Genomic DNA, 111,803 nt, shown 5'->3' with positions numbered 1-111,803 from the left:
ATCACGGCGACCTGGCCGTCCATCATCCCGCTCGGACCCACGACGTGGGCCCCAGCCTCTGCCTGCGCCACGGCCATGTCGGCATAGCGCAGCAGGGTGGCGTCGTTGTCGACCCGGCCCTGGTCGTCCAGGACTCCGCAGTGACCGTGGGAGGTGAACTCATCGAGGCAGAGGTCAGCCATCAACACGGTGCCGTCACCGAATTCGTCTCGCAGCCGCCGCAACGCGACGTTGAGAATGCCGCCCGGGTCGGTCGCGCCGGTTCCGATCTCGTCCCGCGTTTCGGGAACGCCGAAGATCATCAGCCCGCCGACACCGGCTTCGACCGCCTCGCGGGCGGCATCGACCAGGCTGTCCAGCGTGTGTTGGACGACGCCCGGCATGGATTCGATCGGCGCCGGAGACGCCAAGCCCTCCTTGACGAACATCGGCAATACCAGCTCCGCCGGATGCAGGCGCGTCTGCGCGACCATCCGGCGTACGGCTGGGGTTTGGCGCAACCGGCGGGGCCGGATTACCAGACCGGTCACGCCTTCGCCTTCCGGCGCGAGGTGGTGCGCCGTTCGCTCGGGCGACGCACTGCTTCACCGGTCTCTGCGGCCGACAGCGCGAGGCTGCGGCCGTAGTCGGCAAGCGCCTCGACCAGCGACTCGGCGGACGGCTCAGCAGCCATCACGTCGACGCGCAGGCCGTGTTCCTCGGCGGTCTTGGCCGTGGCCGGGCCGATGCAGGCCACCACGGTCGTGGCGTGCGGCTTGCCCGCAATGCCGACCAGGTTTCGTACGGTCGAGGACGAGGTGAAACAGACGGCGTCGAACTTGCCCGTCTTGATCGCTTCGCGAACTTCCGGCGCCGGCGGGGCGGCGCGAACGGTGCGGTAAGCGGTGACGTCGTCGACCTCCCAGCCCATCTCCTGCAGGCCGGCGACGAGGGTGTCGGTGGCGATGTCGGCGCGCGGCAGGAACACCCGGTTGATCGGGTCGAGCAGCTCGTCGTAGTCGGGCCACTCCTCCAGCAGACCCTGCGCCGACTGCTCACCCGAAGGCAGCAGGTCGGGAACCAGGCCCCAGTCGCGCAGCGCTTCGGCGGTGACGCCACCGACCGCGGCGATCTTCAGACCGGAGAACGCGCGAGCGTCGAGGCCGAACTCTTCGAACTTCTCGCGGACGGCCTTGACCGCGTTCTGCGAGGTGAACCCGACCCACTCGTAGCGGCCGGTGACCAGGCCTTTGATCGCCCGCTCCATCTGCTGCGGGGTGCGCGGCGGCTCGACGCTGATCGTCGGAACGACGTCGCTGGCGGCGCCGAAGTCGCCCAGACGCGCGGTCATCGACCCGGCCTGGTCCTTCGTACGCGGGACCAACACGTTCCAGCCGAACAGCGGCTTGGTCTCCCACCAGGACAGCGTCTCGCGGTGCTGCACAGGCGCGCCGACCACAGCAACGACCTGGTCGGTCGCGGCCACGCCGCGCAGACCTGCGTCGACCGTGGCGAGGGTGAACTCGTAGGTGCGCTGGTGGATCGTGGTTCCGTCGACGGTGACCGCGACCGGGGTGGTTTCGGCGCGACCGGCAGCGGCCAACCGGCCCAGCGCCGCTTTGGCGGACTCCACCACACCGAGCAGCACCACGGTGGTGTCGTCGGAGATCGAGCGGGAGTAGTCAACCTTGGTGTCGGCGGCGAGAACCACGTGGACGCCGCGAGAGGAGTTCTGCGTCAACGGGATTCCGGCGTAGGCCGGAACCGCGGCCACGGCGCTGACGCCGGGGACGAACTCGAAAGCGATGCCGGCCTTGTGGCAGGCAACGGCCTCTTCGGCCAGTCCGTTGAAGGTCCCCGGGTCGCCGTCCATCAGCCGTACGACCAGCGCGCGGTCGGTCGTACGGCCGACGGCCTTCGCGGTGCGAACGACCAGCTTCGCGCGCGAGGCAGTGGTCAAGGTCTGACCGGCCTCACCGTGGCTGGCGTCGACGATCTCGGTGTCCGGACCGGCGAACGCGGCGACGAAGTCCTCGCGGGCAACCTGGTCGAGAATGATCGCGTCGGCGCGACGCAGCAGATCGGCTGCTCGGACGGTCAGCAGGCCGGGGTCTCCCGGACCGGATCCGACGAAGGCGACGCGGGCCGGCGTCTTGATGCTGTTGCTCACTGCTCTCGCTCCATGGCGTTGATGACGGGTTCGGGCTGTGCATGGGGGCCGCCGGGACTTCCGGCTCCGGATGGTCGCTCGCTGCCGGGATGGGTGGCAGACATGATGTCGGCGGCGCCGTCCTCTCGAAGGATCTGCGCGAGCCGTCGGCCGAGGTCTTCGGCGTCGTCAAGGGGGCCGGTGATCGACCGGCGAATGTCGTGGCTTCCGTCGGTCATCCCGATGAAGGCGCGCAGCGAGATCTCCAGCGATCCGTCGACGTCTTCGACCACTTCGGCCAATGCACCGATCGGTGCAGAGCAACCCGCCTGCAGGCCGGCCAGGACGGCCCGCTCGGCGGTGACCGCGGCGCGGGTATCGGCGTGGTCGAGAGGCGCGACGGCAGCGAGCGTGAGCTCGTCGCTGGTGCGAATCTCGACCGCCAACGCACCCTGACCGGGCGCGGGCAGCATCTGCAGCGGGTCCAGCGCTTCGGTGATGTGGTCGTGGCGATTAACCCGGCGCAGGCCGGCGCAAGCCAGGATCACGGCGTCGAGTTCGCCACTGGAGACCTTCGCCAGCCGGGTGTCGACGTTGCCGCGGATCGCGCGCATTTCCAGGCCGAGCCCTAGCGCGTTCAAGGCAGCGACCCGACGCGGGGAGCCTGTTCCGACGATCGAACCGACCGGCAACTCCCCCAGGGTGAGGCCATCGCGAGCCACGAGAGCGTCGCGCGGGTCCTCCCGAAGCGGGATCGCGGCCACGGTGAGACCGGGGTAGGGCGCGACCGGGAGGTCCTTGAGCGAGTGGACGGCCAGGTCGACCTTCTCCTGGAGCAGCGCCTGCCGGATGGCCGCGGCGAACACGCCCGTTCCACCGAGCTGGGTCAGCGGGGCGCTGTTGACGTCACCTTCAGTGACGATCTCGACGATCTCGACCGTGTGGCCGAGCTTGCGCAGCGCGTCGGCCACGTGGCCGGATTGAGTGCGGGCCAACTCGGAGCGGCGGGTGCCCAGGCGGAGTGCAGTCATCGCACACCTCCGATATCCCGCGGGATGCTGGCGACCATCGAGCTGTGCGGGTCGATGTCGAACAGTTCGCGAACTAGACGGGTGAAGTCGATGTCGGCGTCAGCGCCGGCGAGTTCCTTCATTCGTACGGTCGGGGTGTGCAGGAGCTTTTCCACGACGCGGTGCACGGTCAGCTGCACCTGAGCGCGGTCGCGTTCGTCCAGACTCACCCGCGAATCCAGTCGGTCGAGTTCGGCGCTCACGACATCGGCGGCATAGCGGCGGATCGCTGCCACGGTGGGTCCGACGGCGTCGGACCGGCGACGGCTGACGAACTCGGCGACCTCCGCGGTGACCAGATCCTCGACCGCCTGAACTTGCGAGAGGGTTCCGGCATCTTGACGGACTTGGTGGAGGTCCTCGAGATCGAGCACCTTCACGCCGGGGACGTCGTCTGCTGCCGGGTCAATGTCGCGGGGCAGGGCGAGGTCGAGGTAGACCTGCGGCTCCCCGTTGTGAGCGGCGACAACATCGGCTCGATCAACGACGTGGCCGACGGCGCCGGTGCAGGACACGACGAAGCGGGCTTGCGCGAGGGCAGCGGCGCGCTCCTCCCAGGGGCGGGCCACGGCACCGACACCCTCGGCGAGGCGCTCGGCATTCGCCCGCGTACGACTGACGACGGTCAGGTCGGTGACACCCATCCGGCGCAGCGTGTGGCTGGCCAGGGCACTCATCGCTCCGGAGCCGATGACCAAGGCTGGAACGTGCGAGATCGGCCCGACGGTCTCCTGGGCGATCGCGACTCCGCGCTCGATCAGCGAGCGCGAGACGGTGTCGATATCGGTCTCGGCGTGGGCGCGCTTGCCCACCCGCAGAGCCTGCTGAGCGACACCCTCCAGGTGTGAGCGCAGGTGACCGTGGTCGCGTCCATCATGCAAAGCACGCCGCAACTGACCAAGGATCTGGCTCTCGCCGACCGCGATCGAGTCGAGCCCTGCCGCGACCGAGAAGAGGTGAGCGATGGCTCGGTCCTCGAAGTGGGCGTACATCACCTTGCTCAACTCATCGAGGTCGAGACCAGTTGCCGCACAAAGAGATTCCGAGATCTGATTTACGGCTCCGTGGAACGTTGCGACGTCGGCGTAGATCTCGACTCGGTTGCAGGTGGAGACGGTCATCCACTCGTTCACATGGTCACCGGCGCGTAGCGCATCGTCGAGGCGCAGCGGCCGCTCACCCGACAACGCGGCGCGTTCGAGCACCTCAACCGGCGCTGATCGGTGGGAAAGACCGACGACCAACAAACTCATGACGACACCGCCTCGGAGTTGCCCTGACCAGCCCGCTGTTCGTGGAAGGCCAGGATCTGCAGCTCGGTGGCCAGGTCGACCTTGCGAACCGCAACACCCGCGGGCAGATCGAGACTCTCGGGCGCGAAGTTCAGGATGGACCGCACGCCACGAGCCACCACTTCGTCGGCCGCCGACTGGGCGGCATGAGGCGGCGTTGCGAGCACCGCGATGACCGCTTCATCGGGAGCGGGTCGGAAGTCCTCGAAGCCGACGATGGCGCGGCCGGAAACTGCGCTGCCGGCGACCTGCGGGTCGTTATCGATGAGCCACTTGACGGTGAATCCACGGGTGGCGAAGCCTCGGTAGTCGGCCAGGGCTCGCCCCAGGTTGCCCATCCCGACGATCGCCACCGACCACTCGCGCTGCAGCCCGAGCTCACGGGCGATCTCCTCGGAGAGCCGCTCGACGTCATAGCCGACGCCGCGCACGCCGTAGGAACCGAGCAAGGAGAGGTCTTTGCGAAGCTTGGCCGAACCGACGTCGGCCGCTTCGGCGAGTTCGTCAGAGGAGACGAGATCGACGCCGCGAGAACTCAGCGAGCGAAGGACCCGGAGATACACCGGGAGCCGGGCAACTGTCGCTTCGGGGATACCCCGACGCGAGGCGGGCGCGCTGCTCACGGGCTTTCGGTCTCCTCCCAGGGAGATGAGGCCGTATATCAAACGACCGTCACCTCGGGTTCATGACCCCCCGAGAATAAGTCTTTGTGAACGCGGGCACAAAGTCGCACGAACTCGGCAAACGTGCTACACCACGCCGCGGGCGGTCCGGCAGTCGGGGTCGGGCGTGCCGTCGGGCTCAGAACCAGCGTCGACGAGCTCCGCCCGCCAGTGCCTTGCGCAGGCGCGCGGGGTCAACGCGGAAGTAGTCGTGACGGGCACCGTCGACCAGGGTCACCGGAATCATCTCCGCGTAGTCGGCCGCCAGTTGCGGGTCGTCCAGGATCGAGCGCTCCTGCCACTGCACCCCAGTCTCGGCGCAGACCTGCGCCACGACAGCGCGGGCGTCGTCGCAGAGGTGACAACCGGGCTTGCCGATCAGCGTCACGCGGGGCTCTGCCATCAGAAGAAGACCGACCGGCGCTGCAGCAGCAGGGAGTAGAGCGTCTGCTGGATGGTCTCGCGCACCTCGTCGGTGACGTCGAAGAGCACCATCGGGTCTTCCGCGGCGGCAGCGCCGAAATGAGCGGTCTCGATCGGTGCGCCGAACTCGATAATCCACTTGCTGGGCAGCGGGATCGCGCCGAAGAGGCCGAGCAGTGGGAACGTCGGGGTGACCGGGAAATACGGGAAGCCGAGCAATCTGGCCAGCCCCTTGGCGTTGCCGATCATCGGGAAGATCTCCTCCGCGCCGACGATCGAGCAGGGAATGATCGGCGCCCCGGAGCGTACGGCGGCTGAGACGAAGCCACCACGGCCGAACCGCTGCAGCCGGTAGCGGTCGGTGAAAGGCTTGCCGACACCCTTGAAGCCCTCGGGGAAGACGGCGACCAGTTCGTCGCCCTCCAACAGTCGTTCGGCGTCAGCATTCGCGGCGAGGGTGGTTCCGGACTTGCGCGACAGCTCACCGATGAAGGGCGACTGGAAGACCAAGTCGGCGCCGAGCATTCGTACGAAGCGGTGGTTGGGGTGTTCGTCGTAGATCCCCACCTGTGTCATCAGGCCGTCGATCGGCAGAGTGCCGGAGTGGTTGGCCACGACGAGCGCGCGGCCGGTGTCCGGAATGTTCTCGATGCCACGGACCTCGACCCGGAACCAGTAGCGGAACAGTGGCCGCAGCAGCGGCAACCAGATCTCGCGGGTGAACTCTTCGTCGAACCCGAAGTCGTCGATGTCGTAGTCGCCGGTCACCCGGGTCCGCAGGAATGCCAGGGTTCGGGCGATCCGACGCTCAAGATCTTCCCCACCAAGCCCGGCCGCAGCGCCGAGCGAGCGCAAAACACCGATGATCGTCGACACCAGGCGCTCGGGGTCAACTCCGCTCAACATCGAACTGCCTTGCCGCGAGCTGGCCTGCGCAGGCTGCTCCGTGGGCTCAACCGGAGTCTCGTCGGGCACGACTCGCAACGGGCGCTCAGCAGCCGCCTTGCGGCGCACGCCTTCCCGGCTCGGCAGCGCCTCGCTCTTCGCCGCGCCGCGAGCGGCCGGCTTGTCGATGCGCGCGGTGTTCCGACCGGTGGGTCGCTTCGGATCAGCCACGTCGGTCTCCTGTTGCAGCGGTGGCCCGGCGCACGGCCGAGGCGAACACATCGGTGAACGCCTCTCGCGTGGTGAAGCGAGGCTCGAAGCCCAACTGCTCCCGCATCCGGGTGGTGTCCATGCCCCTGCCGTAGCAGAGGAAATCCATCTGGCTCGCGTCAAAACCACCTAAACCGATGGTGCGCGCGACTTGTTCAACGACGCCACCGGCCTGCGGCGGAACCATGATGATGGGCCGGCCAGCGACCCGCGCCGCCTGTCGCACCGTCACCAGCCCGTCGGCCGCGACGTTAATGGTGCCGTCGACGTCGGACAACGCCGCGACACGCAGGCATTCCAGCGCGTCGTCGAGGTGCAGCAGCTGCATCCGGCCGTCGAATCCGAGCGGCACCGGGATGACCGGCATCGTGAAGTAGTCGGACAGTTGGGTGCGTAGACCGCGGCCGATCACGTTCGCCATCCGCAGGGTGCAGACCTTGACGTCGGGGCGTCGACGGGAGAATCCGCGTACGTAGTTCTCCACCTCCGCGGTGTCCTTGCCGTGGCCACCGGTGGGGTTGCGGCGAGCCAGGATCTCCTCGGTGAACATCGCCGGGTCGCGCGGCGAGGAGCCGTAGACCGCCGAACTGGACTTCACGACCAGCCGTTGCACCGACTCGGCGCGCTGGCAGGCGGCCAGCAGCTGCATCGACCCGATGACGTTGATCTCTTTCTGGGCGGTGCGTCCGCCGGCCTGCCGCGGGGTCAGGATCACACCGAGGTGAAGGACCGTGTCGACGTTCTCGTGAGCGATGACCTTCCCGATCATCGGGTTGCGGATGTCAGCTCGGACGAATTGCGCCGAACCGAGACTGTGGCTGGGCGGCACGGCGTCGACCGCGATCACCCGGTCAACACCAGGGTCGCGAGCCAACAGTTCAGCGACGCGCCCCCCGATCATTCGGGAAACGCCCGTCACCAACACAATCCGTCCCACCGGCCACGCCCTTTCGGTCCAGCTCACGATCCTACGGAAGGCCACGTGCATGCGAGAGGCTCCGTCCGAAAAACTCGGAACGGAGCCTGCGCAGGTAAAGAAAGTGAATTACTTCTTGTTGCGGCGCTGGTGGCGCGTCTTACGCAACAACTTGCGGTGCTTCTTCTTGGCCATGCGCTTGCGGCGCTTCTTAATGACGGAACCCATGCTTCGACGGTGTCCTTACTGCTGTCGCGGATACTTGATGGCTAGTGGGCGCGAAGTGCCCTTCGGGTCACCTTACGGCATGCGGCGCGGCGCGCCGAATCAGCCGAATTTCAGGCGGTGCCCATGTACGACTGGTTCAGGTAAGCGTGGACCGCGTCCTCGGGGACCCGGAACGACCGACCAACCCGTACGGCTGGCAGCTCGCCGGAGTGAACGAGCCGATAGACCGTCATCTTCGAAACACGCATGATGGCGGCGACCTCAGCGACGGTCATAAATGTGACGTCACCGAGCTGGCGCTCCTGCTCCATGTGGGGCCCTTCCGCTTGCACGCGAAACTTCTGTGATGGGTGTTACCTGGGAGAACACTAGGGCCACCTGAGGCGTTCTGGAAAGTTGCGAGACGAAAAGTCCAGCGCGACACGCCGTACGGGCCGAATTTTCTGACAGATTTGGCCGCCCTCACCGATGCCTGCACTTGGTTGAACCGAACGAGGCGTCAGCCGCGGCCGCGTCGAAACCGGTTGCGGCTCAGTCGAACCACACGTCCAAGCCATGGGCCGGAAACACTGCCTCACGCGTTGCTTGTACGGCCTGGTCGACTGGGTCGGCCGGGTCACTGCCGGTCGCCCAGGAGCGATACCAAACATGGTCGCCGTCGGCGACGCCGTCGCCCATCCGGGGCGGGCCGGGGCGACCGACGAGCCGAGTCACATGGTCGCGCCACTCCTGCGGCACCAACGTGGCGAGCGGGATCGGCGCGTGGGCGGCGATCGCGGTGAGGTGGGTCCAGGCCCGCGGAACGACGTCGACCAGTTCGTATCCCCCACCACCAAGCGCGACCCATTTGCCGTCGGCGACCTCGTGGGCCAAGTCATGCAGGGTGCGGAACGCGGTGTATTGGGCGTCAATACTGATCGCGAGGTGAGCCAGCGGGTCGGAGTAGTGGGAGTCGCAGCCCTGCTGGGTGACCAACACCTGTGGTCGGAACTGGCGCACCAACGGCGGCACGACGGCGTGGATCGCGCGCAACCATGCGGCGTCACCGGTGCCGGGCGGCAGGGCCACGTTCACCGCCGATGCCTGCGCATCCGGACCGCCGATGTCGCCCGGGAAGCCGGTGCCCGGGAAAAGCACCCGCCCCGACTCGTGCACCGAGATGGTCAGGACGCGCGGGTCGTTCCAGAAGATCCGCTCGACGCCGTCACCGTGGTGGACGTCGACATCGACATAAGCGACCCGCTCGACCCCATGGTCGAGCAGCCATTGAATGCCGATCGCCGCATCGTTGTAGACGCAGAAACCGGAGGCCCTGTCGGCCATCGCGTGGTGAAGACCGCCGCAGTAGTTCACCGCGTGTTCGACCTCGCCCGTCCACACCGCGCGGCAAGCGTCGCGAGTCGCGAGGGCGATTTTTGCGGACGCTTCGTGCATCCCGACGAACGCCGGGTCGTCCTCGGTGCCCAGGCCGTACGCGGGATCGGCGTCGGCGGGATTCGAGGACGCCGCTTTGACCGCGGCGATGAAGTCAGCGGTGTGGACCGTCTGCAGGATCGCGTCCACGTTACCCTCCACCGGCGCCGGAACGACGGTCACTCCGGGAAGGTCGAGGACGCCCAGCGAGCGGGCCAGACGGGTGGTGAGATCGAGCCGCAACGGGTTCATCGGGTGGGTTTCGCCGAAGTCGTAGCGCAGCAGCGAGTCGTCCCAATAGACCCTGGTGGACGGTGTGGCCGTCATGACGACCGAGCTCGGATCAGCTGACGACCGAGCTCGGGACGGCGGCGGGGTCATCGGAAAGTGCATAGACCATCGCCATCTCCTCGTCGTCCTCGGTCTCGGGCGTGGCGCCCTTCATCGGGCGGCGGCTGTCGGTGGGCCGGAAGCCGAAGCTGCTGGCGAAGGCGACCGCACGACCGTTGTCTGTTCCGACCCAATAGAGCAGGAAGGCGTAGTTTTCCGAGGTTGCCTGCTCGACGCCGGCCTGAACCAGCTTCCAGGCAACTCCCTGGCCGCGCAGATCGGGGGTGACCCAGAGGCCGAAGAGTTCGCCGATGCGGTCATCCTCGGTGGAGCGGTCGCCGACCGACACCACACCAACAACCTTGGACTCTTCATCCTGAGCGACCAGCCGGCGGGACCGGTCGACGCGGGCGCGCCAGAAGTCCTCGTCGTATTGCTTTTCCTGCGAAACCGATGCCGCGAAGGCGTCAGGCGATTCCTCCAAGGCGGACAACCGGACATCCCGGTAGGTCTGCCACTCGTCGGCCTCCAACGTGCGGATCGTGAGCTCGCTCATGCGTTCCACCTTTCCATGTCCTCGCTGACCCCGAGACTGCGGGGACCGGTTTCGGGGTGGCATCAGCCTAACCAGCCGGTTTGGCATCGCACAGCCCCAGGGGCGAACTCTCAGCCCTGTGACAGCTCCCCTGAGCGCCGCGCGGCCGCTTCGATCGCCGTCAGGAAGGCCGCCCGGACCTTGTGATCGTCCAGTTGCCGCACCGCGGCCATGGTGGTTCCGCCGGGCGAACTGACCTGCTCCCGCAGCACGGTCGGGTGGGTGCCCGTCTCCTGCAGCATCGTCGCGGCGCCCACGACGGTCTGCACCACCAGTTCAGTGGACGTCGAGCGCGGCAGACCGAGCAACACCCCGGCCTCGATCATCGCCTCGACGACATAGAACACGTAGGCCGGACCGCTGCCGCTGATCGCGGTCACCGCATCCAGGTGCTTCTCGGCGACAGTGACGACCTTGCCGCACCCCTCGAGCAGTCGGGTGGCCTCGATCAGGTGGTCGTCGGTGCAGTGGCTGCCCGGGCTGACCGCGGCCATCCCCTGGTCGACCAACGCCGGCGTGTTCGGCATGGCGCGCGCGACCGGGGTGCCTTCGGGCAGCCGGGCTTCGAGGTAGGCGGTGGTGATGCCGGCCGCGATCGACACGACTAGCGCGCCGGGGCGCAGCCGCGGGCCCACCTCGTCCAGCAGGGCCGACATGTCCTGAGGCTTGACCGCCAGAACCACGGTGTCGGCTTGAGCGGCAGCATCGCCGACCGAGGCCGTGCGCACGCCGTACTTCTCCTGGATCTGCGCGGCCCTGGGCGCATGCCGGTCGTTGACGACGATGTCGGCGGCCGAGTGGCCAGACCGAACCAGGCCCGACAACAAGGCCTCGCCCATCACGCCGACGCCCAACAGGGCCAGAGTCTTGCTCATCGGGCTTCTCCCTCAGCGCCGCGAACCGAGGGCGCGGACGAAGAACATGGTGTTGGCGGGGCGCTCAGCCATCCGGCGAACCAGATAGCCGTACCACTCGTCGCCGTAGGGAACGTAGACCCGCATCCGGTGGCCGGCGTCAGCCAATCGCTGCTGCTCGTTCGGCCGGATGCCGAGCAGCATCTGATATTCGAAGGAGTCCGGAGCGCGCAGCGCCTTGGTGGCCAGCGACCCGGCGATCTCGATGATCCGCGGGTCATGACTGGCGACCATCGGATAGCCGTCGCCCTCCATCAGGATGCGCAGGCACTTCACGTAGTTCATGTCGACCTCGCCGCGGTCCTGAAACGCGACCGAGGAGGGCTCCGCATAGGCACCCTTGCACAACCGGATGCGGCTGCCGGCGACGGCGAGGTCGCGGCAGTCACCCTCGGTGCGCTTGAGGTAGGCCTGAAGCACCCCGCCAGTGGAGGGGAAGTCCTTGCGCAGCGCGACCAGTGCTTCGAGCGTGGTGTCGGTGGTGGTGTGGTCCTCCATATCGAGGGTGACCGTGGTGCCGGCGATCGCGGCGGCCTCGCAGATCGATCGGGCGTGGTCGAGCGAAATCTTCGCGCCGTCCTGTGGGAGCCCCTGGCCGAGCGCGCTCAGCTTGACGCTGACCTCGACCCGACCGTTCTCGGACAGATCGGCATCGGCAAGGTCTGCCAGCACCTCGAGGTAGGCGTCGCGAGTCGCGGCGGCCTGGGCGCGGTCGAGGGTGTCCTCGCCGAGGAAGTCGAGACTGACGAGCCGGCCCTTGCCCTCAAGCTCGCGCGCCACTCGTACGGCGTCGGCTGGGCCCTCGCCCGCGACAAATCGGCGTACGACGTCGCGGCTGACGGGTGCCTTCTGCACCAGATCGCGGACCCTGTCGTTGCGGCTGACGCCTAGTAGTCCCTGACGGAGTGCTGCACTCGGGTCGAACATCGAAGGCTCCTCTCGGGTGAGCGGGGATCAGGCGAGTCGACTGATCTCCACGGTCACCGACATCTTGCTGCCAGGCGTCCCGGTGTAGATGCCCCGCAGTGGCACGACATCTGTGTGGTCGCGCGCATGTGCAACCTCAATGTAGAAGTCGTCCGGGACAGTCTGTTCAGCCGGGTCGACCGCAACCCAATCGCCGTCCCACCATTCGATCCAGGCGTGGCCGTGGCCGCTACGAACATCCCCGATCGGTGCGTCGCGGTCGTTCAGGACGTAGCCGGCGACATAGCGCGCCGGGATGCCGACCTCGCGCAGCGCGGACAGGACCAGGTGGGCGTAGTCGATGACGCCGGCGCGACCAGACTCCCAGACCGCGCGCGCCGAGATGTGGTGGGCGCTGCGCCGTGGGTCGTACGAGATTCGTTGGTGCAGCAGCTGCTGCACAGCGGCGACGAAGTCGGCAGGGGTGTCGCAGTTCGCGCGCAGCCTGGCTACCTCGACACACAGTTCCGGACCGGGTTCACAACTGCCGTCGACCTCCAGGAACTCCGACAGATCATCGATCGTGTCGCGGCTGGTGAGGTCGGTCCAGGACAGGCCCTTTCCGAGCGACTCGGGACGGTGGACGGTGACGGTGCTGATCGCCACCACCTTCAGCTCGTCGTGGGGTTCGTGCAGTTCGAAGGTCGTGACCTTCGAGCCCCAATAATCAGTCCAGGAATGCTGCCACGGCGCCGGCGTGATTTCCATTCTGGTGTGGGAAACCGTTTGTGCCACAGTGGATCTGGGAACCATTCGGGCTTCGTTGTACGACGCCACGGCCGGTCCCTGATAGGTATAGCCGGCGCGATGCACCAACCGCAGGGTCACGCTCACGATCCACCTCGCTGCCACTCGGGCGCGATCGCGCCCTCGAAGTATCGACGCGTCACGGCCTCGGTGGCCGCGCCGCACACCTGCTGCAGGGCCTGCATTTCACCCTCGACATCGCCCAGCAGTTCACTGACCGAGCGGTATTCGAGGCGGGCACGGGCTGCCCCGACGATCCGGCGGGCGTCGCCGCTGAAGCCGACCCGACGGTTAGGCCTCGATTCGAGACGCTCCAGGCTCTGCTCGGCCTCGCCCAGGGCGTAGGTGATCGACCGCGGGAAGAGCCGGTCCTGCACCAGGAATTCGATCGCCGATCGGGGCGACTCGGAGGCGTTGTAGATGCGGGTGAACGCGTGGGCGCCACCGCAGACCCGCAGCGCGACCGGCCAGGAAGCCGCGGAACCGGTGGCGTAGGTCGTCATCAGGATCGGCCGGGCGGTCATGTCGACCCGCTCGATCATCTGCCCGAGCCTGATGAACTCCCAGCCGTCGTCGTGGCTCAGGGTGTGATCGGCGAGCGCCGCGATCATGCTGGTGCGTTCACGCACCAACCGGAAGGCGTCGGCCGGTCGCATCCGCCCCAGAGCGCCCCGGTGGACTTGGTGGTAGGTCGTGTTGAGGCCCTCCCACAACTCGGTCGAGACGATCTCGCGCGAACGGCGAGCGTTCTCGCGCGCCCAGACCAGCGAGGTGGTGATCGCCGACGGACTGGTGGAGTCGGTCAACAGACGGTCCAGCACCGTACGTTCGTCGGCCGGTCCTTCGTGTTCGATGCCCATCGCCAACAGGATCGAGCGCGATACGACTTCCCGGTCCAACACCGGGTCCTCGATGAGCAGCTGCAGGTGCACATCGAGCAGCCGGGCCATCGCCTCGGCCCGCTCGACATAGCGCCCGATCCAGAACAGCGACTCGGCGATGCGACTGAGCATCAGCGGACACCCCCGCCCTGGCCGTGAGATTGTGACTGAGATTGTGACTGAGATTGTGACTGGGATTGCGATTGCGACTGCGATTGCGACTTGGACTGAGACTGCGACTGGGTTTGCGTTTGCGTCTGTTCGCGCTGCTCGGCGGCCCGCGCGGTGCGGTGGGCGGGGTGCAGCGTGGAGCCCTCGCGGGCGTAGTCGGGCTGCCAGACCTGGTCGCCGGGTTCGGGCGCGAGAACCCACGTGTCCTTGGACCCACCGCCCTGGGAGGAGTTCACGATCAACTCACCCTCGGGCAGGGCGACACGGGTGAGGCCGCCGGGGAGCACCCACACCTTCTCGCCGTCGTTGACCGCGAACGGGCGCAGGTCGACGTGGCGGGCGGCGAGGTGGTCGCCGATGAGGGTCGGGACGGTCGACAGTTGCACAACCGGCTGGGCGATCCAGCCCCGCGGGTCGGCGATCAACCGCTCGCGCAGCGCGTCGAGCTCCGCCCTGGTGGCGCGCGGACCGATCACGATTCCCTTGCCGCCAGCGCCGTCAACGGGTTTCACGACGAGCTCGTCGAGCCGGTCGAGCACCTCCGCGCGGTGGTCGGGTTCTTCGCAGCGCCAGGTGTCGACGTTGGGCAGGATCGGCTCCTGCCCGAGGTAATAGCGGATGAGGTCGGGAACGTAGGTGTAGACGAGTTTGTCGTCGGCGACACCGTTGCCGACGGCGTTCGCGATCGTCACGTTTCCGCTGCGCGCGGCGTTCAGCAGGCCTGGGACCCCGAGCACCGAATCACGTTTGAAATGCACCGGATCGAGGTATTCGTCGTCGACCCGGCGATAGATCACGTGAACCGGCAGCGGACCGTTGGTGGTTCGCACGCTCACCCGGCCGGCCTGCGCCACGAGGTCGCGGCCCTCGACCAACCGGATGCCCATCTGGCGGGCCAACAGCGCGTGCTCGAAGTACGCCGCGTTGTAGGACCCGGGCGACAACACCACGACGGTCGGGTCGGCGATGCCGCTGGGAGCGCAGGCGCGCAGCGCCGCGAGCAACCGCATCGGGTATTGGGTCACCGGCCGGATCCGGTGGTGGGCGAATGCCTCGGGCAGCGCCGCCGACATCGCCCGACGGTTCGTCATGACGTAGGAGACCCCGGACGGGATGCGGACGTTGTCTTCCAATACCCGGAAGTCGCCGTTGCCGTCGCGGATGAGATCGATGCCGGCGATGTGAACGCGCACACCGGCGGCCGGCTCAATGCCCCGGACCTCCCGCAGGAAGTGTGGGCTGGATGCGACGACCCGGCGCGGGATGACCCCGTCGTTGAAGGCCTGACCCTCGCCGTAAATATCCGACAGGAACGCCTCGAGGGCTCGAACCCGTTGCGCCACACCGGCTTCCACCCGCGTCCACGCCCGGTTGTCGATCAACCGCGGGATGATGTCGAGCGGGAACGGCCGCTCCTCACCACCGATGTCGAAGGTGACGCCTTGGTCGAGATAGGTGTGGGAGAGGTAGTCGGCGCGCACTCGCAACTCCTGCGCGCTGAGCAACTCGACCTGACGGTGGATCCCGCTGTAGGCGTCGCGGGTCGCGCCCTGGGCGGTGTACATCTCGTCGTAGGTGTCTGGGCGCGTGGAGTATCTGCCGGGGGTGCCACTCACGAGTGTGAACCTAGCGGAAACCGGGCCGGTCCCAACAGTTTTCTGCTCACCAAGCAGCTGGCCACACGACCTAGGAATCAGCAGCCGCGAAGTGCAGCCGCGCAAACGCCAGCGACTCGGCTAGGTCGACCTCACGTTGCTCCTCGGACAACCGGCGGGTGCCGACTTCGACCACGATGTCGCCGGAAAAGCTTTGTGCGGCAAGGGTTTCCAGCACCTCGGCGCAGGGCTGGCCACCGCGACCCGGAACGAGGTGTTCGTCCTTGAAGGAGCCCAGTCCGTCGGCAAGGTGCAGGTGACGCAACCGATCGCCAAGGTCGGCGACCATCGCCAGCGCATCCGACCCCGCGGTCGCGGTGTGGGACAGATCGAGGGTCACGTTGGCATAGGACTCCCCCACCGGGTCCCAATGCGGCAAGTAGGCGAGCATCTCGCGGGTTCGGGCCCGCCAGGGGAACATGTTCTCGACCGCGATCGCCACCCCGGAGTCGGCCTCTCGCTGCGCGACGCCCGCCACGAACTCAGCGGCGTAGTCCTTCTGCCAACGGAACGGCGGGTGAACCACCACGGTCGAGGCCCCGACGTCCTGCGCCAGCCGGATCGAGTTGTCGATCTTGCCCCAGGGTTCGACACCCCAGACACGTTGGGTGAGCAGCAGCGTCGGCGCGTGGATCGATACAACCGGTAGGCCGTAATGGTCCATCAGCCGCTGCAACGCTCCGGCTTCCTGGCTGACCGGATCGGTCCAGACCATGATCTCGATGCCGTCATAGCCCAGTCGTTCGGCAAGGTCGAAGGCGCCCACCACCCCTTTCGGGTAGACCGACGACGTCGACAACGCCACCCGTGAGTCCGGCACCTTGACCACTCCCACTATGCGTCCAACCAGTCCAGCCGCCGCAGAATCACACCTTCACGCAGCGCCCACGGGCAGACCTGCAGGGAGTCGATTCCGAGCAGATCCATTGCCGACTCCACCACCACCGCGCCAGCCAACAACTGCGGCGCCCGAGAGGCAGAGACTCCCGGCAGCTCGCTGCGTTCGCCGGCCGTCATTTCGGACAACCGCGGCACCAGCTGCGCCAGATCGGCGCGGGCGAGCGTACGAGGAACGTAGGGGCCGTCGCCGGAGGGTGCCGCCCCACAAATGCGGGCCAGGGAGCGGATCGTCTTGCTGGTGCCGACGACCCGATCGGGCGCACCAGCCTTGGTCAGTGGCCGCAGTTCCCGCGCGATGTCGGAGCGCACCCGTCGACGCAGCGCCCTCAGGTCGGCCGAGGCGGGCGGATCGCCGCCCAGTTCCCGGTGCAACCGGCCCGCGCCGAGCGGCAGGCTGAAGGCCACATCAGGTTCCTCGTCGATGCCGGAGGCGATCTCCAGGGAGCCGCCACCGATGTCGATCATCAACAGGCGCCCGGCAGACCAACCGAACCAGCGGCGTACGGCCAGGAAGGTCAAGCGCGCCTCGTCGGCGCCGGGCAGCACCTGCAGTTCGACGCCGGTACGTTCGCGTACGACGTTCAACACATCGTCGCCGTTGGTCGCCTCACGCACCGCGCTGGTGACGAACGGCAGCAGGTCCTCGATGCCGTGGTCCTCGGCAACCTGTTGGCATTCCGCCACGAACTCGCTCAGCAGGTCGACCCCGCTGGGAACAATCGCACCGTCGTCGTCGGTGAGTTGAGCCAGCCGCAGTTCGCGCTTATGGGAGAAAGCCGGCAACGGCCGGGCGCCGCGGTGCGCGTCGACGACCAGGAGATGGACGGTGTTCGAACCGACGTCGATCACACCAAGGCGCATGGGAGCGAGTCTAGGGGCGCAGGTTCGTAGGCAAGAATGCGCGGGTGACCGAGACACCCCTGCGCACTCCCCGGATCTGGGCCGAGTTCGACAACCCCGGCGACGCGACCGAACGGTTCCGCGTCGACCTGACCTGGCTGACCTCGTCGTACACCTGCATCTTCGGCAGCGGCTGCGAAGGCATCTACGCCGACCGGCCGGACGACGGTTGCTGCACGCTCGGCGCCCACTTCAGCGACAAGAACGACCTGCGCAACGTCAAGAAGGCGGCCAAGAACCTCGGCCCCGACGAGTGGCAGTTCTACGACGAAGGTCGTTCCAAGCGCGGCTGGACCGAGCAGGAGGACGACGCCACCAAGACCCGCGTGGTCGAGGGCGCGTGCATCTTCCTGAACCGCCCGGGCTTCCCGGCGGGCGCCGGCTGCGCACTGCACCAGCACGCGCTGGCTGAGGGCATCGAGCCGCACACCATCAAGCCCGACGTCTGCTGGCAGCTGCCGATCCGCCGCGAGTTCCGCGAGGTGGCGTTGACCGACGACTCGACCTACACGGAGGTCTCGATCGGCGAATACGACCGCCGCGGCTGGGGTCCAGGCGGACACGAACTCGACTGGTATTGCTCGGGAAACCCGCAGGCCCACGTCGGGGCGCAGCCGCTCTATCTCTCCAGCGCCGGCGAGTTGCAACACCTGATGGGAGCCGCCGGATACGCCCAGTTGGTCGAACGCTGTGAGGCACACCTCGCCGCCGTCACCGCGGCACGCGCCTCCGGGAACCGGAAGATGTTGCCGTTGCTGGTGCACCCCGCAACGCTTGCCGCGCAGGAACGGAAACAGCCATGACCGACTTCACCGCGATCCCCTCGCCGAACATCTGGAACAACCCCGACATCTACGAGATCGAGAACCGCGGCGTCGACCCCGACGGCGCGATCTGGGCCGCGATGCGGTCGGTGCGCGACTGGTCCGGAGCGCAGGTACTCGACATCGGTTGCGGCACTGGGTTCCACCTGCCCTACCTCGCCCAGACCGCCGCCTCGGTGATCGGCGTCGAACCGCATGAACCCCTCGTACGCCGGGCGCAGGACCGCACCCGCGCGCTGCACCCCATCGTCGACGTACGCCCCGGCGGCGCCGAAATGTTGCCGGTCGAGAACTCCTCGATCGAGGTCATGCACAACCGATGGGCCTACTTCTTCGGTGGCGGTTGTGAGCCTGGCCTCGCCGAACTCGACCGGGTCATGGCCCCCGGAGGCGTCGCGTACGTCGTGGACAACGATGCATCGCGATCCACCTTCGGCGAGTGGTTCCGACAGGCGTGGCCGTCGTACGACCCGGTGTCGGTCGAACGGTTCTGGGACCGGCAGGGCTGGTCGAAGATCCCGGTGCAGATGCGCTGGGCGTTCGATTCGCGGGCCGACTTCGAGGCGGTCGTCGGGATCGAATTCGATGCCCAGCAGACCGAGCGGATCCTCGCCTCCCATGCGGGCAATGAGGTCGACTACGCCGTGTGGGTGCGTTACCGGCGCTTCTGAGCCGGGCTTGGCCGATTGTCGGCGCGACGCTTCTGCAGCGCCCGCCAGACCCAGGTCGTCGGGGTGTTCTGGCCGGTGACCAGATAGCCCAGCGTCGCGGTGTAGAAGAGCGCGTCGGTGACATCCGACAGCCCGCGCTCAGAGCCAGCCACCAGCAACTGGTCGTCGGCCCGCATCAGGGTGTCGTCGCTGGGGTTGAGGATCGAGCTTCCGTCGCGGATCAGCATCAGGGGCACCAACTCGAGCCGGGTCTCGCGATCGTCCGGGTGGCGCATCAGGTCACCGAGTCGCAAGGTCTCGGGATTGGCCTGCAACCAGGCCACCGCGGCCGGCGCGGACGTCGTGTCGAGGGTGATGAGTTCGCGTTCGGGGGCCTGCTTGCCGACCCGTTCGATCAGCCGGTCGCGTACGCCGATCGCGAACTGTTCGTCCTGCTGTAGGACCTGCTCGAGGTATTGCCAGAACACGGGGGTGAGCACCCTCGCCAGCACTTCGCGAGCGACCAGCTCGGTGGAGATGTAGACCGAGTCGATCTCCATCGCCGCCAGCAACGCGGCGTAGGTGTTTGTGCGCTGCCGGACACACAAGAAGGTGTCGTCGGCGGCCAACCGGACCCGCTCGGCGACCGCAATGTTGGTCAGGTCGTCGGTGCTGGCCGCCACGAAACCGGCGATGTCGCCGAAGTGATCGGGCACCTGATCGGTCGGCACCTGATCGACCGTCAAACCAGCGCCCCGCAAATCGGCGGCGACGTGTTCACCGAACTCACAGTCCCCCGCCACGAGCCACCGGCCGTCGGCGAGTCCTTCGCGCAACCGCGGGAGTTCATGCTCGTCGTTGTCCATCAGCCATTCGACCAACTGGTGGGTGACCGGCTGGTGCAGCGACAGCGCGAGATAGCCGCCGTAACGGTCGTCGGGGTTGATGACCGCGGTCGGGGCGAAGTCCTCGATCCGGTTCTGCAGGGTGCTGTCGACACAGCGAGCAATCACCGGCAAGTCAGGGCGCAACAGGGAGGTGCTCATCACCACCGCGAGATTTGCCCGGTCGTTGTCCGTCAGCGCCAGCACTGCCTCGCAGTGCGGGCTGCCCAGCCCGGCCAACCCGAGCGCGGCGGGAACGGTGCCGTCGGCTTCCAGGGCGGGAACATCGGCGGTCAGTTCATCGGTCCACGCCATCTCGACCCGCTGCGAGGACGACTCGACCACCACGAACCGCCTTCTGCGGCGGTCGAGTTCGCTGCCGACCGCCTGCCCGGCAGCGCCATAGCCGACCACCAGCATGAACGGCTCGTGCAGAGCCGCGACCCGACGCCGGAAGCGTTGCGTGGCCAACGCCTCCTGGAACGCGGAGTCCTGCATCATCGAGAACAGGACACCGATCGCGTACGCCCAACTGATGACCAGCATCAGGATCGCCAGCGTCATCCAGATCCGCTGCGGATAGCTGAAGGTGTAGGGCGTCTCGCTGAATCCGACGGTCGTGACCGTCATCATCATTTGGTAGAACGCGTCGAACGGGGTCATGTAGTACGTGTGACCCGCGTCGTCCTTGCCCGGCATCAGCGTCATGCCGAGGGTCGCGAAGTTGAACGTCGCCACCAGCACGATGAACGGCATCCGCATTCGGCGCAACAGCAGGAACACCGCGTCCGTCGTCGGCAGACCGGTGGGGATCGGCACCGGAGCCCGGCGCGCCCGCCGAACATTCCGGGTGCGCAGATTGAGCAGGTGCAGGAGATTGACCATTGAGTGGTTGAGCCGGCCTCAGCGTCGGCGGAACGACACCGTCTCGGCGACGAGCAGCACCACCGACACGATGTTCGCCAGCAACGCACCACCCGACAGCGAGACGACGCTGGAGATCGCCTCGGCATTGAGGCCGTGTTCGGAAACCTCCTTGGCGTAGACCCACACCGCCGCGGCGCCGACCAGCTGCAGCAGCGCGACCAGACTGGTCGCCAAGTGGACCGCGCCAACCTGAGTGCGGTCGCCGAACTTCAGGATCGTGGCGATGCAGTTCACCACGATCGCAGCGAACAGCTCGTTGACGTTGTGGACGTGCGGGTTGTCGATGCCGCCCAGAAAGAAGCCGAAGTTCAGGGTCGCGGACAACAGCACGAAGAAGCCGAAGACAACTTTTTCGAGGTTCACCCCTGGGAGCCTAGTTCCCTGAGAGGTCGCTGGGGATGACCAAGGCGGGGTGGTTGTGGCCGCCGGCCGCGGCTCCGGCCGGTCGCTGCCCGCGGTTGTCGGTGGTTGTCGGTGTCTGTCGGTGGTGTCTGTCGGTGGTGTCGCATACCGTTCCGCGCATGGCGACGAAGAAGGCACCGGCCTACAAATGCACCGAGTGTGGCTGGACCGCGATCAAGTGGGTCGGCCGCTGCGGCGAGTGTCAAGCGTGGGGCAGCGTCGTCGAGGCCGGCGCGGTCAAGCCCCGCACCCAGCCGGCCCGCACCATCGAACGACCCGCCCAGCCGATCGCCCAGGTCGATGCCACCCTCGCGGCGGCCTCCCCGACCGGCGTCGGTGAGTTCGACCGGGTTCTCGGTGGGGGGCTCGTCCCCGGCGCGGTGATCCTGGTCGCTGGCGAACCCGGCATCGGCAAGTCGACCCTGCTGCTCGACGTGGCGGCCCGGGCCGCCCGCGGTGGCCGACCAGTGCTCTATGTCAGCGGTGAGGAGTCCGCCGCCCAAGTGCGCCTGCGCGGCGAGCGGATCGACGCCCTGGCCGACAACCTGTTCCTCGCCGCCGAGACCGACCTGGCTACCGTGCTCGCCCAGATCGAGAAGGTCGACCCGGCGCTGGTCGTCATCGACTCGGTGCAAACGCTGGCGAGCGCCGACATCGAGGGATCGCCGGGCAATGTGAGCCAGGTCCGCGAGGTCGCGGCGAGCATCATCGCGGTAGCAAAGGAGCGCAACATCGCCACCATGCTGGTCGGCCACGTCACCAAGGACGGCTCGATCGCCGGCCCGCGGCTGCTGGAACACCTGGTCGATGTCGTCGTTCAGTTCGAGGGTGAACGCCACTCGCGACTGCGGATGGTCCGCGCGATCAAAAACCGCTACGGCCCCACCGACGAGGTCGGCTGTTTCGATCTGTCCGACGTCGGCATCGTCGGACTGCCAGACCCGAGCGGGCTCTTCCTGACGCGGGCCGCCGAACCGACCCCGGGCACCTGCGTCACCGTCACCCTCGAAGGGCGGCGCCCACTGGTCACCGAGGTGCAAGCGTTGCTTGCCCCGGCCGGTCAGGGTGGGTCACCCCGACGCACCACCAGCGGCGTCGACAACTCGCGCACCGCGATGATCCTGGCCGTGCTTGACCGGCACTGCGGGATCTCCACTCGCCAACTCGACTGCTACGTCTCCACCGTCGGGGGCGTGCGCCTGGCCGAACCGGCCGCCGACCTTGCGGTCGCATTGTCCATGGCCAGTTCCGCGGCCGACAAACCGTGGCGCGCCGGCACCCTTGCGATCGGCGAGGTGGGCCTGGCTGGCGACGTACGCATCGTGGCCGGGGTGCCGCGCCGCCTGGCCGAGGCCGCGCGCATCGGATTCACCCGAGCCGTGGTGCCCAAGGGATCGCTCGGGCAGGAGTCCGCGCCGGAGGGAATGGACGTGCGGGAGGTCGCCGACGTGGCCTCCGCCGTACGCCTCCTGACACTTCACTCGGTGACCTCGCCCGACAGATCCGAGGCAGCGGCATCGACCGGATGAGGTAGTTGGCCGGTCTGCTGGCCTAGCTGCGCTGCTCGGGGGGGGCCGAGGCGGTGGCAATCGCGTTGCGCGATGGCCCCGTCTGAGCTCGGATGTGACGCGGTCGATGACCGGCACCCCGGAACGACAACCACTTTCCCGTACGCTGGCCGGGTGGAGCGCTCCCCCGAAGAAATCCTGCAGAACACCCTCGCCCACGTCGCTCCCGGGACGATGCTGCGTGAGGCGCTCGAACGGATCCTGCGCGGCCGCACGGGCGCGCTGATCGTGCTGGGCAACAACCCGCTGGTCGAGTCGATCAGCACAGGCGGCTTTCCGCTGGACATCGAGGTGACCTCGACCCGGCTGCGCGAGCTGGCCAAAATGGACGGCGCGATCGTTGTCGACGCCGATGCCAACCGAATCGTTCGCGCAGCAACGCAATTGGTGCCCGATGCCTCGATTGAGACCCAGGAGTCCGGCACCCGCCACCGCACCGCCGAGCGGGTCGCCAAGCAGACCGGTTTCCCGGTGTTGTCGGTCAGCCAGTCGATGCACATCATCGCCCTTTACGTCGGCCACCTGCGCCACGTCATCGAGGACTCCACCGCGATCTTGTCGCGCGCCAACCAGGCCCTGCAGACGCTCGAGCGCTACAAGGTTCGGCTCGACGAGGTCGCTGGAACCCTCAGCGCGCTGGAGATCGAAGACCTCGTCACGGTGCGCGATGTGGCCAGCGTGGTCCAGCGGACCGAGATGGTGCGCCGAATCTCTGACGAGATTTCCGCGTACGTCGTCGAACTCGGCATCGACGGCCGACTGATGGCGCTGCAGCTTGACGAACTGGTCACCGGTCTCGACGAGGATCGGGAGTTGGTCGTTCGCGACTACGTCGACGCCGCGCGCGAGCCGATCACCGTCGCGCAGGCGATGGCCAATCTGGCCGCTCTCAGCGCCGCCGAACTGCTCGACCTTGGCGTCGGCGGACGCGCGATGGGCTTCACCGGCGCCGGCGACCTGCTGGACAGCGCGATCAGCCCGCGCGGATACCGCCTGCTCAGTCGGATACCGCGACTGCCCGGAGCGATCGTCGAGCGGTTGATCGACCACTTCGGCACCCTGCAGAACCTGCTCGCCGCCGATTTCGATGACCTACAGGCCGTCGACGGTGTCGGAGAACTGCGCGCGCGAGCGATCCGCGAAGGTCTCTCGCGCCTGGCCGAGAGCAGTATCCTCGAGCGCTACGTGTGACCTTGCGCGACGAGGTCCACGCCGAACTCCTCGACTGGTACGCCCGCACCAACCGCGATCTGCCGTGGCGCCGCGCGGACCGCACCCCTTGGGGAGTGCTGGTTTCGGAGATCATGCTTCAGCAGACCCCGGTCGTGCGGGTCGAGCCGGTGTGGCAGGACTGGATGGCTCGCTGGCCGACCCCCGCAGCCCTCGCGGCAGCGGCGCCGGGCGAGGCCGTACGACACTGGGGCCGGCTCGGCTATCCGCGCCGGGCGATACGACTACACGCCGCCGCCACCGCGATCACCGCTGACCACGATGGTGCGGTTCCGTCGGATCCAGTTGTCCTGCAATCGCTTCCAGGCATCGGCTCCTACACCGCTGCGGCTGTCGCGGCGTTCGCCTACGGGGTCCGCGCGACCGTGGTCGACACCAACATCCGACGGGTCGAGGCCCGGCTGTTCTCCGGCGAACCGCTGCCCGCAGTCGCCCTGACCGCCGCCGAGACACGATTGGCGACCTCGGTGTTGCCGGCCGACGACGCCGACTGCGCGCTCTGGAATGTCGCGGTGATGGAGTTGGGCGCGCTGATCTGCACCGCCGCGAACCCGCGCTGCGCAGACTGCCCCTTGCGCGCCGACTGCGCGTGGGTGGCTGCCGGCTCCCCGCCGTACGACGGACCGCCGCGGCCCGGCCAGAAGTGGGCGGGCACCGACCGGCAGGTGCGCGGGAAGATCCTCGCCGTGTTGCGGGATGCCCACCACCCGGTCGATCGGGCGGTGATCGACGCGGTCTGGTCGGACGACACCCAACGCGATCGCTGCCTGGTCGGGTTGATCGCCGACGGGCTGGTGGAGCCGGTCGGTGACGACGTGTTCGCGCTACCGGGCTGACTTCGCGCTACCGGCCCCGCCCACTTGTCCGCCAACTCGCCGGCGACACACCGCCGATGTGGCGGACAAGTGAGTCAGAGGTAACCCCGGATCTCGTCGGCGACCGGAACCAGCGGGACCATCGAGGCCCAGGGCGCGTACGGCGTCGACGTCCCAGAGTTGATAGGCGCTATTGCCCCCACCGGCTCGCCGACGTAGGCTCTTGCGTTTGTGTCTTCCACCGCCCTGACCCCCAGCGTGCGGCCCTACTGGAAGCTCTTCCGCGCCGGCATCCGACAGCAGGCCACTTATCGCCTCGCCATGTTCGGCGGGCTGCTCGCCAACGCCACCTTCGGCCTGCTGAAGACCGTCATCCTCGGCGCCACCGTGACCGCCGGCGGCGGAATGGTCGGCGGCTACAACGCGGCCGCGATGGCGACCTACGTCTGGGTCGGGCAGGGGCTGCTCGGATCGCTGAACCTGAACGGCCGCCTCGACCTGGCGGACCGAATCAAGAAAGGCGACATCACCACCGACTTCCTGCGGCCGTTGGACGTGCAATCGGCGACGATCGCCACCGAGGTCGGCAAGGCGGCGTACGCCCTGCTCCCGCGGGGTCTGCCCTCGCTGGCGATCGGCGCATTGGCGGTCGGTCTCGCGACCCCGGAACACTGGACCACCTGGCCGCTGGCGGTGCTCAGCTTGGTGCTCGGGATGGTCATCTCGCAGTCGACCGTTTATCTGCTGACGACGGCCGGGTTCTGGTTGGTGGAACTGCGCGGGCTGCAGACGATGTACATGATGCTGTCGGGCTTCCTGGCCGGTCTCTTCGTTCCGATCTCGCTGTTTCCGGACTGGCTGCGGGTGGTCGCCGAGTGCACCCCATTCCCATCGATGATGATGTATCCGATCGACCTCTACGTCGGCCGCACCGGCCCGGGAATCCTTCTCGTGCAACTGTTTTGGCTGGTAGTGACCTGGCTCGCCGGCTGGTGGCTCACCCGCCTGGGCCGGGCCCGACTGGAGGTGCAAGGTGGCTGAAACTGCCTTCACGCCCTACCGCGCCATCCTCGCCTCTCGCGTTCGCAGCCAACGCAGCTACCGTCTCAACTTCGGCCTCGACGTCGCCTCCTCGGCGCTGATCGGAGTCATCGAACTGGCCGAGGTGTGGGTGCTCTTTCACGCCGTGGGGGTCCTCGGCGGTTTCGACTTCAAGCAGATCCTGCTGGTCTACGGCCTGGCCGACTTCTGCTTCAGCGTCGCCGACATGCTCGTCGGCCACTGTGACAACCTGCCGACCTACATCCGCGCAGGGACGCTCGACGTGTTCTACCTGCGCCCGCAACCGGTCCTGCTGCAACTTGTCACTAGCGACCTCGCGCTCAAGCGCATCTCGCGTGGCGCCGTCGCGCTCATTTGCATCGTGAGTGCGTTGTGGCTCAACGACATTCACTGGACCTTCGGCCACGTCGCGATGCTCGCGTTGGCGCTCGTCTGCGGCACGGCGATCTTCATGGCGCAATTCATCATCGCGGCCGGTCTGCAGTTCTTCCTGGTCAATGGCGCCGAGGCGACGAACTCGTTCGTCTACGGCGGCCGCTACGCCTCGACCCAGGTCGCCTCGGTCTGGAACACGCCGTTGAAGGCCCTGTTCGGCTTCTTCTTCCCGATGGCGTTCACCGCTTTCATCCCGGCCCTGTGGATCCTGGGCAAGCAGGGTCCGCAGTGGCTGCCGGCCTGGCTCGCCTGGTGCCTGCCGCTGGCCGTCGCCTGGAGCGCCGGCCTCGCCGCGCTGAGCTGGCGCACCGGACTACGGCACTACCAAGGAGGCGGCGGATGACCATCATCGAGACCCAGGGGCTGACCCGTGTCTTCACCCGGCGGGAGAAGCTGCGCAAAGTCGAATTGACCGCGGTCGATCACCTCGACCTGCGGATCGAGGCTGGTGAGTCGGTGGGCTACATCGGCGCGAACGGCGCCGGGAAGTCAACGACGATCAAAATGCTGGTCGGCATCTTGGTGCCGACCGCCGGGACCGTACGGACCTGCGGCCTCGACCCGTTGGCGCAACGTCGCGACCTGGCCCGCCGGGTCGGAGTCGTGTTCGGCCAGCGGTCACAGCTGTGGTGGGACCTGCCCGTACGCGAGTCGTTCGACATCCTCGCCGCGATCCACCGGCTGCCCGCCGACGCTGCTCGCCGGCGCCGAGACGACCTGATCGAGCACCTCGACATGGGTGACTTTCTCAGCACCCCGGTGCGCCAACTCTCGCTCGGTCAGCGGATGCGCGGGGAGGTCGCCGCGGCTCTGCTGCACTCCCCCGAACTGGTCATCCTCGACGAGCCGACCATCGGTCTGGACGTGTTGTCCAAGCAGCGGCTACGCGACTTCCTGATCGCCGAGCGCGCCGCCCACGGCACCACACTGCTGCTGACCACTCACGACATGGGCGATATCGAGCGCCTCTGCGAGCGGGTCCTTGTGGTCGACCACGGAAAGCTCGCCTACGACGGAACCGTCGACGGGCTCTCCGATCAGGTGGGCGCGCAGCGCGTTCTGGTCGTCGACTTGGCCGACGCGGGACCCGCGCTGACCGACCTTCCCCACGCCACCCACGTACGCAGCGAGGCTGATGGCATGCGCCAGCACTTCACCTTCGACCCCGACCACACCTCGGTGGCCACGTTGCTCGGCCAGATCGGCGAGCGCGCCGAGGTCCGCGACATCACCATCGAGGAGCCGGACGTCGAAGACGTCGTACGCCGGATCTACCTCTCCCGCTGATGGATCTCGCGCAGCAGGTCTACACCGTCGTACGGCTCGTGCCGCCCGGCCGGATCGTCGCGTACGGCGACATCGCCGGGATGTTCGGTATCAATCCGCGCCAGGTCGGCCGACTGCTGGCCACGCACTCCGAACACGACGAACTGGACCTGCCGTGGTGGCGGATCACCAACGCGGCCGGGGACCTGCCGGTGCATCTGCTCGACGAGGCGAGGGCGCGCTGGGCGATCGAGGGCCTGCTGCCAAAGCCGAATGGGAAGGGTTTGTCGATCCGGCGGCACCGGGCCGACCTGGCCGCTCTGGCTAACGCCGCCGAGGCAGCACTCGGCCCGCTGACCGGAGTCAGCGGGCCGATGTAGCAGGCGGTTTCGGCGCGGTCAGAGGACCAGGCTGAGCAGCATCACCACGATGATGCCGGTCACCGAGATGACCGTTTCCATGACCGACCACGACAAGATCGTCTCCTTGACGGTCAGGCCGAAGTACTCCTTGACCAGCCAGAATCCGGCGTCGTTGACGTGGCTGAAGAAGACCGACCCCGCGCCGATCGCGAGCACCAGCAAGGCGAGGTGGGTCTGGCTGAGGTCAGCCGCCAGCGGCGAGACGATACCGGCCGCGGTGATGGTCGCGACGGTCGCCGAGCCGGTGGCCAGGCGGATACCGACTGCCACCAGCCAGCCGAGCAGCAACGGCGACAGGCCCGAGCCCTTGGCCATGTCGCCGATGACGTTCCCGACGCCCGCGTCGACCAGGGTCTGCTTGAAACCGCCACCGGCGGCAACAATCAGCAGGATTCCGGCGATCGCCGGGAGCGCGCTGCCGACGGTCTTCTCGACGCGTCGGCGGTCCATGCCGGTGCCATAGCCGAGCAGCACCATCGCCACGATCGTGGCGATCAGCAGGGCGACGACCGGGGTGCCGAGCAGGTCGGTGACCTTCTGCAACCCGTTTTTCTTGTCATCGACGATGATCTCGACGATCGCGCGAATCAGCATCAGCAGCACCGGAAGGGTGATCGACAACAGCGCGATACCAAAGGCCGGCCGACGCTTTTTCGTGTCCGGAGTGGTTTCGACGGCTTCATCGACGGGCGCGCCGTCGGCTCCCTCGAGCGCCGGAGCGTACTTCGGTACCCACCGGTCAATCAGCTTCGACAGCAGCGGACCGCTGATCACCAAGGTCGGGACCGCGACGAGCAGACCCAGCAGCAGGGTGTCACCGGTGTCGGCCTTGAGCGCGTCGATCGCGGCCAACGGGCCCGGGTGGGGCGGAACGAAACCGTGCAGGATCGACAGGCCGGCGAGCGCCGGGATGCCGACCTTCATCAGCGAAGTGCCGGTCTTGCGGGCCACCAGGACCACGACGGGCACCAGCAGCACAACCCCGACCTCGAAGAACAGTGGGATGCCGAGGATGAAGGCGATCAGCGCCATCATCCAGGGAAGCTTGTGGTCGCTGACTCCACCGATCAGGCGTTGCACGATGCTTTCCGAGCCGCCCGACTCCTGCAGCAGATTGCCGATCATCGCCCCGAGGGCGACCAACAAGCCGACCGATCCGGTGGTGTTGCCGAACCCGGTCGTGAAACTGGCAACGATGTCAGCCGGCGCCACCGACGCGGCCGCACCCATGACCGCGGCTCCGAGGATCAGGGCGAGGAACGGATGGAAATGAGCCCAGGTGATCAGCAGGACCACGGTTCCGATGCCCAGGAGCGCAGCGATCAGCAGTTGGGTGTCACCGGCATCGGTGATTTTCGGCGCTGGGTCTGCGCTCAGCAGCGGACCCATCGCAGCGGCGAGTGTCATCAGTTGCCTCCGTGTTCAAGCGGCTGGATAGCGAGTGCGGTGAGGCTGTTGGCCAGCACCTCCGGCGCCGGTCCGTCGACCGGCACCACGACGCTGCCGGCCGCGATCTCGGCGGCGGTCAGCGGTTCGAGCGTTTCGTACTGGCTGTGCAACAGCGACTCCGGCATGAAGTGACCCTTACGGGAATCGAGCCGGTCGTGGATCAATGACTCCTCGGCGTCAAGGTGCAGGAAGCGTACGGTGTCGCCCGCCTCCCGCAGCACGTCGCGATAGGCCACCTTCAAAGCGGAACAGGTCACCACGGCGTCCTCGCCGGCCTCGATCTTGCCGGTCATCCAGTCCCGCAACAGCCGTAACCAGGGCCATCGGTCTGCGTCGGTCAGCGGAATGCCGGCATGCATCTTGTCGATGTTGGCCTGCGGATGGAAGGCGTCGCCCTCGGCGAATTCACGCCCGGTCAGAGTCGAGATGCCCTTGGCAACGGTCGACTTTCCCGAACCGGACACACCCATGACGACCACGATGTCAGCGCTCACCCGGACAGCCTAGGAGTGCACGGCTCTCCTGGGGGGGACGCCCCGGCCGCAAACACTCGCAGCTCAGAAGGTCAGCAGCATCCGAGTGTTGCCAAGCGTGTTCGGCTTCACCCGATCCAGGTCGAGGAACTCGGCGACGCCCTCGTCATAGGACTGGAGCAGTTCGGCGTAGACGGCCGGGTCGACCGGGGCACCTTCGATCACCTCGAATCCGTGGCGCGCGAAGAACTCGGTCTCGAAGGTGAGGCAGAAAACCCGCTCGACGCCAAGGTCCCGAGCCCGATCCAGCAGCGCCCTGACCAGCGACGACCCGACGCCATGTCCCTTCGCCTCCGGGTCCACCGCGAGCGTACGGATCTCGGCCACGTCGTCCCACATCACGTGCAACGCGCCGCAGCCGACCACCTGATCGTCGACCTGTGCCACCACAAACTCCTGCAGCGATTCATAATACGACACCGCGGGTTTGGGCACGATCGCGCGCGAATCCACGTACGGCGCCGTGACCTGGCGAATGCGGCGTACGTCCGCGGCGCGCGCGGACCGAATGCGTACGGACGAAATGCTCACCGGGACACGCTAATGGACCGGCCCCTCGGCGCACACAGACCCTGCAGGTACGCGCAAACCCTGCAGGTGAACCTGCAGGGTTTGCCTAGATGCAGCGTTTGGAACCGGTCGGCTCAGCTGTCCTTGCCGAGCTCGACGCCACCGATTGCTGCGGTCTCCGCCTCGAGGGTGTCGGGGGCCTTGGCCCGCGGCGATCCCTTGAAGGTGAAGGTATCGGTCTTGCCATCACCGGTCGCATCGACCAGCACGATCTCGCCGGCTCCGAGTTCGCCGTAGAGCAGCTTCTCGGACAGCTGGTCCTCGATCTCGCGCTGGATGGCGCGGCGCAGCGGCCGAGCACCGAGCGCGGGGTCGTAGCCACGCTTGGCCAACAACTGCTTGGCCGCGGGCGTCAACTCGATCGCCATGTCCTTGTCCTTCAGGCGCTCGTCGAGGTTGGCGATCATCAGATCGACGATCTCGACGATCTCGTCCTGGCTGAGCTGCGGGAACACGATCGTGTCATCGACACGGTTCAAGAACTCGGGGCGGAAGTGCTGCTTCAGCTCCTCGTTGACCTTCGAGCGCATCTTGTCGTAGCCGGTCGCAGCGTCGTTGCCGGACGCGAAGCCCAGCGAGACGCCCTTGGCGATATCGCGCGTTCCCAGGTTCGTCGTCATGATGATGATCGTGTTCTTGAAGTCCACGACCCGGCCCTGAGAGTCGGTCAAACGGCCGTCTTCCAGGATCTGCAACAGGCTGTTGAAGATGTCCGGGTGGGCCTTCTCGACCTCGTCGAACAGCACCACCGAGAACGGCTTGCGGCGCACCTTTTCGGTGAGCTGACCGCCCTCTTCGTAGCCGACGTAGCCCGGAGGGGAACCGAACAGCCGCGACACGGTGTGCTTCTCACCGAACTCGGACATGTCGAGGGTGATCAGCGCGTCGTCGTCGCCGAAGAGGAACTCCGCCAAGGCGCGGGCGAGCTCGGTCTTACCGACACCGGTCGGACCGGCGAAGATAAACGAACCACCGGGGCGACGCGGGTCCTTCAGACCAGCGCGGGTGCGGCGAATCGCCTGCGAAAGGGCCTTGATCGCCTCGTCGTTGCCGACGATCCGCTTGTGCAGTTCGTCTTCCATACGCAGCAGGCGAGCGGACTCTTCCTCGGTCAGCTGGAACACCGGGATACCGGTGGACGCAGCAAGCACTTCGGCGATCAGTTCCTCGTCGACCTCGGCCACGATGTCCTGGTCACCCGACTTCCACGCCTTCTCGCGGGCAGCCTTGGCGTCGATCAGCTTCTTCTCGTCGTCGCGCAGCGAGGCTGCCTTCTCGAAGTCCTGACCATCGATCGCCGATTCCTTCTCCCGACGAACATGAGCGATCTTCTCGTCGAACTCGCGCAGGTCGGCGGGGGCCGTCATCCGGCGGATGCGCAGGCGAGCGCCAGCCTCATCGATGAGGTCGATCGCCTTGTCCGGCAGATGGCGGTCGTTCACATAGCGATCTGCGAGATTGACCGCGGACACCAGGGCACCGTCGGTGATCGTGACGCGGTGGTGGGCCTCGTAACGGTCACGCAGACCCTTCAGGATCTCGATCGCGTGCGGGATCGAGGGCTCCATCACCTGGATGGGCTGGAAACGACGCTCAAGCGCCGCATCCTTCTCGATGTGCTTGCGGTATTCATCCAGAGTCGTCGCACCGATCGTCTGCAGTTCCCCGCGGGCGAGCATCGGCTTCAGGATCGACGCAGCGTCGATCGCACCTTCGGCGGCTCCAGCACCCACCAGGGTGTGGATCTCGTCGATGAACAGGATGATGTCGCCACGGGTGCGGATCTCCTTGAGCACCTTCTTCAGGCGCTCCTCGAAGTCACCGCGGTAGCGCGAACCAGCAACCAACGACCCCAGGTCGAGGGTGTAGAGCTGCTTGTCCTTCAACGTCTCCGGAACATCGCCACGAACGATGTCGGCAGCAAGGCCCTCGACGACGGCGGTCTTGCCGACGCCGGGCTCCCCGATCAGCACCGGGTTGTTCTTGGTGCGTCGAGACAGCACCTGCATGACCCGCTCGATTTCCTTCTCGCGCCCGATCACCGGGTCGAGCTTGCCCTCGTGAGCGGCCTGCGTCAGGTTGCGGCCGAACTGGTCAAGGACGAGCGAGCCAGCCGGCTGGCCGGCCTCCGGGCCGCCCTGGCCAACGCCAGCGCCGGCCTTCTCGGCACCCTTCTCGCCCGATTGGAAGCCGGAGACGAGCTGGATGACCTGCTGGCGCACGCGCGGCAGGTCGGCACCCATCTTCACCAGCACCTGGGCCGCGACTCCCTCGCCCTCGCGGATGAGGCCGAGCAGGATGTGCTCGGTGCCGATGTAGGAGTGGTTGAGCTGCAGACCTTCGCGCAGCGACAACTCCAGCACCTTCTTGGCCCGCGGCGTGAAGGGAATGTGGCCGGACTGCGGCTGATTGGAGGGGCCGATGATTTCCTGCACCTGCTCGCGGACGGCCTCCAGCGAGATCCCGAGCTGCTCCAGGGCCTTGGCGGCCACACCTTCGCCCTCGTGGATCAGTCCGAGCAGGATGTGCTCGGTGCCGATGTAGTTGTGATTGAGCAGGCGGGCTTCCTCCTGCGCGAGCACCACCACACGGCGAGCACGGTCGGTGAACCGTTCAAACATTGTTGTCTCCCTCGGCTGACTACTCGTCGATGCTAGTCGCAGCGCCTGGCCCCGGGACGGTGTTGCCACCGCGACCGTTTCCTGGCTCCACTGCTGGCTCCACGATCTCTGCCGGGGACAACGCCAGGTGTGCGCCACATGTTCCATTTCGCGATTACGCGCAGAGCGGAATCTGTCCGTACCTAGGATGCGGCCATGGGGTGGATGGTCGTCGACGCCTTCGGATCAACGATTCGGGTAGACGTCGCGCAGGGGGCGAGTGAGCGGCTGCGCGAGCAGTGGTCACGCTGCTTGGTCGACGACACACGCCTGCACGACGCGACCGTACGACATGAGCCGGGATCGGCTCTCGAGCGCGACTACCCGCTCTCGACGGCGGTCACACTGGCTGCGATCACCGCGCAAGCTGGCCGCACCCTGATGGTCCACGCCTGCGGCGTCGCCGATCCCACCAGTGGCCGCGTGGCAACCCTGGTGGCAGCCTCCGGCACCGGGAAGACCACCGCGGCGCGAACCTTGGCCACTGCCGGCCTCGGCTACGTCAGCGATGAGACCGTGGCGATCGACGCGGAGGGAACGGTTCGGCCCTACCCGAAGCCGCTGTCACGCGTAGTGGATCCGCAGCAGCCTTATCGCAAGGAGCAACTTTCCCCCGACGAGCTCGGCCTCGCAGCCCCGCCATCCGGCCGCCTGGTTCCCGGGCCGTTCGTGCTCTTGCGCCGCGACCCGCTGCGCACCGCCGGGCCCACGCTGGCGCCGATCGACTTGATCGACGGAATGCTCGACATCATTCCGCAAACCTCGGCGTTGCCCTCGATGGCAACCCCGCTCGCCACGCTGGCGGGGGTGCTTGCCGCCGGCGGCGGAGCCTTCGCGCTGGATTATGCGGAGTTCAGCCAGTGCACCGAACTGATCCGCGATCTGCTCGCCCAGAGCAGCGAAATCGCCTCGGACGTCGAACACTTGCCGCCATCGCCGAAGCTGCGACTGAGTGGCGAGCCCGCACCGCTGCCCGGCGAGGACGCCCTGTTGCCCGGGGTGGAGCTGCGCCGCGCGGTTTATACCGACGCGGTCATGCGGGACGGCCGAGTGCTCACCCTGCACGGTCCGCGAGTGTCGCTGCTGGGCGGCATCGGCACCATCCTCTGGCTCGCCAGCGAGCGGTTCACCTCGCTGTCCCACCTGCGCGATTTGTGTGTCGCCGAGGCTGGCGACCACCCCGACGCGGATCGTCTTGTCGGCGCAGCTGCGCTGGAGCTCTTCCGAAACGGAACCCTGATCGCTCGCTGATCAGACCGCTTCGCCGCGGGCCTTCTTCGCCCGGTCGACGCTCTGTTGCAGCGCCGCGAGCAGGTCAACGACCTCACCCTCGGTCTCAGCAGGCTGCTCCGGGGTCTTGACCTCGCCGCCTTCGAGTTTCGCCTTCACCACCGACTTGACCGCTTCCTCGTAGTCGTCGGTGTAGGCCTCGGGTTCGTAATCGCCGGCGAGCGATTCAACCAGCATGTGAGCCATCTCCGACTCGGCCTTCTTGATCGGCTGCTCTTCCTCCAGCACTCCGAACTCGGCAGCGCGCACCTCGTCGGGCCACAGCAGCGTCTGCAACACGATGACATCGCCGCGCACTCGCAAGCAGGCCACCGTCATCCGGGTGCGCAGCGACACGGTCACCAACGCCATCCGGTCGGTCTGTTGCAGAGCCTCGCGCAACAGCGTGTAGGGCTTCACCGCGGATTTGTCTGGTTCGAGGTAGTAGGACTTGTCGAGATAGAGCGGGTCGATCTGTTCGGCCGGCACGAACCGGTCGACCGCGATCTCTTTGGTGGTGCTGATCGGCAGTTCGGCGAGATCCTCATCGGTGAGGACGACCATCTCACCTCCCTCGGTCTCGTAGCCCTTGGCGATGTCGTCATAGGAGACCTTCGCGCCATCAATCGCGCACACCCGCTGGTATTTGATGCGGCCGCCATCCTCGCGGTGCACCTGACGGAACTGCACGTCGTGGTTCTCGGTGGCGGAGTAGAGCCGCACCGGCACGTTGACCAGTCCAAAGGAGACTGCGCCCTTCCAAATCGCTCGCATTGTGCAAGATTGCCTCATGCGCCCGATGCTCGCCACCACCGCCGAGTCGCTACCGACCGGAGCGCAGTGGTGCCACGAGGTGAAATGGGACGGCATGCGCGCCCTGCTCGACGTCCGCGACCACCACGTACGGGTGTCGACCCGCACCGAACGCGACGTCAGCGTTGCCTTTCCCGAACTGGTGGCGCCGGGCGGCGGACTGACCGATTTCGAGGACGTCCTGCTCGATGCAGAGATCGTCGTGATGCGTGACGGAGTGCCCTCGTTCGCCGCGTTGGCCGAACGTTTCAACGTCGTCGACGCCGCGACTGCAGCGAACCTGGCCGCGACCGCACCCGTCACCGCGATGGTCTTCGACGTGCTGCGGGTGATGGGCAGCCCGGTGACCTCCCGCAGCTGGCGCGCCCGCCGCGACCTGCTCGACGGCATCGGGCTCGGTTCGAAGTGGCTGTCTGTTCCGCCGTTCTTCCACGATGGTTCGGCGCTACTGGATGCGACGGCTGATCACGGCATGGAGGGCATCGTCTCCAAACGCGTCGACTCGCCTTATCGCCCGGGCGTGCGCAGCGCCGACTGGCTGAAGACGGTCCACCGCCGAACCGCGTCGTACGTCGTGGTGGGCTGGCGACGCGAGCGCGGCGGATCCGCGCTGGGCGCGGTGCTGCTCGCCGAACCGACCGCCGGCGGTCTGGTCTATCGCGGACGGGTCGGCTCGGGTCTGGGTGGGCGCCGTGGCGTCCTGCTGATGCAGCAGCTCCTCCCGTTGCGCCGGGAGGATCCACCGTTGGTTGACGCGGTGCCGGCCGAGGACGCTCAGGGGTGCATCTGGGTCGAGCCCGTCGTGATCGCCGACGTCGACTTTCACGGGATCTCCGAGGCCGGTCGATTGCGGCAACCAGCCTGGCGAGGGGTGCGGGCCGATCTCGATGTCGATGCGTTGCAGGAGCATGGCAATGGCTGAAGAAGCGCTCACCGTTGAGGTCGAGGGCCGGCGACTGGCCGTCTCGAATCTCGACAAGATCCTTTACCCCGCGACCGAGACCACCAAGGGTGAGGTGTTGCACTATTACGCCACCGTGGCGCCGGCGCTTCTGCCACAACTGGCCGACCGACCGGCCACCCGGATCCGTTATCCACACGGCGTCGACGGAAACAACTTCTTTGAGAAAAACCTCCCACCGGGCGCACCAACCTGGCTGCGTTCGGTGACGATCGGATCGCATTCGGCGCGCGGATCACGAACGGGCGCCGATTCGGTGACCTATCCGATCATCGATTCATTGGCGGCGCTCACTTACATCGTGAACCTCGCCTCATTGGAACTACACGTTCCGCAATGGCGAGTTCAAGACGACGAACCACAACCCCCCGACCGCCTCGTCATCGACCTTGACCCGGGGGCACCGGCTGGTTTGTCGGAGTGCGCGACCCTCGCGCTCGCTTGCCGAGAGCGCCTCGCGGCGCTCGGCCACCCGCGTACGGTCCCGGTCACCTCGGGCAGCAAAGGCCTTCAGCTCTACGCCCCGTTGGACGGATCGCGCAGCAGCGAGCAGGTGCGCGACGAGATGCGCGAGTTGGCTCAAGCCCTCACTCGCGACCTGCCTGATCTGGTCGTCTGGAAGATGACCACCAGCCTGCGCAAGGGGAAGATCCTGCTCGACTGGTCGCAGAACACGGCGGCAAAGACCACCATCTGTCCCTACTCCCTGCGCGGAAAGACGCGACCTACCGTGGCGGCGCCGCGGCATTGGGAGGAGCTGGAACGCGAATCGGCGCAGCCCGGGAGGCTGCGCCAACTCGATGCCGAAGACGTTCTCGATCGGCTGGAGTCCGACGGCGACCTGATGGCTGACTTGCTGAAGGCTTAACCAGGCTGCCGTCGGACTGAAGCGTCAGTGTGCGGCGGCGTAGGCCTCTTGCACCTCGCGCGAAACGCGGCCACGGTCGCTGACCTTGTAGCCGTTGTCGCGACCCCAGACACGCATCCGGTTCAGTTCGTCCTTGTCGCCGCCGGTCGGACGCGACGCGGCGCGAACGCCACTGCGGCCGCCCTTGACCTTGCGGCCCGCGCCGACCCATTGCGCCAAGTCTTCACGCAACCGAGCGGCGTGAGCTGCGGAAAGGTCGATCTCGTAAAAAACACCGTCGAGACCGAATCCCACGGTCTCTACGGCGTCGCTGCCATCGATGTCGTCGATGAGCTTGATCTGCACTCGCTGGGCCATGAATTCTCCTGATCACCACGTATGCGAATGAGAATTGCGGCGCAATCCTCGATAACTGGGAGCAAATCTAGCATTGCGCGTTGGCTAATTCATGCGCGCCGGCTCAACTCACTGCGGATCAGCAGGAGATTCCGCGGACGTCTTTTCGCTGAGGTCATGCGCGTTCTCCCATTGCGCCTGCGCAATGCGTTCGCGCCGGTCACCCTCGAGAATGTGCTTCATGATCACGTAGAAGAGATAGAGCACCCCGATCGAGGGGAGCAGGGTTGCGATGTAGGGCCACACGAGAACCAGAGTAAGCCGCGAGCCCGAGAACTACCTCAACGGCCGGTCTGCGGAACCACCGGCAGCGCTCCCCCGCCGGGGCCCACCTGCATCGGCATGTTGTCGATCAATCGGGTGGTGCCGACGCGCGCGGCAACCGCCAGAAGGGCCGGGCCGTTGTACCACTCGGGCACCTCCTCCAGCGTGGTCGGATGCACCAGCACCAGGTAGTCAACGGCCGCGAGCGGTTCGCGAACGAGCACGTCTCGGGAAGCCCGGCGTACGGCGGCCGGACCCGCGGGTGCCATCCCGGCGCCGGCCCGCAGGGCCGCCGACAGGCTCAGCGCGACCTCGCGGTCAGAGGCGGACAAGTAGGTGTTGCGGCTACTGAGCGCCAGGCCGTCGTCCTCACGCACGGTGGGGACAGCGACGATGTCGATCCCGAAGTCCAGGTCGCGCACCATCCGCCGGATGAGCAGCAGTTGCTGTGCGTCTTTCTGCCCGAAGAACGCCTTGTCGGCCCGGGTCAGGTGAAGCAGCTTGGCAACGACGGTGAGCACCCCGTCGAAGTGGCCGGGGCGCGACGCACCCTCCAGCACGTTCCCCAGCGGCCCGGCGGACACCCGCACTCCGGGCTCACCGTCGGGATAGACCACATCCGGAGTCGGCGCGAAGACCAGCGACGCACCCTCGCGCTCGCAGATCTCGACATCGGAGTCGAAGGTGCGCGGATAGCGCGAAAGATCCTCGCCCTGAGCAAACTGCAACGGGTTCAGGAAGACCGTCACGATCACATGGTCGACCTGCTGCTTCGCCTGCTCGATGAGCTGGGCGTGGCCGCTGTGCAGGGCGCCCATGGTCATCACTGCGCCGACGGTGCCACTCAGGCCCGCTCGAGCCTCCCTGAGCGCGTCGCGGGTCTGGGCGACCGTAATCTTCGGCTGCGTCATCGGTTCTCCTCATCGAGCAACTCGCGCATCGGGCCGACGCTCTCTGCCGGTATCGCACGGCGCCGGGCTGCCCGCTCCACAGTGGCGCGAGCCATCGCACGATAGGCCATCGCGACGTCGTCGCTTCCCTCCAGCACCCGCAGGTGCGCGCGTACGGTGCCGACGTCTCCGCGCGAGACCGGGCCGGTCAGCGCTTTGTCGCCACGCTCCAGCGCGTTGTTCAGGGTCGCTTCGAGCAAGGGGCGCAGCAGCCGGGAAGGCTCCTCAACGCCAACATCGCGCAACAACTGCTGGGACTGCGCGACCAGGGTCACCAAATGGTTCGAGGCATGGGCCAGAGCGGCATGGTAGAGCGGTCGCTCGTGTTCGGTGAGCGGAAACGGGTCCCCGCCGATGTCGAGCACCATCGCTTCACCGACCAGTTGCAGACCGGACGAGCCGGTGACGGCGAACGGGGTGCCCTGCAACCGCTCTAGGTCCTTCGGGCCGCCGGTGAAGGTCATCGCCGGATGCATCGCGATCACGTCGCCCCCAACATCGAGCACGCTGTGCAGCGCCTCGACACCGTGGAAGCCGCTGGTGTGGACAACGAGTTTGCCTGGCCCCCAGGCTTTTTCGGACGCCAGTCCGTCGACCAGTGGCACCAACGTGTCGTCGGGAACGGTCATCAACACCACCTCGGCCGCAGCAACGACTTCGGGGACGCTGCGTACGGGCGTCTGCGGCAGTAGCAGGGCCGCCCGTTCGAGGGAGGCATCACTGACTGCGCTGCAGGCGACGACCGAGTGGCCGGCCGCGGCGAAGGCCGCGCCGAGAACGGCGCCGACTCTGCCGACACCGACAACACCGATTCGTAGCTTCGGGGGTCCGTCCATCACGAACGACGACGTTAGTCGCAGGGCCGTCTACGGTGGCGCCGTGGTGCACTCCGAGACAGCGGGACGAACCGTGGCTGCGGCCTGGCAGGACGCGTTGTACGGCCCCGACGGCTTCTATCAGAACGCGCAGGGGCCGGCCGCTCACTTCGCCACGTCGACCCAGGGGATCCCCGGCGTCGTCGAGCTCCTGGCTGAGTTGGTCATCGCCCTCGCGCGCCGCGAAAACATCGGACGAATTGTCGACTTTGCCTGTGGCAGAGGAGAACTCCTACACCAATTGCGTCTGGTCGATCCCACTCTTGACCTCACCGGCGTCGATATCGTCGAACGCCCGACGGGCCTGGTGGAGTCGATCGGTTGGGTTCGGTCGCCCGGCGGCGGGCAGTTGCCGACTGAGCTCGACAACCTGACGGACACCCTGCTGCTCGCCCACGAATGGCTTGACGTGGTGCCGTGCGACCTCTTGGTCGACGATCACCTGATGACGGCCGACGGGTCCCTGGGGACGAAACCGTCATCCACACAACGAAATTGGGCGACAGAACACTGGCCCACGGCCGACCCGGCTGAGGTGGTCGAGCTCGGCGACACCCGCGACGCTGCGTACGCCGCCCTACGCGGACGGTTGTCGTCGGGGCTGTTCGTCTGCGTGGACTATGGCCACCTTGCCGGCGAGCGCCCACCGGTTTCGACCCTGACCGGGTTCCGGGACGGGCGTGAATGCGAGCCGCGGTTCGACGGAAGCACCGACATCACCGCTCATGTGGCCATGGACTCCCTCGGGGCGGACGAGCTGATCCGTCAGGCAGACCTGGCCAATACGTTGATCCTCCGACCCGAACGACCCGATCACTCTCTGGCACAACGAGATCCGCTGGCGTATATCGCCTCGCTCCGCCGCCGTGGGGCCTGGTCAGCGTTCACCGATCCGGCCGGCCTCGGCGGGTTCTGGTGGTCGCTGGAGCGCGTCAGCTCGCGATCTTCGGGCGCAGCGAAGCGATGATCTTATTGACGTCGTCGTCGGGCATCTGACCGGCGACGACGTCACGCTCGATCAGCAACAGGGTGGACACGCCGTTCGCCCCATTGCTGAAGGCGATCGTTCGAATCTCCGACTTCGGCGGGTCGCATTGCTTCGGGTCACCGTTGCCGGTGTCGACGGTCAAAACGGACTGCACCGCGGTGATCTTCCCGCCACCCACCTTCACGGTGGTGGTCTTCGTCGGCGTACGCGAGGCCATCGTCTTCTTGTCCTTCTTCAGCGCCAGCAAATCAGCCGTGTCGCTCGCCACCGACGGGGCGGCTTCGGCCGGTTCCCGGGTTCCGATGTTGACGAAGCCGAGAAACGCCTTCTGGGCGAACTTGTAGGTCGAGCAGAACCCCTTGTCGAAAGTGCTGGGAGAGCTCGCCACGACGGTGGGTCGGTCCACTCCCGCGGGTGCTTCATAGCCGATCAGCGTGTCGACGCTCGCGGTCTTGTATTTCGCGGACTTGGGAACGTCGTAGGCGGCCCGCGCCTTCGTCGAACCGACAACGGTGACCCACCCGGGCTGGGTGACCGCGCCGTAGCGCTGGGCGTTGACCACACTGCTCGGTGTTGTCGTCGGGCTGGACGTCGTCGACTCGGACGAACCGGACGAACCGGAGGTCGTACTCGAGGTGCTCGAGGTGCTGGAGGCGGGCGTCGAGGAAGATGAGCCGACAACCTCTTGGCTGTTGTGGGTCACGGCGTATGCGGCAACCGCAGTTGCAGCAACCACGACGGCCGCGATGCCAGCCCCGATGGCCCACCGCTTGTTACCGCCACCCCCGCCGTCGCCAGACCCATTCGGCCCGGTATCGGCAAGATAGCGCTCGTAATAACGGTCTTGCGGCGAACCGCTCCCCTGCTGCTCAGTCACCTCTCCACGTTACCCAGACTCTGCTGATCAGCTCACCTTCGGCCGCAACGAGGCAATGATCTTCGTCGTGTCGGCTTCCGGCATCGGGCCGCCGGGGACGCCCAGTGCGCGGACGATCCAGAGCATCGGCCACCGAGGGCGCTGCCTCGGCCGGCTCGCGGGTGCCGATGTTGACGAACCCGAAGAACGCCTTATCCGCGGCCTTCTCGGTCGCGCAGAATCGGGCGCCGTACGTGCTCGGGGCTGTTGCGATGATGCTCGGGCGGTCGACTCCCTCGGGCGAGTCGTAGCCGACGTCCGTGTTCACCCCCAGGAATTTGTACGGCGTTGTTGGCGGCAGATCGTAGGCCGCCATCGCCGTAGTCTTGCCGGCGACGGTGCGCCACCCCGGCTGGGTGGGCGCGCCGTAGTCGCGGGCCATCGTCACGCTGGGCCAGCCTGCAGTTCCGGCCAGCGGGTGGTTCAGGGGTCGGCGCAGGGAGATAGCGGTCGTAATACTTGTCCTACGGCGACCGCGACCTGTCCCCTTGCTGCTCGCTCACCCCTGCACGCTACCGATCGCGTCGCCCCCGGTGATGACTACGGACGACTGGCAGACTGGCCCCATGGCGTACACCCGGACCACCGCGACCGTCGGAGCCAGCGGCTTCACCAGCACCGACATGGTGCTCAACGTCGGCCCGCAACACCCGGCGACCCATGGTGTCCTGCGGCTGCGACTGACCCTCGACAACGAGTTGATCAAGTCGGCGGAACCGATCATCGGCTATATGCACCGCGGCGCCGAGAAGCTGTTCGAGGTTCGCGACTACCGCCAGATCATGGTGTTGGCCAACCGCCACGACTGGCTCTCGGCGTTCAGCAACGAGATCGGCGTGGCCCTGACCGTCGAGCGGATGCTCGGCATGGACGTTCCGGTGCGCGCCACCTGGACCCGCACCCTGTTGGCCGAACTGAATCGCGCGCTCAATCACCTGATGTTCCTGGGCTCCTACCCCCTGGAGCTGGGCGCCATCACCCCCATCTTCTACAGCTTCCGCGAGCGCGAAGAGCTGCAGGCCGTCATGGAGGAGATCTCCGGCGGGCGGATGCACTACATGTTCAACCGGGTCGGCGGCCTGCGCGACGACATCCCGGCCGGTTGGCTCGGCCGCGTCACCGAGGCGGTTGCGGGCGTACGCCGCCGGTTGCCGGACCTGGAGGCGCTGCTGGTGGGCAACGAGATTTTGGCCGCCCGCACCCGCGGGGTCGGAACCCTCGATATCCCGACAATCAAGGACTACGGCGTCAGTGGGCCGATCGCCCGCGCCAGCGGGCTCGACATCGACCTGCGACGCGACCAGCCCTACCTCGCGTACGAGGAGTTGTTCGCTCCCGGCGGCCCTGGACGGGTAGTGACCCGCAGCGCCGGCGACTGTGAAGCCCGACTGCAGGTCTTGCTCGAACAGCTCCACGTCAGCCTCGACCTCGCCGATGCCTGCGTCGATCGGTTGCGGTCGCTGCCTGCCGGACCGGTGAACGTGAAGCTGCCGAAGGTGCTCAAAGTGCCCGAAGGCAGCGACTATGTGGCGACCGAGAATCCATTGGGGTTCAACGGCTATTACCTCGTATCCCGCGGTGACAAGACGCCGTGGCGATTGAAGTTGCGCTCGGCATCGTTCAACAACGTCGCGGTGCTCGGCTCGGTCCTGGAAGGCACCTTGGTCGCCGACATGGTCGCGATTCTGGGATCAATGTTCTTCGTCGTGGGTGACATCGACAAATAGATTCCCTCTGTTCGCGGGTGCAAACGAGAACACTCCGGTTAGTGTGGCCACACCCAAATTACTGTTCAGTTGGCCCCTTTGCGGCCAGAGGAGATTCCATGAGCACCTCCAGCAACCCCCGTCACTCTGCCCGCACCGCCGGCCGTCGAACCCTCGCCGGAGTCGGCGCACTCGGCCTCCTGGGTGGCTCCGTCATGGTCGGCCTCGGCGCGCTGACCAGCTCGGCCAAGGCTGACACTGAGCTCGTCTACACCTGCCAGACCGCGGTCGGTCCGCAGGACATCACCGTCAACATCGGCACCGATGCCCCGGCGACTGCGACCGTGGGCGACTCGGTCACCATCAGCAAGATTTCCGGCAAGATCACGATGGGATCGGGCCTTGCCAACGCGATGGCTGGATTCCTCGGCTGGGTCGCAGTGTCCGGGTCGACCCCGAATGACACCGTCCTTGCCGGCCCCGGCGGCACCACCGTCTACCCGGTGAACCTCATCACCGCCAAGACCACGATCTACGGTCCGGGCGGATGGACGAACGACGGAACGTACGGTGGCTTCAGCACCAACGGTGGAACTCTCGTCCTGCCGCTGACAGCCTCGATCGACCAGACGGTCACCGCTAGCGCTGCTGGCACCTACACCGTTTCGGCGCCGGACACCTTCACCTCCGCCATCACCGGCTACAAGGCTGACGGCACTCCGACCGAGCTGCCCACCCCGTGCACCTACAAGAGCGGCAACAAGGTCGTCGACACGATCATCGTTTCGGACGCTGCTCCGACCACCACGGCGCCCACCACGACGGAGCCCACCACCACCGCCCCGTCCACCACGACGGAGCCCACCACCACCGCCCCGTCCACCACAACGGAGCCCACCACCACCGCCCCGTCCACCACGACGGAGCCCACCACCACCGCCCCGACCACCACCGGCGGCCCGACCACCGGTCCGTCGACGCCGAGCACGGTCCAGACCGATGGCGGCACCTCCGGTGACGGCATCAACCTGTGGACCGTCGGTGGCGTCGGCGCTGCTGCTGCAGGTCTGGTTGCGCTCGCCGGAGCGGCCGTGTCGAACCGCCGCGAGGACTGATCCACGCCGTGCGAACCGGTCGTCGAGCTTCATTCCTGGTTGCCGCCCTGGCGTCCGCGGGCTTTGTGTCCGTGGCCGCCGGGTGCGGTGACGGGTTTGCTGGCTCGGCGACCGGTTCGTCGTCCTCCAGCTACGCCGTCGCGCCCTACCCGGGGTCGCTGCCGACCACGTCCACGGGCAGCGCGACATCGCCCGCAAGCGCCGGCTCCGCCAGCGGTTCGTCCGGTGGAGCGACCAACGGGATCTCATCCGCAGCCACCGGCCCCTCGGGTAGTTCCTCGGCTGGGTCGAGCAGCAGTTCGTCCAGCTCCACCAGGTCTGGCGGCAAGAGCGTCGTCAACCCGCAAGGCTCCCCGACCCGGGTCTACGTCTTCAACAGCGCGGGCAAGACGATTGTCAACGCCTCGTTGCAACCGACCTATCTCGACTCCAAGGGCGTTCTGGCACCGCCGAGCGGAACCGCCGGCTGGTACGCCGAACAGGGCTGGGCGCTGCCCGGCAAGACGGGTGCGGCGATCCTGGTCGGCCACGTCACGTACAACAACCGGCCTGACACGTTCTACAACCTGCTCCAGGTCACGTCAGGCAACAAGATCATCGTCGCGTACAACTCAGGCCAGCAGGTTGAGTTCACCGCCACCGCCTCGCGCGCCGTATCGAAGGCGCAGGTTCCCAAGGACGGCACGATCTGGGCCGCCTCGTCGAAGACCCCGGTCCTACGCCTGATCACCTGCGACCCGAATACCCCCATCAAGGGTGGCCACTTCGAAGGCAACTGGGTCGTCTGGGCCAACCCGGCCTGAACTCCTCGAGGCGTTCGTCCAAGAGTTGGCTTCGGCCATCCCACTGACCTTCCCTCGAGGTCGGCGACGGCTAGAGCGCGCTCGCTCCGCCGCGCCGGTCGTCGTCGTTATCGTCGTCGGGGTCGATCCGGCACCACCCCTGGACCACCAAACCAACCGCGGTCATCGCTGCGGAGGCCACCACTGCGGCGGTGGCCGCAACCGCGATTGCGCGCAGACGGTCCGAGTCCAGGTTGCCCAGCGCGATCAGGACGTGGGCCGCGTAGAAGCCGCCCAAGGCCGCGCCGACGAGGGCGCTGGCTTGGGCCGAGATAACGATCCGCCGGGCCTGCTGTGGCTGCGGCATCCGGTTGCTTTCGTGACGGCGGTATTGCCGGATTTGCCAGCCCCCGACCAGCACCAGCGCGCCGATCAACACCTCGACCGCCACGGTGAACCAGTTGACGGTCGGCAGGATGTTGCCCTGGCCGGTCCACCACCGCAGCAGCCCATAGGCAAGAACGAACGCCACGCCCGCCGTCGGCAGCACGTGTTTGAGCGCAATCCCCTTGCTGGGCATCACGATCCGACCGGGCGTACGCCGTCAGTGTCGACCCGGTCAAGCAGGTCAACGATCGCGGTAATCCCGGAGGGCGTGCGGACCTGCGCGCCGGGGTCGACACTCGACCACGGCACCAGCACGAACCCTCGTTCGTGAGCGCGCGGGTGGGGCAGGGTGAGTTCGGCGGTATCGCTGCGCAGGTCGCTGTCGTCGGCCGGCTCGCCGACCTGAATCAGATCGAGGTCGAGAGTGCGGGCGCCCCAACGGATTTCGCGTGTCCGGCGATGCCACGACTCGATCCGGTGCAGGTGATCCAGCAGGTGCAGCGGGGCGAGCCGTGAACGGGCGATGACGACGGTATTGAGGTAGTCCGGTTGCTCCGGGCCACCGACCGGATCGGTCTCGACCCGGGGCGCGACGGCGATGACCTCGATGCCGTCGGTGCGGTCCAAGGAGGCGATCGCGGAGCTGATCGTGGCTTCTCGGTCGCCGAGGTTCGCGCCGATCGCGATGACGACCTGGCGATCCTGCTCGCGGCGTACGGTCACCGCCGGACCGCCGAGGGCGGCGTCGTGGAACGGCACCCCGGCCGGCGCCTGCGGCTTGTGGATGGTGACGGTGACGCGCTCGGCCTCCGGCCGACGCAACACCTCCGCAGCGATCCGCTCGGCGAGTGTTTCGATCAGGTTGACCGGCCCGTCGAGGAGGATGCGATGAGCCGCCTGGGCGATGTCGGCGTAGCTGATCGAGGCGGTCAGATCGTCGGTCTCCCCCGCTCGGCGCAGATCGATGTCGAAACCGATGTCGGCGATGAACCGCTGCGGTTGGACTTTCTCGGCGGCGAGCACACCGTGGCAGGTGGTCACTTCGAGCCCGGTGATCGCGATGTAGTCGCTCATCCCGGCGATCCCGCCCGCGCCAACGCACTGACGACGTCACAAGCCGCCAACGTTGACCTTGGTTCGTGGACCCGGATCGCCCACACTCCGGCCTGCGCAAGGATCACGCTGACGGCCGCGGTGGCCGCGTCGCGATCGCCGGCCGGGATCGGCTTGTTGTCCAACGACCCGGGGGTGGCCAGGAATGACTTGCGCGAGGCACCCACCAGTAGCGGATGACCCAGGGTCTTGAACTGCGCTACCTCGCTCAGCACAGTCCAGTTCTGCGCGGCCGTCTTGGCGAATCCGAGCCCCGGGTCGAGCGCCAGCAGTTCGGGTCGAAGGCCAGCCTCCAGCAGCGCGTCACGACGCGCGGCGAGCTCATTGCGTACGTCCTGCACGACGTCGTCGTAGCGGGTTCGGCTCTGCATGTCGTGGCTGTGGCCGCGCCAGTGCATGGCGACGTAGGGCACCTGCGCCTGGGCAACGGTGACGACCATTGCGGGGTCGGCCAGGCCGCCCGAGACGTCATTGACGATCGTGGCGCCGGCTTCCACGCACGCGGCCGCGACTGATGCGCGCATCGTGTCGACCGAGATCGGCGCAACGTCGACCAAACCGCGGACTACCGGCAGCACTCGATCGAGTTCTTCCTGCGCGGAGGGGCGCACGGCTCCAGGACGGGTCGACTCGCCACCGATGTCGAGCAGATCGGCACCCTGCGCGATCAACTCGCGACCGTGGGCGATCGCCTGTTCGGCGTCGGACCAGCGTCCGCCGTCGGAGAACGAATCGGGCGTCACGTTCACCACGCCCATGATCAGCGGGCGATCAGCGGGACGCGCCGGCAGGCGCACCGGCACAGTGGTCATCGCCGGCGTTCGACCGTCATCAGGCTCATGGCCTCGGCGCGGGTCGCGGGATCGCGCAACTGCCCTCGTACGGCGGAAGTCACGGTGGAGGCGCCCGGCTTGCGGACTCCGCGCATCGACATGCAGAGGTGTTCGCACTCAACGACCACCAGCACGCCCTGCGCGTCGAGGTGGGTCACCAGGGCGTCGGCGATCTGGGTGGTCAACCGCTCCTGCACCTGCGGGCGACGGGAGTAGAGGTCCACCAGCCGGGCGATCTTCGACAGGCCAGTGACCTTGCCGTCCTTGGCGGGGATGTAGCCGACATGGGCGACACCGTGGAACGGGACGAGGTGGTGTTCGCAGGTGCTGTAGATCTCGATGTCCCGCACGATGATCAGCTCGTCGTGGTCAATCGAGAACGTCTTCGAGAGAACTTCCGCAGGATCCTGAAACAGACCGGCGAAGGTCTCCGCGTAGGCGCGGGCGACCCGTTCGGGAGTCTCACGCAGCCCCTCGCGGTCAGGATCTTCTCCGACCGCGATCAGCAACTCACGGACGGCCGCGGCCGCCCGCTCTTGGTCAACTCCCCTGGGGGTCGACATAGCCACCGTCGGGGATTTCCACGATCGCCTGCGGCGGGTGGACGTTGGCGAACTCCTCCTGCTTCTCCAGGTCGACGCCCTGGGCGAGAGCGCGCTTCTCGGCGTCGGTCAACACCGGGCCGCGATCGCTGACCCCGCGGTGTTGGCCGGACAGCCAGACCTCGCGGCGCGGGCGACGACGGATGTCCTGGAAGAGCACGGCGAGCTCGTCGGCGTTCAGGGTCTCCTTCTCCAGGAGCTGCAACACCAACTTGTCGAGCAGGTCGCGGTTCTCGTTCAGCGCCAACCAGGCCTCGTCGTGGGCGGCCTCGATCAGCTTGCGCACCTCTTCGTCGACAATGCCGGCGAGCTGTTCGGAGTAGTCACGCTCGTGGCCCATGTCGCGCCCGAGGAAGACCTCGGAGTTGCCCGATCCGAGCTTTACGGCGCCGATGCGCTCGCTCATCCCGAACTGGGTCACCATCTGACGGGCCATCCCGGTGGCCTTCTCGATGTCGTTCGACGCGCCGGTGCTGGGGTCGTGGAAGATGATCTCTTCCGCCACGCGGCCACCGAGGGCGTAGGACAACTGGTCGAGCAGCTCGTTACGGGTGGTCGAGTACTTGTCGTCGATCGGCAACACCATCGTGTAGCCCAGCGCGCGACCGCGCGGCAGGATCGTGATCTTGCTGACCGGCGCCGTGTGGTTCATCGCCGCGGCCACCAGGGCGTGACCACCCTCGTGATAGGCGGTGATCTTGCGTTCCTTGGCGCTCATCGCCCGCGTCTTCTTCTGCGGACCCGCAATCACGCGGTCGATCGCTTCATCGAGCGCGCGGTTGTCGATGATCTGTGCGTTGCTGCGCGCGGTGAGCAGCGCAGCCTCGTTGAGCACGTTAGCCAAGTCGGCACCAGAGAATCCGGGGGTGCGACGGGCGACCGTCAACAGGTCGACGTCCGTCGCCATCGGCTTGCCCTTGGCGTGGACCTGCAGGATGTGGTGGCGACCGGCCATGTCGGGGGCTTCGACCGAGATCTGACGGTCGAACCGGCCCGGGCGCAGCAGCGCCGGGTCAAGGATGTCGGGGCGGTTGGTGGCCGCGATCAGGATGACGTTGGTCTTGACGTCGAACCCGTCCATCTCGACCAGCAACTGGTTCAGGGTCTGTTCGCGTTCGTCGTGACCGCCGCCCAGACCGGCGCCGCGGTGGCGGCCGACGGCGTCGATCTCGTCGACGAAAATGATCGCCGGTGCGTTGGTCTTGGCCTGCTCAAACAGGTCGCGCACTCGGGAGGCGCCCACGCCGACGAACATTTCGACGAAGTCCGAACCCGAGATCGAGTAGAACGGCACTCCGGCCTCACCGGCAACCGCGCGGGCCAGCAGCGTCTTTCCGGTTCCGGGCGGGCCATAGAGCAGAACGCCCTTGGGGATCTTGGCGCCGACGTCGAGGAACTTCTTCGGCGCCTGCAGGAAGTCCTTGATTTCTTCGAGTTCTTCGACCGCTTCGTCGGCTCCAGCGACATCGGCGAAGGTGACCTTCGGCATGTCCTTGGTGGCCAGCTTGGCGCGGGACTTGCCGAACTGCATCACTCGCGAGCCGCCACCCTGACTCTGGCTGAGGATGAACCAGAAGACACCGAGAACCAGCAGCAGCGGCAGGAGGGTGAACAGCAACGACACCAGGACGTTCTGCTTGGCCGGGTCGTCGGTGTAGCCCTTGCTCGGCGGGTTCGCCTGGAGCGACTGCACGATCTGACTGCCACGCGCGTCGACGTAGTTCGCCTGAATCTTGGTGGCGTCCTTGACGCCTTCACCCGTGTAGGCCTTCTTCAGCGTCAGGTTGATCGTGTCGGGGGTGAGCTTCACCGACTCGACATTGTTCTGGCTGATCTGGGTCTGGGCAACGGAGGTGTCGACCTTTTGATACCCACCGACATTGCCAAGGGTGAACCAGAGGAAACCGATGGCAACAACGATGAGGATCCACAGGCCGGGGCTGCGGACGAGACGCTTGGCTTTCATGTACGTGCGGGGCGAGCCCCGTTCCTCCTGCTCGGGTGGGCGTTCGACGCGTTCGACGCCAGAAACACACAGACGCTACAACGGCCGCAACGGGTGCGGCACGTGCGGTCCATCATCGCAGGCATAACGCACGCGCCCGCTGTTGTGTTCCGCTGGCTACTGCTCAGGAGTACATATGGGGAGCGAGCACCCCGATGTCGCGAAGATTGCGGTACTTCTCATCGAAGTCCAGGCCATAGCCCACAACGAACTCGTTCGGGATCTCGAAGCCGACATATTTGCAGTCGATCTCGACCTTCGCGGCGTCCGGCTTGCGCAGCAAGGTGCAGATCTCCAGCGAGGCCGGGTTGCGCGACAGCAGGTTGCTGCGGATCCAGTTGAGGGTCAGGCCGGAGTCGATGATGTCCTCCACGATCAAGACGTGGCGGTCGGTGATGTCGGTGTCGAGGTCCTTGAGGATCCGCACCACTCCGGAACTCTTGGTGCCCGAGCCATAGGACGACACCGCCATCCAGTCCATCGGCGCGCTGCCGGGCAGTGCGCGCATCAGGTCGGCCATGACCAAGATTGCGCCCTTCAGGACACCAACGAGCAGGACGTCCTTGTCGTGGTAGTCAGCCCAGACCTGCTGCGCGAGTTCCTCGAGGCGCTGGTGGATCTGCGCCTCGGTGTAGAGGACATGGTCGAGGTCGTCACCGAGGTGGGAGGAGTCCATGCACCTATTGAACCTGACCGCGCTCAGCGCCGCTCGATCAGGATGCGTCCGTCTGTCCGGCGGGCGAGCATCCCGCCCGGCAGGTCGACCGGCCCCTGCCCCCGCCACGCGACCGCCAAGGCTTCCAGCCATCCGACGTGGGTGGAGGAGAGATCCGCGACGACCACGCCTTCGGCGGCAAGGGCCAGGCGCCACCACCGGGTGCGTACGGCGACCGGGACCGCCGCGAGGGCGGCGACCTCCCACGGTGGGTCACCGAGGTCCGAAACTGCTTGTGCAGCAAGAAGATCAAGGTAGTCGGCATCCTGCCGGGCGAGGTTTGCCGAACGCGCGAGCCCGGACTTCAGGCCCGGCCCGAGATCGGCTTCCAGAGCAACGAGTGCGCGGCGGGCGCGGACCCGCAGGTAGCGCGGATCGTCGTTGTGCGGGTCATCCCAGAAGGCAAGGTTCTCGGCTACGCAGGCCGCGCGGGTCTGCTCGCGGGTGACGTCCAACAAGGGTCGGATCAGGTCGCCCGACTGCGCGGCCATGCCGGACAGCGATCGGATCCCGGACCCGCGTACGAGCCCGAGCAACACCGACTCGGCCTGATCGTCGTGGGTGTGGCCGAGCAGGATCCCTTCCGCGCCGTGGACCGCAGCCGCCTCGCGAAGCACCGCATAACGAGCCACGCGGGCGGCGGCCTCCGGTCCGCCGGTCGTCGGGACCACCGCGACACGGTGCACGATCGCCGGGAGTCCGATTCGGCGTACGCGGGCGGCCGCCTGGTTGGCGATCTCGGCCGAGCCGTCCTGCAAGCCGTGGTCGACGATGACCGCGGCGGCATCAATGCCGAGCGCGCTCGCCTCGAACGCAGTGGCAGCGGCGAGCGCCGTGGAGTCCGCTCCCCCGGAACACGCCACGATCACCCGGCGCGCGCCGGCCGCGCGCAGCGCCCGCCGCACCCCGAGCCGGCAGGCGGCGACGGCGGGGTCGGGTCCGGGCACTAGCCGTGAACCCGCTCGACCCAGCGCCGCGGCTCGGTGATCTCCAGTGCCGTCGGCAAAGTTTCGGGCGAGGTCCACACGGCGTTGAACCCGTCGACCCCGACCTGATCGGTGACCGCCCGACAAAAGAGCGCACCGTCGCGGTATTGCCGCATCTTCGCTTCTAGGCCGAGCAATCGGCGCAACAGCCGGTCGACGCCACCGGCTCCCTTGCGCCGCTCGGTGAACTTGGAACGGATCTGGTCGACGCTCGGCACGACTTGCGGGCCAACGTCGTCCATCACCACGTCAGCGTGGCCCTCCAACAGCGACATGACGGCGGTCATTGCGGCCATCTGCTCGCGTTGGGCGGGGGTCGTGATCAGGTCGGCGAGGCCATTGCCCCCGCCGCGCAACACCTCAGGCAGCCGGGAGGCGATTTCCTGCAGCTTCTGCGGCATCTGCTCCGGGTCGGGGACCAGGTCGGTCATCAACGCACGGGCCTGGTCGATCACGTGATCGCGTAGCCAGGGAACGGCGGTGAACTGCACCCGGTGGGTTTCCTCGTGCAGGCAGACCCAGAGCCGGAAGTCGTGGGGATTGACCCCCAGCTCTCGTTCTGCCGCAACAATGTTCGGCGCGACCAGCAGCAGGCTCGGGTTGCCGCCGGGGGCGATGTCGTATTGACCGAGCACCTTGCTGGAGACGAAGCCGAGCATCGCTCCGGCCTCGGCGGCGCTGATCTTTGCGGTGATCGCGCGCGCCGCGGCCCCGGACTTTCGTTTGCCGAGCAGCTGACCCAGCACCGGATCGGTGAGCGCCTCGAACGAGTCGATATTCACCTCGATCCACGTCTTGCGGTCGACGACGACCACCGGCGCTTCCGAGCGACCCGTGGTGTCGAGTCGGGCGGTCGCAGCGACTGGTTCGTGGGCGCGCGCCGCGGCATCGCGCAGCTGGCTGACCACATCGGCGGCTTCGGTGATCGACACCGTGGGGCCGTCACCGCTCAACCTTTTGCCGAGGCTCTTTGCGGTGGACCAGTCGACGTAGGACATGCCCAGAACGGTAACCCGCTCAGAGCTTGGTCAGCGCGGCCACGGCGTTGTCGATGGCATTGCGGGTTCCCCAGACGCCGCCGGGGAAGGTGCCGTTGGTGATGATCGCGAAGCTGAGCAGCCGGCCACTGCGGGTGGTGACCGTTCCGGCCAGCGAGCTCACACCGGGCAGCGAACCGGTCTTGGCCCGCACCTCGCCCGCGGCGATGTTGCTGCTGGCTGTGAGGAAGCGGTCATCGAGGGTGCCGTTCCATCCGGCCACCGACTCGTGGGAGAGCACGTTGGCCATATTCGGGTTCTTGCCGCTGGTGCCCGCCGTGACGACGTCAGCCAGCAGCGCGGCGGTGAAGGTCGTTCCGTCCGACAGCCCGCAGACGTCGGCGAGCTTCAATCCCGTTGTGTCGAAACCGTGTTCCTTCAGGGTGCTGATCACGAACGCGGGCACCGACTTGTCGTCGCCGGCCACTCCCTTGGTGAAGGCGGCCTGCCGGGTCAGCGATTCGATCATCGCGTTGTCGCTGTCGCGCATCGCCTGCCCGAGCACGTCGATCAGTGGCGCGGACTGCACGGCACCGAGGACCGGGGCGGTGGTCGGTGCGGTGACCTCGCTGCCCGCGGTGGCGGCGACGCCGTACGACTTCAGTTGGGTGATCAGCGCCTGCTGCACGCTCTTGTTGGGGTCGGCCGCGGCTGCTTTCGGTGGCTCGGAGCGCTGCGTCGACAAGCCGAGTTGGGCGATCCGCGCGCTGAACCCCTGGCTGAGATAGGTCGGGCTCCAACTGGAGACCCCGAACGGGCCAGGCGCATAGGAAAGGTCGAGGTCAAGGGTGACGGTGCTGCGGCCTTGCTTCTTCAGCGCAGCCGCCACTGATTGCGCCAGGTCGGCGACCCCGGCATGGCCGACGATCTGGTTCGGGTCGCCCTTGCCCGGGTTCAGCAGGGTGTCACCGCCGGCGACCAGCACGATGTGGTCGCCGTTCCCGACGACCTTGGTGGTCAACGGTTTGTCGAGCGAAAGGGTGTTCGCCACGACGTACGCCGACAGGACCTTGGTGACCGACGCCGGCTCCACGACTGTCGCGCCGCCTTGGTCGAACAGCGTTGCTCCGGTGGTGGCGTCGCGGACGACCATGGACACCTTGGGGGGCAGGTTCTTGCTGGCGAGCGGGCCGGCGAGCGCTGCCGAGACCTGGGCTGCGGTGATCGGGGTTCCGGCCGGGGCGGCCGGCAACGGTTGGGCGGCAGGTGCAGCGGGCGCCGCGACCGAGGGGGCGGGAGTGGTTTGGTCAGGCAAAGGCACCGGGGTTGCGTCGGCCCCTGCGAGGGTCAGGACTCCCGGCACCTTGTCGTAGACATCCAGCGTTCCGTAGGCGCCCACGGCGAGCAGCGCGACGGCGGTCGCGGTGAGAACTCGCTTCACAGGTGGCTCGCTCGGGTCGGTGACAGGCGGGTTCAGCGTATGTCAGGCGGAGGGCCGCGAGACGCGCCGCCGCAGGTGGGCGTAGTCGTCGTCGGCATCGACCGCGCGGCGGGTGCGGTGGCGCAACCGGACGATCTGGACGATCCCGATCGCCCACACCAGGTATTGCACGCACCACGCGATACGGAAGGTGTCGACGTTCCAGGTCGTCGGCCCGCCGGGCGAGACGCGGTCCATGATCAGACCGATCAGCACCACGGTGCACAGCGATGCGGTGAACCCGCCGACGTTGACGATCCCGGTCGCCGAGCCGATGCGCTCGGGCGGGTTGAACGTACGAGCCAGGTCGAACCCGACCATCGAGCCAGGACCACCGACCGCGATGGCGATGACCAGCAGCACCGCCAGCCACGCCGGGGCGCGGCCGGGCCAGGCCAACACCACGGTCCAGCAGACGATCATCACCGCGACGACCACGAGAACCAGGCTCGAGCGCGAATAGGGGAACCGGGTGGCGAAGCTGCCGACGAACGGGCTGGCGACGATGTTGGTCACGACCATCAGGCTGAGCAGGGTGCTGGCCGCTCCGGAGCTCATACCGAGGCCGACGGTCAGGAACGGGAAGCCCCAGATCATCGCGAAGACGGTGGCGCTGAACTGCGCGGTGAAGTGACACCACAGCCCGAGTTGGGTGCCGGGCGTGCGCCAGGACCGGCTGACCGCCCGGCCGACCGCGCGCATCTGCAGGGTGGTGCGCTCGGCGTCGCGATAGGGCGTGTCGCGGACAACCACCGCGGTGATGACCGCGAACAGCAGACCGAGGCTGGCGGCGGACAAGAACGAGGTGCGCCACCCGAATCCGTGGAGGGCCGCCGACAACGGACCGGCCGCCGCAATCGCCCCGACCTGCCCGACCCATCCGGTCGCCTGGGTGATCATCGTTGAGCGAGCGGGCGGGAACCACAGGGCAACCAGGCGCAGCACCGACACGAACACCATTGCGTCGCCCATGCCGACAAACACCCGGGCGACGATCCCCTCAGCGAAGGTCGAGGCGAAGGCGAATCCGAACTGCGCGCCGGTCATGAACAACAGTCCGCCGAGCAGCATCACTCGTGACCCGAAGCGATCCAGGAGGGCGCCCACGGGGACCTGCATCGCGGCGTACACCAGCAGTTGGACCATGGTGAAGGTCGCCAGCTGGGCCGAGGAGATGTGGAACCGTTCGGCCGCAATCACCCCCGCGACACCGAGCGAGGAGCGGTGGAACACCGCGAGCACGTAGACCAGCAGGGCAGCGATCCAGACCGCCCACGCCCGTCGCCCGCCGAGTTCGTAGGCCCGCTCCGACACTTTCCTGCCCTTCCTCACGATCCGTGACACGCTGGCGTAGTGGAGAACTACACGCGCAACGGACTTGTCTTCGATGTCACTGACAGTGGGCCGGCCGACGCCGACACCATCGTCCTCCTACATGGTTTCCCTCAGGATCGCACTGCGTGGCACGAGGTGGCGCAGCGTCTCAACACCGCTGGCTATCGCACCCTCGCACCGGACCAGCGCGGATACTCCCCCGCTGCGAGCCCTAGCCAGGTTTCGGCGTACGCGATGCGCGAGTTGGTCGGCGACGTCGCCGCGCTCATCGAGGCCAGCGGCCGAGAGAAGGTCCACGTCGTGGGCCACGACTGGGGCGGCGCCGTTGCCTGGGCCGTTGCCGCGTTCTTGCCCGACAAGGTCGCATCGCTAACCGTGCTGTCCACTCCGCACCCCACGGCAATGCAGTGGGCGATGCGCCACGGCGGGCAATGGAAAAACAGTTGGTACATGGGCGCCTTCCAGATCCCGTTCCTGCCCGAACGCGTATTGGCCGGCCGGTTGCAGGAACGCCTCTTCACTCCCAGCGGCCTGCCCACCGAACAGGCCAGCCACTACGTCGAGCGGTTCTCGACGCCGCAGTCGCTGCACGGTCCGCTGAATTGGTATCGCGCCCTGGCTAAGGGCATGCTGCGCGGCAGCAAGAGCGCGGGCGACCGCGCGGCCGGACCGATGCACCGTCCGCTGGAGATCCCGACGACGTACGTCTGGGGTCGCAAGGACGTCGCGCTGGGACGGGCGGCTGCGGAGAAAACCGAGGAGTTCGTCGGCGGGTCCTATCACTTCATCGAGCTTGACGCCGGCCACTGGCTGCCGGAGCGGCGACCCGTTGAGGTGGTCGAGGCGGTCCTCGACCGGGTCACCTCGGTCACCGGTTCCTGACCCCTCAGGTCGGGGTGGGACGATGGGCCGGTGATCGCGTTCTCGTCCTTTGTCGTCAAGTCCGCGGCCCTGGGCATGGGGCCGACGTTCATCCTGCTCTGCGTGGGATTCATCGTGCTGTTCGTCGGCCTGGTGATGCTCGGCGAGATGCGCGGCCGCAACCGCCCGCCGGCCGAGCCGTTCGACACCCCGGTGCTGTTGCGCAACGAGCAGAAGAAGGCCGAGAAGAAGGCCCGCCGTCACCCGCAGGACCGCTGAACCCTGCCCGCGCCCGCGAGCCTCGCGCCGATTGGGCTCCTGCGGAACCGCTGCGTATACTCGGTGCTCGCGTCCACTGGGCGCGGTGCCGCTTTAGCTCAGTTGGCCAGAGCGATTCACTCGTAATGAATAGGTCGTCGGTTCGATTCCGACAAGCGGCTCCAGCAACAGGCCGGTCACCGTCGCAGTCGCGTCGGGACCGGCCTTTCGCCTAGGTCAGGAACAGCTATGCCGTCAGCCGTCGTGGTCGGCAGTGGACCCAACGGTCTCGCTGCCGCGATTCGCTTGGCCATGGCCGGTGTCGAAGTCACGGTTGTCGAAGCTCACGACCGCCTGGGTGGTGGCGCCCGCACCTCCGAGCTGACCTTGCCGGGGTTGCTCCACGACGATTGCGCCGCATTCCACCCGATGGGTGTCTCCTCGCCGTTCTTCCTCGGTTTGAACCTCGAGCGCCACGGTCTGAAGTGGCTCTGGCCGGAGATCGACCTCGCGCACCCGTTGGACGACGGCCGCGCCGGACTCGCTGTGCGCGACTTCGCCCGAATGGACTCCCTCGGCGCAGATGCCCGGCGGTGGCAGCGGCTCTTCCGACCGTTGACCGCCACCTTCGACGGTCTGCTCGATGAGGTCCTTCAACCGGTCAACCACGTCCCCGCCCATCCGATCACCCTCGCCAAGTTCGGCGTCAATGCACTGCTGCCCGCCACCTGGACTGCTCGCCGGTTCCGCGACGAGCCAGCCCGAGCGCTCTTCATGGGGGTGGCGGCCCACGCGTTCAACCGACTCGATACACCCCTGAGCGGATCAGTCGGTCTGATGCTGGCGGCTGCCGCACACGCCGTCGGATGGCCGGTGGCGGAGGGCGGCAGCGAGTCGATCACCCGGGCCCTCCTCGCCGAATTCGCGACCCTCGGGGGCAGGACCATCACCGGAGTCCGGGTCACCTCGCTGGACCAGTTGCGCGACCTCATCGGCGTCACGCCAGACATCGTCATGCTCGACACCGCTCCCGCGGGAGTGCTCGAAATCGTCGGCGACCGACTGCCCGCCAAGGTCGGTCGAGCGTTGTGCGATTACCGCTACGGTCCCGCTGCCTTCAAGGTGGACTTCGCCATCGACGGCGACATCCCGTGGACCAACCTGGATTGCCGGCGGGCCGGAACGCTGCACCTCGGCGGCTGCGCTGATCAGATCGCCGCGACTGAAGCGGCCACCACCCGGGGCGAGATGCCCGATCAGCCGTTCGTTCTGCTCGGCCAGCAATATCTCGTCGATCCGTCCCGGTCCCACGACGGTGCAAACCCGATCTACGCCTACGCCCACGTTCCGAACGCGTACGCCGGCGACGCGACCGACGCCGTCATCGCTCAGATCGAACGCTTCGCCCCCGGCTTCCGTGATCGCATCCTGGCGACCTCGACCAGATCTCCTGCACAGTTGGAGGCCTACAACGCCAACTACGTCGGAGGCGACATCAGCGCCGGCGCCAACACCGCCACGCAGGTGGTGCTGCGACCGCGGGTCGCGGTCAACCCGTACGCCCTCGGTGTCGATGGCGTCTACCTCTGCTCCTCGGCCACTCCGCCTGGCGGCGGGGTGCACGGCATGGGTGGCTTCCACGCCGCGGAGACTGCCTTGCGCCGCCTGACGAACGGCCCCGCCTGACGAGCGCGACGAATCGCCCGCCACAGCCACAGCCTCAGCTCAGCAGCAACTCGCGCAGCCGCGGAGCGCTGTCGACCACCGCGTTCGGGCGCAGACCGCGCAACACGACGGGATCCCCGGCGCCCCAGGTGACCCCGATCGACGCCATTCCGGCGGCCCGAGCAGCGAGGATGTCGACGTCTGCATCGCCGACGTAGACACAGTCCTCGGGGCGCGCGGAAAGAGTCGTCGCGGCGTGGAGCAATGGCGCCGGATCCGGCTTGTGGGAAGTGGTGTCGTCCATACCGGCCAGCACGCTGATCGCGGTGTCTAGGCCGACCGCCGCAAGTCCTTGCTCCACCAGATCGGTCCGCTTGGACGAGACGACTCCGAGCTGTACCCCGTTGTTGCGCAGCTGATGCAGCAGGTCGGTGATCCCCTCCACCGGGCGGATCAACGCATCGTGATGGTCGAGGTTCCATTCTCGATAAACCGCGGTCAGTTCCTCGCCACGCCCTGGATAACGCTGCTCGAAGACCGGTTGCAACGGACGCCCGATCCAGGAGCGCACCTCCACCTCGTCGACCGCGGGCAGACCCGCGGTGGACAACGTGTGGTGATAGGAATCGACGATCAGCGCGATGGTGTCAGCCAGAGTGCCGTCGAAGTCGAACAGGACGACCGGCCATGCCGGACTCAACAGGTCTTCCCCACTGCGGGGAGGGTGCCGGCGCCGAAGTAGTCGTCCACCGCGCTGTTCACGCACTCCGACTGGCCGTAGGCAGTGTGCCCGTCACCGTTGAAGGTGAGCAGCCGCGCGTTCGAGAGTTCCTTGGCCAACTGTTGAGAGAACCGGTAGGGCGTTGCGGGGTCACGGGTGGTGCCCACCACCAGGATCGGCTGGCTACCGGCGGCGCTGATCTTCTCCGCCTTGCCGGTGGCCGGCATCGACCACTCCCCGCAGACCAACGAGCCCCAGGCGAGCATCGGACCCCAAGTAGGCGCCTGCTTGCTGAAGCTCGCCGAGTCCCTCTCGTAGCTGCTCAGGTCCGAGGAGGCTCCACGATCGAGGCAGCTCACGGCGTAGAACGCCTGCATCGAGTTGTTGGCGTAGGACCCGTCGGCACTGCGATCGGAGTAGAGGTTGGCCATCCCCATCAGCTGGTCGGGGTTCCCAGCCATCGCGGCTTTGAGGGCCGTGGTCAGTTGCGGCCAGAGCTGCTTGGAGTAGAACCCGAGCGCCAGGCCGGTGGAGGCCCATCCCTCGGTGAACTGGGTGACGTCGCCCTGACCGGAGATCGGCAGCGGCTTGGCGTCGAGCTGCTTGAGGAACGCCCGAATCTTCGCCATCCCAGCATCGACGGTGGCCCCGAGATAGCAGCCACCCTGATCGACACAGTTCTGCACGTACGACCGCGTGGCTCCCTCGAAGCCCTGCGCCTGGCCCAGGTTCATCTGCGTCGAAGAGACGTCGGGCGGAACCACCCCATCCAGCACGAAGCGGCCCACCCGCTTCGGGAACAGCCCGGCGTAGGTCGACCCGATGAAGGTGCCGTAGGACATGCCCAGGTAGTTGAGCTTGTCTTCGCCAAGGGCAGCGCGCAGCACGTCCATGTCTTTGGCGACCTCGACAGTCGACACGTGACCGAGCAACGGACCGGCCTTCGCCTTGCACTTCTGGGCGAAGGTCTTCGCGTTCTGCTGGGCGGTGACCTCCTCGGCCTTGTCATCGGGCGTCGGGTCAGCGCCAATGAACGCGTCGAGGTCGGCGTCGGAGACGCAGGTGATCGGCGCGGAGCGACCGACCCCGCGCGGGTCGAACCCGACGGAGTCGTACGACTGTGCCAACCCGGGCGTCAGCGCGTCGGCTGCGTAGTCGTAGCCGGAGGCACCCGGGCCGCCAGGGTTGTAGACGATCGAACCCCGGGAGGTGCCCTTCGCGGCGTACTTCGACACCGCCAGTTGGATCGTCGCGCCGCCGGGATTGGCGTAGTCGACCGGCACCGTCAGCTTCGCGCAGGTGACCCCGTTGCAGTCCTTCCACGCCAGCTTCTGCGAATAGAACTTGCTCAGCGCCTCGGTCGGCGGCGTCGATGCCGGCACCCCGGCCGAGCTCGATCCGCCTGCGGAACCAGAGCCGCTGACGCTGCCCGATGGCGCGGTGGCGGAGGTGGTCGACCCACCGCTACAGCCGGCAAGGGCGAGGGAGGCACCGCACACGGCGGCCAGGGCGAAGCGGGACGTCCGGCTGGTCATGCGGTCCACCGTACGGGAGGGGTGGGTCTCAGCCGACCGGCGACGGATTGCGCAATGCGATCATCATCGCCTCAAGAGCCAACAGCGGGGCGACGTTCGCGGTGATCCGCTCGCGCGCCTGACCGATCGCATCCATCGCGCCGAGCAGCCGTGCGGCTTCCCAGGTCGTGGCAAGGAACTCGATCTGGTCGCCACGATCCTGATTGATCAGGTCGACCGGTCGGCCGGACTGCACCACGATCGCGTCGCGGAAGATCGACATGAGATCCACCAGGCAGCGGTCGGTGACATCGCGGCCGATGCGGGTCGCCCGTTTCTTCTGTTCCTTTTCCAGCGACGCGAGTTGGGAGCGGATATGCGGCGGTTGGGTTCGGGCGGCCGGATCGGCCCCCAACTGGCTCATCAGTCGTTCCCGTTCGGCGACGTCGCGCTCCCCCGCCGACGCGGTCGATTCGGCTTTTGCCAAGGTATCGAGGTTCTCGGCGGCGCGCATCGCATCGCCCAGCCCGCGGATCGTTCCGGCCAGGGAGAGGGTGTCGCCGCGGCGCGCGCGAGCGGCATCGTCGGTGGCCAGCCGCTTGGCCAAACCGACATGGGACTGCGCCGCATGGGCGGCGGCGAGCGCCTGCGCCGGGGCAACGCCGTCGCGCCAGGTGAGCAATTCCGCGACCGCGGTGACGCTCGGGGTGCGCAGGCGGACGTGGCGCGACCGGCTGCGGATGGTGATGATGACGTCCTCCAGACTCGGCGCGCAGAGCAGCCAGACGGTGCGCGGCGCGGGCTCCTCCAACGCCTTCAACAGGGCGTCGGCGGCGCGCTCGGTGAGCCGGTCGGCATCTTCGATGAGGATGACCTGCCACGGACCGACCGCGGGCGAATGTTGCGCGGCAGAGGCGAGTTCGCGCGCTTCGCGCACCTGGATGGACAGCCCTTGGGTGGACAGGACGGTCAGGTCGGCGTGAGAACCGTCGAGGACGGTGCGGCACTCTCGGCAGGTTCCGCAGCCATCGTCGGGACACTCGAGCGCGGCGGCGAACGCTCGAGCCGCGGTGGAGCGCCCCGAGCCGGGCGGACCGGTGAACAACCAGGCGTGGGTCATCGCCGACGGGTCCTGGATGGCGCCCTGCAGGGTGTCGACGACGTCGGGCTGGCCGATGACGTCGGTCCAGACACTCATCGCCAGCCGCCCGCCAGCGGCGCAAGGCTCATCGGTGACCGCCGGTCAGCGCTGTGACGGCATCGGCGATCAGCGCCGCGATGCGCTCGCGCGGCAGGGTGGCGTCGATAACGAGATAGCGATCTGGCTCCGCCTGGGCCAACGCCAGGAACTGCCCGCGGACGCGCGCATGGAAGTCGTCCCCCTCACTCTCGAGCCGGTCATGGGTGTCGCCGCGTCGCTCTCGGCCGATCGCGGGGTCGAGGTCGAGAACGATCGTCAGGTCGGGGCGCAGATCGCGGGTGGCCCACTGCGACAGGCGGCGAATGTCGGAAGGGTCGAGGTCGCGCCCGTGGCCCTGGTAGGCGATCGACGAATCGAGGTAGCGGTCCTGGACGACCACGTCGCCACGGGTGAGCGCGGGTCGGACGAGGGTCGCGATGTGGTGGGCGCGGTCGGCTGCGAACAACAGGGCCTCGGCGCGGGGGTCGACGTCGTCGCCATGCAGCACCAGGGCGCGAATCTGCTGGCCGAGCGGAGTTCCGCCCGGCTCGCGAGTCGTGACGACCGAGCGGCCCTCGGCTCGCAGCGCGGTCACCAGAGCCTCGATCTGGGTCGACTTGCCCGCGCCGTCACCGCCTTCGAAGACAACAAACACCCCATCGGCAGCGGCGGTGGTCGGCGACATGCAGCCAGCCTAAGTGGTGCCCCCGACAGCCCGCGTCCGGCGCAGGAAGATGCCGATCGCGTCGTAGGCGATCCAGCTGCCGTCATTCTTCGCGATCTCGAAGACGTTCTCCCCCAGCACCAATGCCGAGCGCGGGATCACCGGTTCGAAGTAGGCCGGGCCGGCGCCGGAGCCCGGCACCACCAGCGACGCTTGGCCCTCACCGGTTGTTTCATCGAACAGCAACGACTCCAGCGCAGTTCCGTTGATCGACAAGGCTGCCGACCCCGCTCGGGTCGGGTGCCGGTCGACCAACCACAACGCAACGTCGACATCGTCAGCCGGCAATCGGTCCAGGTCGAACCGCAGCTTGAAACGGTGTCGCCGTCGCCCAGCCCACGCGTCTTCCGGACCGGGTTGGACGTAGCTCCATCGGCGCTCCGGGTCATCGAAGCCGTAGCGGAAGTCAACGTCGTGAGGGAAGGTCGTGCGGTAGTGCACGAACCCGCTCGCCGAGATTGCCAGGTCGAGGCCGCTGCCGTCGAAGTGACCGACCACCGCCAGCGGAACACCGTCAACGGTGACCGAGGTGGTGCTGCGACCGACCGTCACCGCAGTGGTGAGGTGTTCGCCGTACGACGTCACGGCAGCAACGCGGTAGCTCCAGGTCGCGGCCTGTGGACCGAGTCCGCGGTGGACGAATCGGGTCGCGGCGGTGACAGCGATCATGGTGGCCGGGGTCGGCATCCAGGTGGCGGAGCTGCCACAGACTGCGTGCACTTCGTACGCCGCGACATCGGTCATCGGCCGCCAAGTCAGCTTCACCGATCCGATGTCCGAGGTGGCGGCTAACTCCTGCTCCACGAGATGCCACGAAACAAGCGCTGTGGCGGAACTCATGACGCTGGCACCCCCGCTTGACGACGTCGACCTGACTGGACGCCTCGATCATCGGTGAGGGATGCGACTTGCGAGCAACGCACAGGTGAACAACGGCGGGTCGAATTCGCCCGTGATCACGGGGATAGGTTGGCCGAATGGATGCTGCCCTTGACCTGGACCTGCGCCGTCTCTGCCTCGAGGCCCAACGCAAAAGTCGTACCCCCGGTTTCGTCGCCGGAGTGAATCGTCGCCATGAGGCCGTCTGGGAGGTCTCGATCGGACAGGCGAACCTCGAAGATCCCCAGGTCCCGCTCGACCGGGACTGCCAGTTCCTGGTCGCTTCGAACACCAAGACGTTCACCGCCGCGATGGTGCTGCAACTGCGCGACGAGGGGCGCCTTGACCTCGAGGACCGGATCGGCGATCACCTCACCGGCGTCGACCACGGTTCAGTCACCTTGCGGCAGCTACTGATTCACGGCAGTGGCATGCAACGTGAACCGGTCGGTGATGTCTGGGACACCCTGCAGTTCCCCGATCGGGAGCAACTGGTGACTGGGTGGAACGCGGCCGAACGAATCGGTCGCCCCCACCTCACCTGGCATTACAGCAATCTCGGCTACGCCCTCCTCGGCGAACTGATCGCCCGGCTCGATGACCGCACCTGGGCCCAATCGCTGCAGCGCCGACTGTTGGATCCGCTCGGGCTCTCGCGCAGCAGCCTGACCCTGCAGGCTCCCCACACGGCGCAGTACTACGTCGCGCCCTTCACCGACGTTCCTGTTCGGGAACCGTTGATCGACAAGAGGGCCACGGATGCAGCGGGCGCGCTCTGCAGCACCCTGAACGACATGCTCACCTGGCATCAGTTCCTGGTCGACCCCGATGAATCGGTGCTGCGCGCCGACACGATCGCCGAGATGCTGACCCCGCAGCTGATGACCGGCGGCGGCTGGACCGAAGCGTGGGGGCTGGGTTTCTCGCTCATCCGACACGAGGGCCGCACCTGGTTCGGCCACACCGGCGGTCTACCGGGAGGAATCACCGGCTTCTACTCCAACATCGACAGCGGGATCAGCGCCGGGGTTCTGATGAACGCGACCAACGCCCTCGAGCCAGACATGACCACCGTACGGCTGGGCACCCTTGTTGCTGAGCGCGATCCGGCGCTGCCCGAACCGTGGCAGCCGGGACGCGTTGCCCCGGCCGACCTGGTCGCACTGACCGGTCGCTGGTTCTCGGAGGGATCCGGTTTCACCTTTGTCATCCGCGAGGGCGGCCTCCAGGCGCGCCTTGACCGGGCCCCGCAGACGGCGCCGTGGTCGACCTTCGAACGCATCGGCGACGACGTCTTCCGGACGACCGGCGGTCGGGAAAAGGGCGAGAACTTGGTCGTGCACCGCGGGCCGGACGGGGGCGTACGCCAGTTGAATTGGGCGACGTACAAGTTCACTCGGGAGCCCCTCGCGTTCGGCGAGTGACCAGACGCGCAGCGGCGCCCCCACCGGCTGGTGGGGGCGCCGCTGCGTGGGAGCAGGAGGTCAGCTCCAGACGAGGTTGTGCTCGTAGTCGTTGTATACGACCTTCGAGGCCTTGTCGCCGGTGATCTGGTAGATGTAGCAGCCCTTGCCGCTGTCACCGACCTTGAGCAGCTCCGAGGAGTCGGTCTTGCAGGCGTCGACGTCGCCGTACATCCGTCGGGCGGTCTGACCCGAAGCGAAGTCGGGGTGCAGGAACAGACCGTTGATGTTCGAGGTGCGGAACTTGCTGGTGGCGCCAAGCTTGATCGGGCTCACCTCGAAGTTCACGAAGTAGACGGTGCCCTTGGCCTTGTCGAGGCTGCCATCGGCGTAAACCGAGTCGGGCGCGACCTGCAGGTCCTTCACGGTGAGCCGGTAGGTGTCTTCGTCGTCCACAACGACGGCGGTGTCTCCGAAGGAGAAGGTCGCGTTCTTGTCGCTGGGCTCGGTCGGACCGGAGTCGGTGGTCGAATCGGTGGAGCTGTCGCTGGAGGTCGAGGAATCACTGGAGGTGTCGCTCGACGAACTCGAGGTGTCGCTCGAGGTATCACTCGAGCTTGAGGAGCTCGACGAACTCGGGGTGTCACTGCTCGAGGACTGAGTCGAGGCGGACGTGACGGCCGCGGGCGCGTCGCCGGGGCCACAGGCCGCCAGCGTCAACGCTCCGACGACAGCGAAGGCTCCAGCGGCGACTCGGTTGCGAATTGCGTTGGTGGTCATGATGTTTCCCCTCAGGTGTGCTTTGTGTGAACCGGGCTTCTGACGGGCACCCGAACGGATCGGTTCCCGAGGTTCTCCCAGGTTCACTGGCTGACACCATGACCCGCCAACTCACGCCTTCTTGGTGGTCGCCTTCTTGGCAGTGGTCTTCTTGGCAGTGGTTTTCTTGGCTGCCGTCTTGCGAGTGGTCGCCTTCTTCGCCGGGGTCTTCTTCGCGGCCCGCTTGCGGGTGGTCGGACCCTTGGCCCGCTTCTCCGCCAGCAACTCGAACCCACGCTCGGGCGTGATCGACTCCGGGTCGTCGTCCTTGCGCAGCGTCGCGTTCGTCTCGCCGTCGGTGACATAGGGACCGAAGCGGCCGTCCTTGACCACCACCGGCTTCGCCGACACCGGGTCGTCGCCCAACTCCTTGAGCGGGGCTGCTGCCGCGCGACCGCGCTGCTTGGGCTGGGCGTAGATCGCCTCCGCCTCAGCCAACGTCACGCCGAAGATCTGGTCCTCGGTCTGCAAGGAACGAGAGTCGGTGCCCTTCTTCAGGTAGGGACCGTAGCGACCGTTCTGCGCGGTGATCTCCACCTCCTCGCCGGCGTCGTTCTTCGAGATACCCACGACCCGCGGCAGGCTGAGCAGCTTCAAGGCGACGTCCAGATCGATGGAACCAAGGTCCATGTCCTTGAACAGCGAGGCGGTGCGCGGCTTGACCTTCTTCGCGCCGCGCTTCGGCTTCTCCTCCGGCTCCGGCAGCAGTTCGGTGACATAGGGGCCATAACGGCCGGCCTTCGCCACGATCTCGTTGCCCGACTCGGGATCCTTGCCCAGCACCCGACCGTCGTCCTCGGCCGCTTCGAGCAGCTCACGGATCTTCTCCGCGGTCATCTCGTCCGGCGCGATGTCGTCGGTGATCGACGCGCGGCGGGTGTCCTTCATCTCCGCGCCCTCGGCAACTTCGCCGGTCGTCGGGTCGACACCAGCAGGGGCCAACTCGGTGACGTACGGGCCGTAACGACCCACCCGTACGGCGAGGTCGTCGGTGATCCGGATCGTCGAGATCTCGCGGGCGTCGATCTCGCCCAGGTCCTCGACCATCTGGTGCAGACCCTGGCGGGCCTCCACCTGATCGCCGAAGTAGAACGCGGTCAGCCACGCCACCCGCTGCTGGTCACCGGCCGCGATGCGGTCGAGGTCCTCCTCCATCGAGGCGGTGAAGCTGTAGTCGACCAGGCTCGGGAAGTGCTCCTCCATCAGGCGAGTCACGGCGAACGCGGTCCAGGTCGGGATGAGCGCCGAACCGCGCTTGGTGATGTAGCCACGGTTGGTGATGGTGGCGATCGTCGGTTCGTAGGTCGACGGTCGGCCGATGCCCATCTCTTCCATCGCCTTCACGATCGAGGCTTCGGTGTAGCGCGGCGGCGGCGAGGTCTCGTGACCCTTCGCCTCCGCGTCGACGACCTCCAGGTCGACTCCTTCGGCCAGCTTCGGCAGTCGGCGTTCGGCTTGATCGTCGGCGTTGCGGTCGAAGTCTCGACCTTCTTCGTACGCCGCGAGGAACCCGCGGAAGGTGATGACGGTTCCGCTCGCGCTGAACTCGGCGCTCTTCGCACCAGCGGCGTCGATCGGAACAACCAACTTCACGGTCGCGGTCGAACCGCGCGCGTCAGCCATCTGGGAGGCGACGGTGCGCTTCCAGATCAGTTCGTAGAGCGCGAATTCGGTGCCGCGCAGTTCGCCGGCCACCTGTGCGGGGGTGCGGAACCGGTCACCGGCGGGGCGGATCGCCTCGTGCGCCTCCTGGGCGCCCTTGGCCTTGCCGGCGTAACGACGCGGCGCGTCGGGGACGTACTCGCTGCCGTAAAGGTCGCGAGCCTGAGCGCGCGCCGCGGTCAGCGCCGACTCGGACAACACGACCGAGTCCGTACGCATGTAGGTGATGTAGCCGTTTTCGTAAAGTCGCTGCGCGGCACGCATGGCGTCGCGGCTGGACAGACGCAGCTTGCGGCTGGCCTCCTGCTGCAGCGTCGAGGTGGTGAACGGGGCGCTCGGGCGACGGGTGTAGGGCTTCTCCTGCACCGAGGAGACCTGCGCGTGACCGGCCTTGACAGCTTCCGCAACGGCGGTGGCGCGCTGGGAGTCCAGGTGAACGACACCCTTGCCGGTCAGCTGACCGCGGTCGTCGAAGTCGCGGCCGGTCGCAACGCGGGTTCCATCCAGGGCGGAGAGGCGCGCCGCGAAGTCCTTGCCGGTTCCGGCGCTGAACTCGCCGTCAACATCCCAGTAGGACGCGGAGCGGAACGCCATCCGCTCGCGCTCACGCTCGACGATCATTCGGGTGACCACCGACTGCACGCGGCCGGCAGACAGGCCCTGGCGGACTTTGCGCCACAGAACCGGGCTGACCTCGTAGCCGTAAAGACGGTCGAGGATACGGCGGGTTTCCTGGGCGTCGACCAGGGAGGTGTCGAGGTCGCGGGTGTTGTTGGCCGCGCGCAGGATCGCTTCCTTGGTGATCTCGTGGAACACCATGCGCTTGACCGGCACCTTGGGCTTCAGGACCTCCAAGAGGTGCCACGCGATGGCCTCGCCCTCGCGGTCCTCATCGGTTGCCAGCAGGAGCTCGTCGGCGTCCTTCAACGCCCGCTTGAGCTCAGCGACCTTCTTCTTCTTGTCGACGTCGACGACGTAGTAGGGCTCGAAACCCGAGTCGACATCGACGGCGAACTTGCCGAAGGGACCCTTCTTCATCTCCGCGGGCAGCTCCGACGGGGTCGGGAGGTCACGGATGTGACCGGCGCTGGCATCCACGATGTAGTCGGATCCGAGGTAGTCGCCGATCTTCTTGGCCTTGGCGGGTGACTCGACAATAACGAGCTTGCGCGACACTTCGTTGTGCTCCTGTTCTCGGGCACCGTGCAGTGGATTCGTCACTGCGTCGACGGCAACCGTGCTGACCGTAGCCCGTTCCGAGGCTTGGTTACTACACGCCCTAGTGGGGTGTGAGCCGGGTCACTAACCGCTCAGGCGTCTGCCGGGACCAGAAAACCGGTCTCGACCAGCCGCGTGACGATCGGTTCTGCGCGGTCGAGCAACTCCGTCGCGTCCCGTTCCAGCAAGGCCGCGATTGCCGAGATCGCCTGCCGCGCGGTGAGGTCGCCGTCGGCGACCGAGAGGTAGCCGCTGATGACCGTGTCGATGTGGATCTGGCGGCCCAAGCCGCTGCCCTGGGTGATCCGGATGACGCTCGGGTCTTCGTCGCCGGGGCGGAAGAAGCGTTCCTCGGTGACATCGTCGGCCACCCGCCAGGGCTGGTCGAGCACCCGCCCCGGATGCTCCGCGGTCCAGGTCAACGCCACGAGCTCGCGGTCGACGCTGGGCCCCATCGGCGATGCGACCGGGCCGGTGTGCTCCTCGAGCACCCGGAAGGGGCGCCGATCGACTGCGGGCCGCTGCAGCGTGATGACCCCGAAGCCGACGCGGTCGACTCCACGCTCCGCGAAGTCGTCGAGCCAGGCTTCATACATCCGAACGTACGACGCGCTGCCCGGGCGGTGGCCGCCGTCGCGGGCCCACAGTTCGGCGTACTCGGCTGGGTCTTGGGTTTCGCGTTGGACCACCCATGCGTCGAGGCCGGTGGGCTCGAGCCACCCGCGTACGACGTCGGTCCAGTCCTGACCGGCGCGCACCTCCCAGTTGCCGAGCAACTGCGCGACGCCGCCCGGTTCGAGCACCTGCTCGACCTGCTGGACGACGGTGCGTACGAGCGCGTCGCCGACCATCCCGCCGTCGCGGTATTCGAACTGCGGGACGCCCTCGACGCGCGGGGTGATGACGAAAGGAGGATTGCTGACAACGAGATCGAACCGCTGCCCGGCGACCGGCTCGAACAGGGAGCCGAGGCGCAGCTGCCAATCGAGACCGTTCAGCCCGGCGTTGAACGCGGCGATCTCGACCGCTTGTTCGGACAGGTCGGTTGCCGTGACCCGGTCGCAGTGGGTGCTCAGGTGCAGGGACTGAACGCCCGAGCCGGCGCCCATGTCGAGGGCGTTGGCAGCGGTGCGGCGCGGCGTCCACGAGGCGAGAGTGATCGAGGCCCCACCGAGACCCAGAACATGTTCGTCGGCCAACGGCGCGTCGGTGATCAGCTCGGAAAGGTCGGACAGGAGCCACCAGCGGTGGTCGTCGGCGCCGTACGGTCGCAGGTCGAAGCGGGCGCGATGGTTGCTGCTTTGGCCCTGACTGCTCTGGCTCGGGCTGGAGCCCGTCTGGCTGCTGTCCTGCTGGCTGCTCGTCAGGCCGAGGGTGACCAGGCCGGCGGCGCCGGTCGTGGGCAGCGCGGCGTCGATCGCCTGCGTGGATTCGGCGCAGCCGAGGGTGAAGAGTCGGATCAGAACGCCGAGCGGATCGTCGCCGCGGACCGCGCGCCGGGCCGGGATCGCCTGCTCGCGGTGCAGCGCCGCGGCGGCCACCGGGCCGAGTCGTTGCTGGACGCCTTCGACCGTGAAGTCGGCGGCGAGGAGGTCAGCGCGCAGCGCATCGAGCAGCGCGCTGTCGGGTCGCAACCCGGTGAGGTGGCCGGGCGAGGTCACCGCGAGGAGACGGCCGGCGAACTGTCGGCTCGGAGCGCTTCTTCGACCGTGGGGAAGATACGGAAGACCTTGTCGAGGCCGGTGATGTGGAAGTTGCGCAGGGTGCGGTCTTGGTCGGTGACCAGAACCATGTCGCCGTCCTCGAGGCGCAGGGCCTTCAACCGGCCGACGAGAACGCCGAGACCCGTGGAGTCCAGGAACGGCACGTCGATGATGTCGAGCACGATCTGGCGGTGACCCTCTTCGATCGACCGGGTCAGTTCAGCGCGCAGCTTGGGCGCCGTCGAGAGGTCAATCTCCCCGGCGACATGCACGACCAAGCGATCGCCGCTCGGGGTCTTGGTGACGCTGAGATCCAAGGGGCAGTCCTCCGAAACTCGGTTCTGATGGTCGAGGCAGAATCCTGCTCCCCTACCCACGTTCCCGCAGAACCATACGCCACATAGGGCAATCCGCCCACCCGTCGTAGTACGGTGCCCCCGACCATGGCGCAGCAGCTCACCGACGGCTTCGATCCCCAGGCCGCTTTGGCGGCCATTTCCGGCGCGGGCACCGGGAGTCTGGTCCACGTCGAGGAACTGCCGGAACGGCAGGCCAGTCTTCGAGAGTGGCCGGACTGGGTGCACCCGGCGGTGGAGGCGGCCGTACGAGGGTCTGGGGTGACGTCGTTGTGGAGCCACCAGCGCGCGGCGGCCGACCTCGTACATTCCGGGACCCACACGATCATCAGCACCGGCACCGCTTCGGGCAAGAGCCTCGGATACCAACTGCCGATGCTGAGCACGGTCGCGTACGGGGCTTCGGCCCCGACCGGGCGCGGCGCGACCGCGCTCTACTTGGCCCCAACGAAGGCGCTCGCCGCCGACCAGGAGGCGCGGCTGCGCGCGTGGGCGATTCCGGGAATTCGAGCGGCGGTATTCGACGGTGACACCCCGCTGGATGAGCGGCGTTGGATTCGCGATCACGCGCAACTGTTGCTGAGCAATCCCGACCTGTTGCACCACACGCTGCTGCCGGGCCACGAGCGGTGGGCGTCTTTTCTGCGCAAGCTCACGCTCGTCGTTGTGGATGAATGTCATCAGTACCGCGGGGTGTTCGGCACCCATGTGTCGTTGGTCTTGCGCCGGCTGCGACGGGTCGCCCGGCGTTATGGGGCGGAGCCGGTGTTCGTTCTCGCGTCGGCCACGATCGCTCATCCGGCGAAGCACGCTTCGGCGCTGATCGGAGAGGCGGTGAAGGCGGTGACAGAAGACGGATCTCCCCGTCGCGCAACGACATTCGGCCTGTGGCAGCCGGGGATGATCGACACTACGGAGGGCCCGGTCCGGCGCGGAGCAATCGCCGAGTCCGCCGATCTGACCAGCGCCTTAGTCAACCAGGGCGTCCAGACGCTGACGTTCGCCCGGTCTCGGGTCGGTGTCGAGCGGGTGGCCGACACGGTGCGACACCACCTGGCTGACCCGACCATGCAGGTGGCCGCTTATCGCGGTGGCTACCTGCCCGAGGAGCGTCGCGAACTGGAGCGCGGGCTGCGCACCGGTGCACTGCGTGGTGTTGCCGCGACCAACGCCCTTGAGCTGGGTATCGACGTCAGCGGGCTCGATGCGGTGGTGATCGCCGGCTGGCCGGGCACCACGGCGTCGCTGTGGCAGCAGGTTGGCCGGGCCGGCCGCAGCGGGCGCCGCTCGCTCGCCGTCTTCGTTGCCGCCGACGATCCGTTGGACACCTTCCTGGTTACCCACCCGGAGGAACTTTTCGCCCGGCCGGTCGAACCGGCGATGATCAATCCGGAGAACCCGCACGTTCTCGCGCCGCACCTCGCGGCGGCCGCGTACGAACTGCCGTTGACCCGCGACGACGTCGAGTTCTTCGGTGAGTCGTTGCCGGTTCTCGCCGACACCCTGGCTGAGGCGCGGATCCTGCGCCGGCGGCCGCGCGGCTGGTTCTGGGACCGCGACGATCGCCCCGGGGACCACCTCGACTTGCGCGGCGGTCTGGGCGAGCAGGTGTCAATCGTGGAGCGTCGTACGGCGCGGGTGCTCGGCACCGTCGATGCGGGTCGGGCCGAATCGAGCGTGCACCGCGGCGCGGTTTACGTGCACCAAGGCGCTTCGTACGTCGTCACCGAACTCGACCTCGAACACGCGACGGCCGAGGTTGTCGCGGGCGACCCTGGCTGGACGACCGCGCCGTTGTCGGACTCCGATTTCGAGATTGCGCAGGTCGAGAGCCGGCGATCGATCGGCGATCTGACCTGGGCGTACGGGCAGATCCGGGTGCACTCGCAGGTGCAGGGCTTTCTGCGGCGAGACCACTATGGGAACGTGCTCGGCCGGCACCCGCTGGACTTCCCGCGCCACACCCTCTCGACCCGTGGCGTCTGGTGGACGCTGCCCGAGGGTGCCATGGCAGCGGCCGGAGTGGGCCCTGCGGAACTCCCCGGGGCGCTGCACGCCGCCGAGCACGCGTCGATTGGCCTGCTCGGGTTGGTCGCCCAGTCCGACCGATGGGACGTGGGCGGGGTGTCCACCGCGCTGCACCAGGACACCGGGCTGCCAACCGTCGTTGTCTACGACGGCTTTCCCGGCGGCGCCGGGATCGCCCAACGCGGATTTGAGGATCCGACCGGCTGGCTCGGAGCGACCCTCGACGCAATCCGCGCCTGCCGCTGCCGCACCGGCTGCCCCAGTTGCGTGCAGTCGCCGAAGTGCGGCAACGGCAACGAACCGCTAGACAAGGATGGTGCGATCCGCGTGCTCGAGGTGGTGGTCGGGCTGCTGCGGGAGCCAGACTGACGGAACCGGCGAGGCGCAAGGCGAGCCGTGTCGAAATCCCCTGGCCACCCGTCGAGTGAGCCGGCGCTCAGCAGGCTTGGTCTTCGGTGGCGGACCGCGGATAGGTGACGAACTCGCGGCCGGTGGGCGAGGTCCACACACAGACCCCGTCGCCGTCGATCGTGTAGCCCCAGCGTCCCTCGGTCTTGTTCCGGTGATGACGCCGGCAGTCGTCGGCCAGGTTGCCGGCTTCGGTGGCGCCCTGCGGCCAGGCGATGACGTGGTCGAGGTCGCAATGGCCAGCGGGCCGGTTGCAACCAACTCCCCGGCAGGACCCGTCGCGCAGTTGCACGAACTTGCGCAGCGCCGCCGAAGGAACGTAGCCGGCTTGTGCTGTCTCAACCGTGACACCTGAGTCGGCGTCAATCAGGGCGCGCGTCAGCTTCCAGCCGACCCCGCGGATCAGGGCGCGGGTCACCTCCGGGTCGATCAGACCGACTCCGGGCAGGCGTCCCCAGCCCAACCGGTAGTAGGGCGCGTCGGAGTCTGCTTCACCATGTTCACCGGTGACCTCACACCTGGTGAGCGTTCCCTGCACGGGCGGCTGATCACCACGAGCGCGTATTGCCTCGCCATTCGAAGCTCGCGCCGCCTGGCCAGAAGGAGCCCGCGCCGCACCTGGGATTCCGGCGGGGCCGACCGACCCCGCAGTCGATGGCGGCCATCCCGCCTCGCCGGTGGGTCTGCAACCCGCGACCGGGGCGACGCTCCCACCGGGAGTGGCTCGGCGATTCCGCACGACCGGCAGCTGCAGCACCAGTTCGTAGGACACCGTCGAGTTGGCAGCGATCAGGTCTCGCAGAGCCCGCACACGTTGCTGGCCCAGAGTGAGTTTCTGTCGGTCGTCGAAGGCGTTTGGGTCGAAGGTGAGGGCGCCTGTGTCGACGTGGTCACCAGCCGCCTGCCGACTCTTCGCCAAAGCGTCAAGCGCGGAGAACATCCCCTCAAGGTCTTCCTTCGGGCCTACGACCAGGAGTTCCGCAACCCCGGGAATGGCGGATTCCCACATGCGCACCTCGGTGGAGTCCCGTTTCGTCTTCTCCCTTGTCTTCCTCGCGGCGTCTGCTTCGTATTGCTCCACCAGACCGCGCGTCATCCGGGTCAACTGTCTTTGCCCCAGAGTTTCCACCCGCGGGTTGCCAGCAGTTGTTCTTCCACCCGCGCGGCCGTCTGAGCGCTGGCAGCGAACAACTCGGCGGCGACGGTGTTCACCTTCCACGTGGCGATCTGACCACCCAAGGCGAGGTCCAACATGACCGGCGCCTTAGCGACAGTTGTCGCCGCTCGCGAAAGCCGTCCGGCCGCCGAAGGGGACGGACTAGTCACACCCCGGCGCGAGGTCCTGATCTGCATAGGCCGCTTCATGGCCGGCCGGGAACTCCACCCGGGCTCGCAGGCCGGTGTCGGTGCAGACGGTCTCGTCGTCGGTCGCGGCGTATCGCGCCAACGCGTAGGTTTGCACTGCCTGGCCGACCCAGAGCGCCCGTTCGGTTGCCTGGATCGTGTCTTCTATATCGTGCACCTCTTGGGCAGAGCGCGGCATGCCGCGGGGCCGGTCAGCCGGCGTTCCATCGGAGATGATCGCGACCGCCGCCGCCTGCAACAACTCCTGCGCGGCTGTGATCAGATCGACCGGAGAACCGGCCGCGCAGAGCATCTCTTCGATGGCTGCGGAAAGCTCCCAATTCACCCGCAGCTCAACAGGATCGGCCACCGTGGTGACCCTGCTGAATGCGTTCCCCTGCCCCATGAAATGACTCTACGCGAGACCACCGACAACCTCGCTTGGGTGCGGGCCAAACCACGGCCAACCTCGCGGCGTTGGCGCTGGCCACCGAGAACTCGGCTCGGCTCGCGACGGACCACGGACAACGTCGTTTGGGCTGGCGCCGGACCACCGACTACCGCACCCGGGCCGGCGCGGGAGCGAGCAACCGCATCCCCCAGCCCTACCCCGCTGACCAACCGCGGGCGTACGGCGACCACGACCTCGAAGCGCGACCCGCCCAACGCCGTACAACGAACGAGTCTCGCGCCATTGCGACCAGCGAGGTCAGCAGCCGCCGCGCAGGGTGCGCCCCCGTCGGGTCGCAGGTCGGCGCCAGCAGCCGCGAGCGCCGCGAAGTCGGCAGCCGCTCGAGCCCGAGCGCTGGCCAACTGAGCCGCCGCGATGGTGATGAGCGCGGCGAAGAGGATCAGGGCGACGGCTACGACGCCGGTCATCAGCACCGTTGCCGAACCGCGTTGCGTCCCGACAGCAGAGCGCGGACGGCCACCGGTCAATGGCCATCTCCTCGCCCACAAACCGCGCATCCCAAGAGCGGCGCCCAAACGATCACGGACCAACCGCATCTGATTCCTCCAGTGGCGCCACCGCGGTCGCCGTCACGCGATGTGCCGGCACCAGCCATGCCGCCGGTCCGGCGACTCGCAAGGTGACGCGGGCGGTCACCACCCCACCACCCTCACTGATCTGTATCGATGCCCCTGGCGCAGCCCGTCGGGCGACCGCGGCGGCATCGACAGGTGGATCTCCGCGAGCCGCGCTGCGGGCGGCGGTGCGGGCGGCGTCTTGCGCCCGCCCGGCCGCAATGCCGTACGTCGCTCCTCCCAGCACCACGACCAGCGCGAAAACGACAGCGGGGAACGCGGCCGCCAACTCCGCCGAGACCATGCCCGCGTCTTGGCGGAGCCGACGCCGCGTCATCAGCCAGCGACGCTGAGCGCCGAGGTGATGATCCCGGTCAGCGCCGTCTTGACGGTGCCTGACTTCACGATGCCGATCAGCACCACCGCGAAGCTGACGGCGGCGAGGATGCCAACCGCATACTCCGAGGTGGCCATCCCTGCCTCGCGACCGGCGGTGGTCAGCCGCCACCAGCGAGCGCGTAGTCCGCGCCCAACCATGTTCTCTGCCATAGGTTTTCCCTTCGTTTGTTCCGGATTTGGTCACCCGCCGACGGCGGGGGTTCAGGGTCACGTCATCCCGCTCAGGGAGGCGCGAGTCAGATCGATGACCACCGGCACGACCGCCAGCAAGACGAAGGCGGGCAGGAAGGCCAGACCGAGCGGCAACACCAGGAGCACGCCGAGACGGGCACCCGCGGCTGCCAGCCGGGTGTCTTCCCTGCGGCGTACAGCGGTGGCCGCGTCATGCAGCAAGAGCCGCGGTGGGACCCCGAGGTCGCGGGCGAGTCCGAGGGCAACACCCGCCGGCCGCCACACGTCGGCGACCTGCTGCCACGCCACGCGGTCGTCCACTCCCCATCGCAGAGCTGCGGCAACCCGGCGCAAGTCCCGGCCCACGGCGGGCACCGTCACCTCCGCGACGCGGTCGAGCGCGTCAGTCAGTGGTAGTCCGCCGCCCAACGTGGCCGCGACCAGGTCAAGGGCGGTCGCGACGTCATAGACGTTGGCGACCGAAGAGCCGCCCGCCACCCCAACCCCGAACCCCTTCACGGCAGCGCCGTCACTCGAGTCGAGCGGGCGATGAGCCGGGCGCTCCACCGCCGGCCCAGCAGCAGCATTCCGACGCCCGGAAGCAGGGTGACTGCCCCGGAGGCGGACAGGTAGGTGCTCAGCAGATCCGCCCCCAGCGCGGCCGCCCCCAGAACCCCCACGACCGGCAGCGCGGTGAGCAAATTCATCGAGGCCCGCGGGCCCGCGCTGGCGACTTGCAGCGCCGACTGCCGGCCCACCTCTGAACGCAACAGGGCACACGCGACCTCGAGGGACTCGGTCAACGGACAGCCGACCCGATCCGACAGCGTCCAGCAGGCAGCCACCGCGCGCAGCCCGTCGCAATCTCGCCCGGCAGCCACCGCAGTCCAGCTCTCCCCCAGGTCGACCCCCGACCGCGCATCGTCGGCGAGCCGGAGCAGCTCACGGTCAAAAGGCGAACCGGTTCCAGCTGTCGCGGCGCACGCAGCAGCGCAGGCAGCGGCTGGGGCCGCCCCACCCGCGACGGCTGTCGCGATTGCTTCGAGCACCGGCACAAACGCCTGCGCGACCGACTCGTTGCGGACCCCTGCTGGCTTCCGCAACAGGAGGCGCCGCGGCGCGCGCACAACCACCCCACTCCAAAACAGCGCGGCTAGAACGCTGCAGACGCTCGCCAGGATCATCGGAGCACCGGCCCCAACAACGTCTCCAACTCGGCGATCGCCGGACCGGCGACCAGTGCACCGTCGCACCATCGCAGGGCCGACCCGACCTGCAACAACCCGTCACGCCAGTGAATGACGCCGACCTCCGCGAGGCGGCGCCCGCCCGCGGAACGGCGGAGGTGGAGCACCACACGTACGGCACTCGCGAGCTGGGAGCGTACGGCCCCGGGCGACATCCCGGCCAACGCGCCGAGCGCTTCGAAACGGGCGATCACGTCGCCCGAGGAGTTCGCATGAAGTGTTCCGCAGCCACCCTCGTGACCGGTGTTGAGCGCCGCCAGCAGTTCACGAACCTCGGCCCCGCGGACCTCCCCCACCACGACTCGATCAGGTCGCATTCGCAGCGCTTGCCTCACCAAGGCGGTCAAGGTGACCTCGCCTGCGCCCTCAACATTCGGCGAGCGGCCCTCAAGGCGTACAACATGAGGATGGTCGACCACTAGTTCGCGAACGTCCTCGACCGACACGATCCGCTCGTGGATCGGAACCACCGCCAGCAACGCCGACAACAGCGTCGTCTTGCCCGATCCGGTTCCCCCGGTGACCACGAACGCGACACGCCGCTGGACCAACAGCCGCAGCAGCCTCTCCCCCTCGGCAGAGGTCAGCCCCGCCGCGCACAGTTCCCCGAGTTCGGGTTGCTGGGCCCGCGGGATCCGCAACGACAGGTGGGCGCCACCTTCGACCAGCGGCGGCAACACTGCGTGCAGGCGAATCCCGCCCGGCAATTGCCCGTCGACCCACGGGCTGGCGTCGTCGAGCCGGCGCCCGGCGAGTGCGGCCAGCCGGCAAGCAAGGCGACGCACCGCGGCCGCATCGCCGAGCTCGGCCTCCGCTCGGCGCAGGCCATTCCCCTGATCGATCCACACCCACCCCGGACCATTGACCAACACGTCGGTCACCCCCGGCAGCTCAAGCAGCGGCTGCAGGGGCCCGCCGCCGAGCACGTCGGCGGACCAACGTCGTTCCAGGTCAGCCGCTCGCCGGTCGCCGAGCACCCCTGCTTCCGCGTCGCTCGCCTGCTCGATGCGACCAGCGGTCGGCGCCTCCCCCGACCGGATGTGACGCCACATGGCGGCCGAGACCGCGGACTGGCTCATGCCGCGCCGCGCAGAGCGGTAGCAGCGAGATCGTCGAGCAACGTCTCGGCAAGCGCGCGGACACTCCGCCCGCGGCACAACCGGCCCCGCCCCAGGTCCCGCAGGTCGGCGCGTCGGATCTGCAATCGATGCAGCGGATCGGGGAGGTTCTCCAGCAGACCCCGGTCGGGTCGGCCACCGACAACGACCGTGGAGTGGGCGATCAATCGCTCCCGCAGCCACCCCGCAACGCCGACTGCGGTGGCCAAGGACAAAACGTCACTATCGGCGACCACACAGACCAGATCACCCGGCCTGCAGACCAAGGCGGAGGGCGCCACCCCGAGAGTGACCACGAGGTCAAAGCCGTCCTGGACTGCAGTCAACCCGGCAGCCAAAACCGTGTCAGCCACGGGGTCTGCGGGGTCGCGCCCGAACGCCAAGGCACATCGCCCGTCGTCGCCGATCGGCAATCGCCTGCTGAGTCCTTCCGGGTCGAGTCGCCCATCGGCACCCGCCAGGTCTGCCCAGCGCACGCCGGGCAAATGGTCGATCCCGAGCACGACGTCAGCTCCGGCCGACCAACTGCACCGATCGACCAGCACCGCCCGGTCTCCGCGGTCGCCGGCGAGGCCTATTGCGGCCGACGCCAGCAAGCAGGCACCGCGCCCGCCGATGAGGTGAAGTGTTGCGTTCATCGGCCCAGTTCAGGTCACTGGGAACCGGTCGGCCGCGGTCGACGTCGGTGCCTGTGGATTCAACGGTCGGCCTGTAAGGGATGTGGACGAAGGGAGCAGGACGATTGAATCCGGTGGACGTCCGTGGTGGGGATCGCGGTCGTACACATAGCGAAGGCCCCGCTGTGGGGGAACAGCGGGGCCTTCGTGTCACCACCCAGGGGGGGTAGGCGGCGACAAAGCGCTACAACCGTTAAAGGGAGCGCGGACAAGTCCATTGTTGACAGGACATCAAGCCACAAACAAGGTTCATGGGCAGTTCCTTGCCAAGTCCTTACCTTCGGCCGACCAGCAACCGGCAGACCTGACCAAACGCTGAAAAAACCCTGACCGCAGGCATGGCGAGACCCCGCCCGATATCAAATGTGGGAGCGGGGCCTCGCAGGCCGCGACATCAGCAGGGTTACCAAGCGTGCATTCTGGTTGTCGCCGAACCTCGATGGTTCGAACGATCTGTCCACTCGTGAACTGCCTCCGCGTGGGTGCCCTGTTCAGTTGCGGTCGAACGCCGGATTTCTCCGTGCCACAGGTCTACTCCTGGGCGCCGTCCGATGCAAGAGGTGCTGAGGAATCCGAAGTGAGTCGCCCGGCGAGCACCGCATCGCACAACTCGTAGCCCGCGGCCGCGGCTCGTTGCAGGGCGTTGGCCTCATGCAGGATCCACAGCCGTACGCCGTCGGTCCCGCCGTGTGCGTAGGCCGACAGCGCTCCGGCGTAGTCCGTCGCCAAGGCATGGTGGGCCTGTTCGGGCACCGCAACTCCCGTCGGGTCCAGCCCGCTGCCCCACACCAGCGCCCGCTCAAAGGCACGCGCCACCAGCCCGTTGCCGCGCACGAATGGTCGCGCGGTAGCCAGTTCGGCATGCGCGATCGCCGCCACCAACAACGTCGGCACCTCCGCCGACGCGCGCAACAACTCATTCAGCGAGAGCATCCGGTGAGCAGCCTCCTCGGCCGCCGGCGCCTCGCCGAGTTCGAGCAACTCCGGAGCGTCCTCGCCGTCGCGACGCGGCCGACCGATCTGATCGGCTGGCAACAAACCCGAGGTCGCCGCGACATGCAGCCGCGCGAGCGCCTGGTTCGGAGCGCTGACCACCAGTGTGCGTACGGCCTCGGTTTCGGCCGTCGCTCGCATCGCAGCCGCGACCGTCTGTTCGACCGGATCCGGGTCTGCCGGCCACTGCGCCGCGCCCCGAAACACGTTGCGTACGACGGTCACCGACATCTCGGCGCCCTCGATAGCCGCACTTGCGGTCGCGCCGCGGACCCGGGATTCAGCGGCGGCCTCCGGGATGCGGCGGCGCAACGCGGGATGCCACCGCAGCGCGGTACAGGCCTCTCGGGTGGCGTCGATCGCTTCCTGGACGCCTTCCAAACGGGCGAGGCTGCGCACTGCGCTGACGGTGTCGGACACGGCGACCACCGTACGGCCACCGGTAAAGTAGTCAGCGGTGAGCCGGGAAGTCTGGTCGGCAATCGCTCGAGCGACCCCCGAAACCGAGAGACCCATGACGCCAATCACCCGAAAACTCTTTTCCCGCAGCGACTGGCCGGAGGCACAGCGTGTCGCGGGTTTGCTGCGCGACGAGACGGTCGGTGGCGGACTTCTACTGCTGGGTACCATCGCCGCGCTGATCTGGGCGAACTCCCCGTGGCGGTCTTCGTACGCCGATCTGTCGCATTTTCATGTCGGCATCACCAGCTGGGGGCTGGATCTCGACCTGGCCCATTGGGCAGCCGACGGACTCTTGGCGGTGTTCTTCTTTGTCGTCGGCATGGAACTCAAACATGAATTCCTGCATGGCGATCTGAACGACCCCGCCAAGGCGACCGTGCCGATCGTCGCGGCGATCTGCGGCGTGGCCACCCCCGCCCTCATCTACACCGTCATCCAGGTCTTCCTGGACGGCGACACCAGCGGCTGGGCAATCCCGACCGCGACCGACATCGCCTTCGCGTTGGCGGTGTTGGCCGTCATCGGCACCCACCTCCCCTCAGCGCTGCGCTCGTTCCTGCTGACTCTGGCGGTCGTCGACGACCTGATCGCGATCACGATCATCGCGATCTTCTTCAGCCACGGCCTCAACCTGGTGATGCTCGCTCTCGCGGTGGTCACGATCGTGTTCTTCGGGCTCGCCGCTCGCAGCCGCTTCGCCGTCTGGTGGCTGCTGCTTCCGCTGGCCGCGCTCGCCTGGGTGTTCATGTTCAAATCGGGAATCCACGCCACGATCGCCGGAGTGGTGCTCGGGTTGCTGGTGCCGACCGGCAACGACGGAACCTCATTGGCCTACCGTCTTGACCGCCGCATCCACCCGATCTCTGCCGGGTTCTGCGTTCCGGTCTTCGCTTTCTTCGCTGCTGGCGTAACGCTCGTCGGCGAGGACCTTGGCGCTGCGGTTACCGATCCGGTGACGATCGGGATCGTGGTGGCGCTGGTGGCTGGCAAGGTCATCGGCATCTTCACCTCGACCTATCTGACCGCCCGGTTCACCAAGGCCCAACTGGACGACGACCTGGCATGGTCGGACCTGTTCGGGCTCAGCCTGCTGGCCGGGATCGGTTTCACGGTGTCGCTGCTGATCGGCGAGCTGGCGTTCGGCGCTGGGTCGATCGCTGACGATCACGTCAAGCTCGGGGTGCTGGGCGGATCGTTGATCGCGGCAATCCTCGCGACCATCGTCTTGCGGATGCGCAACCGGGTCTACCGCCGCATCCACGACGACGAGACACGTGACGCCGATGGTGACGGCATCCCTGACGTTTACCAGGATGCTGGTCGGCCGACCACGAGCAACGACTGACCGCTAGGGTTGGGCCGAATCACGCCGTTTCCCGGCTGATCCGAACAGACAACGAGCTAGAGGAGAACACGCATGGCCTCGGAGCGCACACTCGGCCAATTGGTCGCCGATGCCTCGTCCGACCTGTCGTCGATCGTCAAGGGCGAGATCAGCCTGGCGAAGATGGAGATCAAGTCCGACGTCGCCAAGGGCGGCAAGGGCGCCGGCCTGCTGGTCGGTGCGGGCATCTTCGGCCTCTACACCCTCGGTTTCCTGCTCACCGCGGGCGCATGGGGCTTGGTCAAGGCGGGCCTGCCGACCTGGGCTGGCTTCCTGATCGTGGGCGGTGTCCTGCTGCTGATCACGCTGATCCTGGCCCTGATGGGAAAGAGCGCCCTGTCGAAGATCCAGGGCAAGCCGGTCAAGACGATCGACAACGCCCAGAAGACGGTCGCAGCGATCAAGCCGCCCAAGGCAGCTTCCTGACCTCAGCTCTTAACGCGCGAGGAACCGCGACGGCACCGGACGGTGGTCGTCGCGGTTCCATTCTTTTTCCCACCCGGAGAGCTGCAACATCGCATCGAGCAGGATCGCGGTGAACCCCCAGACGTAAAGCCCTCGTACGTCGAATGCGGGCGCCGCGAACGCCCGGCTCGGGTGGATCGCCGTGTGGCGGTTGGCCGGGTCGGCCAGCTCGGCGATCGGAACACGGACCACACGGTCGACCTCCTCGGCGCTTTTGGCGTGGAGCACTCCCGGGGTGTGACACCACCCCACCACGGGTGTTACGCGGAATCCGGTGACGCTGAGCGGCACCGCCCGCAACTGCCCTCGTACGTCGACCGTCGCCGGGTCGAGATCGATCTCCTCGTTCGCTTCACGCAGCGCCGCAGCCACCGGGCTCGCGTCACCAGGGTCGATTCCTCCACCGGGGAAGGAGACTTGCCCGGGGTGTTGGCGCATCCGGTCTGACCGCTGGGTCAGGACGACGTCATCGCCAGCCCCGTCGCCCGGGCCGAACAGCATCAGGACGGCCGACTGCTTCCCCGTTGCTTCAGGGAAGCTGCGGAAGAAGGACTGCTCCTTCCCGGCCGCGGCGACGAAGTCATCGACCCACGCCGGGACTGGTTCCCTCACGAGACGGCGGCGGCGCGCAGCCGCTCCAGGTCGGCCTCTCGGCCGGGGGCCAGCTCGAATTTGAGCAGCTTCGCGGCCTTCGTCGGGTCGATCTCACCCTCGCCGTAGGAAGGACACCACCGGGCGATCGGGCAAACCCCGCAAGCCGGTCGCTTCGCGTGGCAGATCCGCCGCCCGTGGAAGATCAGGACGTGGCTGAGCATCGTCCAGTCCTTCTTGGGGAACATCGCCCCGATGGCGTATTCGACCTTCACCGGGTCTTCCAGATCAGTCCAGCCAAGGCGCCGGGCGAGTCGCCCGAAGTGGGTGTCGACGGTGATGCCGGGGATGTCGAAGGCGTTGCCGAGCACCACGTTGGCGGTCTTTCGCCCGACCCCGGGCAGCTTCACGAGGTCGTCGAGTCGGGGCGGCACCTCGCCACCGTGTCGTTCGACCAGCGCCTGGCCGAGGGTCTGCACCGAGTTGGCCTTCGCGCGGAAGAAACCGGTCGGTCGCAGCAGTTCCTCTAGTTCGGCGCGGTCAGCCGCCGCGAGCGCCGGCGCATCCGGATAACGCGCGAACAGCAGCGGGGTGACCTTGTTGACCCCGACATCGGTGGTCTGCGCCGACAAGATGGTGGCGACCAGCAACTGCAAGGGAGTCTCGAAGTCGAGCTCGCAGTGGGCATAGGGATAGAACTCGGTCAGGGCGCGGAAGGTGCGCCGAGCCCGGCGGGTTCGCCCGACGGGAGTCTCGGCGCTGACGTCGATCGGCTTCACGTCCGTCACAGTAGACCGGGCCACCGACAGCCGCCCCCGACCACCGCCGACCACTCACCGGCGTGACGCGGGTCTCATGGCAGACTGAGCCCGTGGACATCCAATCTGTGCGACAAGCACCCCTGTTCGCTGCTCTCGACGACCAGGCAGCTGAAGACTTGCTGGAGTCGATGACCCGCACCAAGGTGCCCCGCGGCCAGGAGCTGTTCCACGAAGGTGACCAGGGCGATTCCCTCTATGTCATCACCGAGGGCAAGGTGAAGCTGGGTCGCCGCTCGCAGGACGGCCGCGAGAACTTGCTGGCCATCCTGGGCCGCGGCGAAATGCTCGGCGAGCTATCCCTCTTCGACCCGGGCGCCCGCACAGCCACCGCGACCGCCGTCGCCGACACCGAGCTGGTCGGCATCGGTCACCAGGCGATGAGCAACTACCTCACCGACCACCCCGAGGTCTCGATGACCATGCTGAACTCGCTGGCCGGCCGGTTGCGCCGCACCAACGAGGCGCTCGGGGACCTTGTCTTCACCGATGTTCCCGGCCGTGTCGCCAAGGCACTGCTCGACCTCTCGCGCCGCTTCGGCCGGTCGACTGACGATGGTGTTCTGGTGGCTCACGACCTCACCCAGGAGGAGTTGGCCCAGTTGGTCGGCGCCTCCCGCGAGACCGTTAACAAAGCGCTGGCCGACTTCACCGCCCGCGGCTGGATCAAGCTTGAGGCGCGCGCGGTCACGATCCTGGACATCGAGCGGTTGCAGAAGCGCTCGCGCTGATCGCTCAGCCGACCTCGCGCAGATAAGCCAACTGCGCGCGTACGGTCGCTTCCGCCGCCGGCCAGACCTCCCGCGGCACTTGCGCGTAGACCCGCTCCACGATCGCTTGCGCGACATCGTCGGCGTCGGCGTCTCCCGCGGCGAGCGCCGCGCGCACCTGATCGAGTCGTTGGGCTCGATGGGTGCGGTAGTGATCGATCACCCCGGCCGCATCCTCGTGAACCGGGCCGTGGCCAGGGGCCAGTCGCGCCGCCGTCGACGTCGCAGCAGCATGCAGCACATCCAATGACGCGAGGTAGTCGCGCAGGTTTCCGTCGGGGAAGGCCACGATGCTGGTGCCCCGGCCGAGCACCGAATCACCGGTGAAAAGCAACCGCTGATCGGCCCAGACGAACGACACCGAATCACTGGTGTGACCGGGCGTGAGCAGCACCTCCAAGTCGATGTCGCCCACCCGGATGCGTTCGCCGGCGATGAAGGCGGCGCCGCGACCGGCCCCTCGTACGCCCGATCCGGTGCGTTCGACCCAGCGCGGCACTCCCTCGTCGTGGTCGTGGTGGCCATGGGTGACCAGGGTAAGCGCAACTTCCGCGCCGAGTTCCTCGACGGCAGCCTGGGTGGCTGTGAGGTGGTCATCGTCGATCGGACCGGGATCGATCACCACAACCTGAGCGGTCGAGGCGGAGTGCAACACCCAGGTGTTGGTGCCGTCCAGGGTCATCGGCCCGGGATTCTGACACAACACAACGCGGGCGCGGTCGGTGACCATGCCCCCCGTCCACGGCGGCTGCTCCACGGCATTCCTCGAATCGTCGGTCGCCCGCGGGCGAAGGGGTGGGGGCGTCAGGCGAGATAACGGGTGCGGAGCCGGACTTCACCGTCGACCTTTTCGGCGACCGGCATGACGGTCATCAGGTGAGCCTCGCGGGTGACCATCGCGGCCGCGTCGGTCGCCGCGTCGATCCGCTGCAACTGCAGCTCGGTGGGCGGCAGCATCAGCGCTTCGCCTCGCTCCTTTGCGGCGAGCAGATCGGCGGGTCGCACCCACGTGGAGACATCAGACTCGGTGGTGTCGTCGTCGGGTTCCTGCCCGGCCGGAAGCAGGGCGGCGAAGAACCAGGTGTCGTAACGCTTCGGTTCGAACTCGGGGGTGACCCAGTGGTCCTGGACCTGCAACAGATCCGTACGCAGTGTCAGTCCGCGGGCGCGCAGCAACTCGGCGAAGCTCAGGTCGCGGTTCAGTAGGGCAGCGCGATCGGCCGCCCGTTGCGGATGATCGGCCGGCGCGAGCATGTCGCCATCGCCGCGCGACGCCAGCAACACCCCGGACTCCTCGAAGACTTCTCGGGCTGCGGCCACGACCAACGACACGGCCTCGTCGACCGAAACCTCTAGTCGCTCGGCCCATTGCTGGGCTGACGGACCGGACCAATCAGGCGGGCCGGCGACATCGCGCGCATCAACCCCGCCGCCGGGAAAGACCCACATCGAGGGTGCGAACTCCATCGTTCGCACCCGACGCATCATGAAGACTTCGACCCCGGCCTCGCCGTCGCGCAGCAGCATGACGGTGGCGGCCGAGCGTGGCGGGGCGCCGGCGGGTGAGCCGGCGTCGATCCACGCACCGGCAACCCGAGCGAGGCCACCGGCCGGCGTCCACAGCCGCTCGACGACCTCGCCCGGGTTCACGACGTCACGCCTGCGCGGCGTCGGCGACCGTGCAGGTGATCTCGACCTCGACGGGTGCGTTCATCGGCAACACGGCAACGCCGACAGCGGAGCGAGCGTGGGCACCCTTTTCGCCGAACGCCTTGCCGAGCAACTCACTGGCACCGTTGATCACGGCTGGCTGACCGGTGAACGACGGGTCGCTAGCGACGAAGCCGACAACCTTGATCACTCGGACGGTGTCGAGGTCGTCGACGAGCGACTTCACCGCGGCGATCGCGTTGAGCGCACACGTCTCAGCCAGTTTCGCGGCGTCTTCGGGGGTCACCTCAGCGCCGACCTTGCCGGTGGTCGGCAACGCACCGTCGACCAACGGCAGCTGGCCGGAGGTCATCACCAGATTGCCGTCGCGGATCACCGGAACGTAAGCGGCAACGGGCGCCGCCACGGCGGGAACGGAGAGCCCCAGCTCGGCCAGACGGTCTTCAACTGCAGACATACTCAGTTCCCCTTCGGACGTTTGAGGTAGGCAACCAGGTTGCCGGCGTCGCCCTGCAGAACCTGCACCAGCTCCCAGCCGTCCTCGCCCCACTGGTCGAGGATCTGCTTGGTCGCATGGACGATCAGCGGCACGGTGGCGTATTCCCACTGCTGCATGGTGTTGCCTTTCGGTTCGATCAGAATCTGGCGGTCAGGACGATTATCGCGTCGGGTTGAACGGTCGCAGTTCGTCGGGCACCACTCCGGTGACCATCTGCTGGGCCAGCAGTCTGCCGGACAGCGGGCCGAGGGTGATGCCCCACATGCCGTGGCCACCATTGACATAGACCCTCGGGGTCGCGGTCTCGCCGATCAGCGGGAGCCCATCGACCGTCACCGGTCGGCCGCCGACCCACACGTCGCGTTCGTCGGTCCAATCGACTCCGCTGAGCAAGCTCTCCGCACTCTTGCGGATTGCGCGCACCCGTTCGGCATTGAGCGGCGCTTCGGTGTCGGCAAACTCCATCGTTCCGCCGACCCGCAACCGGTCGCCGAGGGGTGTGCAGGCCACCCGTTCGAACGGGAAGTAGACCGGGCAGGGCACCGGACGGTTCGCCGGTTCGGTGATGCCGACCGAGAAGCTGTAGCCGCGACCGGCGCGCAACGGCACTCGTACGCCGCATCGTTTCGCCAGCTCCGGCAGCCAGGCGCCGGTGGCGATCACCACGGCGTCTCCCGACACCGGTTCGCCGCTCATCATCTCGACCGTCACACCCTGCGGGCCGTGGCGCAATGCGCGGGCGTTGGACCCGATCACCACGTCACCACCGCGAGCGGCCACCGAAGCGGCGAGCGCGTCGACATACTCGCCGGGGTTGATGAAGCGCTGCCCGCCCAGGCGGATCGCCTTCTCCACGTCGGGGCTGACGATCGGCAGCTCCGCGCGCAGCGACGCACTGTCGACCTCAGTGGCCTCGAGTTCGAGGCCAGCGGCGTGGATCAGTTCGATCTCGTGTTCCAGGCCCTTGGCGTCTTCGGCCCGGCGGAAGGCCGCCATGATCGGCGCATCGTGGGACTTCGCGGCGACGCCGCCGGCCTCAAGTTCGTCGTAGGCACCGATCGCCGCGCGGTTCATCGGCACGTAACGGTCCATCGTCTTCTTCCACTGCCCCGGGGTGCAGCGGCGCGCGAATCCGATCAGGAAGCGAGCGAGTTGAGGATCGGGGGTGAGCGGGATGAACAGCGGCGAGTCCGGGTCGAGCAGCGCCTTCAGTCCGTATTTCAGGATCGAAGGGTCGGACAGCGGAACACACAGCCCCGGCGAGATCCAGCCAGCGTTCCCCCACGAGCTGCCGGCTGCGACACCGGAACGCTCCACGACGGTGACTCGCACCCCTTGTTCCTGGAGGTGCCAGGCGGTCGACAGCCCGACCATTCCGGCGCCGATCACCACCACATGGGGGGTTCCACCCGACACCGATGTCAGCCGCTGCGTCATCTCGTCTTAATCCCTTTCCGAACGAACCGGGCCACGCTCGACGACGCACTCCGGATAGCCTCCTAGCGACGCTAACACCGGCCGCCGGCGGCTGGTATTGCACCGCCGTACTGGGGAGTTCGCTCATGGATCCGTTGCCTGCACCACCCTCGACGCCCGCCGATCAAACCCATTCGTACGGCCCCGATCGCGACCAGGTGATCGACCTGTATGTCGCCGATGACAGCGCCGGCAGCGTGGTGCTGATCCATGGTGGCTTCTGGAAACCGGCGTACGACCGCAGTCACCTCGCCGCGATGGCCGAGTCCTTGCGCGCTGGCGGTTTGTCCGTCGCGCTCATCGAATACCGCCGCCGATCGGTCGACCGCTGGGAGCCGATGCGCGACGACGTCCTGGCTGCCATCGACCTCGCCGCCGCGCATCTCGAGGGCCCGCTGGTCGTCGCCGGTCATTCCGCCGGCGGCCACCTCGCCGTGTGGGCAGCCGGCCACCGCGCCTTCCATCGAGCAGTCAGCCTCTCCGGCGTCGTCGACCTGCGCGCCGCCGACGCCGATCATCTCGGCGACGACGCGGCGCGCGCGCTGCTCGGCGATCTCGCCGACCACCCCGAACGCTGGGCGGAGGCCGACCCGATGCTCGGCCAGGCGCGGTGTCCGGTGCTGCTGATCCACGGAACCGATGACATCGACGTGCCGATTTCCCAGTCTCGCCACTACGCCGCGACCCACGACGCCACCCTGATCGAGGTCCCCGGCTGCGACCACTGGCCGTTGATCACCCCCGGAAGTCCACCCTTCGAGGTGGTCCGTTCCCGGATTCGGCGGTAGTGACCGGCCAGTAGGATCGCCTGCATGAGCTGGGACGGCACACGCCTGCACATCGTCACTGGAAAGGGCGGCACCGGAAAGACGACGGTCGCCGGGGCGCTGGCCCTCTCCCTGGCCGATGAAGGCAAGAACGTGTTGATCGCCGAGGTGGAGGGCCGCCAGGGCATCAGCCAACTCTTCGACGTTCCCCCGTTGGGCGAACACGAAATGCGGATCATCCGTACGCCCGCCGGCGGCAGCGTCAGTGGCCTGGCGGTCGACGCGAAGGCCGCCCTGCTGGAATACCTGCAGATGTTCTACAAGCTCGGTATCGCCGGCGGAATGCTGGAGCGGTTCGGGGTCATCGACTTCGCCACCACCATCGCGCCCGGCGTTCGCGACGTGCTGTTGATCGGCAAGGTCTACGAGGTGGCCGGCCGCCGTCCGGCACGACGGGCGAACAAAAGCGAACCGATCTATGACGCGATCGTGCTCGATGCCCCACCGACCGGCCGGATCGGTCGATTCCTCAACGTCAACAGCGAGGTGGCCGGGCTGGCGAAGGTCGGCCCGATCAAGAATCAGGCCGACTCGATCACCGCGATGCTGACCAGCCCCACCACCGCGGTTCACCTGGTGACGCTGCTCGAAGAGATGCCGGTGCAGGAAACCCTCGACGCGGTCGCCGACTTACGCACCATCGGATTGCCGCTCGGCAACGTGATCGTCAACCAGGAGCGCGCCGACCTGTTGAGCGACACCGCCACCACGATGCTCACCGCCGACGACGCCGATTGGTCCGCCTTGGAAGGCGACCTGGCGGCCGCTGGGCTGCGGGTCGGACCCACCCTGGTCGACGGCCTCACTCAGGCCGGCCGAGATCTGGCGGACCGGCTCACCCTGCAGGACCGCCAACGCGACGACCTCTCGGCGTTGAAGCGCCCCACCTACCACCTGCCGATGCTGCCGGCCGGCGTCGAAGGCGGCGGACTGCGTCAACTCGCCGACATCCTCGGGAAGGCCGCATCATGACCACCGACTTGTCCATCGACCAGCTGATCGCCGACACCCGCATTCGTACGATCGTCTGCTGCGGATCCGGTGGCGTTGGCAAGACAACCACCTCTGCGGCGGTCGCCGTACGCGCCGCGGAGCAGGGTCGCGCGGTCGCGGTGTTGACGATCGACCCGGCCAAGCGCCTCGCGCAGGCGATCGGCTTGGAACATCTGGACAACCAGCCGCGCACGGTGCCGACGGTCGACACCTCAGCCGGCGGCAGCCTCGACGCGATGATGCTCGACATGAAGCGCACCTTCGACGAGGTTGTGATGCGTCACGCCGCGCCGGAGAAGGTGCAGCAGATCCTCGACAACCCCTTCTACCAAGCGGTCTCCAGTTCGTTCGCCGGAACGCAGGAATACATGGCGATGGAGCGGCTCGGCCAGCTGCTCACCGAACTCGACTCCGCCGGGAAACCGCGCTGGGACCTGATCGTTGTAGACACTCCCCCGTCGCGCTCTGCCCTGGACTTCCTGGACGCACCGCAGCGATTGGGCACCTTCTTGGACGGCCGCTTCATCCGGTTGATGACGGCGCCCGCGCGCGCCGGGGGCCGCGCTTATCTGAAGGTGGTGAGCGCTGGTGTCTCGTCCGTGATGGGTGTGATGTCCAAGGTGCTCGGCGCTCAGTTCCTCTCCGACGCCCAAACCTTCGTGGCCGCGCTGGAGACCATGTTCGGTGGGTTCCGCGAGCGGGCCGACCAGACGTACGCGCTGTTGAAGGACCCCTCGACTGCGTTCGTCGTGGTGGCAACCCCCGAGCGCGACGCGTTGCGCGAGGCCGCGTTCTTCGTGGACCGGCTGGAGACGGACTCGATGCCGCTGGCCGGGGTCGTGGTCAACCGCGTACAGATGACCTACGTGCCCTCGGTCACCGCGCCCCGCGCCCAGGCCGCCGCCACCCAGCTCGACGATGTCGCGCAGCGACCCAAGGGGTGGGAGCCGGCCGACACCGCTTCGCTGTTGCGCTGGCATGCCTGGATCACCGAGCTCGGCATTCGACACGCTGAAGCGATCGCGCGGTTCACGGTTCGCCACCCGCAGGTGCCGATCGTGCAGGTCTCCGCTGCCGGCCACGACGTGAACGACATCGACGAGTTGCGATCGATCGGCGCCGAACTCAGCGGCGTCTGACTGTTCGGATATGACAAGAGCCACCCCGCGGGGTGGCTCTTGTCATGGTGTTTCGGGGTCAGCCGACCCCGTCGTTTCGGGCCGTTCGGAACAACTGCTCCCAAGACCGTACGTCGGGGCGACGACGCAGGAGCGCACGGCGCTCGCGTTCGGTCATGCCACCCCACACGCCGTACTCGGTGCGGTTGTCGAGTGCATCGGCGAGACATTCGGCGACTACGGGGCACTTCTGGCAGACAACCTTGGCGGTCTGCTGAGCGGCACCTTTGGCAAACAGGTCGTCAGGTCTGCCAGTTCGACATTCTGCGCGACTCACCCAGTTCTCGTTCCAGGTGGCATGGTCCGGAAGGACAGCAGTCATCAATTCCTCCTTGGGATGACAGTGTCAAACGGCCGAGCCCCCGGAATCTGCGCCTTTGCCCCCGGCTGATTCCCGAACGATCGTTCGACATTTGCGATACTAGCGAGTACTCGGGCGGCTGAGAAGACCCCAATTCTTCACCTCCTCGCCACCTGTCTCCCCATGCCGCGAGACGGCCCGTGCGCGTCGAGCGGGGGAGCCTGACAGTCCGCCGCGTTACCCTGACCCACATGCGCAAGTCCTCCAGCCTCGCGAAGGTGATGTCGCTGCTTGGCGGCTTCATCGCCGTTGCCATGACGATGGGCCTCCTGCTCGCCGGCCTCGCTCTTCCCGCCGTCGGTGTGGCGGGCCAGGCGACCAACAGCAGCATCAAGATGTTCAACCAGATTCCTGGCAACTTCGAGATGAACCCGTTGGCCCAGCAGTCGAAAATCCTGGCCAGCGACGGGTCGGTGATCGGCACTCCTTATAACCAGAACCGGATCGTGGTGCCGCTGAACCAGATCGCGCCGATCATGCGCATTGCGCAGGTCTCGATCGAGGACGAGCGTTTCTACGAGCATGGCGGTGTCGACCCCCGCGGTCTGCTGCGCGCGATCAGCTCCAACGTGATGAGCGGTGGAACCCAGGGCGCCTCAACGTTGACCCAGCAATACGTCAAGGTCGCGATGCAGAACCAGGCGTTGAACTCGGGCAATCAGTCGGCTGCTGCCGAGGCTGTCTCGCGCTCGGGTATGCAGGGCTACGTCCGCAAGCTGCAGCAGCTGAAGTATTCGGTCACCCTGGAGCAGCACTACTCCAAGGACCAGATCCTCGACGGCTACCTCAACTTGGTCTACTTCGGCGACCAGCAATACGGCATCGAGGCTGCCGCTCGCCACTATTTCGGCAAGCACGCCTCGCAGCTGAACCTGCAGGAGTCGGCGCTCTTGGCCGGGGTCGTCAACGCCCCCGGTGTGACCGACCCGATCAACAACCCCGACGCGGCCGTCAAGCGCCGCAACGTGGTGCTTTACAAGATGCATCAGCAGGGCAAGATCACCAATGCCGAATACACCGCAGCGGCCGGCAGCAAGCTGCAGCTGAAGGTGACCTCGGTGAGCAACAGTTGCGCTACCTCGCGTTACCCCTACTTCTGTTACTACGTGAACGACTGGCTGATGTCGCAGCCCGCGCTCGGCAAGACGCGCAAGGAGCGTGAGGGCAAGCTGAAGAGCGGTGGCCTGACGATCCAGACCTCGTTCGACCCGCGGCTTGCGTCGATCATCGACAAGGAGATCAAGGCCAAGGTGCCGGTCGGGAACTCCGCCGACGTGCAGTCCGCTGGCGTCATCATTCAACCCGGAACCGGATTGGTGCTCGCCTCTGGCCAGAACACCACGTTCTCGGCGGTCGGTGGAACTGGCAAGTCGGCGTTCGACTACACCACCGGCAGCAGCGGCAACAACGGTTTTGCCTATGGCTCCACGGCCAAGGCTTTCGCCGTGGTCGCCGCCTTCGAGAGCGGCATGAAGCTCGACAGCAAGATCACCCTGCCGAAGATGCAGCGCAAACCCGACGGCACCCAGTACTACGTCTACAGCCATAACGAGTTCCCCGGCGATTGCGGGCTCGGCAGGAGCGAGAAGTGGTCGGTGAACAACGACTTCCCGGTGGCGGCCGACCCGATGCCGCTCAACCAGGCAGCCGCTGAGTCGGTCAACACCGCGTTCGGTTCGCTGGTCTCCCAGGTGGGAGCCTGCAAGGTGCGTGACATCGCGACCAAGTTCGGCCTGCAGAACGGCTCCGGCCGGCCGATCGGCAAGACCCCGTCCGACATCACGCTCGGCACCTCCGACGTCACCCCGATGTCGCTGGCCAACGCCTACGCGACCCTGGCCGCGCAGGGCAAATACTGCGAGCCTCGTCCGGTCAAGTCGATCAAGGACTCCTCCGGCAAGGCACTCGATCTGAAGCTGCCGGCCTGCAAGCAGGTCGTCACCAAGGACGTCGCCAACGCCACCACCAAGGTGCTCGAGTCGGTCCTCGGCCCCGACCCGTTGGCCACCGCCAAGAACGCTGTTCTGGCTGACGGCCGCCCGGCCGCCGGCAAGACCGGAACCATCACCGGCGCGATCCAGACCTGGTTCGTGGGCTACACCCCGCAGCTGGCTGCCGCCATCTGGGTTGGTCACGTCAACTCGCAGAAGCCGCTGAAGGACGTCACTCTCGGCAAAACGTCCTATAAGGGCTACATCTTCGGTGGCACCCTCGCGGCGCCAATCTGGAAGTCCGTCATGGACCAGGCGCTGAAGGGTCAACCGAAGCTGAACTTCCCAGCCCCCTCCAGCGCCCTCACCCAGGGCGAGCAGGTCACGGTGCCTAACGTCACCGGTCAGAGCCAGGGGAACGCAAAGTCGCTGCTGGAGTCCGCCGGCTTCACCGTCTCGATGGGCGCGCCCCAGCCGTCGAGGATGTACCGCGGTCTGGTGGCGTTCACCAACCCCACCGCGGGTTCGAGCGCGACCAAGGGGTCGGCGGTCATCATCTACCCGAGCACCGGCAGTGCAGCCGCCACCACCACTCAGCCTCCAGCGACAACTCAAGCAGGCCCAACCGGCTGACCCGCCTCGCCGGTCGAGGCTTGGTCAGCTCAGCGCACGCTTCACCGCGGCGGCAACCTTGCCACCATCGGCCCGACCGTTGGTTTTCGGCTGCAGCACCTTCATCACCGAACCCATGCCGCTCATGTTCGTCGCGCCGGACTCAGCGATGGCATCGGCGATCATCTGGTCGAGCTCGACATCGGTCAGCTGGGCCGGCAGGTAGGTCTCCAGCACGGCCAACTCGGCGAGCTCCCGCTCGGCGAGTTCACTGCGGCCGGCACCCTCGTACGCCTCCGCCGCCTCGCGGCGCTTCTTGGCTTCCTTGGTGATCACCGCGAGTTCCTCGGTCGCCGAGAGCTCCTTGGCGGTGTCGCCGGCCACCTCCGCGTTGGTGATCGCTGCCAGGGCCATGCGCAGGGTGCCCGAGCGCAACTGGTTGCGGTCCTTCATCGACTGCTTGAGGTCGGCCTGGAGTGTGTCCTTGAGGGTCATGCGCCCAGTCTCCCACCTTGCCGTGACCGGACTCGCCTGGTTTTGTCCCGCCGCGCTCCCCTGCGACGATGGCGGGATGCATCCAGTCACTGCCAGCGCGTTGTCCCTCGTGGGTGCCGGCGCATCTGCGCTGGCGTGGTCGACCGTGATCGAACGCAACTGGTATGCGTTGCGCCACGTGGAGGTGCCGGTCCTGCCCACAGGGGCAGACCCTGTACGAATGCTGCAAGTCAGTGACCTGCACCTGGTGCCGCGGCAGCAGCGGCGGATCGACTGGGTGAAGGGGCTCGCCGACCTGAACCCCGACTTCGTCATCAACACCGGCGACAACTGTTCCGACCCGGATGCTGTGCCTGCGGTGCTCGACACGATGGGGCCGCTCCTGCAGTTCCGCGGCGCTTTCGTGCTCGGGTCGAACGACTACTTCGCCCCCGCGCCGCGCAACCCGCTCCGCTACTTCAATCCCGACCACCGCAAGGCTCACGACCTGCAGCAGCCGTCGCTGCCGTGGCAGGAGATGGTGGCGGGGTTCGAGGCCGGCGGCTGGGCGAACGTGATGCACCGCCGCGTACGAATGGCCGTCGGTGGTCTCGACGTCGAACTGGTGGGCGTGGACGACCCGCACCTGAAATACGACCGCTACGACACTGTGTCGGCTCCGGCGGCACAGGATGCGGACCTGACCATTGGCGTCACCCACGCGCCATACCTGCGAGTGCTCGACGCGATGACTGCGGACGGTGCGGATCTGATCGTTGCTGGACACACCCACGGCGGCCAGGTCTGCGTTCCCGGTTATGGCGCACTCGTCACCAACTGCGACCTCGGGACTGACCGGGTGAAGGGTTTGTCGCGGTGGTGGCCCGGCTGCGACAACGCGCCCTCCTCGGCGGCCCCGTCGGATGCCGCGTACCTGCATGTCTCAGCCGGGTTGGGCCACAACAAGTACACGCCGATTCGCTTCGCTTGCCGCCCGGAGGCGACGCTGATGACCCTCACCCCGCGCGGCTGAACCCGATTGGGAGTTTCGGCTCGTGCAGGGTAAAGTCTGACCTCGCTGCGTGCCGTATCGCCACAAGCGAGAACGTACGCAGGCCACGGGGTGTGGCGCAGCTTGGTAGCGCGCGTCGTTCGGGACGACGAGGCCGCAGGTTCAAATCCTGTCACCCCGACCAAATGGAAACGGCCCTGATCTGCGGATCAGGGCCGTTCCACGTTTCTCCGTTGGAAAGGCGCAGACAGTGCTTCTGCTGCCTAGAGTTCGTTCGTGGATGACGAAACCCGCGATCACACCGCCCTGGATGACCATGCGCGGTCGGTCTACTTGCAAGAGATTATCCAGCAGGCGTCTGCCGGCGTACTGGCCGCTCAAGCGACGTTCCATTCGGCACTGGGATCGCAATCGGCCGGCGCCCTCTTCCACAACGCTCGAGGGGTTGCTAACGCATCCGCGATGGTGTCCAAGCTGTTGTGGCCGTCGTCGCCGAGGCGTGGCGAGGGCGAGGATGCCGCGCAGTTCCAGAGGCGAAAAGCCCTAGCACAAGTTCGCGGCCCCGAATTGCGCGAGTTGCTGGAAGTAGCCGAGGACAGCCCGCTGCAGAACCGGCGGGTGCGCGATGCGGTCGAGCACTTCGACGAGCGATTGGACAGGAGGCTGAGCTCTCCCGACCGCAACATCATGCGGGACTCCGTCGGTCCACCAAACATGATCCACTTCGCCGAGGCGACCGAGCCCTTCTACTTAAATCATTACGATCCCGCCTCCACCATCTTCACCATCCTCGGCGACGAGGTGAATCTCCACGAGATGCACGCCCACCTGTCCCGACTTCTCGAGGCTGCCATGGGTGCGATGCAGGACATCGAACATCGTCGCTACTCCTTTCCTACGGAGGGACCTCGAGGCAGTCGATTCGCAGATTCGGGCACGACTCCGAAGTAACCTGCAGGCACCATGAATTCGCCACAGGGGGACGACGCTCGGCTTGCCGCCGAAGCGCGTGCGCGGGTGTTGATCGACCGTCAGCTGTCTGATGCCGGCTGGGTCGTCCAGGACAAGATGGCGCTGAATCTTTTCGCCGCGCAGGGTGTTGCGTGCCGCGAGGTGACGATGAAGTCTGGTCATGGCCGGGCCGACTACCTGCTGTACGTCGATCAGCGCGTCGTCGGTGTCATCGAGGCCAAGCCGCAGGGCACGACGCTCAGCGGCGTCGAGTGGCAGTCGGCGATGTACGCCGAGGGCCTGCCGGCCGACGTACGGCTCAAGGCGCTGACGCGGGACGGTCGTCTGCCGTTCGTGTTCGAGGCCAGCGGCACCGAAAAGCACTTCACGAACGGGTACGACCCGGACGCGAGATCGCGGCAGGTGTTCGCGTTCCCACAGCCGACGACACTGGCGCGGATCATCCGCGACGCGGAAGCCGACGAGACCGCGCCGACCTGGCGAGCCAAGGTGCGCCACCTGCCCGAGCTCGACACGTCCGCGTTGCGGCCGGCGCAGATCACCGCGATCAACGGAGTCGAGCAGTCACTCGCAGCGCAACACTTCGACCGATCGCTGGTGCAGATGGCGACCGGTGCGGGTAAGACGTACACCGCGGTCACGCTCGCGTACCGGCTGCTGAAGTTCGGCGGATTCAAACGCATCCTGTTCCTCGTCGACCGCAACAACCTCGCCGACCAGACGATCGCGGAGTTCCAGAACTACCGCACGCCCGGCGACGGCCGCCGCTTCACCGCGATCTACAACGTCGACAAGCTCACCCGCGCGGGGATGCTCGACAGCAGCAACGTCGTCGTCTCCACCATCCAGCGCGTCTACAAAGGCCTGCAGGGCGAGGAAGTCACGCCCGATGACGATCCCGGCCTGGACGACTTCGTGCCCGACTCCCCCGTCACCGTCGCCTACAGCGCACAGTTGCCGCCGGAGACGTTCGACCTGGTCGTTGTCGACGAGGCGCACCGGTCGATCTACGGCGTGTGGCGCGGCGTGCTGGAGTACTTCGACGCGCACGTCGTCGGCCTGACCGCGACACCGGGCAAACAGACCTTCGCGTTCTTCCGCCAGAACCTCGTCTCGGAATACACCTATCCACAATCGGTCGCCGACCGAGTGAATGTCGACTTCGACGTGTACCGAATCCGTACGGAGATCTCCGAGCGCGGCGGCCTGATTCAGGCGACCACCGTCGTGCCGAAGGTCGACAGGCGCACCCGAAAGCAGCGGCTCGAGGCCTTGGAAGAGGACCTCGAATACACGCACAAGCAGCTCGACCGGGCGGTCACCGCCAAGTCGCAGATCCGCCTCGTGCTGGAGACGTTCCGCGATCGCCTGTTCACTGAGATCTTCCCCGGCCGCTCGACCGTGCCGAAGACGCTGATCTTCGCCAAGGACGACGCGCACGCCGAGGAGATCGTCACCACGGTGCGCGAGGTCTTCGGCAAGGGCAATGACTTTGCCGCCAAGATCACCTACAACGCCAAGGACCCGAAAGGTCAGTTGCAGGCGTTCCGCACCTCGCCGAGTCTGCGCATCGCCGTCACCGTCGACATGATCGCCACCGGCACCGACGTGAAGCCGCTGGAGTGCGTGTTCTTCATGCGTGACGTGCGGTCGGCGCAGTACTTCGAGCAGATGAAGGGCCGCGGCGCCCGCACCATCGCGCCAGCCGATTTCCAGTCGGTCACCCCGGACGCGTCCGGCAAGACCCGGTTCGTCATCGTTGACGCGGTCGGCGTGACGGAGCACGACTTCGTCGACCCTCCGCTGAACCGCGAGAAGGGCGTCTCGCTCAAGAAGCTCCTCGACAAGGCGGCCACGCTCTCCCTGACCGAAGCTGAAACCGCCACTCTCGCTTCACGATTGGCCAAGCTCGAGCTCGACCTCACCCCAGCCGAACGCGAGGAGCTCGACGAGGTCGCCGGCGTGCCCGTACGTGACATCGTGCGTGGACTCGTCGACGCGGTCGATCCCGATACCCAGGCGAATGCTGCCGCCGGACAAGCAGATCCGGAGGCCGCGATCCAACGCCTACTCGACGATGCGACGCGACCGATTGCCGCCAACCCCGACCTGCGAGCTCGCATCCTCGAACTGCGCGCCACCCACGACCGCGTCATCGACGAGGTCAACGCCGACACGCTCATCGACGCCGGTGGCGTTGTCGACACCAGCCGCGCCCGATCGGTCGTCGAATCCTGGCGCGCGTACCTCGACGAGCACCGCGACGAGATCACCGCCATCCAGCTGCTCGGCGAAGCCCGAGCACGCCGGATCAACTTCGCCGACATCCAGGAGCTCGCCGACCGGATCAGCCGGCCACCGCACAACTGGACAACCGACATCATCTGGACCGCGTACGAAACGCTGTACGTCGACCGTGTCCGCCACAGCGACCGACACACCCTCACCGACCTGGTGTCACTGCTGCGCTATACCGTCGGCGTCGACGACGAGCTCGTCCCGTACGCCGACCGAGTACGGGAGCGGTACGCCGCGTGGCTCGCCCAACAAGATCACGCGGGCGTGAACTTCACTGAGACACAAAGGTGGTGGCTGGACCGGATGATCGAAGTGATCGCGAACTCCGCCGGCATCACCGCCGAGGATCTCGACGAGGCGCCCTTCACCGAGCGCGGTGGTGTAGACGGGGCTTTGCGGGACCTTGGCGACCAAGCAGCCGATCTCCTAGAGAATCTGAACGCGGAGCTCACGGCGTGAGCGCGCTGCCCAACGGCTGGCGAGCGGTCACGCCTCACCAGATCTCTGGTGCAGACAAGACCCGACTCGTCATTGGACCGTTCGGTAGCAACCTCAAGACGACTGATTACAGGACCAGCGGAGTTCCACTCGTCTTCGTGCGAGATATCCGCGCACGGGACTTCAAGAACGTTCGCGCATTTGTCGAGCCGGAGAAAGCGCAAGAGCTGGCTGCCCACCTTGTCCGGCCCGGGGACGTTCTCATCACCAAGATGGGCGAGCCGCCAGGGGACTCGACGGTCTACTCAGGCGCCGGGCCTGCTGTGATTACCGCAGACTGTATTCGCCTGCGGCCGACTGACGACTTCAACGCGAAATTCGTTGCGTATGCCATTCAAGCGCCAGCCATCAAGCAGCAGATCGAACGCATCACAAGCGGAGTTGCGCAGCGCAAGGTCAGCCTGGCTCGCTTCAGGTCAGGCTTGAGCATCCCGACTCCGCACCTACGTGAGCAGCTGCGGATCGTCGAAATCCTCGAAGACCACCTCTCCCGCCTCGACGCAGCAGCGGAGTATGTGTCCGCTGCGCACCACCGGATCAACTCCCTCCGACGCTCTCAGCTGGACGGGCTGTTTGGAGGAGTGGGGCCTCGTGTCCCGATCAGACACCTCGTGAACCGAATCGAGTCTGGCAGGTCCTTGGGCGGGTCAGCAGCTCCCGCAACTGAGGACGAATGGGGAATCATCAAGGTTTCGGCGATGACCTGGGGGCGCTTCAGACCGGACGAAAACAAGGCGATCCCCGCTGACCAGGCCAATCCGAAGTACGAGATCCACAAGGGCGACCTCCTTGTCAGTCGCGCCAACACGGCTGACTACGTCGGTGCGAGCGTTCTGGTCGGTGACGCTGTCCCGCCGAAGCTTCTCCTGAGTGACAAGAGCCTGAGACTCGTCCCCATGGCTGACGTTGACGTTGCATGGCTCTGGAGGACTTTGCAAAGTCCGTCGGTCCGAGAGCAGATCTCCCGCCTGGCCACCGGCACCAAGGACTCGATGCGCAACATCTCACAGACGTCATTGCTCAGTGTCGAGGTGCCAGAGGCATCGCCCGAAGCTCAGCGCCGCGCAGTGGTCGAATACGACGCTCTCGAGGAGAAGTCAATGCAGCTCGAGTCGGAAGCCGATCGCCTGGCCGCGCGGCAGAACTCGCTGCGGCGCGCAATTCTCGCAGCGGCGTTCAGCGGCAAACTCACTGGCCACCGCTCCGACGACGAGGTCGTCGAGGAACTGGCGGGGGCTCTGGCGTGAACGGCAAGCAGGTAAAGCTGTTCCTCGTCGACGGCACCCCGGGCGGGCTGACGACGGCCGAGATCACCAACTGGACCGGCCACGTCTTGTCCGCCCGGCGCTCCGACCTGGCCGACCTGCTCCGCCGCGAGGAAGCCGAGCGCACCGGCGTCTACCTCCTGCTCGGCGAGGACGAGAGCGCTGTCGGCGACACCCGCTGCTATGTCGGTGAGGCCGACGTTGTTGCCACCCGGCTGCGAAGCCACGCCAAGGAGAAGGATTTCTGGAACCAGGTCATCGTCATCACCTCCAAAGACACCAACCTGACGAAGTCGCACGGCAGGTATTTGGAGTCGCGGCTGATTGAGCTCGCCACCCAGGCCGGACGAGTCACCCTTGAGAACGGCACTGCCCCTCCGACACCTCGCCTACCGGAGGCGGACGCGTCCGACATGGAGTACTTCCTCGGTCAGCTCCAGATCGTCCTGCCCGTGTTGGGAGTGAACGCGATCCGGGCTCGCTCAGCGCGAACCGACGCTGCTCAGTCAGCACCGAGCGAGTCGCCCGTCTTCACCCTGCGGAATGCTCGCCAGGGCGTTGATGCATCAGCCCAGCAGGTCGACGGCGAGTTCATCATGTTGAGCGGCTCCGTCGTCGTACCCGAGTGGCACGGGGTCGGCAAGGCAGCCAGCACTCAGAAGGCGTACGCCAGTTACCGCGCGCAGCACGAGAGCCTGCTGGCCGACGGATCGATCGTTGTCGAGAAAGGACTCGGTCGGGTGACGCGAGACATCATCTTCTCCTCGCCGTCGACGGCCGGCGCCATCGCCGTGGGACGCTCCTGCAACGGGCGCGTCGAGTGGGTTTCATCCGAGGGATCGTTCGGTGCGTGGGAAGCTCGAGGCGTCGAGTGATCACGCCGGCGCGAACAGAGGACAGGAGAACTCGATGACGGACGAACTCGTGTTCAAGGTGCAAGGCACGACCGCCGCGCCTGCGCGAGAGACTTCGCTTGCCGCCGCCGGACTGCGCGAGCGTGGCCATCTGCAGGAGTGGGTGATCGCAAATCCGGAGATCCTCGGCCCGGACGTCCTGATCGTGACCAGCGAATTCGATCGGTGGATGTCGAAGGATGGCCGTGAAGCCGACCGGCTCGACATCCTCGGGCTGGGATCGGACGGACGCCTCGTCGTCGCAGAACTGAAGCGAGACCGAGCCCCCGATTACGTGACCACCCAGGCAATCAACTACGCGGCCCGGGCGTCACGGTTCTCGCTCGAGGACCTCGCGGATGCATACCTGGCATTCGTACGGAAGACCGACGACGCACCGTCGACGGCCGAGGAGGCTCTCGCTGCGCTGACTACCCATGCGCCCGAACTCTCCACCGAGACACTCCGAAACCCGCGCATCACGCTTGTCGCTGGCGAGTTTCCCGCCGCCGTCACCTCTGCTGCAGTCTGGCTCACCGAGCAGGGGGTCGACATGATGCTCATCCAGGTGCGCGCTTATGAGTGGGGCCAAGGTCACGCCATCACCGTGTCGAGACTGTGGCCGGTCGCCGACGTCGAAGACTACGTCGTCGCCCCGGCCCGGCGAGAGCGGACAACGGCAAAGTCGGCGAACACACTCCCGGCTACGCCCTGGAGCGAAGCGGACCTCAGGCAGTTGGCGAGCCTCGGAGTGAGCGAAACCGTTCTCGCGACACTAGACATGTGTGCGCGTGCTCCCGAGCAGTGGATCGGCGGTCTCCGTGTCATGGCGTCCACCGGCCGGGCTGTACCCCAACATCGCGGAGACTACGGCGGCTTCTCGATCGTCGTCCGTCGCAAATTCGATCGGAGCAACCCGCCCTACGACACCTGGTACGGCGAGGAGAACGGCGAGCCGCCGCAGTCGTACTACCGGCTCGACGCTATCTCCGCCGAGCAGTGGCGTGCCATACGCGATCTCGAGCTCGACGCCGTCCCAACAGCGAGCAACACCGACTGACGAGCGAGACCCGGGCGATTTTGCTTCGGGTGAGACCACTCGAAAGCGCCTGTTCGTTTTGTTCGTTTTGATCTACCATCGGGAACATGCCGACTCCAACGAAGACCGCCGCGCGGCACACCGAGACCTACCTCCCGTCGTCGGAAGACGAGGCGTCTGCAGCGTCCTTGGCCAAGTTCCTGCAGGTGGGGGATGGCGGGCTCGCCGCACTCATCGCGCCGGACGGCACAACGCTCGTATTGTCGGCGCAAGTCCACCGCGTCCTGGTGCAGGTCGCGGACGCAATGGCTCACGGGATGGGGGTCACCGTCGCACCCCACAACGCGATGCTCACCACCCAGGAAGCTGCCGACTTCCTTGGCATCTCGCGGCCGACCCTTGTGCGCATCATCGATCGCGGCGACCTGGAAGCCGTGAAGCCTGGCCGGCACCGTTACGTCGCTCTCCAGGATCTGATCGCTTATCAAGAGCGTGTTGCCGTACAACGGCGCAAGAGTCTTGACGAGATGGCACGGGATGCGGAGAGCGCCGGCCTGTATGACCTTCTCGATGGACAGCCGCCGCTGAAGCGCCACTGAGTAATGACATTCGAGGTCCTGCTCGACACCTGTGTCCTCTACCCACCGACGCTGTGCGACACACTGCTGCGGATTGCTGAGAACGGTGCGTTCGAACCGCGCTGGTCGGCTGATGTTCTGGTCGAGCTGGAGCGCAACCTGTCCCCGCTCCCGTCCGTTGGTGTCAAAGGCGCGCAGGCCCGGATCCGTGCCATGACCGACGCGTTCCCGAACGCGACCGTCACGGCGTACGAGCAGTTGCTTGACGACATGCCCGGCCATCCCGACGACGCGCATGTCATGGCCGCCGCCGTAGTGTCGCGCTCTCAGGTCATCGTCACGGCGAATCTCAAAGACTTCCCGGCGGTCGAGCTCGCGCGGTGGGGCCTGTCCGTGTCCCACCCTGATGACTTCCTGCTCGACCAACTCGATTTGCACCCGCACGAAACCCTTCTTGCCCTGAGAAATCAGTCGCGCGAATCGTCCCGGCCAGCACAGTCGCTGCCCCAATTACTGGACTCGCTGCGTCGCACCGGTGTCCCCCGGTTCGCTGCGGCGGTCGCTCGCATACGAAGCCAAGGAGTTCACAATGACTGACTCACGCCGCCTGGTCGACAAGCTCTGGTCGTACTGCGACGTGCTCCGCGATGACGGAGTCGGAGTTATCGAGTACACCGAGCAGCTGACGTACCTGCTGTTCCTCAAGATGGCCCACGAACGCGCGACCCGGAAGCTTCGGCCTGAGCAGATCGTGCCCGAGGAGTACTCATGGCAGAAGCTGCTCGACGCCCAAGGTGACCAGCTCGAGAACGAGTACACCCGCATCCTCGTCGGCCTCGCCCGCGAGGACGGCGTCATCGGCACGATCTTCCGCAAGGCGCAGAACCGCATCCAAGACCCGGCCAAGCTGCGCCGGCTCATCGTCGACCTCATCGACAAGGAGAACTGGTCCCAGTCAGGCACCGACATCAAGGGCGACGCGTACGAGGAACTGCTGTCCAAGGGCGCGTCCGACAAGGGATCCGGAGCTGGTCAGTACTTCACCCCGCGGGCGCTCATCCAGGCGATCGTCGACGTCATCCGCCCCACGGTCGCCGACACGGTCGTCGACCCGGCGTGCGGCACCGGCGGATTCCTCCTCGTAGCGCATGACCACGCGTCGCGCGGCGCCGAGTCGATGACGCCAACGCAGCGTGATCACCTGCGCGACGGCTTCGCCTCAGGCTACGAACTCGTCGACGGCACAGCGCGATTGGCCGCGATGAACCTGCTGCTGCACGGCATGGGCACCTCCAACGGTGACTCGCTGATCGAGGTGCGTGACTCCCTCATCGCCGATCCGGGCCGCCGCTGGTCGGTCGTGCTCTCCAACCCGCCGTTTGGTCGGAAGTCGTCGCTGACGATGGTCGGCGCCGACGGTCGCGAGGTTCGGGAAGACCGCGAGATCGAGCGGCAGGACTTCGTTGCGACCACGAGCAACAAGCAGCTCAACTTCGTCCAGCACATCGCCACGATCCTGGACACCAACGGACGCGCCGCGGTCGTGCTGCCCGACAACGTGCTCTTCGAAGGTGGAGCTGGTGAGGTCATCCGGCGCAAGCTGCTGACCGACTTCAACCTGCACACGATGCTGCGCCTGCCGACCGGGATCTTCTATGCCCAGGGCGTGAAGGCGAACGTGCTGTTCTTCGACAAGAAAGTCGCCCGCCCCGGCCAGCCGTGGACCGAGCGACTGTGGGTCTACGACCTGCGCATCAACAAGCACTTCACGCTGAAGCAGAGTCCGCTGCGCCGGTCCGACCTGGATGAGTTCGTTGCGGCGTACACGGCGACCGAGCGTGTCGAGTCCGAGCGCTGGAAACCGTTCACGTACGACGAGATCGTCGCCCGCGACAAGGCGAACCTCGACATCACCTGGCTCAAGGACGACTCCCTCGAGGACCTCGACAACCTGCCCTCCCCCGACGTCATCGCCCGCGAAATCGTCGAAGACCTCACCGCCGCTCTCGCCGAGTTCGAAGCACTGGCAACGGCTTTGGAAGAACAACTGCGCAGCTAACGGTCCTTGCCCGCGGCGAGCTCGCGTATCCAATCGGGCACGGGCTGCCCGCTCTTGGCGCTGGCCGCGATGTATACGCGCGCCGCGGCGACCTTGTTCGCATGAGAGACGGGGGCGCGGGTTCGCAGAGGCGCCGGACGTGATTTCGAGCGGTCAGCCATGGATCCTCCCGGCAGTCGATGTCCTCTCCATGATCTTTGTTGCCCGGCGTGACCGCCAGGGGCACGACCTGACCTTCGGGGAGGTATGACTACCTCTACGAAAAGCCGCCGTCAGTCTGATGGTCCCCGTTCCAACCGTGTAGCTTTGCGTTCCGCTCGTCTCTGCTTCCCGCAGAAGTACTAATCAACAAAGGCCAGAAACACCGAATTTCGGACAGTCCAGCCCGGCGGCCTCGGCCAGCTGCACCTCGGGCACGGTGCCGATGCCCACGACGATGTGGTCGGGATGGAACGTGTCGCCGTCCGCAGTGGTGACGGTGGCTTGTCCGCCGTTGTGACCGATCGAGGTGATCGTGTGCCGAGGCGCAGGTCGACCCCGTTGTCGCAGTGCAGCCCGATGAACGCAGGCGCGATGTGCTCGCCGAGCGCCGCCGAGGCGGTCGTCATCGACGACCACGACCGCTCGTGCAAGGTCGACTCCACCCTGCCCCTCGCCTGAGCCCGGGTCGCTTCCGCGAACCGGGGGCGACGCAGACCGCCCGTCCACAACGTGCGCACGCCACTGCTTGGTCGGCCGGCTGACGACTCACCACCGCGAGTGATGAGATGTGCGCATGGCAGCATCAATCAGCACCCGACCGGCGTCCGAGGACGACTTCGAGTGGATCATCGACCTGATCGACCGCAACCGCGCCGAGAACCTCAGCGAACACCAGCGGGCGGACGGCTTCGTGCAGGGCGAATGGACCGTCGAGGGCCTGCGAAAGATCGTCCGTGGCACAGGGATGTACATCGCCGAGGTCGAGGGCACGCGCGCCGGCGTCGCGCTGAGCACCCCACCTGGCGCGGCAACCCGCGGACCGGCTGGGCGCACCAATGAGTTGGCGGCGCAGCACTTCGGCGACTCCAGCTACTTCCTTTACGGACCCGTTGTCGTTGACGCCGATTTCCGGGGCCGCGGAGTGTTGCGGCATTTGGTCGACCGCCTGCTCGGCGAGGCGGCCGATCGCTACCGGGTCGCTGTGGCGTTCGTCGAGGAGGCGAACACGAACTCCCTGACCGTTCATCAGCACCTGGGCTGGCACCCCTTCGAGACCTTCGAATTCGCCGACCGCAGGTTCGTCGCACTCGCGCAGCACCTCTAGGGGCGGGCTGTCGCCGGTCGGTCGAGCAGCTCGACATATTCATCAACCAATTTGATCAATCTGGTTTATGGGCGTAGCCTCGACTCATGCGCACCGAGCAACTGGCAAGTGAGCTTCGGGCGGCCAGTCAACGACTCGTCCGGCGACTCGCCGCCAACACCAGGGCCGACGGGCTGAGCCCCACCCAACTGGGCATGCTCGCCCAACTCGACCTGCAGGGCGAGCTCACCGGCGCCGACCTCGCGCGCCGCGAGGCCATCAGCCCGCAGGCCAGCAACGTCGCCACCACCGATCTGCTGCGTCGCGGACTGCTGGGTCGGCGTCAGGACGACAGCGACCGACGCAGGCAGTTGCTGTCGTTGACCGACGAAGGCCGCAGGCTCATCCACACGGTGCGCGACGACAAGAACACCTGGCTGGGCCGCCGGCTGGAGGCCGACTTCACCGCCGAGGAACGTCGAACCCTCGAACAAGCGGTGCACCTGATGCATCGCCTCACCGGCACCCCCTGACGGGCCTACGTCCGAATGCCCGACGGTCACCGCGCGTGGCCGACCCACCTACCCCGGGAGAACCGCCATGACCACGACCCCCACCGACCTCGACCCGATGACCGCTCTGCTCGTGGTCGACGTGCAGAAGGGCATCCTGCGGATGCCCCCGCCGCAGCTGGCCACATCGCTCGTGGAGACCACCGCCCGCCTCGCCGACGCGTTCCACGCAGCGGATCTCCCCGTCGTCTGGGTACACGCCACCGGCTTGCCCCGAGGACGCGTCGCGAACCCGATTCCCGAGGGTGATGAGCTACCTGCCGACTTCAGCGAGCTCGATGACCGCCTTCCCGCCCACGACGGCGACCACCACGTGACCAAGGCCCGCACCTGGAGCGCCTTCCCCGGCACCGACCTGGCCGACCACCTGCGCGCCGCCGGCGTCACCCAGGTCGTCATCTGCGGCATCGCCACCGGCGCAGGCGTCGAGTCGACCGCCCGCAGCGCCTACGACGAGGGCTTCCACGTGACCGTGGTGTCAGATGCAGTGCTGGACGGCGACCCGGCACGCCACACCGCGAGCCTCGAGCGCGACCTGCCTGCGATCGGACACGTGGCAGCCACCGACGACATCCTCACCGCACTGAACGCCCGTTGATGCCCGCGTCGACAACGGTCGACCCCGGGCCCGGACGCGGCACATCCAGCACGGGCGGGCCCGGCGTAGGCACCGCCTTCATGAGCGCCCTGGTGCTGGCCAGCATCCTCAACCCGCTCAACACCTCGAGCCTGGCCACCGCGCTGGTCTCGATCGGCGCACACCTCGACGCCACCCCCGCCCAACTCGCCTCGCTCGTAGCGGTGGTCTACGTGACCTCCGCGGTGGCACAGCCGGTCATGGGGTCGCTGTCGGTGCGTTGGGGTGCCCGTCGCGTGCTGTTCGCGGGGCTCGTGCTGGTGGCGGCCGCCGGCGTTGTCGGCGGCCTGGCTCACGACATCACCGGACTGCTCGTCGCGCGAGCGCTGATCGGACTGGGCACGTCCTGCGCCGCGCCCGCGGCGCTGGTGATGCTGCGACGGCGAGCGGAGCTTTCCGGCATGACGGTGCCGACACGGCAGATCGCCACCCTCACCGCAGCCGGAAATGTGATGGCCGCCGCAGGCCTTCCCCTCGGAGGTCTTCTCGTCGAGACCTTCGGCTGGCGCTCGGTGTTCTGGGTCAACACTCCCCTGGCGCTCATCGCCCTGGGACTGGCCCTGGCAACGTTGACCGAAACCGACGATGCGCACGCTCGCGCCGGCGAAGCCCCGGCGCTCGACTGGTTCGGGGTGGCGTTGTTCACCACCGCCATCGTGACGCTCTCGGTATTCCTGGGCGATGTGCAACAGCCGCGCTGGACGTTGATCGCGATCGCCGTCGCTGCCTGCGCGGTGCTGATCCTGTGGGAGCGCCGCGTAGCCCGGCAGCAGATGGTGCCCTTCCTGGATGTCGACCTCATCGGCTCCTCACGTCCGATTCGCGGTGTTTACATCCGATCGTTCCTGTTGTCGACCGCGGTCTACTGCACGCTCTACGCGCTGGCCCAGTGGCTGGACAAGGTGCACGGGCTGTCCGCCCTCGAGGTCGGACTCGTGATGCTGCCGCAGTCGGCACTGGCAGCGATCGCCGCCGTCTGGGCGGGGCGCACCTCACGGGCCGGCAGGCTCGTGCACGCCTCGGGCCTGCTACTGGTGGGCGCCGCGATGACGGTCTTCGCAGCGAGCACCCTGCTCGGCGCCGCGGCTGTCACGGTCGCCGTGGTGACCACCGTCCTGACCGGGCTCGCCTTCGGACTCGGCATGGTGGGAAATCAGACCGCGCTGTACCTGGCCAGCACCGCCGAGCAGTTCGGCGTCGCGTCCGGCCTGATGCGCACCTCCTCCTACATCGGCGGCTTCGTCGCCACCGCGATCATGGGTGTCCTGTTCTCCGACGGCACCACGAACGCGGCCCTACGCGGCTTCTGTGTGGTGTTCCTGGCTGCGGGCGCCCTGACGGTGCTCAACGCACGCCGTTCGATGCCCCGCAGCCACCACGCCGATTCCGCGTCCGGTCTCAGCACGACATGAACCACAGCCACTGACCGTCTCCGAAACGACGGAAACCGAACATCTCGAAGGGAAGTCCACACATGACCACATTCGCCGTCACAGCAGCCACCGGCCATCTCGGCCGTGCCGCACTCGAGTCGTTGCTCGAACACCACGTCGTCGCGGGCGACGTGATCGCGCTCGTCCGCGACATCACCAAGGCCGCACCGCTCGCCGCACAAGGTGTCGCGGTACGCCACTTCGACTTCGACGAGCCGGCCGGCCACGCCGCCGCCCTTTCGGGAGTGGACCGGCTGCTGTTCGTCTCCGGGCCGGGCGTCGGCGACCGTGAAGGTCAGCACCGGAACGTGATCGCCGCCGCCGAACGAGCCGGTGTGCACCGACTGGTCTACACCAGCTTCATCGGCGCCCGATCGCACCCCGAGAACCCGCTGACCCCTGAGCACGAATACACCGAGAAACTGCTCGAACGGGCCGACGTCCCGCAGGTCGTCGTCCTTCGCAACGGCTATTACCACGAGAACGCGTTGGCCCAACTCGACCAGGTGCTCGACAGTGGCGTGCTGGTCGGTTCGAGCGGTTCGGCGCCGATCAGCGCCGCCGCCCGCGCAGACCTGGCGGAGGCCGCAGCCGTCGCCCTGCTCGACGACTCGGTTCAGCCCGGAGTGTACGAACTCGTCGGCCCCGACATGACCAAGGCCGACATGGCTGCTCAGATCTCTCACTCGCCGCGACTTCGTCGGTGACCACTCGTCGTTCTGGATAAGCCGCCGCTCCGCAGCGAGCCAGCCCTGCCCGAAGGGTCCAGTTACCCCCGCATGCCGTCTTCCTTGGTCAGGTCGATGAGCCTGCCCGAGATGCGGGTGGTGCGCAGCTTGTCCCAGACCTCGGGGGCCAGGTCGGCCGGCAGCTCGACGAGCGAGAAACCGGGTTGGATCGTGATGGCGCCGAAGTCGTTACGGCTCAGGCCGCCCTCGTTGGCGATGGCGCCGACAATCTGGCGCGGCTCCACTTTGTGCCGCTTGCCGACGTTGATCCGGTAGCTCGCAAACGCCACCTGGCCGGGCCGGGCCTGACGTTCGTGCTTGGCGCCACGCTCGACCCGATCGCCCCGGCTGGGCTTGGTTCTGGCGCCGCGGTCGGCCCGCTCGGCACGGACCGGTCGCTCGGTGCGCCGCGACTTCTCGGCGGCCGGGTCGAGCAGCAGCGGCTCGCTGCCCTGGGCAACCACGGCAAGAGCGGCGGCCACGTCGACCTCGGGCACATCGTGCTCGCGGACGTAGTGGGCCACGATCTCGCGGAAGCCCTCGATCCGGGCAGTCGCCTGCAGTGCCTCGGTGATCTGGTCGTCGAAGCGGGCCAAGCGCGTGGTGTTGACGTCCTCCACGCTGGGCCAGGTCATCTGGGTCAGCGGCTGGCGGGTGGCCTTTTCGATGTGCTTGAGCAGGTACCGCTCCCGCGGGGTGATGAACGAGATCGCGTCGCCGCTGCGGCCGGCCCGCCCGGTGCGGCCGATGCGGTGCACGTAGGACTCGGTGTCGGTCGGGATGTCGTAGTTCACCACGTGGCTGATCCGCTCCACGTCGAGGCCGCGGGCCGCCACGTCGGTCGCCACCAGGATGTCGAGAGCGCCGGACTTGAGCTGGTTAACGGTTCGCTCTCGGACGTTCTGGGCCACGTCACCGTTGATCGCCATCGCCGAGAATCCCCGGGCGCGCAGCTTCTCGGCCAGGGTCTCGGTTTCGTTCTTGGTTCGGACGAAGACGATCATTCCCTCAAAGTTCTCGACCTCGAGGATCCGGGTCAGAGCGTCAACCTTCTGCGGATAACTGACCGTGAGGTAGCGCTGGGTGATGTTGGCCGCCGTGGAGGTCTTGCCCTTGACCGTAATCTCAACAGGGTCCTTGAGATACTTCTTCGACAGCCGGCGGATCTGGGCTGGCATGGTGGCCGAGAAGAGCGCGACGTTCTTGTCGCTGGGGGTGTCAGCCAAGATTGTCTCGACGTCATCGGCGAAGCCCATCTTGAGCATTTCGTCGGCCTCGTCCAGGACCAGGAATCGCAGCTGAGTCAGGTCGAGAGTGCCCTTTTCAAGGTGGTCCATGATGCGGCCGGGGGTGCCGACGACCACATGGACTCCGCGGCGCAACGCGGAGAGCTGTACGCCGTACCCCTGACCGCCGTAGACGGGCAGGACCTTGACGCCCTTGAGGTGGGCGGCGTACTTCTCGAAGGCCTCGCACACCTGCAGCGCGAGCTCGCGCGTCGGCGCGAGCACGAGCGCCTGCGGCGCCTTCTGCGTCAGGTCCAAGCGGGACAGGATCGGTAGCGCGAACGCCGCCGTCTTGCCGGTGCCGGTCTGCGCGACGCCGACGACGTCACGGCCCTCGAGCAGCGGCGGGATGGTCGCGGCTTGCACCGCCGACGGGGTTTCGTAGCCCACGTCGCGTAGTACGGCCTGCACCTTCTCGGGCAACCCGAGCTCGGCGAAGGTCGGCATCTCGCGTTCAGCCGTGGCCTCGTTCGCTATATCACTCACCTGTCAACGGTAGTGGGTGAGAACACCTGGCCGCACTTCCACCCACAGCGACCCAGACGACCGCCGTTCAGGACATCAGTGCAATAATCTGCGCATGCATGCAGATAGTCCCGTTTGCGGGTTGGACCCAGACTCCGAGTTCGTCGAACTCGCGGTCGAGGTCTTTTCGATGCTGGCCGACGCGACGCGGGTGCGGATCGTGCTGGCCTTGCGAAACGCGGGTGAGATGTCGGTGAACCGCCTGGCTGACGTCGTGGAGAAAACACCGGCGTCGGTGTCGCAGCACCTCGCGAAGCTGCGACTCGCGCGGATGGTGGCCCACCGCAAAGAGGGCACGACCGCGTTCTACCGGCTGGTCGACGAGCATGCCTCGCAGCTGGTGATCGATGCGATCAAGCAAGCCGAGCACACCTTCGCCGCCGGCAACGGTGCCCACCACCACACCACATCGGATCCCGCATGAACGCGTTTCATTCGCACGACGACCACGGGCATGA

General features: G+C 67.1%; 117 protein-coding genes and 2 tRNA genes (2 of these 119 cut by a window edge). 47 read left to right on the top strand and 72 right to left on the bottom strand.

What is annotated here, in order from left to right:
* The 19 genes from hemB to ACYU98_RS13390 form a co-directional block, all read right to left on the bottom strand.
* Positions 1-521, bottom strand: partial view of a porphobilinogen synthase gene (gene hemB, locus ACYU98_RS13480; RefSeq protein ID WP_460468898.1) — the 5' portion only. Its footprint begins 451 nt before the window's first position; 521 of the gene's 972 nt are visible here — the first part of the coding sequence; the start codon lies at positions 519-521; the stop codon falls past the left edge of the window.
* A 5-nt stretch (positions 522-526) separates the two neighbouring features.
* Complete coding sequence (locus ACYU98_RS13475) at positions 527-2,149, bottom strand: bifunctional uroporphyrinogen-III C-methyltransferase/uroporphyrinogen-III synthase (protein WP_460468726.1); 1,623 nt, start codon at positions 2,147-2,149, stop codon at positions 527-529.
* The gene (gene hemC, locus ACYU98_RS13470; RefSeq protein ID WP_460468725.1) at positions 2,146-3,159 is read right to left on the bottom strand and encodes a hydroxymethylbilane synthase; all 1,014 of its coding nucleotides are present in this window, start codon (positions 3,157-3,159) and stop codon (positions 2,146-2,148) included. Before hemC ends, ACYU98_RS13475 begins: the two co-directional genes overlap by 4 nt.
* Positions 3,156-4,451 (bottom strand): glutamyl-tRNA reductase, encoded by a 1,296-nt coding sequence (locus tag ACYU98_RS13465; protein WP_460468724.1) that lies wholly within the window; start codon positions 4,449-4,451, stop codon positions 3,156-3,158. Before ACYU98_RS13465 ends, hemC begins: the two co-directional genes overlap by 4 nt.
* On the bottom strand, positions 4,448-5,113 hold the full coding sequence (locus tag ACYU98_RS13460; protein WP_460468723.1) for a redox-sensing transcriptional repressor Rex: 666 nt from the start codon (positions 5,111-5,113) through the stop codon (positions 4,448-4,450). Before ACYU98_RS13460 ends, ACYU98_RS13465 begins: the two co-directional genes overlap by 4 nt.
* A 178-nt stretch (positions 5,114-5,291) precedes the next feature.
* Complete coding sequence (locus ACYU98_RS13455) at positions 5,292-5,555, bottom strand: glutaredoxin family protein (protein WP_460468722.1); 264 nt, start codon at positions 5,553-5,555, stop codon at positions 5,292-5,294.
* Complete coding sequence (locus ACYU98_RS13450) at positions 5,555-6,691, bottom strand: lysophospholipid acyltransferase family protein (RefSeq protein ID WP_460468721.1); 1,137 nt, start codon at positions 6,689-6,691, stop codon at positions 5,555-5,557. The genes ACYU98_RS13455 and ACYU98_RS13450 overlap by 1 nt, the downstream gene beginning before the upstream one ends.
* A complete protein-coding gene (locus tag ACYU98_RS13445; RefSeq protein WP_460468720.1) occupies positions 6,684-7,694 on the bottom strand; it encodes an NAD-dependent epimerase/dehydratase family protein in 1,011 nt (336 codons plus the stop codon). The genes ACYU98_RS13450 and ACYU98_RS13445 overlap by 8 nt, the downstream gene beginning before the upstream one ends.
* 81 nt (positions 7,695-7,775) lie before the next feature.
* Positions 7,776-7,874 carry a 30S ribosomal protein bS22 gene (locus tag ACYU98_RS13440; protein ID WP_003792170.1) on the bottom strand — a complete coding sequence of 33 codons (99 nt, stop codon included), beginning with the start codon at positions 7,872-7,874 and terminating at the stop codon, positions 7,776-7,778.
* A 110-nt stretch (positions 7,875-7,984) separates the two neighbouring features.
* Positions 7,985-8,185 carry a helix-turn-helix domain-containing protein gene (locus ACYU98_RS13435; protein ID WP_460468719.1) on the bottom strand — a complete coding sequence of 67 codons (201 nt, stop codon included), beginning with the start codon at positions 8,183-8,185 and terminating at the stop codon, positions 7,985-7,987.
* 220 nt (positions 8,186-8,405) lie between these two features.
* A complete protein-coding gene (locus ACYU98_RS13430) occupies positions 8,406-9,614 on the bottom strand; it encodes an acetoin utilization protein AcuC (RefSeq protein ID WP_460468718.1) in 1,209 nt (402 codons plus the stop codon).
* Between the two features lie 16 nt (positions 9,615-9,630).
* On the bottom strand, positions 9,631-10,173 hold the full coding sequence (locus tag ACYU98_RS13425; protein ID WP_460468717.1) for a GNAT family N-acetyltransferase: 543 nt from the start codon (positions 10,171-10,173) through the stop codon (positions 9,631-9,633).
* A gap of 110 nt (positions 10,174-10,283) precedes the next feature.
* Entirely contained in the window at positions 10,284-11,087 is an 804-nt protein-coding gene (proC, locus tag ACYU98_RS13420; RefSeq protein ID WP_460468716.1) for a pyrroline-5-carboxylate reductase, read from the bottom strand.
* A 12-nt stretch (positions 11,088-11,099) separates the two neighbouring features.
* Entirely contained in the window at positions 11,100-12,053 is a 954-nt protein-coding gene (locus ACYU98_RS13415; protein ID WP_460468715.1) for a proline dehydrogenase family protein, read from the bottom strand.
* Between the two features lie 27 nt (positions 12,054-12,080).
* Positions 12,081-12,926: a transglutaminase family protein gene (locus ACYU98_RS13410; RefSeq protein WP_460468714.1), complete on the bottom strand. Its 846-nt coding sequence runs from the start codon at positions 12,924-12,926 to the stop codon at positions 12,081-12,083.
* The gene (locus ACYU98_RS13405; RefSeq protein WP_460468713.1) at positions 12,923-13,852 is read right to left on the bottom strand and encodes an alpha-E domain-containing protein; all 930 of its coding nucleotides are present in this window, start codon (positions 13,850-13,852) and stop codon (positions 12,923-12,925) included. Before ACYU98_RS13405 ends, ACYU98_RS13410 begins: the two co-directional genes overlap by 4 nt.
* Entirely contained in the window at positions 13,852-15,456 is a 1,605-nt protein-coding gene (locus tag ACYU98_RS13400; RefSeq protein ID WP_460468897.1) for a circularly permuted type 2 ATP-grasp protein, read from the bottom strand. The genes ACYU98_RS13405 and ACYU98_RS13400 overlap by 1 nt, the downstream gene beginning before the upstream one ends.
* Before the next feature lie 121 nt (positions 15,457-15,577).
* A complete protein-coding gene (locus ACYU98_RS13395) occupies positions 15,578-16,381 on the bottom strand; it encodes a sugar phosphate isomerase/epimerase family protein (RefSeq protein ID WP_460468712.1) in 804 nt (267 codons plus the stop codon).
* The gene (locus ACYU98_RS13390) at positions 16,381-17,307 is read right to left on the bottom strand and encodes a Ppx/GppA family phosphatase (RefSeq protein ID WP_460468711.1); all 927 of its coding nucleotides are present in this window, start codon (positions 17,305-17,307) and stop codon (positions 16,381-16,383) included. Before ACYU98_RS13390 ends, ACYU98_RS13395 begins: the two co-directional genes overlap by 1 nt.
* Positions 17,308-17,351: 44 nt before the next feature.
* Here ACYU98_RS13390 and ACYU98_RS13385 point away from each other — a divergent pair, with 44 nt between their 5' ends.
* Positions 17,352-18,149 carry a hypothetical protein gene (locus ACYU98_RS13385; RefSeq protein WP_460468710.1) on the top strand — a complete coding sequence of 266 codons (798 nt, stop codon included), beginning with the start codon at positions 17,352-17,354 and terminating at the stop codon, positions 18,147-18,149.
* A complete protein-coding gene (locus ACYU98_RS13380) occupies positions 18,146-18,841 on the top strand; it encodes a class I SAM-dependent methyltransferase (protein ID WP_460468709.1) in 696 nt (231 codons plus the stop codon). Before ACYU98_RS13385 ends, ACYU98_RS13380 begins: the two co-directional genes overlap by 4 nt.
* Here ACYU98_RS13380 and ACYU98_RS13375 read toward each other — a convergent pair.
* Together ACYU98_RS13375 and ACYU98_RS13370 are read right to left on the bottom strand one after the other, a co-directional pair.
* Positions 18,826-20,589, bottom strand: a complete 1,764-nt coding sequence (locus tag ACYU98_RS13375) for an NAD-binding protein (protein WP_460468708.1) — start codon at positions 20,587-20,589, stop codon at positions 18,826-18,828. The genes ACYU98_RS13380 and ACYU98_RS13375 overlap by 16 nt on opposite strands.
* A gap of 18 nt (positions 20,590-20,607) precedes the next feature.
* Positions 20,608-20,994, bottom strand: coding sequence for a DUF6394 family protein (locus ACYU98_RS13370; RefSeq protein WP_460468707.1), 387 nt, complete (start codon positions 20,992-20,994; stop codon positions 20,608-20,610).
* Between the two features lie 158 nt (positions 20,995-21,152).
* Between ACYU98_RS13370 and radA the strand changes: the two genes are divergently transcribed.
* The 7 genes from radA (at position 21,153) to ACYU98_RS13335 (ending at position 27,789) form a co-directional block, all read left to right on the top strand.
* Positions 21,153-22,562, top strand: a complete 1,410-nt coding sequence (gene radA / locus ACYU98_RS13365) for a DNA repair protein RadA (RefSeq protein ID WP_460468706.1) — start codon at positions 21,153-21,155, stop codon at positions 22,560-22,562.
* Positions 22,563-22,775: 213 nt separating this feature from the next.
* Complete coding sequence (disA, locus tag ACYU98_RS13360) at positions 22,776-23,792, top strand: DNA integrity scanning diadenylate cyclase DisA (protein WP_460468896.1); 1,017 nt, start codon at positions 22,776-22,778, stop codon at positions 23,790-23,792.
* Positions 23,789-24,667 carry an HhH-GPD family protein gene (locus ACYU98_RS13355; protein ID WP_460468705.1) on the top strand — a complete coding sequence of 293 codons (879 nt, stop codon included), beginning with the start codon at positions 23,789-23,791 and terminating at the stop codon, positions 24,665-24,667. Before disA ends, ACYU98_RS13355 begins: the two co-directional genes overlap by 4 nt.
* A gap of 210 nt (positions 24,668-24,877) precedes the next feature.
* Positions 24,878-25,687 (top strand): ABC transporter permease, encoded by an 810-nt coding sequence (locus ACYU98_RS13350; RefSeq protein WP_460468704.1) that lies wholly within the window; start codon positions 24,878-24,880, stop codon positions 25,685-25,687.
* Positions 25,680-26,486 (top strand): ABC transporter permease, encoded by an 807-nt coding sequence (locus tag ACYU98_RS13345; RefSeq protein WP_460468703.1) that lies wholly within the window; start codon positions 25,680-25,682, stop codon positions 26,484-26,486. Before ACYU98_RS13350 ends, ACYU98_RS13345 begins: the two co-directional genes overlap by 8 nt.
* A complete protein-coding gene (locus tag ACYU98_RS13340) occupies positions 26,483-27,430 on the top strand; it encodes an ABC transporter ATP-binding protein (RefSeq protein WP_460468702.1) in 948 nt (315 codons plus the stop codon). The genes ACYU98_RS13345 and ACYU98_RS13340 overlap by 4 nt, the downstream gene beginning before the upstream one ends.
* Positions 27,430-27,789 carry an MGMT family protein gene (locus ACYU98_RS13335; RefSeq protein ID WP_460468701.1) on the top strand — a complete coding sequence of 120 codons (360 nt, stop codon included), beginning with the start codon at positions 27,430-27,432 and terminating at the stop codon, positions 27,787-27,789. Before ACYU98_RS13340 ends, ACYU98_RS13335 begins: the two co-directional genes overlap by 1 nt.
* An 18-nt stretch (positions 27,790-27,807) precedes the next feature.
* Here ACYU98_RS13335 and ACYU98_RS13330 read toward each other — a convergent pair whose 3' ends face one another.
* From ACYU98_RS13330 to ACYU98_RS13315, 4 genes are all read right to left on the bottom strand, one after another.
* Complete coding sequence (locus tag ACYU98_RS13330) at positions 27,808-29,238, bottom strand: GntP family permease (protein ID WP_460468700.1); 1,431 nt, start codon at positions 29,236-29,238, stop codon at positions 27,808-27,810.
* Complete coding sequence (locus ACYU98_RS13325) at positions 29,238-29,750, bottom strand: gluconokinase (RefSeq protein WP_460468895.1); 513 nt, start codon at positions 29,748-29,750, stop codon at positions 29,238-29,240. The genes ACYU98_RS13330 and ACYU98_RS13325 overlap by 1 nt, the downstream gene beginning before the upstream one ends.
* A gap of 87 nt (positions 29,751-29,837) precedes the next feature.
* Positions 29,838-30,344, bottom strand: a complete 507-nt coding sequence (locus tag ACYU98_RS13320) for an amino-acid N-acetyltransferase (RefSeq protein ID WP_460468699.1) — start codon at positions 30,342-30,344, stop codon at positions 29,838-29,840.
* 113 nt (positions 30,345-30,457) lie between these two features.
* Entirely contained in the window at positions 30,458-33,004 is a 2,547-nt protein-coding gene (locus ACYU98_RS13315) for an ATP-dependent Clp protease ATP-binding subunit (RefSeq protein WP_460468698.1), read from the bottom strand.
* Positions 33,005-33,199: 195 nt separating this feature from the next.
* Between ACYU98_RS13315 and ACYU98_RS13310 the strand changes: the two genes are divergently transcribed.
* Entirely contained in the window at positions 33,200-34,294 is a 1,095-nt protein-coding gene (locus ACYU98_RS13310; protein ID WP_460468697.1) for a hypothetical protein, read from the top strand.
* Here ACYU98_RS13310 and ku read toward each other — a convergent pair whose 3' ends face one another.
* Positions 34,295-35,086 carry a non-homologous end joining protein Ku gene (ku, locus tag ACYU98_RS13305; RefSeq protein WP_460468696.1) on the bottom strand — a complete coding sequence of 264 codons (792 nt, stop codon included), beginning with the start codon at positions 35,084-35,086 and terminating at the stop codon, positions 34,295-34,297.
* A gap of 16 nt (positions 35,087-35,102) precedes the next feature.
* Between ku and ACYU98_RS13300 the strand changes: the two genes are divergently transcribed.
* Positions 35,103-36,047: an ATP-dependent DNA ligase gene (locus ACYU98_RS13300; protein WP_460468695.1), complete on the top strand. Its 945-nt coding sequence runs from the start codon at positions 35,103-35,105 to the stop codon at positions 36,045-36,047.
* Entirely contained in the window at positions 36,040-36,954 is a 915-nt protein-coding gene (gene ligD / locus ACYU98_RS13295) for a non-homologous end-joining DNA ligase (protein WP_460468694.1), read from the top strand. Before ACYU98_RS13300 ends, ligD begins: the two co-directional genes overlap by 8 nt.
* Positions 36,955-36,978: 24 nt before the next feature.
* Here the strand turns inward: ligD and ACYU98_RS13290 are convergent, their stop codons facing one another.
* The 4 genes from ACYU98_RS13290 to ACYU98_RS13275 all read right to left on the bottom strand — a co-directional run bounded on the left by ACYU98_RS13290 (position 36,979) and on the right by ACYU98_RS13275 (position 39,400).
* Positions 36,979-37,311: a histone-like nucleoid-structuring protein Lsr2 gene (locus ACYU98_RS13290; protein ID WP_460468693.1), complete on the bottom strand. Its 333-nt coding sequence runs from the start codon at positions 37,309-37,311 to the stop codon at positions 36,979-36,981.
* Between the two features lie 108 nt (positions 37,312-37,419).
* Positions 37,420-37,596 (bottom strand): hypothetical protein, encoded by a 177-nt coding sequence (locus ACYU98_RS13285; RefSeq protein WP_460468692.1) that lies wholly within the window; start codon positions 37,594-37,596, stop codon positions 37,420-37,422.
* 35 nt (positions 37,597-37,631) lie between these two features.
* A complete protein-coding gene (gene panC, locus ACYU98_RS13280) occupies positions 37,632-38,525 on the bottom strand; it encodes a pantoate--beta-alanine ligase (RefSeq protein WP_460468691.1) in 894 nt (297 codons plus the stop codon).
* The gene (locus ACYU98_RS13275) at positions 38,522-39,400 is read right to left on the bottom strand and encodes a Rossmann-like and DUF2520 domain-containing protein (RefSeq protein WP_460468894.1); all 879 of its coding nucleotides are present in this window, start codon (positions 39,398-39,400) and stop codon (positions 38,522-38,524) included. The genes panC and ACYU98_RS13275 overlap by 4 nt, the downstream gene beginning before the upstream one ends.
* A 43-nt stretch (positions 39,401-39,443) precedes the next feature.
* On the opposite strand from ACYU98_RS13275, the gene ACYU98_RS13270 reads away from it, so the two are divergent.
* The gene (locus tag ACYU98_RS13270; protein WP_460468690.1) at positions 39,444-40,406 is read left to right on the top strand and encodes an SAM-dependent methyltransferase; all 963 of its coding nucleotides are present in this window, start codon (positions 39,444-39,446) and stop codon (positions 40,404-40,406) included.
* On the opposite strand, the gene ACYU98_RS13265 is transcribed toward ACYU98_RS13270, so the two are convergent.
* Entirely contained in the window at positions 40,372-41,304 is a 933-nt protein-coding gene (locus tag ACYU98_RS13265; protein ID WP_460468689.1) for a hypothetical protein, read from the bottom strand. The two genes, ACYU98_RS13270 and ACYU98_RS13265, sit on opposite strands and share 35 nt — an antisense overlap.
* Positions 41,297-41,731 carry a hypothetical protein gene (locus tag ACYU98_RS13260; RefSeq protein ID WP_460468688.1) on the bottom strand — a complete coding sequence of 145 codons (435 nt, stop codon included), beginning with the start codon at positions 41,729-41,731 and terminating at the stop codon, positions 41,297-41,299. The genes ACYU98_RS13265 and ACYU98_RS13260 overlap by 8 nt, the downstream gene beginning before the upstream one ends.
* A 178-nt stretch (positions 41,732-41,909) precedes the next feature.
* Between ACYU98_RS13260 and ACYU98_RS13255 the strand changes: the two genes are divergently transcribed.
* From ACYU98_RS13255 to ACYU98_RS13245, 3 genes are all read left to right on the top strand, one after another.
* On the top strand, positions 41,910-43,070 hold the full coding sequence (locus ACYU98_RS13255; RefSeq protein ID WP_460468687.1) for an NADH-quinone oxidoreductase subunit D: 1,161 nt from the start codon (positions 41,910-41,912) through the stop codon (positions 43,068-43,070).
* A 98-nt stretch (positions 43,071-43,168) separates the two neighbouring features.
* The gene (locus ACYU98_RS13250; protein ID WP_460468686.1) at positions 43,169-44,164 is read left to right on the top strand and encodes a DUF6801 domain-containing protein; all 996 of its coding nucleotides are present in this window, start codon (positions 43,169-43,171) and stop codon (positions 44,162-44,164) included.
* Between the two features lie 8 nt (positions 44,165-44,172).
* Positions 44,173-44,967, top strand: a complete 795-nt coding sequence (locus tag ACYU98_RS13245) for a class F sortase (protein WP_460468685.1) — start codon at positions 44,173-44,175, stop codon at positions 44,965-44,967.
* 70 nt (positions 44,968-45,037) lie between these two features.
* On the opposite strand, the gene ACYU98_RS13240 is transcribed toward ACYU98_RS13245, so the two are convergent.
* The 10 genes from ACYU98_RS13240 to ACYU98_RS13195 form a co-directional block, all read right to left on the bottom strand.
* Complete coding sequence (locus ACYU98_RS13240; RefSeq protein WP_460468893.1) at positions 45,038-45,526, bottom strand: DUF3180 domain-containing protein; 489 nt, start codon at positions 45,524-45,526, stop codon at positions 45,038-45,040.
* Positions 45,526-46,407, bottom strand: coding sequence for a 2-amino-4-hydroxy-6-hydroxymethyldihydropteridine diphosphokinase (gene folK, locus ACYU98_RS13235; protein WP_460468684.1), 882 nt, complete (start codon positions 46,405-46,407; stop codon positions 45,526-45,528). The genes ACYU98_RS13240 and folK overlap by 1 nt, the downstream gene beginning before the upstream one ends.
* The gene (gene folP / locus ACYU98_RS13230; RefSeq protein ID WP_460468683.1) at positions 46,404-47,258 is read right to left on the bottom strand and encodes a dihydropteroate synthase; all 855 of its coding nucleotides are present in this window, start codon (positions 47,256-47,258) and stop codon (positions 46,404-46,406) included. Before folP ends, folK begins: the two co-directional genes overlap by 4 nt.
* A complete protein-coding gene (gene folE, locus ACYU98_RS13225) occupies positions 47,255-47,842 on the bottom strand; it encodes a GTP cyclohydrolase I FolE (protein ID WP_460468682.1) in 588 nt (195 codons plus the stop codon). The genes folP and folE overlap by 4 nt, the downstream gene beginning before the upstream one ends.
* Positions 47,820-49,847 carry an ATP-dependent zinc metalloprotease FtsH gene (gene ftsH / locus ACYU98_RS13220; RefSeq protein WP_460468681.1) on the bottom strand — a complete coding sequence of 676 codons (2,028 nt, stop codon included), beginning with the start codon at positions 49,845-49,847 and terminating at the stop codon, positions 47,820-47,822. The genes folE and ftsH overlap by 23 nt, the downstream gene beginning before the upstream one ends.
* 163 nt (positions 49,848-50,010) lie before the next feature.
* Positions 50,011-50,562: a hypoxanthine phosphoribosyltransferase gene (gene hpt, locus ACYU98_RS13215; RefSeq protein WP_460468680.1), complete on the bottom strand. Its 552-nt coding sequence runs from the start codon at positions 50,560-50,562 to the stop codon at positions 50,011-50,013.
* A gap of 23 nt (positions 50,563-50,585) precedes the next feature.
* A complete protein-coding gene (gene tilS / locus ACYU98_RS13210) occupies positions 50,586-51,548 on the bottom strand; it encodes a tRNA lysidine(34) synthetase TilS (protein ID WP_460468679.1) in 963 nt (320 codons plus the stop codon).
* Positions 51,548-52,585 (bottom strand): zinc-dependent metalloprotease, encoded by a 1,038-nt coding sequence (locus ACYU98_RS13205; protein WP_460468678.1) that lies wholly within the window; start codon positions 52,583-52,585, stop codon positions 51,548-51,550. The genes tilS and ACYU98_RS13205 overlap by 1 nt, the downstream gene beginning before the upstream one ends.
* 19 nt (positions 52,586-52,604) lie before the next feature.
* Complete coding sequence (gene dacB / locus ACYU98_RS13200; RefSeq protein WP_460468677.1) at positions 52,605-54,005, bottom strand: D-alanyl-D-alanine carboxypeptidase/D-alanyl-D-alanine endopeptidase; 1,401 nt, start codon at positions 54,003-54,005, stop codon at positions 52,605-52,607.
* Between the two features lie 42 nt (positions 54,006-54,047).
* Positions 54,048-55,376, bottom strand: a complete 1,329-nt coding sequence (locus ACYU98_RS13195) for an MFS transporter (RefSeq protein WP_460468676.1) — start codon at positions 55,374-55,376, stop codon at positions 54,048-54,050.
* 21 nt (positions 55,377-55,397) lie between these two features.
* Between ACYU98_RS13195 and ACYU98_RS13190 the strand changes: the two genes are divergently transcribed.
* The 4 genes from ACYU98_RS13190 (at position 55,398) to ACYU98_RS13175 (ending at position 58,184) form a co-directional block, all read left to right on the top strand.
* Positions 55,398-56,261, top strand: coding sequence for an alpha/beta fold hydrolase (locus ACYU98_RS13190; protein WP_460468675.1), 864 nt, complete (start codon positions 55,398-55,400; stop codon positions 56,259-56,261).
* A gap of 30 nt (positions 56,262-56,291) precedes the next feature.
* Positions 56,292-56,519: a hypothetical protein gene (locus ACYU98_RS13185; RefSeq protein ID WP_460468674.1), complete on the top strand. Its 228-nt coding sequence runs from the start codon at positions 56,292-56,294 to the stop codon at positions 56,517-56,519.
* A gap of 87 nt (positions 56,520-56,606) precedes the next feature.
* Positions 56,607-56,683 (top strand) — tRNA-Thr (locus ACYU98_RS13180).
* 64 nt (positions 56,684-56,747) lie between these two features.
* Positions 56,748-58,184 (top strand): phytoene desaturase family protein, encoded by a 1,437-nt coding sequence (locus ACYU98_RS13175; RefSeq protein ID WP_460468673.1) that lies wholly within the window; start codon positions 56,748-56,750, stop codon positions 58,182-58,184.
* 34 nt (positions 58,185-58,218) lie between these two features.
* Here the strand turns inward: ACYU98_RS13175 and ACYU98_RS13170 are convergent, their stop codons facing one another.
* Genes ACYU98_RS13170 through ACYU98_RS13150 form a run of 5 tightly spaced genes read right to left on the bottom strand, consistent with a single transcriptional unit; the run spans position 58,219 to position 63,142 of the window.
* The gene (locus ACYU98_RS13170; protein WP_460468672.1) at positions 58,219-58,863 is read right to left on the bottom strand and encodes an HAD family hydrolase; all 645 of its coding nucleotides are present in this window, start codon (positions 58,861-58,863) and stop codon (positions 58,219-58,221) included.
* Complete coding sequence (locus tag ACYU98_RS13165) at positions 58,860-60,419, bottom strand: alpha/beta hydrolase (RefSeq protein WP_460468671.1); 1,560 nt, start codon at positions 60,417-60,419, stop codon at positions 58,860-58,862. The genes ACYU98_RS13170 and ACYU98_RS13165 overlap by 4 nt, the downstream gene beginning before the upstream one ends.
* Before the next feature lie 28 nt (positions 60,420-60,447).
* Positions 60,448-61,596, bottom strand: coding sequence for a DNA polymerase III subunit delta' (locus ACYU98_RS13160; protein ID WP_460468670.1), 1,149 nt, complete (start codon positions 61,594-61,596; stop codon positions 60,448-60,450).
* 28 nt (positions 61,597-61,624) lie between these two features.
* Positions 61,625-62,263: a dTMP kinase gene (tmk, locus tag ACYU98_RS13155; RefSeq protein WP_460468669.1), complete on the bottom strand. Its 639-nt coding sequence runs from the start codon at positions 62,261-62,263 to the stop codon at positions 61,625-61,627.
* Between the two features lie 9 nt (positions 62,264-62,272).
* Complete coding sequence (locus ACYU98_RS13150; protein WP_460468668.1) at positions 62,273-63,142, bottom strand: hypothetical protein; 870 nt, start codon at positions 63,140-63,142, stop codon at positions 62,273-62,275.
* Positions 63,143-63,279: 137 nt separating this feature from the next.
* Between ACYU98_RS13150 and ACYU98_RS13145 the strand changes: the two genes are divergently transcribed.
* A complete protein-coding gene (locus tag ACYU98_RS13145) occupies positions 63,280-64,605 on the top strand; it encodes a serine hydrolase domain-containing protein (protein WP_460468667.1) in 1,326 nt (441 codons plus the stop codon).
* Positions 64,606-64,665: 60 nt separating this feature from the next.
* Here the strand turns inward: ACYU98_RS13145 and ACYU98_RS13140 are convergent, their stop codons facing one another.
* The 4 genes from ACYU98_RS13140 to ACYU98_RS13125 form a co-directional block, all read right to left on the bottom strand.
* Complete coding sequence (locus tag ACYU98_RS13140; RefSeq protein WP_460468666.1) at positions 64,666-65,364, bottom strand: hypothetical protein; 699 nt, start codon at positions 65,362-65,364, stop codon at positions 64,666-64,668.
* A gap of 111 nt (positions 65,365-65,475) precedes the next feature.
* Positions 65,476-68,286, bottom strand: coding sequence for a type I DNA topoisomerase (gene topA, locus ACYU98_RS13135; RefSeq protein WP_460468665.1), 2,811 nt, complete (start codon positions 68,284-68,286; stop codon positions 65,476-65,478).
* Between the two features lie 89 nt (positions 68,287-68,375).
* Positions 68,376-69,944 (bottom strand): DUF7059 domain-containing protein, encoded by a 1,569-nt coding sequence (locus ACYU98_RS13130; RefSeq protein WP_460468664.1) that lies wholly within the window; start codon positions 69,942-69,944, stop codon positions 68,376-68,378.
* On the bottom strand, positions 69,941-70,303 hold the full coding sequence (locus tag ACYU98_RS13125; RefSeq protein ID WP_460468663.1) for an anti-sigma factor antagonist: 363 nt from the start codon (positions 70,301-70,303) through the stop codon (positions 69,941-69,943). The genes ACYU98_RS13130 and ACYU98_RS13125 overlap by 4 nt, the downstream gene beginning before the upstream one ends.
* Positions 70,304-70,429: 126 nt before the next feature.
* On the opposite strand from ACYU98_RS13125, the gene ACYU98_RS13120 reads away from it, so the two are divergent.
* Positions 70,430-72,739, top strand: a complete 2,310-nt coding sequence (locus ACYU98_RS13120; RefSeq protein ID WP_460468662.1) for a DEAD/DEAH box helicase — start codon at positions 70,430-70,432, stop codon at positions 72,737-72,739.
* Between the two features lie 67 nt (positions 72,740-72,806).
* On the opposite strand, the gene ACYU98_RS13115 is transcribed toward ACYU98_RS13120, so the two are convergent.
* The 11 genes from ACYU98_RS13115 to ACYU98_RS13065 all read right to left on the bottom strand — a co-directional run bounded on the left by ACYU98_RS13115 (position 72,807) and on the right by ACYU98_RS13065 (position 80,269).
* A complete protein-coding gene (locus tag ACYU98_RS13115; RefSeq protein ID WP_460468661.1) occupies positions 72,807-73,874 on the bottom strand; it encodes an HNH endonuclease signature motif containing protein in 1,068 nt (355 codons plus the stop codon).
* A 5-nt stretch (positions 73,875-73,879) separates the two neighbouring features.
* Positions 73,880-74,032, bottom strand: coding sequence for a hypothetical protein (locus ACYU98_RS13110; RefSeq protein WP_460468660.1), 153 nt, complete (start codon positions 74,030-74,032; stop codon positions 73,880-73,882).
* A 64-nt stretch (positions 74,033-74,096) separates the two neighbouring features.
* Positions 74,097-74,492, bottom strand: coding sequence for a hypothetical protein (locus ACYU98_RS13105; RefSeq protein WP_460468659.1), 396 nt, complete (start codon positions 74,490-74,492; stop codon positions 74,097-74,099).
* Complete coding sequence (locus ACYU98_RS13100) at positions 74,465-75,091, bottom strand: Rv3654c family TadE-like protein (protein WP_460468892.1); 627 nt, start codon at positions 75,089-75,091, stop codon at positions 74,465-74,467. Before ACYU98_RS13100 ends, ACYU98_RS13105 begins: the two co-directional genes overlap by 28 nt.
* Before the next feature lie 22 nt (positions 75,092-75,113).
* On the bottom strand, positions 75,114-75,485 hold the full coding sequence (locus ACYU98_RS13095; protein ID WP_460468658.1) for a TadE family type IV pilus minor pilin: 372 nt from the start codon (positions 75,483-75,485) through the stop codon (positions 75,114-75,116).
* The gene (locus tag ACYU98_RS13090) at positions 75,485-75,697 is read right to left on the bottom strand and encodes a DUF4244 domain-containing protein (RefSeq protein ID WP_460468657.1); all 213 of its coding nucleotides are present in this window, start codon (positions 75,695-75,697) and stop codon (positions 75,485-75,487) included. The genes ACYU98_RS13095 and ACYU98_RS13090 overlap by 1 nt, the downstream gene beginning before the upstream one ends.
* A 57-nt stretch (positions 75,698-75,754) precedes the next feature.
* Positions 75,755-76,237: a type II secretion system F family protein gene (locus ACYU98_RS13085; RefSeq protein WP_460468656.1), complete on the bottom strand. Its 483-nt coding sequence runs from the start codon at positions 76,235-76,237 to the stop codon at positions 75,755-75,757.
* Complete coding sequence (locus ACYU98_RS13080) at positions 76,234-76,902, bottom strand: type II secretion system F family protein (protein WP_460468655.1); 669 nt, start codon at positions 76,900-76,902, stop codon at positions 76,234-76,236. Before ACYU98_RS13080 ends, ACYU98_RS13085 begins: the two co-directional genes overlap by 4 nt.
* Positions 76,899-78,044 (bottom strand): TadA family conjugal transfer-associated ATPase, encoded by a 1,146-nt coding sequence (locus ACYU98_RS13075; protein WP_460468654.1) that lies wholly within the window; start codon positions 78,042-78,044, stop codon positions 76,899-76,901. Before ACYU98_RS13075 ends, ACYU98_RS13080 begins: the two co-directional genes overlap by 4 nt.
* Positions 78,041-78,721: a CpaE-like family protein gene (locus ACYU98_RS13070; RefSeq protein WP_460468653.1), complete on the bottom strand. Its 681-nt coding sequence runs from the start codon at positions 78,719-78,721 to the stop codon at positions 78,041-78,043. Before ACYU98_RS13070 ends, ACYU98_RS13075 begins: the two co-directional genes overlap by 4 nt.
* 570 nt (positions 78,722-79,291) lie before the next feature.
* Positions 79,292-80,269: a Fic family protein gene (locus ACYU98_RS13065; RefSeq protein ID WP_460468652.1), complete on the bottom strand. Its 978-nt coding sequence runs from the start codon at positions 80,267-80,269 to the stop codon at positions 79,292-79,294.
* Between ACYU98_RS13065 and nhaA the strand changes: the two genes are divergently transcribed.
* Entirely contained in the window at positions 80,268-81,560 is a 1,293-nt protein-coding gene (gene nhaA, locus ACYU98_RS13060) for a Na+/H+ antiporter NhaA (protein WP_460468651.1), read from the top strand. The genes ACYU98_RS13065 and nhaA overlap by 2 nt on opposite strands.
* Before the next feature lie 72 nt (positions 81,561-81,632).
* Positions 81,633-82,025 carry a phage holin family protein gene (locus ACYU98_RS13055; protein WP_460468650.1) on the top strand — a complete coding sequence of 131 codons (393 nt, stop codon included), beginning with the start codon at positions 81,633-81,635 and terminating at the stop codon, positions 82,023-82,025.
* A 9-nt stretch (positions 82,026-82,034) separates the two neighbouring features.
* Here ACYU98_RS13055 and ACYU98_RS13050 read toward each other — a convergent pair whose 3' ends face one another.
* Complete coding sequence (locus tag ACYU98_RS13050) at positions 82,035-82,676, bottom strand: NUDIX hydrolase (RefSeq protein ID WP_460468649.1); 642 nt, start codon at positions 82,674-82,676, stop codon at positions 82,035-82,037.
* Positions 82,673-83,434: an endonuclease III gene (gene nth, locus ACYU98_RS13045; RefSeq protein WP_460468648.1), complete on the bottom strand. Its 762-nt coding sequence runs from the start codon at positions 83,432-83,434 to the stop codon at positions 82,673-82,675. The genes ACYU98_RS13050 and nth overlap by 4 nt, the downstream gene beginning before the upstream one ends.
* A gap of 92 nt (positions 83,435-83,526) precedes the next feature.
* On the opposite strand from nth, the gene ACYU98_RS13040 reads away from it, so the two are divergent.
* Positions 83,527-84,204: a Crp/Fnr family transcriptional regulator gene (locus ACYU98_RS13040; RefSeq protein WP_460468647.1), complete on the top strand. Its 678-nt coding sequence runs from the start codon at positions 83,527-83,529 to the stop codon at positions 84,202-84,204.
* A 4-nt stretch (positions 84,205-84,208) separates the two neighbouring features.
* On the opposite strand, the gene ACYU98_RS13035 is transcribed toward ACYU98_RS13040, so the two are convergent.
* The 5 genes from ACYU98_RS13035 to ACYU98_RS13015 form a co-directional block, all read right to left on the bottom strand.
* Positions 84,209-84,973 (bottom strand): MBL fold metallo-hydrolase, encoded by a 765-nt coding sequence (locus tag ACYU98_RS13035; protein WP_460468646.1) that lies wholly within the window; start codon positions 84,971-84,973, stop codon positions 84,209-84,211.
* Positions 84,974-85,047: 74 nt separating this feature from the next.
* Positions 85,048-85,893 (bottom strand): NUDIX hydrolase, encoded by an 846-nt coding sequence (locus ACYU98_RS13030; protein WP_460468645.1) that lies wholly within the window; start codon positions 85,891-85,893, stop codon positions 85,048-85,050.
* A 4-nt stretch (positions 85,894-85,897) separates the two neighbouring features.
* The gene (locus ACYU98_RS13025; RefSeq protein WP_460468644.1) at positions 85,898-86,371 is read right to left on the bottom strand and encodes a RidA family protein; all 474 of its coding nucleotides are present in this window, start codon (positions 86,369-86,371) and stop codon (positions 85,898-85,900) included.
* 2 nt (positions 86,372-86,373) lie between these two features.
* Positions 86,374-86,529 (bottom strand): DUF4177 domain-containing protein, encoded by a 156-nt coding sequence (locus ACYU98_RS13020; protein ID WP_460468643.1) that lies wholly within the window; start codon positions 86,527-86,529, stop codon positions 86,374-86,376.
* Positions 86,530-86,572: 43 nt separating this feature from the next.
* Complete coding sequence (locus ACYU98_RS13015; protein WP_460468642.1) at positions 86,573-87,850, bottom strand: NAD(P)/FAD-dependent oxidoreductase; 1,278 nt, start codon at positions 87,848-87,850, stop codon at positions 86,573-86,575.
* Positions 87,851-87,975: 125 nt separating this feature from the next.
* On the opposite strand from ACYU98_RS13015, the gene ACYU98_RS13010 reads away from it, so the two are divergent.
* The 3 genes from ACYU98_RS13010 to ACYU98_RS13000 are packed head-to-tail and all read left to right on the top strand — an operon-like array spanning position 87,976 to position 90,848.
* On the top strand, positions 87,976-88,677 hold the full coding sequence (locus ACYU98_RS13010) for an alpha/beta hydrolase family protein (RefSeq protein WP_460468641.1): 702 nt from the start codon (positions 87,976-87,978) through the stop codon (positions 88,675-88,677).
* Positions 88,678-88,701: 24 nt separating this feature from the next.
* Positions 88,702-89,688: an ArsA-related P-loop ATPase gene (locus ACYU98_RS13005; RefSeq protein WP_460468640.1), complete on the top strand. Its 987-nt coding sequence runs from the start codon at positions 88,702-88,704 to the stop codon at positions 89,686-89,688.
* A complete protein-coding gene (locus ACYU98_RS13000) occupies positions 89,685-90,848 on the top strand; it encodes an ArsA family ATPase (RefSeq protein ID WP_460468639.1) in 1,164 nt (387 codons plus the stop codon). The genes ACYU98_RS13005 and ACYU98_RS13000 overlap by 4 nt, the downstream gene beginning before the upstream one ends.
* 58 nt (positions 90,849-90,906) lie before the next feature.
* Here ACYU98_RS13000 and ACYU98_RS12995 read toward each other — a convergent pair whose 3' ends face one another.
* Positions 90,907-91,209 carry a WhiB family transcriptional regulator gene (locus ACYU98_RS12995; RefSeq protein ID WP_460468638.1) on the bottom strand — a complete coding sequence of 101 codons (303 nt, stop codon included), beginning with the start codon at positions 91,207-91,209 and terminating at the stop codon, positions 90,907-90,909.
* A gap of 230 nt (positions 91,210-91,439) precedes the next feature.
* On the opposite strand from ACYU98_RS12995, the gene ACYU98_RS12990 reads away from it, so the two are divergent.
* On the top strand, positions 91,440-93,812 hold the full coding sequence (locus ACYU98_RS12990; RefSeq protein WP_460468637.1) for a transglycosylase domain-containing protein: 2,373 nt from the start codon (positions 91,440-91,442) through the stop codon (positions 93,810-93,812).
* A 24-nt stretch (positions 93,813-93,836) separates the two neighbouring features.
* Here ACYU98_RS12990 and ACYU98_RS12985 read toward each other — a convergent pair whose 3' ends face one another.
* Complete coding sequence (locus ACYU98_RS12985) at positions 93,837-94,286, bottom strand: GatB/YqeY domain-containing protein (RefSeq protein ID WP_460468636.1); 450 nt, start codon at positions 94,284-94,286, stop codon at positions 93,837-93,839.
* A gap of 76 nt (positions 94,287-94,362) precedes the next feature.
* Between ACYU98_RS12985 and ACYU98_RS12980 the strand changes: the two genes are divergently transcribed.
* From ACYU98_RS12980 to ACYU98_RS12905, 16 genes are all read left to right on the top strand, one after another.
* Positions 94,363-95,298, top strand: coding sequence for a metallophosphoesterase (locus tag ACYU98_RS12980; RefSeq protein WP_460468635.1), 936 nt, complete (start codon positions 94,363-94,365; stop codon positions 95,296-95,298).
* An 86-nt stretch (positions 95,299-95,384) separates the two neighbouring features.
* Positions 95,385-95,461 (top strand) — tRNA-Pro (locus ACYU98_RS12975).
* 92 nt (positions 95,462-95,553) lie between these two features.
* Positions 95,554-96,228 (top strand): hypothetical protein, encoded by a 675-nt coding sequence (locus tag ACYU98_RS12970; protein ID WP_460468634.1) that lies wholly within the window; start codon positions 95,554-95,556, stop codon positions 96,226-96,228.
* 12 nt (positions 96,229-96,240) lie between these two features.
* A complete protein-coding gene (locus ACYU98_RS12965) occupies positions 96,241-99,006 on the top strand; it encodes a type I restriction endonuclease subunit R (protein WP_460468633.1) in 2,766 nt (921 codons plus the stop codon).
* Positions 99,003-100,292, top strand: coding sequence for a restriction endonuclease subunit S (locus ACYU98_RS12960; RefSeq protein ID WP_460468632.1), 1,290 nt, complete (start codon positions 99,003-99,005; stop codon positions 100,290-100,292). Before ACYU98_RS12965 ends, ACYU98_RS12960 begins: the two co-directional genes overlap by 4 nt.
* Complete coding sequence (locus tag ACYU98_RS12955; protein WP_460468631.1) at positions 100,289-101,185, top strand: GIY-YIG nuclease family protein; 897 nt, start codon at positions 100,289-100,291, stop codon at positions 101,183-101,185. The genes ACYU98_RS12960 and ACYU98_RS12955 overlap by 4 nt, the downstream gene beginning before the upstream one ends.
* 34 nt (positions 101,186-101,219) lie before the next feature.
* Positions 101,220-102,263 (top strand): hypothetical protein, encoded by a 1,044-nt coding sequence (locus ACYU98_RS12950; protein WP_460468630.1) that lies wholly within the window; start codon positions 101,220-101,222, stop codon positions 102,261-102,263.
* An 86-nt stretch (positions 102,264-102,349) separates the two neighbouring features.
* Positions 102,350-102,841 (top strand): helix-turn-helix domain-containing protein, encoded by a 492-nt coding sequence (locus ACYU98_RS12945; protein WP_460468629.1) that lies wholly within the window; start codon positions 102,350-102,352, stop codon positions 102,839-102,841.
* Between the two features lie 3 nt (positions 102,842-102,844).
* Positions 102,845-103,417, top strand: a complete 573-nt coding sequence (locus ACYU98_RS12940; protein WP_460468628.1) for a PIN domain-containing protein — start codon at positions 102,845-102,847, stop codon at positions 103,415-103,417.
* A complete protein-coding gene (locus tag ACYU98_RS12935; protein ID WP_460468627.1) occupies positions 103,410-104,879 on the top strand; it encodes a type I restriction-modification system subunit M in 1,470 nt (489 codons plus the stop codon). The genes ACYU98_RS12940 and ACYU98_RS12935 overlap by 8 nt, the downstream gene beginning before the upstream one ends.
* Before the next feature lie 447 nt (positions 104,880-105,326).
* The gene (locus ACYU98_RS12930; RefSeq protein WP_460468626.1) at positions 105,327-105,539 is read left to right on the top strand and encodes a hypothetical protein; all 213 of its coding nucleotides are present in this window, start codon (positions 105,327-105,329) and stop codon (positions 105,537-105,539) included.
* Positions 105,540-105,654: 115 nt separating this feature from the next.
* Positions 105,655-106,185 (top strand): GNAT family N-acetyltransferase, encoded by a 531-nt coding sequence (locus ACYU98_RS12925; RefSeq protein ID WP_460468625.1) that lies wholly within the window; start codon positions 105,655-105,657, stop codon positions 106,183-106,185.
* Between the two features lie 86 nt (positions 106,186-106,271).
* Complete coding sequence (locus ACYU98_RS12920) at positions 106,272-106,697, top strand: MarR family transcriptional regulator (protein ID WP_460468624.1); 426 nt, start codon at positions 106,272-106,274, stop codon at positions 106,695-106,697.
* 67 nt (positions 106,698-106,764) lie between these two features.
* On the top strand, positions 106,765-107,334 hold the full coding sequence (locus ACYU98_RS12915; protein WP_460468623.1) for a cysteine hydrolase family protein: 570 nt from the start codon (positions 106,765-106,767) through the stop codon (positions 107,332-107,334).
* An 80-nt stretch (positions 107,335-107,414) separates the two neighbouring features.
* Positions 107,415-108,785: an MFS transporter gene (locus ACYU98_RS12910; protein ID WP_460468622.1), complete on the top strand. Its 1,371-nt coding sequence runs from the start codon at positions 107,415-107,417 to the stop codon at positions 108,783-108,785.
* Between the two features lie 62 nt (positions 108,786-108,847).
* Complete coding sequence (locus tag ACYU98_RS12905) at positions 108,848-109,513, top strand: NAD(P)H-binding protein (RefSeq protein ID WP_460468621.1); 666 nt, start codon at positions 108,848-108,850, stop codon at positions 109,511-109,513.
* A 62-nt stretch (positions 109,514-109,575) separates the two neighbouring features.
* On the opposite strand, the gene ACYU98_RS12900 is transcribed toward ACYU98_RS12905, so the two are convergent.
* A complete protein-coding gene (locus ACYU98_RS12900) occupies positions 109,576-111,267 on the bottom strand; it encodes a DEAD/DEAH box helicase (protein ID WP_460468891.1) in 1,692 nt (563 codons plus the stop codon).
* A 133-nt stretch (positions 111,268-111,400) separates the two neighbouring features.
* Here ACYU98_RS12900 and ACYU98_RS12895 point away from each other — a divergent pair, with 133 nt between their 5' ends.
* Positions 111,401-111,769 (top strand): ArsR/SmtB family transcription factor, encoded by a 369-nt coding sequence (locus ACYU98_RS12895; RefSeq protein WP_460468620.1) that lies wholly within the window; start codon positions 111,401-111,403, stop codon positions 111,767-111,769.
* On the top strand, positions 111,766-111,803 hold the 5' portion of the coding sequence (locus ACYU98_RS12890; protein WP_460468619.1) for a cation diffusion facilitator family transporter. The gene runs 673 nt beyond the window's last position; 38 of the gene's 711 nt are visible here — the first part of the coding sequence; its start codon is at positions 111,766-111,768; the stop codon falls past the right edge of the window. The genes ACYU98_RS12895 and ACYU98_RS12890 overlap by 4 nt, the downstream gene beginning before the upstream one ends.

The sequence above is a fragment of the Calidifontibacter terrae genome (genome assembly GCF_054778835.1).
The sequence above is the reverse complement of the archived record's forward strand: the minus strand, read 5'-3'. Positions and strand labels throughout refer to the sequence as shown.

What these genes read in the sequence shown, in the direction of transcription:
- hemC (WP_460468725.1), bottom strand. Translation starts at nt 3,159, where the DNA reads ATGACTGCACTCCGCCTGGGCACCCGCCGCTCCGAGTTGGCCCGCACT.
- ACYU98_RS13465 (WP_460468724.1), bottom strand. Translation starts at nt 4,451, where the DNA reads ATGAGTTTGTTGGTCGTCGGTCTTTCCCACCGATCAGCGCCGGTTGAG.
- ACYU98_RS13455 (WP_460468722.1), bottom strand. Translation starts at nt 5,555, where the DNA reads ATGGCAGAGCCCCGCGTGACGCTGATCGGCAAGCCCGGTTGTCACCTC.
- ACYU98_RS13440 (WP_003792170.1), bottom strand. Translation starts at nt 7,874, where the DNA reads ATGGGTTCCGTCATTAAGAAGCGCCGCAAGCGCATGGCCAAGAAGAAG.
- ACYU98_RS13435 (WP_460468719.1), bottom strand. Translation starts at nt 8,185, where the DNA reads ATGGAGCAGGAGCGCCAGCTCGGTGACGTCACATTTATGACCGTCGCT.
- ACYU98_RS13430 (WP_460468718.1), bottom strand. Translation starts at nt 9,614, where the DNA reads ATGACGGCCACACCGTCCACCAGGGTCTATTGGGACGACTCGCTGCTG.
- ACYU98_RS13425 (WP_460468717.1), bottom strand. Translation starts at nt 10,173, where the DNA reads ATGAGCGAGCTCACGATCCGCACGTTGGAGGCCGACGAGTGGCAGACC.
- proC (WP_460468716.1), bottom strand. Translation starts at nt 11,087, where the DNA reads ATGAGCAAGACTCTGGCCCTGTTGGGCGTCGGCGTGATGGGCGAGGCC.
- ACYU98_RS13415 (WP_460468715.1), bottom strand. Translation starts at nt 12,053, where the DNA reads ATGTTCGACCCGAGTGCAGCACTCCGTCAGGGACTACTAGGCGTCAGC.
- ACYU98_RS13405 (WP_460468713.1), bottom strand. Translation starts at nt 13,852, where the DNA reads ATGCTCAGTCGCATCGCCGAGTCGCTGTTCTGGATCGGGCGCTATGTC.
- ACYU98_RS13400 (WP_460468897.1), bottom strand. Translation starts at nt 15,456, where the DNA reads ATGTACACCGCCCAGGGCGCGACCCGCGACGCCTACAGCGGGATCCAC.
- ACYU98_RS13390 (WP_460468711.1), bottom strand. Translation starts at nt 17,307, where the DNA reads ATGCGCCTTGGTGTGATCGACGTCGGTTCGAACACCGTCCATCTCCTG.
- ACYU98_RS13380 (WP_460468709.1), top strand. Translation starts at nt 18,146, where the DNA reads ATGACCGACTTCACCGCGATCCCCTCGCCGAACATCTGGAACAACCCC.
- ACYU98_RS13375 (WP_460468708.1), bottom strand. Translation starts at nt 20,589, where the DNA reads ATGGTCAATCTCCTGCACCTGCTCAATCTGCGCACCCGGAATGTTCGG.
- radA (WP_460468706.1), top strand. Translation starts at nt 21,153, where the DNA reads ATGGCGACGAAGAAGGCACCGGCCTACAAATGCACCGAGTGTGGCTGG.
- disA (WP_460468896.1), top strand. Translation starts at nt 22,776, where the DNA reads ATGCTGCGTGAGGCGCTCGAACGGATCCTGCGCGGCCGCACGGGCGCG.
- ACYU98_RS13340 (WP_460468702.1), top strand. Translation starts at nt 26,483, where the DNA reads ATGACCATCATCGAGACCCAGGGGCTGACCCGTGTCTTCACCCGGCGG.
- ACYU98_RS13335 (WP_460468701.1), top strand. Translation starts at nt 27,430, where the DNA reads ATGGATCTCGCGCAGCAGGTCTACACCGTCGTACGGCTCGTGCCGCCC.
- ACYU98_RS13330 (WP_460468700.1), bottom strand. Translation starts at nt 29,238, where the DNA reads ATGACACTCGCCGCTGCGATGGGTCCGCTGCTGAGCGCAGACCCAGCG.
- ACYU98_RS13325 (WP_460468895.1), bottom strand. Translation starts at nt 29,750, where the DNA reads ATGGGTGTGTCCGGTTCGGGAAAGTCGACCGTTGCCAAGGGCATCTCG.
- ACYU98_RS13315 (WP_460468698.1), bottom strand. Translation starts at nt 33,004, where the DNA reads ATGTTTGAACGGTTCACCGACCGTGCTCGCCGTGTGGTGGTGCTCGCG.
- ACYU98_RS13310 (WP_460468697.1), top strand. Translation starts at nt 33,200, where the DNA reads ATGGGGTGGATGGTCGTCGACGCCTTCGGATCAACGATTCGGGTAGAC.
- ku (WP_460468696.1), bottom strand. Translation starts at nt 35,086, where the DNA reads ATGCGAGCGATTTGGAAGGGCGCAGTCTCCTTTGGACTGGTCAACGTG.
- ACYU98_RS13300 (WP_460468695.1), top strand. Translation starts at nt 35,103, where the DNA reads ATGCGCCCGATGCTCGCCACCACCGCCGAGTCGCTACCGACCGGAGCG.
- ligD (WP_460468694.1), top strand. Translation starts at nt 36,040, where the DNA reads ATGGCTGAAGAAGCGCTCACCGTTGAGGTCGAGGGCCGGCGACTGGCC.
- ACYU98_RS13290 (WP_460468693.1), bottom strand. Translation starts at nt 37,311, where the DNA reads ATGGCCCAGCGAGTGCAGATCAAGCTCATCGACGACATCGATGGCAGC.
- panC (WP_460468691.1), bottom strand. Translation starts at nt 38,525, where the DNA reads ATGACGCAGCCGAAGATTACGGTCGCCCAGACCCGCGACGCGCTCAGG.
- ACYU98_RS13275 (WP_460468894.1), bottom strand. Translation starts at nt 39,400, where the DNA reads ATGGACGGACCCCCGAAGCTACGAATCGGTGTTGTCGGTGTCGGCAGA.
- ACYU98_RS13255 (WP_460468687.1), top strand. Translation starts at nt 41,910, where the DNA reads ATGGCGTACACCCGGACCACCGCGACCGTCGGAGCCAGCGGCTTCACC.
- ACYU98_RS13250 (WP_460468686.1), top strand. Translation starts at nt 43,169, where the DNA reads ATGAGCACCTCCAGCAACCCCCGTCACTCTGCCCGCACCGCCGGCCGT.
- ACYU98_RS13240 (WP_460468893.1), bottom strand. Translation starts at nt 45,526, where the DNA reads ATGCCCAGCAAGGGGATTGCGCTCAAACACGTGCTGCCGACGGCGGGC.
- folK (WP_460468684.1), bottom strand. Translation starts at nt 46,407, where the DNA reads ATGAGCGACTACATCGCGATCACCGGGCTCGAAGTGACCACCTGCCAC.
- folP (WP_460468683.1), bottom strand. Translation starts at nt 47,258, where the DNA reads ATGACCACTGTGCCGGTGCGCCTGCCGGCGCGTCCCGCTGATCGCCCG.
- folE (WP_460468682.1), bottom strand. Translation starts at nt 47,842, where the DNA reads ATGTCGACCCCCAGGGGAGTTGACCAAGAGCGGGCGGCCGCGGCCGTC.
- ftsH (WP_460468681.1), bottom strand. Translation starts at nt 49,847, where the DNA reads ATGAAAGCCAAGCGTCTCGTCCGCAGCCCCGGCCTGTGGATCCTCATC.
- hpt (WP_460468680.1), bottom strand. Translation starts at nt 50,562, where the DNA reads ATGGACTCCTCCCACCTCGGTGACGACCTCGACCATGTCCTCTACACC.
- ACYU98_RS13205 (WP_460468678.1), bottom strand. Translation starts at nt 52,585, where the DNA reads ATGTCCTACGTCGACTGGTCCACCGCAAAGAGCCTCGGCAAAAGGTTG.
- ACYU98_RS13175 (WP_460468673.1), top strand. Translation starts at nt 56,748, where the DNA reads ATGCCGTCAGCCGTCGTGGTCGGCAGTGGACCCAACGGTCTCGCTGCC.
- ACYU98_RS13165 (WP_460468671.1), bottom strand. Translation starts at nt 60,419, where the DNA reads ATGACCAGCCGGACGTCCCGCTTCGCCCTGGCCGCCGTGTGCGGTGCC.
- ACYU98_RS13160 (WP_460468670.1), bottom strand. Translation starts at nt 61,596, where the DNA reads ATGAGTGTCTGGACCGACGTCATCGGCCAGCCCGACGTCGTCGACACC.
- tmk (WP_460468669.1), bottom strand. Translation starts at nt 62,263, where the DNA reads ATGTCGCCGACCACCGCCGCTGCCGATGGGGTGTTTGTTGTCTTCGAA.
- ACYU98_RS13150 (WP_460468668.1), bottom strand. Translation starts at nt 63,142, where the DNA reads ATGAGTTCCGCCACAGCGCTTGTTTCGTGGCATCTCGTGGAGCAGGAG.
- ACYU98_RS13145 (WP_460468667.1), top strand. Translation starts at nt 63,280, where the DNA reads ATGGATGCTGCCCTTGACCTGGACCTGCGCCGTCTCTGCCTCGAGGCC.
- ACYU98_RS13140 (WP_460468666.1), bottom strand. Translation starts at nt 65,364, where the DNA reads ATGACCACCAACGCAATTCGCAACCGAGTCGCCGCTGGAGCCTTCGCT.
- ACYU98_RS13120 (WP_460468662.1), top strand. Translation starts at nt 70,430, where the DNA reads ATGGCGCAGCAGCTCACCGACGGCTTCGATCCCCAGGCCGCTTTGGCG.
- ACYU98_RS13115 (WP_460468661.1), bottom strand. Translation starts at nt 73,874, where the DNA reads ATGACGCGCGGTCTGGTGGAGCAATACGAAGCAGACGCCGCGAGGAAG.
- ACYU98_RS13110 (WP_460468660.1), bottom strand. Translation starts at nt 74,032, where the DNA reads ATGTTGGACCTCGCCTTGGGTGGTCAGATCGCCACGTGGAAGGTGAAC.
- ACYU98_RS13100 (WP_460468892.1), bottom strand. Translation starts at nt 75,091, where the DNA reads ATGCGCGGTTTGTGGGCGAGGAGATGGCCATTGACCGGTGGCCGTCCG.
- ACYU98_RS13095 (WP_460468658.1), bottom strand. Translation starts at nt 75,485, where the DNA reads ATGACGCGGCGTCGGCTCCGCCAAGACGCGGGCATGGTCTCGGCGGAG.
- ACYU98_RS13090 (WP_460468657.1), bottom strand. Translation starts at nt 75,697, where the DNA reads ATGGCAGAGAACATGGTTGGGCGCGGACTACGCGCTCGCTGGTGGCGG.
- ACYU98_RS13080 (WP_460468655.1), bottom strand. Translation starts at nt 76,902, where the DNA reads ATGATCCTGGCGAGCGTCTGCAGCGTTCTAGCCGCGCTGTTTTGGAGT.
- ACYU98_RS13075 (WP_460468654.1), bottom strand. Translation starts at nt 78,044, where the DNA reads ATGAGCCAGTCCGCGGTCTCGGCCGCCATGTGGCGTCACATCCGGTCG.
- ACYU98_RS13070 (WP_460468653.1), bottom strand. Translation starts at nt 78,721, where the DNA reads ATGAACGCAACACTTCACCTCATCGGCGGGCGCGGTGCCTGCTTGCTG.
- nhaA (WP_460468651.1), top strand. Translation starts at nt 80,268, where the DNA reads ATGACGCCAATCACCCGAAAACTCTTTTCCCGCAGCGACTGGCCGGAG.
- ACYU98_RS13065 (WP_460468652.1), bottom strand. Translation starts at nt 80,269, where the DNA reads ATGGGTCTCTCGGTTTCGGGGGTCGCTCGAGCGATTGCCGACCAGACT.
- ACYU98_RS13055 (WP_460468650.1), top strand. Translation starts at nt 81,633, where the DNA reads ATGGCCTCGGAGCGCACACTCGGCCAATTGGTCGCCGATGCCTCGTCC.
- ACYU98_RS13035 (WP_460468646.1), bottom strand. Translation starts at nt 84,973, where the DNA reads ATGGTCACCGACCGCGCCCGCGTTGTGTTGTGTCAGAATCCCGGGCCG.
- ACYU98_RS13025 (WP_460468644.1), bottom strand. Translation starts at nt 86,371, where the DNA reads ATGTCTGCAGTTGAAGACCGTCTGGCCGAGCTGGGGCTCTCCGTTCCC.
- ACYU98_RS13020 (WP_460468643.1), bottom strand. Translation starts at nt 86,529, where the DNA reads ATGCAGCAGTGGGAATACGCCACCGTGCCGCTGATCGTCCATGCGACC.
- ACYU98_RS13015 (WP_460468642.1), bottom strand. Translation starts at nt 87,850, where the DNA reads ATGACGCAGCGGCTGACATCGGTGTCGGGTGGAACCCCCCATGTGGTG.
- ACYU98_RS13010 (WP_460468641.1), top strand. Translation starts at nt 87,976, where the DNA reads ATGGATCCGTTGCCTGCACCACCCTCGACGCCCGCCGATCAAACCCAT.
- ACYU98_RS13005 (WP_460468640.1), top strand. Translation starts at nt 88,702, where the DNA reads ATGAGCTGGGACGGCACACGCCTGCACATCGTCACTGGAAAGGGCGGC.
- ACYU98_RS13000 (WP_460468639.1), top strand. Translation starts at nt 89,685, where the DNA reads ATGACCACCGACTTGTCCATCGACCAGCTGATCGCCGACACCCGCATT.
- ACYU98_RS12995 (WP_460468638.1), bottom strand. Translation starts at nt 91,209, where the DNA reads ATGACTGCTGTCCTTCCGGACCATGCCACCTGGAACGAGAACTGGGTG.
- ACYU98_RS12990 (WP_460468637.1), top strand. Translation starts at nt 91,440, where the DNA reads ATGCGCAAGTCCTCCAGCCTCGCGAAGGTGATGTCGCTGCTTGGCGGC.
- ACYU98_RS12985 (WP_460468636.1), bottom strand. Translation starts at nt 94,286, where the DNA reads ATGACCCTCAAGGACACACTCCAGGCCGACCTCAAGCAGTCGATGAAG.
- ACYU98_RS12980 (WP_460468635.1), top strand. Translation starts at nt 94,363, where the DNA reads ATGCATCCAGTCACTGCCAGCGCGTTGTCCCTCGTGGGTGCCGGCGCA.
- ACYU98_RS12965 (WP_460468633.1), top strand. Translation starts at nt 96,241, where the DNA reads ATGAATTCGCCACAGGGGGACGACGCTCGGCTTGCCGCCGAAGCGCGT.
- ACYU98_RS12950 (WP_460468630.1), top strand. Translation starts at nt 101,220, where the DNA reads ATGACGGACGAACTCGTGTTCAAGGTGCAAGGCACGACCGCCGCGCCT.
- ACYU98_RS12945 (WP_460468629.1), top strand. Translation starts at nt 102,350, where the DNA reads ATGCCGACTCCAACGAAGACCGCCGCGCGGCACACCGAGACCTACCTC.
- ACYU98_RS12940 (WP_460468628.1), top strand. Translation starts at nt 102,845, where the DNA reads ATGACATTCGAGGTCCTGCTCGACACCTGTGTCCTCTACCCACCGACG.
- ACYU98_RS12935 (WP_460468627.1), top strand. Translation starts at nt 103,410, where the DNA reads ATGACTGACTCACGCCGCCTGGTCGACAAGCTCTGGTCGTACTGCGAC.
- ACYU98_RS12930 (WP_460468626.1), top strand. Translation starts at nt 105,327, where the DNA reads ATGGAACGTGTCGCCGTCCGCAGTGGTGACGGTGGCTTGTCCGCCGTT.
- ACYU98_RS12925 (WP_460468625.1), top strand. Translation starts at nt 105,655, where the DNA reads ATGGCAGCATCAATCAGCACCCGACCGGCGTCCGAGGACGACTTCGAG.
- ACYU98_RS12920 (WP_460468624.1), top strand. Translation starts at nt 106,272, where the DNA reads ATGCGCACCGAGCAACTGGCAAGTGAGCTTCGGGCGGCCAGTCAACGA.
- ACYU98_RS12915 (WP_460468623.1), top strand. Translation starts at nt 106,765, where the DNA reads ATGACCACGACCCCCACCGACCTCGACCCGATGACCGCTCTGCTCGTG.
- ACYU98_RS12910 (WP_460468622.1), top strand. Translation starts at nt 107,415, where the DNA reads ATGAGCGCCCTGGTGCTGGCCAGCATCCTCAACCCGCTCAACACCTCG.
- ACYU98_RS12905 (WP_460468621.1), top strand. Translation starts at nt 108,848, where the DNA reads ATGACCACATTCGCCGTCACAGCAGCCACCGGCCATCTCGGCCGTGCC.
- ACYU98_RS12900 (WP_460468891.1), bottom strand. Translation starts at nt 111,267, where the DNA reads ATGCCGACCTTCGCCGAGCTCGGGTTGCCCGAGAAGGTGCAGGCCGTA.
- ACYU98_RS12895 (WP_460468620.1), top strand. Translation starts at nt 111,401, where the DNA reads ATGCATGCAGATAGTCCCGTTTGCGGGTTGGACCCAGACTCCGAGTTC.